Here is a 114,261-nt window from a genome sequence, read left to right on the forward strand (position 1 = left end):
GTTCCTCAGCTCCGGGGGCGTCAGGCACAAGTACACGAGGCCGTACAGCCCCTGGCAGAACGGCAAGGTCGAGCGCATGAACCAGACGCTGGCCCGTGAGTGGCAGTACGTGCGGGCCTGGGAGAGCCCCCGGGGCCTGCTCGGACGGTCCGACATGGGCTCCCCGCGCCTCGCCCTCGCGAGCCACTTGCTCGCCGTCTGCCGGCTCACGCCGACCTGCCTGGTGACCTCGGCGACTGGCTCGCCGGCCTCGACGCGCTCGACCATGCGCTCGCACCCTCCCTTGGGCGTGAGCCTTGCGTTAGGATGCCGGGACATGGGAGGGCCCCTCTCGACGCTGCAGACCTAGACAATCCACAGCTTCGCGGGACCCTCCCTGTTTGTCACGTTCCGGGCGTAAACAACCTGTTGGCACTGAACAGCTAACTTTCCCGGCACCGATGGGGTAGTGCCTCGCAGTGTCCGGCCATTCTTGACGAATATTTATTAGATATGTATCATGTAAATATGATTGATAGCGGCTACATAGACTTTGAGTGGGATCCCCATAAGGCCGAGCTGAACGCCGGTAAGCACGCCGTGACGTTCGAGGAAGCGGCGGAATCCTTCTACGACCCCTATGCCCGCACCATCGACGATCCCGACCACTCGGACAACGAGGAGCGTTTCATCCTCATCGGCATGAGCATGTCGGCGCGCGTTCTCACGGTGTCCCACTGCGTGAGGGGGGAAGGACCGATTGTCCGCATCATCTCGGCGCGGAAATCGACGAAGAACGAGGAATGCCAGTATTGGAGGTGCCGGAAATGAGGGAAGAGTACGATTTCAGCGACAGCCGCCCGAACCCCTATATCGAGCGTCTGCGCAAGCCGGTGACGATGAACCTTGACATCGCGAACATCGACTACTTCAAGGCAGAGTCGGCGCGCACCGGCGTACCGTATCAGGTCATCATCAACATGTACCTGACGGAGTGCCGCGAGCAGGGGAAGCACCTAGCGTTTGCGTAGGCAACCTGAAACTGTGCGGCGTAGGGCGGCTGGCGTGCTTCCTATCGCCAGCCACCCTATACCCGGTCAAAGGCGTTCCGGACTTCGTTGTTCATGTTTTCAGCATGGATGTCTATGTCTAAATGATTTGCCTTCCCATCCCCATCAAATAGGATGACATCTGGCGCCGTCTCTATTCCATAGTCCTCTCGGAATGATGCTAGATCGGCATCGGTTTCCGAATATGTGCTATCGAGATAGAAAACTGTTGCCTTTTTATCATCTGCGACCTGCTGTAGAGAGAGGGCTAGTTTTCTGCACCACTCGCATGTTGGTCTCCCCACAAAAAGAATGAAGCTATCTGATGCTGATTTTTTTTTCGTTTATCCCATTGACGTCCAACTCGTTATATCTTTCGATGGCGTTTGCGTATCCGATTAGTTCAAGCTTGAGCAATCCGTCGGATGAATCAAACCCAGGTTCGCCGTGCTCTTCTCTTTTTTGATTGGGTTGCTCGCTGTCGACACTGCTTTTTTGAGCGCATCCCGTAATTGAAGTTCCGAAAAAGAACGCAATCATCAGACATCCAAGGAGCCGCTTGGAGAGGCATGGGAACCGCTTGTCCAAATCAACCATCCCGTCGCGTCTAAGTACGTTTAGAAGCGGGAGTATTTTTTTAAACCGGTATCATAAATTTTATCGGTTTCGACTGGCGAGAATAGGAGGATTGTTATGAAGCGGTTATTGAGTGCCGTAGCGTGCCTTGCGCTTGGGATTGTCCTGGTGATTCCGTCAGTTGCCTATGCCGACGAGACGAGCATCTATGCTCCGTTCGGCAGTTTCGAGGAGCTTTACAACGAGTATATGGATGCCATGGAGAACGGGGATGTTGAACGCCAAGAATGGTTGTTGGATATCGGTGAGTCAAGTCTTGATGCTGAAATAAAGCTCAGTGAGGAGGCCCTGGCGAGCGTTCCGGCCCCTATGTACAATCCAGACGAGATGTATTGGATCAATCAGTTCCCCAAGTACTTCCACTATGGAACGTGGAAGTATGACAGCCAAGGACGCCCCAACTTGGCTTTAGGGCCGATTAACACGGGAATTTGGCTTCCTGCTGATACAGCAAATGGATGGAATGCGACATACACGAAGTTCCGCAACGATTCGCAGTGGAGGAATGAAAACGTTGCGTCCATGAAAGAACAGTTCTATTGCCATGCGCGTCCCATGTATTCGACGGTTGCTGGCGAATGGAATATCGAACCTTGGAAACCGTCTATTAACCCGATTACCTGCAACTAGAAGATATGTCTGCTGTCATCTACAACTCCTTTATTTATCTGGGGGTTGCCTTTGGTTCGGTATCGGTTGCATTAACGATTGCTGGTTTTATCGGTCGTAAGAGATGGCCTAGGAATCGTTCGGTTTTCGCTGTCGTAATCAGTTCGGCCTTTTGCTCGGTTTCCGTCGTGTGCATCGCGTGGTCTATCGTAATGGATGTGCATGATGGTGATTGGCAGTCACTTGTCGACACCGCGTTTTACTGGGCCGTCTGCTGTACTTGCATGGTTGTATTCAACGCGCTTGTTGGATTGGTGTCGCTCGTCAATTCAGCGAGGACAGGGATGTAGTAAGTTGGGGCTGCGCTTACCGCGCAGCCCCTTACTCTCTCAGTAGCGGAATAACAGACATTCAATTGTTTGGTTGTTCGTCCGGTTTTTTGACGGTTCACAGGTTTTCCAGTGACCTGGAGGCAGAAGCTTCCAGGTCAGGTCTTGTTGGGTGATACGGGGTGTGGGGCTTGGCGATCGCTTCCTCCCTGTCCTGCTTCTCCCACTCGCGCAGGCGCTTCGCAGCATCGGCGATGGCAAGTTCCTCAGCCTCGCACTCGGCGACTTTGTAGCCGTAGCGGCTGACCCACGCCGCCAGAGCGTTCCAGTCTATGCGCTTCCAGTCCCCGCCCGGGCGTCCATGATCCCGTTGACGAGGGATTCCGCCATGATGCGGACGAGCTCCCGGATGCTTGCCATCCCGTCATCGAATCCGGGCATCTCGCCCGTGATGTCCGCCTGCCGCCCTAAACCGTCCACGGTGGCCATCGTCCTTTCTTTGAATCCCTTGCTTCGCAATAATAAATTCTGGGCGATGGCCGCTTTTCTAGTGGTCAGACGAAGTGACGCTAACACCAACTTTGGGGACACTTTGGGGACACGATCCATGAGGTGGACTTCATCTCATCATTATTCTCTATGCCGAATGAATTGGGCGGGGACACCGTGAGCAGCACGAGCATAAGGAGGAAGCTCGAAATAAATCATCTACGGCTAATAGCCTTCTTTCTCCTTGATGGTCTTAGATGAGTTGCGAGAAAACGCCAGAGAAGAACATCTCAGCAAGTTCGATTAAGGTGGAAATGAGTATCGCCGCAATAATCATCTTAATAATCAGAGTTCTATTCATGGCCATCACGCGTTCATGCAGCGGTGGTACTCACCTGAATGTGGCGGATATACCGAACATGGGAGAACGAGCCTATTGTTCGGAGGTGCAGGCTTTCCAAGGAGGCGGGTCTTTGCATATTCAAACCAACCGCTCGCTGAATTACCAGTTACTTCAATGATGACCCCGTTGAGGAACTTACGCAAGCAATTGGTTCTATGATCCTGTTCGCCCCTCCTATCATCGATATGAGGGCTTAGAGTGAGCAATTTCAGCTTCATACCTATTGACTGCAATTGAAATCCCCTTCGAACCGCGTTGCCTTGATATAGCAGCTGGGAAGCGATTGCTTCAGATGATATCGACCTACCGTCGTTTTGAATAAAACAAATCGGCGAATGGATATTACTGAAGGTAACCCCACGAAGTCGTACGCGGCGTACCAATCCTGTGCTAAGGAGCGCCCGATCACGGTTTTTGGCGGTTCCAGATTTAAGCTGGGTTCACCCCTCATGCGTTGGGCTGAATGAATGAGGCAAATTTGCGACGGTGGTTTGCGGCATCAGCGAGAAACAAAAACAGGCCGGACACTTCACCATGTCCGACCTGCTAATACCTATGGCTGGGGCAGAGGGATTCGAACCCCCGTAACGGGCACCAAAAACCCGGGTCCTGCCGCTGGACGATGCCCCAAAGCTGCACTAGTGTAGCGTATTTAGGCGCTCAACGCCTCGCAGACGCCGTCCAATAGGCGAATCGCGAGCGTTTGGGCGTCGCTGGAGGTAAAGAAGCCATCCCGCGCCATACCGCCTAGCTCGATGCGCACGTGCGCCGGCTTGTGCGTGCTCGCCGCCACGGCGGTGCGGATGCGCTGGGACAGGTTGTGAACCTCGGCGAGGGCCACGGTTGCCTGGGGCTCGGCGTCCTCGGGTAGTTCGCTGCATGAGAGGGTGAAGACCACGTCGCAGTCGCTCGGAGCGGCGCTCTCGTAGAGGACCATGCCGCTGCCCTCGGTCGTGGCCGAGGCGATGTTCCACATGCGCGAGGCAACGTTGCGCGCGATGGCGTCCTCGCCACCTACGGCGATGTTGACCTGCTCGAGCACGCTGGCCGCGCGCGCAAAGCCGGTGCGGGCCTCGGGCCCCAGCTCAACGACGGACGACTTGCCCGTCCACACGTGGTGCAGGCGGTAGATGTAGTTGAACGTGTCCTGGAACGCCATGCCGTCGGCAAAGAGCCCCACGTTCTCCTGGAACTGCTGCAGCGCCGCCTCGGTATGCGGGCCAAAGTAGCCATCGTCCTCGCCGCAGGCAAAGCCGAGCGTGTTGAGCGCCTGCTGCAGCGCGCGCACGTCGGCGCCATGGAAGTTGGGGAGGCGTAGGTACAGGGTGCGGTCGCCGAGCTTGTACGAGGCGTCTACGAGCGCGCCCCACGCCGGCAGGTCAATCTCGTTGTCGGCGGGAAGATCGTGGCCCGCGCGGAAGTCGCGGACCGCCTGGGCGGTGGTGGAGCCAAAGAGTTTGGCATCGCGCTCGGCGGCGTCGATGGAAAAGCCCAGACCGACGAGGCGCGTCTGCACGTCCTCGACGGCAGCTCCCTGCATACCCTCCTTGATAGGTTCCATTGCGTCCCCTCTCCAAAAGCCCGAGACGTCGGGCGAAAAGCGCAGTAAAGCGAAATCAGTGTACCAATGAGCGCAAACGCAGCGCAGGCGAACCCGTTCGTACGCCGCCTCTTCAAGAAAGAAACCGGAGCGGCGCGCGATACCCTCGCGAGCGCGCGGCGCGCAGGGCGGTTAGGTCAGGCGCTCCACAAAGTAATCCGCCATGCTCATGAAGAGGTCCTTGCAGTGAAGGTCGAGCTCGATGCCGGCGAGGGTTTCCTTGGCCCTGCGGGTGAGCGCGAAGGAATGCTCGCGTGCGAACTCGATGGAGCCCGTCTTCTCGAAGATCTCGACCGCGCGCGCCAGGCGGGCGGGGTCCTCGGTGCCGCTGCGCAGGATGCCTTCCACCTCATCGTGGTAGCGCGCGTCGCTCAGGGCGTGCACGGCTACGAGCGTGCGCTTGCCCTCGGTGATGTCGGTGCGGAAGTCCTTGGTCTTGGTGGCTTCGCGTCCGATGAGGTTGAGCAGGTCATCCTGGATCTGGAAGGCGAGTCCCGTATCCAGGCCAAAGGAGCGCAGCGCCTCAACCTGTTCGTCCGTGCCGCCGCCGATGATGGCGCCGCAGGCGAGCGGCGTGCCGCCGCTGTAATGCGCGGTCTTGAGCGTGGCCATGGTCAGGTAGTTCTCAGGCGTGAGGTCGAAGCGCTCGTCGCGCACCCATCCCAGGTCGAGCGCCTGGCCCTCGATGGTGCGCGTGGTCATGTCCACGAGCTCGCCCAAAAGGCGGATCTTCTTGGCGTCGGTAAGCGAGGAGTCGTTCAGCACGGTGCCGGTGACCAGCGAGAGCGCCAGATCGCCGCAGTTGACGGCAATGCCCTCGCCGTTTGTGAGGTACATGCAGGGCTCGCCGCGCCGCAGCTTGCCGTGGTCGGCGATGTCGTCGTGGATGAGCGCCGCGCTCTGGAAGTGCTCGATGGCCGCAGCGGCGCTGATGGCGTCATCAAACTTGCCGCCCACGGCGAGCGAGGCGAGCATGCAGATGAGCGGGCGATGCCGCTTGCCGGCGTTCTTGGCAAAGTGGGCGAGCGGCTCGTAGAGGTAAGCGTTGATGTCGGCGTTGTCGGTCTGGTTCTCGAATGCGGCAATCAGAGAGCGGTTGATCTGGTCTACGTGGCGGTCGAGAAAACTGGCAAACGGGCTCTTCACGGGAGAGGATCCTCACATCGGGTTGATTACGCACGGGCTGAACGGAAGCGCGCCCGTCGTCGCACGGGGCCGGGGCACCGACGGCGACGGGCGCGCAGATGAGATGACGAATTAGGAGCGGAAGCCGTCGGGGTTGTGGCTCTGCCAGTTCCAGGAGTCGCGGCACATGTCGTCGATGTTGTACTGAGCCTTCCAGCCCATCTCGCGCTCCGCCTTGCTGGCATCGCCGAAGTTCTCGGCGATATCTCCGCCGCGGCGCGGCTTGATTACGTAGGGGAGGTCCTTGCCGCACGCCTTGGAGAAAGCGCGGATGACCTCGAGCACGCTCGTGCCCTTGCCGGTGCCCAGGTTGAAGATCTCAACGCCTTCGCGACCGTTCATCCAGTTGAGGGCGGCAACATGCCCACGCGCCAAGTCCACGACGTGGATGTAGTCGCGCACGCCGGTGCCGTCGGGCGTGGGATAGTCGTCGCCAAAGACCTGTACGGCGGCGAGCTTGCCCACGGCTACCTGCGCCACGTAGGGCACGAGGTTGTTGGGGATGCCCTTGGGGTCCTCGCCGATGAGGCCGCTCTCGTGGGCGCCGATGGGGTTGAAGTAGCGCAGGATGACGACGTCCCACTCGGGGTCGGCCGTGTGGAGGTCGGTGAGGATCTGCTCGATCATCCACTTGGTCCAGCCGTAGGGGTTGGTGCAGGCCTTCTTGGGGCTCTCCTCGGTGAGCGGCAGGCTGTCGGGGTCGCCGTAGACGGTGCTCGAGCTAGAGAAGATGATGGACTTGCAGCCGTGGTTGCGCATGACGTCCACCAGCACGAGGGTGTTCTCGATGTTGTTGTGGTAGTACTCGATGGGCTTCTTCACGGACTCGCCCACGGCCTTGAATCCGGCAAAGTGAATCACGCGGTCGATGCGGTGCTCGGTGAAGATGCGCTCCATGGCTTCGCGATCGAGCACGTTTGCCTGGTAGAAGGTGAGATTCTCGGCAGCGTCCTCGCCCACGATCTGCTTGACGCGCTCAAGCGCGACCTCGCTGGAGTTGGAGAGGTCGTCTACCACGACGACGCGGTAGCCGCCCTGGAGCAGCTCGACGACGGTGTGCGAGCCGATGAAGCCGGCCCCGCCCGTTACGAGGACGCAGGTATCCTGCGGATCGAGGGTTGTTGACATGGGGTTTCTCCCTTCGCGCAAGGGCACGCAAAGTCTGAACGACGTGCCGGAAAGCAGTATACCGCGCAGCCGTGGGGCGAAGCCGCTCGCCGTTGACTGTTCATGGAGATTAGCGTGTCACCCGTCCGTTGGGGTATGCTGGACGTCGGCATCGCCCAGACATATAAACGAAACCATTAAACGGAGTACGTATGTCAAAGCACGCAACCACCAATCGCGAGGAGCTCCTGGCGATTTCTTCTGTTAATGCACCCATATCGCGACGCTCAGTCATGCGAGCGCTCTTTGCCGCCGCCGCCGCGGGCGTGCTGTTCGGCCTGCCGCAGCAGGCCGGTGCCGCTCAGGCGACCAAGGAGACGACGGACGCGCTCGCCGCCGCCCAGGCGCAGTTCGACCAGGTTCAGTCACAGCTGGACGACCTCTCCAACCAGTACGCCAGTCTCTCCGAGGAGCAGGACAAGACGATCGGCAAGATCGAGGACGTCCAGACCAAGATCGACGAGGCTCAGAAGCAGATCGATGCCAAGCAGGCTGAGCTGGAGCAGAAGCAGGAGCAGCTCTCCTCGCGCGTTTCCGACACCTACAAGGGCGGCACGGGAGACGGCCTTGCCCTGGTGCTCTCCTCAACGTCGTTTGAGGAGCTCATCAACAACGTCTACTACGCCAATAAGATCAACGCACGTGATCGGGAGGCCATTCAGGAAGTTCGCCAGATTCAGGACGAGCTGAAGACCCAGAAGGCCGACCTTGAGACCCAGAAGGCCGACCTCGAGAAGCTCAAGGCCAAGCAGGCGAGCCAGCTCGAGCAGATGAAGGCCAAGCAGGAAGAGGTCTCAGACCTGCTGAACGGCCTTTCCGACGAGGTCAAGCAGCTCATGGCCAAGCGCGACGAGGAGCTGCTGGCTTCCGCCAAGGCCGAGGAGGCGGCCGCGGCGGCTGCGGAGGCCGCGAAGAAGGCCCAGCAGCAGCCGAGCGGCGGTGGCTCCTCGAGCGGCGGCGCCAGCAGCGTGACGCCGGGTACCGGCCAGCAGTCGGCCGGAGCCAATGCGCAGCAGCGCGTGGTGAACTCCTGCCACGCTGTTCCGTCCCCCGGCTACGGCCTCTGCGCCGCGTGGGTGAGCTACGTGTTCTCCAACGCCGGCCTGGGTGCCGTGTGGGGCAACGCGTGCGACATGTACAACTCCTGGTGCACCAGCTCCAACAAGAGCGCGTTGAAGGTGGGCATGATTATCGCCGTCTCCACGCACAGCCGTACGTCCGCCGGCCGTATCTACGGCCACGTGGGCATCTACGTGGGCAACAACACCGTGATGGACAACATCGGCTACATCCGCAGCATCAACGTGGACTCGTGGATCTCGTACTTCGGCACCACGGTGACGCCGCGTTGGGGTTGGGCGAACGGCTTGGTGCTCGGCTAACCCGTCGAGCCGGGGCCCCGGATTGGGTGCGGGCGTTCGTCGGGTGCGCGATATATGCGATCGAAGGGGTGGCTTGCCACCCCTTTTTCATGTCGAGCCGAGCCGGACGACGGGATCGTTAGAGCATCAGCCGCAGCGCGATGAGCACCGCAAGGTAGGCGAGCGTGAGTGCGATGAAGGGCGCGTCGCGACGGGCGTTGAGTTTGAGCACGTGGTAGTGCGTGCGCCCGTGCCCGGTGTAGCAGCGGGCGTCCATAGCGCGTCCGAGGTTGTCGGCGTGGCGAAGCGCGCTGGCAAAGAGGGGTACCACGAGCGGCACGCAGGCCCGCGCGTACGCGAGGGCGCTCTTGCCCTCAAGATCAGCGCCGCGAGCGATCTGCGCCACGACGACGTTGTCCGCCTCGGTGGCGAGCGTGGGCACAAAGCGCACCGCGATGGACATGGTGAGCGCCGCTTGGGTTACCGGCACGCCGAAGCGCTCCAAGGGCTTGAGCAGACACTCGAAGGCATCGCAAAGCGCGGTGGGCGTGGTGGTGAGCATGAGCAACCCGCCCGCAAGCAGCAACAGGAAGAATCGCGTGCTGTAGAGGACCGCTGCCCAGAGTCCGTCCCGGTGAATGCTGAGGATGCCCAGGTGCAGGGTAACCGGTCCGGTCCGCACAAAGAAGAGGTTGAAGAGCGAGGTGAAGACCAAGAAGAACGCGATGGGGCGAACCTGTGCGAGCAGGCGGCCGAAGGGTACGCGCGCAGCGGCGATAGCAGCCGTTACCGCTGCTGCGGCGAGCGCGAGCGTGGCCGGCGTGGCGGTGAAGAAGCAGCTCACCATGAACGCGAGGGAGCCCACGAGCTTAACGCGGGGGTCGAGCCGGTGAATGGGGGAATCGGCGGAATAGTACTGGCCGATGCTAACGCGCAGCGCCATGGCGGGCCTCCTCTCCGGTCAGCGCGCAAACGAGCTCGTCGAGGGTGAGGGGGAGCGCGGTGAGCGGCTCGGGATTTCCCGCAGCGGCGAGCGCCCGGGCGAAGGCGAGGGCCGCGGGCACGCCCGGCAGATGCTCGGCGGTGGCGAAGACCTCGTGCGGGGTGCCGTCGGCCACCTTGCGGCCATCCTCGAGGGCCACGATGTGGTCGGCGAGCTCGGCGGCGTCGTCCATGGAATGCGTGACGAGCAACAGCGTGGTGCCCCGGCGCTTAAGGTCGAGCAGGAGCTTGCGCACGGTGCGGCGGCCTGCGGGGTCGAGCCCGGCCATGGGCTCGTCGAGTACCAAGATGGGCTGGCGCATGGCGAGGATGCCGGCAAGCGCCACGGAACGCTGCTGGCCGCCCGAGAGGGCGAAGGGAGAGCGCGTGAGCAGCTCGTCGGTAACGGGGAGACCCACCGCGGTGAGCCCCTCCTCCACGCGAGTGCGGACTTCCTCCTCGGAAAGCCCGAGGTTGCGGGGGCCGAAGGCAACGTCGTCAAAGACGGTCTCGGCGAAGAGCTGGCGTTCGGGCAGCTGGGAAACATAGCCCACGCGGGAGCGCAGGGCACGGCGCCGGGAAAGGTCGCCGGTGCCGATGCCATCCACGACCACATGTCCCGAGCTGGGAGCCTTGAGGGCGCAGGCGAGTTCGACAGTGGTCGACTTGCCGGAGCCCGTGCGGCCTACGAGCGCGGTGAGCGTGCCGGGGCGCACGGCGAACGAGAGGTCGTCCACGGCGAGCGGGCCGACCTCTTTGGACGCGCGGCGCTGCCAGAAGTGCGGCTTCTTGCGCGCCGAGCGGGCGCTGGCGTAAGAGAACGAGACGCGATCGAAGGCGAGGGCGGCGCCAGGGCCGGCGTGCGCCTCGGCAACGCCGGTTTCCACATGCTCCGCTGCGGGCGCACCGTTCTGACCGTGCGAGCACGTTGAAGCGAGAGCGCGGACCAGCTCATCGGTATCCGCGGTGAGGGGAACGTCCCGGCCTGCCGCGCGCAGGCGGTCGGCGAGCTGCAGCCTAAAAGGCAGCTCGAGTCCGAGCTGCTGGGCGGTTTCTTGCTGCTGGAATACCTGTTCGGGTGTTCCTTCCAGCGCCACGCGGCCGCGTTCCATCACGATGACTCGATCGGCCTCGAGCGCGTCATCCATGAAATGCGTGATGTGCACGATGGTGATACCGCGCCGCGCGAGCGAGTGGATGATGCCCTGGATTGCGCGGTGGCCTTCGGCGTCGAGCATGGCGCAGGGTTCGTCGAGTACCAGGATGCGCGGCTCCATGGCGAGCGCGCCGGCGATGGCGATGCGCTGCTTCTGGCCGCCGGATAAGTCGGCCGGATCGGCGTGGGCAAGGCGTGCCATGCCCACGGCTTCGAGAGCGTTGTCCACGCGCGCGGCTATCTGGGGTGCCGACACGCCGAGGTTCTCCGGGCCAAAGGCCACGTCATCGGCCGAGATGCTCGTGACCATCTGGTCCTCAGGATGCTGGAAGACCATGGCAACTTGGCGGCGGATGGCCGGGGCATCCTCAGACGCGGCGGAATCAAGGCCCAGGACGCGGACGGTGCCGGCGCTGGGCACGAGCAGCGCGTTCAGCATCTGGGCCAGCGTGGACTTTCCCGATCCGTTGCCGCCGAGGATGCATACGTGCTCCCCGGCGTGGATAGAAAGGGATACCCCGGCCAGCGCCTCTGCGGCGGCACCGGGGTATGAGAAGCGAACGTTGTCGAGGCTGATCAGAATGTCTTCGTTCATCGTTCCAAAAAAACAGGGCGCCCTCCGCGGGGAAGGCGCCCTTGGGTCGAGGCTAGGCGTGGCTCAGGTTACCGTCGTGCGGCGCACCCGTCTGAGCGGTAAGAACGTTCATGCAGGGGGAGAGGAGCACCTGGCCGGCAACGACCGTGATGGCCATCTTGAGCGCGTTGAAGGGCAACAGGATGGGGATGATCATGGCCACGACCTGCTCAACGCTGACTGCGCTGTAGAGCGGCGTGATGACGAGGTTCGCCGCGCAGGAAGCGATGATGGCGAGGATGGCACCCACGGCCATGCCCGCCACGGAGCCTGCGCGCGTACGACCGGAGCGATCGTAGATGAGCGCCGAGGGAATCACCAGGCACAGCGTGTTGAGCACGCCCATGAGCGCGCCAAACGGGTCGAGGAACATGTCGGGCACCCACGAGAGGATGGTGACGCCCGCGCCGAGCTGCGGGCCAAAGGCAAGCGCGGCGATCAGGCAGACGATGCCCGACGGGTCGAACTTGAGGTAGGGCGCCGCCGGGAAAATGGGCACCTCCACAAAGCGGATGATGAGTGCCGCGGCCGTGAAGAGACCGGCGAGCGCGATGCGCTTGGTGTTGATAGAGCTGTTCATAGTGAAGAAGCCTCCGTTTCTTCCTTCCGGACTGTAACCGTCGGCCCTGGAATCTCACCAGGTCAGCCGCTCTTCGCGGGTCGCGGGCTCCTGGCATCGCATGGACGCGGCCAGTTACCGCCGGTGGGGAATCTCACCCCGCCCTGAAACATTGCGTCATCAATATACCCCTTTGGGTATAGTCAAGCCTGTGCGTTTTATGACAATTTGGCACCGGAGGTTTCCATGCACGAATACGACGGCTTTTCCGACGAGGTCCTGTGCGCGCTCGGCGCGGCGGCGGGCGAGGACGACGTGCTCATGGTGGAGCCCATGCGCGAGCACACCACGTTCAAGATCGGCGGCCCGGCCGACGTGCTGGTGACGCCCCATACGGACGAGGCGCTGGTGAAGGTGCTGAACATCTGCTCCATCGCGGAGTCCCCGGTACTCGTGGTGGGCAACGGCTCCGACCTCCTGGTGAGCGACCGGGGCGTGCGCGGCGCCGTGGTGCTCCTGCGCGACAACTATGCGGGTATCGAGGTGGACGCGGAGCGCGGCCGCGTGACCGCCCAGGCAGGAGCCCTGTTGCGCGACGTGGCGATGGCGGCGGCCGACGCCGGCCTCGCGGGCTTGGAGCCGCTCTCGGGCATCCCCGCCACGGTGGGTGGCGCGTGCTTCATGAACGCCGGCGCCTACGACGCGCAGACCTCCGATGTGCTCGAGTCCATGCGCGTGTACGTGCCGGGCGGCGTGGGCGAGAAGGGCTTCGTGCGTGAGCTTCCAGCGGAGGAGCTGCACATGGGCTACCGCAAGAGCCGCGTGGCGGACGAGGGGCTGGTGGTCATCTCGGCCACGTTCAAGCTGGTGCCGGACATGCCGGCGAGCATCCGCGGCCGCATGGACGAGTACCAGCGCCGTCGCGAGGAGAAGCAGCCGCTCGAGATGCCGAGCGCGGGCTCCACGTTCAAGCGTCCGGCGGGGCACTTCGCCGGCAAGCTCATCCAGGATGCGGGCCTTGCCGGAGCGAGCGTGGGCGGAGCGCAGGTCTCGACCAAGCATTGCGGGTTCGTGGTCAACACGGGCGGCGCCACGGCGGCCGACGTGCGCGGGCTGATCGAGCACGTGCAGGATACGGTGTTCGAGCAGTTCGGCGTGAAGCTTGAGCCCGAGGTGCGGATGGTCGGTCAGTTCTAGGCTTCGGCGGTGTCGCCTCGTCCACTTGGGGCGGCGCCGCGTGCGGCCGGCGGGAGTCGGCTGCCTGCACGCTTCGGCGCGCAGCAGCTAGACCGTCAGGAACACCATCACGATGATGAGCGCAAAGCCGGCGATGTCCGTTGGCGCGAACACGGTGCCCAACGTGACGGCGCTCGTGATGGTGGCCGAGATGGGCTCGATGGTGCCGAGCAGGCTCGCGCGCATGGAGCCCACGTCCTTCACGCCCTGCATGTAGAGCAGGTAGGCGAGGAACGAGCCGATGACCACCAGGCCAAAGAGCGCCAGCCAGCCGTCGGTCTGGAGCGCCGGCACGTTTTGCCAGGGATGCACCACCAGGCTGGACGCAACGCCCGCCGAGAGCATGGCGGAGCCGGTGACGATGTTCGAGCCGTAAACGGGCAGGATGCGCGCGGGCAGGATCGCCATGGCGGCGGCGCCCACGGCGCAGAGGAGTCCCACGGCAATGCCTGCGGGCGGGATGGAGAGGTTGTCCGGATTGCCGCCCGTTGCCAGCAGGTACGTGCCCGCGAGCGCCAGCGCGATGCCCAGCACCTCGCGGCGGCGGGGCGCGCGCCTGCCGCGCAGGCAGGAGACGGCGAGGATGATGAGCAGCTGCAGGCACTGCAGGACGGTGGCGGTGCCGGCGTTGGTCAGGCGCACCGAGGCAAGGTAGAAGAACTGGTTGAAGAGTACGCCGCCCGCGGCAAAGATGAGCAGCTCGCGGCGGTGCGTCGGGGTGGTCCAGAGCTTGATGAGCCGCGCGCGGTCAAAGATGAGCGCGATGATGATGAAGAGCAGGCCCGAGAACACCTGGCGCACGCTCATGAGCCAGGCGGTATCCACCTGATAGTGCTCAAAGAGGTAGCTCGCGCAGGTGCCGGAGAACCCCCAGAAGGTGCCGCCGACGAGCGTGGCGATCGTGCCCGCGATGAGCGTGCGGGCTTCCTGGTCGTTGAGACGCTCGCGCCAGGTGCGCCGCGCGGCGCGGGAGGCGGCGTCCGTGCCGGCGCTCGGCATGGCGGAAGGCTCTGCGGCTGCATCCGTGATGGACTTTGTATCCGTGGCTCCTTCAACAGCCCCCGCAACCGTCAGTTCTGCCATGACGTCTAGCCCCGCCCCGTTCGGTACCCCTGTGTGCGCCCTCACCATATCGCATGCGCAACGGTGCATAATCGAGGGTGAAAAAGTCGGTTTGCCCAGCTAAAGCACGCGCTGGGCAAACGGTTGCGCAACGTGTGCAAAGCGTGAACGGGCAAGGGGAGCGCGCTCCGTCAGTTCCGTGCGTTGCCGCGGGGACCTTTGGGTAAGCTAGGGGGCGTGAACGCGACCGAGAAGGAGACCCCTATGTCCGATACCCCTGCGCGCGACCGCGCGGCCGCCCTGTTGAAGCCCGCGATCGAGAGCGGTGAGACCCTCCATGGCTTCGTTGTGGAGCGCACGGAGAGCATTCCCGAGCTCGACGCCGACGCCTACGTGCTCCGCCACGTTGGCTCGCGCGCCCGCTTGCTCTACCTGGCCTGCGAAGACGAGAACAAGGCCTTCGCCATCGGCTTCAAGACCCCGCCCACGGATTCCACGGGCGTCTTCCACATTCTCGAGCACTCGGTGCTCTGCGGATCCGCCAAGTTTCCGGTGAAGGAACCCTTCGTGGACCTCATCAAGAGCTCGATGCAGACCTTCCTGAACGCCATGACCTATCCGGATAAGACCGTCTACCCCGTGGCGACTACCAACGAACAGGATCTCCTGAACCTGATGGACGTGTACCTGGACGCGGTGCTGAATCCGGCCATCTACACCAAGCCGACGATCTTTCAGCAGGAGGGCTGGCACCTGGAGCTGGACGAGCCGGCGGAGGGCGGTGGGGCCACGTCTGCCGATGTTGCGACCGCGCACGTGAACGGCGTGGTCTACAACGAGATGAAGGGCGCGCTCTCGGACCCGACGAGCGTGCTGGACGACGCGGTGAACGAGGCGCTCTTCCCCGATACGGCGTATTCGTGCGAGAGCGGTGGTGACCCCAAGCATATCCCCGAGCTCACCTACCAGCACTTCCTTGATACCCACGCGCGCCACTACAACCTGGCGAACAGCTACATCACCCTCTACGGCGACCTGGACGCGGATCGGGTGCTCGGTTTCTTGGACGAGCGCTACCTGTGCGACGAGGTGCGCGCCCGCGATGCCGAGGCGCGGCGCGCGGCGGCGCCCGACGCGGCCGAGCTGGACCGCGCGGTAGCTGCCGGTCCCAACCCGCTGCCCTGGCAAAGGCCCGTCGTCTGCGAGTACGCTCGCCGCGAGATGCCCACCACGCCCGAGAACGCGCTCGTGGGCCTGGCCTACGTGCTCGGCGGCCGCGGCGCGCTCGACCGCAAGCGCGTAATCGGCGCGGATATCCTCTTCGAGGCGCTGCTCGGTTCCAACGAGGCGCCGGTGAAGAAGGCGATTCTCTCCGCGGGGCTCGGCGGGAACGTGCTGAGCTATACCGAGGCGTCGGTCCAGCAGCCGTACGAAATGATCGTGCTGCAGGGGGCACATGAGAATGTGGCCCGCGAGCTGCGCCGCCTGGTGGAGGACGAGTGCCTCCGCCTGGTGGGGGAGGGCATTCCGCGCAATCGCCTGGAAGCGGTGATCTCGAGCAACGAGTTCGACCTGCGGCAGCGTGACTACGGTACGGCCGACGGCGTGGTCATCGCCTGCGATGCGCTCTCCACGTGGCTCTACGATGACGATGCCGCCACGCTCGCACTTGGATACGGGCCGGTGTACGCGGAGCTGCGCCGCGAGCTCGACGGTTCGTACTTCGAGGACCTGCTGCGCGAGATCGTGCTCGAGAGCGACCATTTCGCGCTCGTGGACCTGGTGCCCGTGGAGGCTGCGGACACGGGCGAGGCCGGCACCTCGGTGGAGGTTGCGGATGCGGCACAGGTGGAGGCGAACGTGGCCGCCTTGCGCGCCGCTCAGGAGGCGGAGGACACGCCGGAGGCCCGCGCCACGCTGCCGCGCCTGCACGTGGCGGATATCGGCCCCGCGCGTCCGGAGCCCGCGCTCACCGTGGACACCACCGCGCCCTTCACGTGCCTGAAGCACGATATCCCCACGCGCGGGCTGGCGTACGCCGTGTGGTACTTCGACCTTGCGCACGTGAGCTTTGCCGAGCTGCCCTACGTCTCGGTGCTCGCAGGTCTTATGCAGCAGCTGGCCACCGAGCGCCGCAGCGCCGCGGAACTCGACAGCTATATCACCGCGAACCTGGGCTTCCTCTCGTTCAGCGCCACGGTCTTCCCCCAGCCTGATTGGCGCTTGGCCCGGCCGAAGCTGCAGGTTGCTGCCGGCGCGCTGTCCGAGAAGCTGGACCGTCTGGTGGACATTCCGCGCGAGGTGTGGGCCGAGACGCTCTTTGACGACGAGGCGCGCGTCCGCGACGTGCTCGCGCAGCAGAAGATCGGCTTGGAGCAGGCGTTCCTGAACGCCGGTCACCAGGCGGCGCTCAGTCGCGCCATGAGCTACGTCTCGCCTGCGGCGGTGGTGAGTCAGCAGCTGGGCGGCGTGGACTACTACCGCTTCCTGCGCGATATGCTCGAGCACTTCGACGAGCGCTGGGACGATCTGGCGGCTCGCCTGCGCGACCTGCAGGCGCGCATCTTCACCTCGAGCGGCCTGACCGTGAGCTTTACCGGCACGGATGAGGATTACGCGCGCTTCTGGCAGCTGGGCGGCGATTTTGGCCTCGCGCCGCGCACGGCGCCCGCCAAGGAGCTCATGGTGCCCTGGCCCGAGTCCAAGAGCGAGGCATTCGTGATTCCGAGCGACGTGTGCTTTGCCGCCCGCGCGACCGATCCGCGCGTGCTGGGCGTTCCCGCCAACGGCACGTGGAGCGTGGCGAGCCAGGTACTCTCATACGATTACCTGTGGAACGAGGTGCGTGTGAAGGGCGGTGCCTACGGCTGCGGGTTCCGCGCGCAGGCGGACCGCCAGCTCGCGTTCTACACGTATCGCGACCCGGCGATCGATCCCTCGCAGGAGCGGATCGCGCGGGCGGGCGAGTGGCTCGCCGATTTCGACCCCGATCAGGATGCGTTCGAGGGCTTCATCGTGAGCTGCACCGCGGGCTTCGACGCGCCGCTCAAGCCCTACGCGCTCATGAAGCGTCAGGACGGCGAGTTCTTCGCGCGCCGCCCGGCGGGCTGGCGCGAAGAGCTGCGCAGCCAGGTACTCGCGGCAACGCCCAAGGGTCTGCGCGCCCTGGCGCCCGAGGTCACCCGCGTCGCCGCGGAGGCGCCGCTTTGCGTGTTCGGCGGCCGCAGCGTCATCGAGGCGAGCCAGCTCGATCTGAACGTGGTGGACCTGCTGGGTTAGCGGGGCTGGGCGAGCTGGCGTCGCATGACGGCGCCTTCTCCCTTTTCATATGTGCAGGCCGACGCGTCTGGACGGCGAGAGCACTGGCCGTCCAGGCGCGTCTCTTGTTTTTTGGTATTGACACGCTGCCGTGGAGGGGCTTGCTAACCCCCTTTCACTCCCCCTTGCGGTGCCAGTCATGAGCTTTGGCTTTACGACGGCTCCAGTTCAATTGGCAGGGCGTGCGGACTTCGATATGCCCGCCGTCGTCTGTGGGCCGGCGTCAATTCATTGGAAACAACCTAGTCAATTTCTTGCCGGGACTAGAACCCCGTTCTTGTGTTGAGGGTGTGGAGCGCTCCTCGCAAGATATGGAATAGGAGGTGCGATGTGATCGAGTTGACGAGAAGACAACGGCAATGCCTGCAGTTTCTCTGTCGTCGCGAGGCCTTTGCCACGACGGATGAGATAGCACGGCATCTTTCCGTCTCTGCTCGCACCGTGCGCACAGAGCTGAATGTCGTGGACGCCTTTGCGCGCGAGCACGGCTGCGCGCTCGAGCGCGTGCCGGGCAGCGGTGTTCGCATCGCCCCCGACCAAGGGGATCGCGCGGCGCTGCTTGCCGCCATCGAGACCGCCGAAGGTCATGCCTACAGCGTAGACGAGCGTGTCGTCGTGGCGCAGATGATGCTCATCGTCAACCCCGTCGTTCGTTTCCAAGACATCGCAGACTACTGCCGCGTGAGCCGTCAGACCGTGGTCGCCCACTTTGGCGATGTCGTCGACTTCTTCGCTCGGAGCGGCGTTGAGGTACAGAGCGACTCAGGCGTGGGGTCTCGCGTTTCTGGGAACGAGATGGCTATCCGCCGGTGCTTCATGAGCCTGATTTCGAGCGCTCAGTATGGTCAGCTCGCCCAAAGCGTCGCCTTCGACTGTCTGGGCGAGGTTCACATAGCGGCGGCCGACCGAATCATCGCCCGTGTTGAGAAGCTCAAGGGCGTCTCATTCGCGGATCCGGCGCAGCTTTGTGCGATCGTCGCCTTCATTCTGGACCGGATCGCGCGCAACGCCACCGGCGGCGGAGCGAACGACGAGTCTGCCACTGGCGCTCTTCGCGTCCTGCGCGGAACGGACGATGCGAGTATGCGCGCCCTCGCCGACGCCCTTGTTGCAGACGTTCCCTTTGAGTTCGAGCGTCTCTTCCTGGCTTCCGTGTTCCTCGCCCAGCGCACGACGCGTGTGGCGGAGGACACGCTCGCGCGGGAGGACGACCAAGAGGATGTGGCGTTTCGCATCTCACGCGACCTTATCAATGCCCTATCGGAGCTCCACGTGAGGTGCGATGAGCCGCTTCAGCATCTCATCGATGGCTTGACGACGCATCTGCGTGCCGCCATATGGCGCTCGCGCAACGGAATTCAGATCAAAAGCCGTGTGCCCATTCAGGTTATGTCCTCTATCCCATTGCTGTTCGACTTCGCGCGGCGTCAGATGGGCCTCATGGAGGAGAGGTACGGCATCAGCCTGAACGAGAGCGAAGTGGCCTATATCGCCATGTACCTCGATACCATCTACGAGACGAGTATGCGGAGCATCGTGCGCCTGAAGGTCCTCTTCGTGTGCTCGTTTGGCCTGGCGTCAAGTTCCATTCTCATGATGCGTCTGGCTCATGCCCTTGGCGAGTGCGAGGTGGCAGGGCCCGTTACCATCGATGAGGCGCGCTCCTATCTGGCAGATCACGATGTAGACCTGGTTATCTCGACCAATGACGTGAGCCTGGGCACAACGGCGGTACTGACCGTGGATCCGCTGTTGAGCAACGCCGAGCTGGACAAGGTGAAAAACCGCCTTATGCAGTCCTCTTATTCCAAGATGTGCGCGCAGTTCCTCCATGCTTATACCAGCACCGCTGAACCTCAGGGTGCTCGGCATACGGTGCGCGAGTACGTCGATCCTCAGAACATCCAGGTTGGTGTGGCCTGCGACGACTGGCGAGAAGCCATCCGCATCGCTTCGGCACCGCTGCTGAAACAAGAGCTTATCGAGCAGCGATACGTAGACCGCATGATCGGCGCCGTGGAGGATTTCGGCCCCTACATGGTGCTGACTCCGGGCACTGCCTACGTGCATGCCGGCGTGAACGACGGCACGTTTGCCAACTGCGTTGCCATTTGCGTGCTCGCGCGCGAAATACCCCTTGGCCCCGCCAACGAAAAGCGTATCCGCACGATCATCGTGCTGGGCATGCACGACAAGAACCGCAGCGATTTGCTGAACCTCGCCCCCATCTTCGAGCGCCCCGAGACGATTGCCGCGCTTGAAGACGGCGGACTGAACGTGGATGACGTGTTGGAACTTCACACCTGAGAGGAGGATGTATGGAAGAAATCATTGCAGAGGATGGCATTCAGGTTGGGTGTACGGCCGATTCCTGGGAAGAGGCCATTCGTATCGCTGCTCAGCCGTTGCGTGCGCGCGACTCTATCGAGCCGTCGTATGTCCAGCGGATGATTGATGCCGTCAACACGCTTGGACCCTACATCGTCATGATGCCGGGCCTGGCCATGGCGCATGCGGCGCCGGGTTCGGACGTGCTGGTGAGCGATCTCTCACTCGCAAAGTTCGACCGGCCTGTTGATTTTGGTAGCGACAAAGGTCCAGTGGAAATCGTGATGTGTCTGGCCTGCAAGGACCGCGAGGCGCATATCGCGCGCCTATCGCGTATCGCCGAGAAGCTCATGGACGATTCGTTCTTAGGTCGAATGTTGGCCTGCACTACGACGACCGGGCTGTACGAGCTCATCAATGGGTAGGACGGGCCGATTGCTGAGCGGCGAGCGTCGTTTTTCAGCGTCGGTTCGAAATGAAGAGGAAGGGAAGGTACGCGAGATGGCAGTGCCCAGGATTCAGACGGTTTGCGGCTTTGGCTGTGGCTCGTCGCTCATGCTGCGCATGAACATCGAGAAGATTGCGCGCGAGCACAATCTGCAGGTGGAGGCGTTTTGCGGCGACGTGGCCTCGTGTTGCGCCAACGACTGCGACGCGATCTTTATCTCCAAGGAGCTGGGAGACCGCATCAAGGACCGTGCAAAGGTTCCGGTGATCGAGCTCGACAACTTTATGGACAAGGCCGAGGTCGAGAAAAAGACCTTGGATTACCTCGAGTCGGTTCAATAGGAACGTAGAGAAAGGGGCGAACCACCATGGCTGTGCTCAACTTCATTATTAACGAGATCTTTGGGCAAGGCGCCATCTTCCTGGCACTCATCGCCTGCATCGGCCTGATCCTCCAGAAGAAGCCCTTCTCGGAGGTCGTGCGCGGCACCATCATGACGGCCGTAGGGTTCTTCGTGCTGTCCACCGGTACCGGACTCATTACGGGCAACTCCATCGACGGCATTTCCACGGCGTTTAACGCGGTTATGCCGCAGGCGGTGGCGTCTAAGACCGTGGACATCAGCGCCGAGTACGGCACCGAGATCGGCATCGTCATGCTGATCGGCTTCGCCATCAACGTGCTCGTGGCGCGCTTCACCAAGTTCAAGACCATCTTCCTCACGGGCCACATGCTGTACTGGTTCCCGTTCGTGTTCATCGCGGCGGGCGTGGACGCCGGCCTCTCGGGCGTCAAGCTGATCGTGCTCGCGGGCATCTTCACCGCCCTCTACATGGTGGTGTCCCCCAACCTCATGCGGCCGTTCGTGAAGGAGGTCACCGGTGACGACTCCTTCACCATCGGCCACCCCACCACGTGCCTGTCCGTGATCTCCGGCCTGCTGGGCCGCGCGATCGGCGATAAGAGCCACTCCACCGAGGACCTCAACTTCCCCAAGTCCCTCGGCTTCCTGCGCGAGATCGCCATTACCGGCTCGTTCGCCATCGCCATCACCTACATCGTGATGTACGGCATCCTGGTCGCCAACGGCCAGGACCCGGCGCAGGTCTGGGGCTACGCGGAGGGTAATACCGGTATCTTCACCTACATCTTCACGCACGCGGTGTACTTCGGCGTCGGCATCACGGTCATGCTTCAGGGCGTTCGCATGCTCATCGCCGAGATCGTGCCGGCGTTCAAGGGCATCGCTGAGAAGATCGTGCCCGACTCCATCCCGGCCCTCGACGTGCCCGTGATTTTCCCGTACGCGCCGAACGCGCTGCTGATCGGCTTCCTCGTCGCCATGGTTACCTCGATCGTGACGATTCTCATCACCGGCTCGCTGGGCATCTTCCCCACCGTGGTCATCCCGCTGATCTCCACGTGCTTCTTCGAAATCGGCTGCGCGTCCATTGTGGGCAACGCGACCGGCGGTGTGCGCGGCGCCGTGGTGGGTGCTGCACTCTCCGGCATCATCGCCGTGTTCCTGGTTGGTTTTGGTGCGTACTTCTTCAACAACACCATCCAGCAGTGGATGCTCGTCTACGGCGGCCAGGACTTCGACCTGTGGGGCATGGTCGTGGGTGCGATTGCACGCCTGATCGCGTAGCGCGGAGGCTGGGCGGTGCGGGCTGCCTCGGTTTGCCTGATTGCTCCGCCGCCATCTGAACGATCTCCACTCTCGCGGGCGCGCCGAACTCGGATACGGTGCGCCCGCCCTTTTCTTTTGGAGGATTGAGTACATGGAATTCAAGTATTTGAACATCATTCGCGGCCTGCTGGATACGATCGAGCGCGAGGAGCGGGGCCACATGGAAGAGGCTGTGGACGCGCTGTACGACTGCGTGGTCGGCAAGCATGCCATCTACACTTTCGGCGCGAGCCACGCGGGCATCCTTTCCGAGGAGCTGTACTACCGCGCGGGCGGGCTCATGCTCATGAACCCCATCTTTGGGCGAGAGATTATGCTGGACACGAAGCCCATCACCCATACGAGCCATATGGAGCGTCTGGTGGGCTACGGCACGGAGCTGGCGCGTGACGAGGCGGATTTCAAGCCTGGTGACGTGTTGATTGCGCACTCTGTGTCCGGGCGAAATCCCGTGACGGTCGAGATCGCCATGGCTGCGAAAGAAGCGGGGACGAAGGTGATTGCTGTCACCAACTTGACGTATTCTCGGAGCGTGACTTCTCGTCATCCGTCTGGCAAGCGGCTGTGCGACCTGGCGGATATCGTGCTCGACAACCACGGCGAGGTGGGCGACGCCGCCGTCACGATCGAAGGGCTGGACCAGAAGGTATCGCCGACGTCGACCGTGGTGGGGGCGACCATGCTGAACGCCATCGTGGCTGCGCTCGTGCAGCGCCTGGTTGACGCCGGCATGGCGCACCCGCCCGTGTTCTACAGCGCTAACCTGGATGGTGGCGACGAGCTGAACCGGAAGCTTGTGGACGAGTACCGCGAGAGCATCAGGTACGAGTTCTAAGGCCAGGGCCGGCGAAGGGGCGCGACGTGCGGGCGACAGGCGGCTAATGGTACCGCCCGCCGCCCGTTACACCCTTACAGCCCGTACAGCGCGCTGAACTTGCCCTGCAGGTAGTCGCAGTAATACGTGGCGTCGAACGGTGCGCCGCAGGCGCCCTCGATCAACTCGGGGGCATCCTTGCCGCGGCCCCAGCGCCAGATGCGGCTCCGCAGCCAGTTGCGCACGGGCTCCAGGTCGCCGCTCTCGCAGGCGCTTTCCAGGTCCACGCCGTCGGCGGACATGGCCGGTACGAACTGCGCGTCGTAGGCGCTGCCGAGTGCATAGGTGGGGAAGTAGCCAAAGCTGCCGCCGCTCCAATGCGTGTCCTGCAGGCAGCCCTCCGTATCGCTCGGCACTTCCAGCCCCAGGTACTTGGCGGTGAGGTCCGCCCACAGCCCCGGTACGTCGGCCGCCGTCGCATCGCCGGCAAAGAGCGCGCGTTCGATCTCGTAGCGGATCATGATGTGCAGCGGATAGGTGAGCTCGTCGGCCTCGGTGCGGATGAGCGAGGGCGTGGCGATGTTCACCGCGCGGTAGAGCTCGTCCTCGGAAACGCCGCCGTACACGTCTGGCACGTACTGGCGCAGAAGCTTGAGCAGGGGAGCCATGAACGCGCGGCTGCGTCCCACGGTGTTCTCGAAGAAGCGGCTCTGACTCTCGTGGATGCCCATGGAGGTGCCACCCTCCAGGCAGGTGTAGGCGTAGGCCGCGTCCACGTTCTGCTCGTAGATGGCGTGCCCGCTCTCATGAATCATGGAGTACGCGTTGCTCATGAGGTTGTCTTCGTAGATGTGCGTGGCCACGCGCGCGTCACCGGCGGCAAAGCCCTCGGAGAACGGATGCTCGGTAAAGGCGAGCGCGGCGGCGTCCATGTCCAGGCCTACCAGGCGCATGAGGTCGAAGGACAGCTCGCGCTGCACGGCTTCGGGCACGTGCGCGCTCAGGAAGGCGGCTTCGGGTTGGGGTTGCTCGCGAATGGCAGCCACGAGCGGCACCACGGTCTGGCGCACCTGCGCGAAAAACGCGTCGCAGGCCTCGGCGGTCAGGCCGCGCTCGTATTGGTCGAGCCACACGTCGTAGGGGTCGCGGGTATCGTCGAGGTGGGCCGCCTGACGGCGCAGCGATGCGATGATGCGGTCGATGTAGGGGGCGAGGCTCGCCCAGTCGTTCGCGAGCTTGGCCTTGTGCCACACGGCGTCGGCCTCGCACACCAGGCGCGTCCACGCCACGGCCTCATCCTGGGGGATCGCCGTGGCCTCGCGCTGATCGCGGGCGAGCACGCGGGCCTCGGTGGCGATTTGCGGGTCCGCGATTCTGCCCGCCTGCGCGGCGGCGAGCGTTCCGGCTACCAGGTTTTGCGATTTCTTGCTGGTGAGCAGCTTGTGGTGCGCGCCCGCCAGGTTGCCCATGGCCTCGCCGCGGGCGGCAGCGCCCTTCTCCGGTGCCACCGTGGCACCGTCGAACTCGATGATCTTCTGCGCGTACTCCAGGTTCCAGAGCTTTCGCTCCAGCTTGCGGAACTTGGCGGTCAGCTTCTTCGGCTTCATCTGCTTGGGTTTGGTGGTCATGACGGTTCCCTTTCACTTGCGGTTCGTCTGGTCTTCAGGCTCAGTGTACCCACGCTTCATTGAGCCCGATACCTTGGCGCATTCGATGCTATACTTGCCCGGATATGAGACTTCGTCAGGAGGTATTTCGTGGGTGGCTGCTCTATTATCCTGTTGCTGCCACTCCTCATGGGCGTCGGCTTCGCAATGGTGGTCCTTCCCATCGCGCTCTGGATCTATGTGGTCTGGGCGGTCATCATGCTCGTGCTGGTGCTCGCGGTCTATATAGCACTCTCCCGGCGCGGGGTGTTTAGGAACTATGGCGAGGATACCGGGTGGAAGCACTATGCTGCCAGGGGAACGAAGTGGGTGCTGATCATCTCGATGGTCTATCTGCTGTTGACGGGTGGCGCGGCAGTGGCGTTCCAGTTCATGGGGATGAAGACGCTGTTCGGTGCTAATCGCTCCGAGCCGGCTTCCGAGCAGACTGCCGATGCCCGGAGCGTGAAGAGCGCCGTCGTGCCCGACGTCCTCCTTGCGCGCTCGGAGGATCTGCGATGAGGGGCAACGCGACGGGCATGCTCATCGGCGCTGCCGTCGCCGCCGTCATCGTCGCCCTGATCATGTTTCTTGCCGGCGGGGTCTTCGCGGACATCGGCGACGATCTGGGCCCGCTGGTACTGGCGCCGTTTGTCTCCATCGCGTGCACGATTCCCTACGCGGTGCTCTTCGTCCATCGCGGGCAGTGCGCCCTGGAGGCTGATCTGACGGATGACGGCGCCTTCCGCACCCAGGTCGGCCGGGTGCGTCGCACACGCTGGATCGGCCTGGGGCTTTGCGTCCTCATCGCGTTCTCGTTCGCCGTCCCCACCGCTCTTGGCCACATGGACGGCTATGGGCAGAGCGCCATCGAAGCCTTCCAACAGTTGGATGAGAACCGGCGCGACTACGACGAACGATACGGCGCGGGCGCCTACGAGCGCGACCTCAAGGCCTCCGGTCTCTCGCAGGGCGATTTTGACGACATCACTTTCGGCGCGAACCTACACGAGGTGATTCGCATGGTCGTGAACCCGCTCGCCTTGGGCAACGAGGTGTTCTGGGGCGCACTGTTTTGCTGCGTGATTGCGGTCGGCGGCATCGAGGTCGCGGTAGCCAAGCTGGCGTTCGACCCGCAGATCAAGGCGCTGCAGGCGGCGCATAAGGAGGAGGGAGCCGGCGCGGGCGGCCCGGACCTCCCCGAAGACGTGGCTGCCCTGCTGACCCGCGTGGGCAACACACCGGGTGTCCACGCGCGGCCGCTGTGGGAACCGGGGTCGGTCGGCTCGCCGCGCGCGGATGCGGTAAGCTCGCTCATCCAGAGCGTCGGCCTCTCCCACGTGCGCCAGGGCCTCTTCTGCGGCCTGGCCTTCTTCATCTCCGTGGTCCTTTCGTTAATCGGCGTCTTCCTCGGCCTGGTCGACTAACGCACCTGAACGATGGAACCAGAGCCGATCTTTCACCGAGCCGCTACGCACGGCGGCTCGTGCTGAAAGAACGTCTCTGGTTCGATTTTGCACGCGTTGATTGGGGTGTTGGCGGTTCCGTATGATGTATGCATGCAGAACGCATGCAATGTGCGAGGAGGATCCGCCATGCCCGCCATTCAGTCGCGGGACTGCCCGCAGGAGCTCTACGACCGGCTCTCCCAGTGCGCTCAGGAGGATCACCGGAGCATCTCGCAGGAGCTCATCGTCGCCATCGAGGGGTATCTGGAGTATCGTGAGCGCAAGAAGGAGGTTGAGCGCATGCTCGACGTTGCCATGCCGCTCCCGCCCAAGCCCTGGGAGCCCGGGTACCGGAGGTACCGGGAGAGCGAGTGGGAGCGGACCGAGACCGGGGAGGTTTTTCGCTGGCTGCTCTGCCAGGCGGACGCGGCCGTCCTGGCGCCAAGCCTCCTGTACGCCGAGGCCGGCAACGCGTTCTGGAAATATCACAAAGCAGGTCTGATGGACAAGGCGCGCGCTCTCGAGGGCACGGCGGCAACGCTGGACCTCGTCGATGAGTTCGTGCCGATGTCCGAGCTGTACGAGGAGGCGCTTGCGGAGTCCATGCGCCTGCACCAGCCCATCTACGATATGTTCTACCTGGTGTTGGCGCGCCGCAACGGGGCCGTGCTCTATACGACGGACAAGTGGCTGAACGCGCTCTGCAAGCAGGAGGGCGTCGAGCATATTCGCGACGTGCGGGCGTAATCGAACCCGATACCTTGACGTGCGTGTGCTATCATGGCGACCAATGCGTTGACGGAGAGGGTTTGGCCCGCCGCGCGCTGGCACGAGAGAGGGAAGGTCGTGGGCTGCAAGCCTTCCTGCCAGGGCAAGGACCAAACGTTCACTCCCGAGCTGCGACCTGAACGGCCTGAAAGAGTGAATCCGGTTCATTCCTTCATGCTGAGTAGGGGAGCCGCGCGCCCCGCGCGAGAGGAGGGCCAAAGTGGGCATGCCGGGCACAACATCCGGCAGCCAAGCAAGGTGGTACCGCGGACACATCCGCCCTTGCCGCACGATCGAACCGGGTTCCCTCGTGCGGCACGGGCGGTTTTTTGTTGGAAAGGAACGTTTATGAGTCTGATCGACGATCTGGAGGCGTTGGAGACACAGGCGAAGGAGCGCATCGCCGAGGCCTCCACGCAGGAGAAGCTGGAGGCCGCCCGCGTGGCGCTGCTCGGCCGCAAGGGCGAGCTCACGGGCCTCATGCGCATGATGGGCAAGCTCGACCAGGCGGAGCGTCCCGTGGTGGGCAAGCGCGCCAACGAGGTGCGTGCCGCCGTGGAGGGCCTGCTCGAGAGCCGCATTGCCGAGATGAAGCAGGAGGCCACCCGCGCCCGTCTGGCCGCCGAGGCTGTGGACGTCACGCTTCCGGGCGCGCGTCCGGCCATCGGCCACCAGCACCTCATCCACCAGATCATCGAGGAGGCCGAGGACATCTTCACCGGCATCGGCTACACGGTGGAGAGCGGTCCGCAGGTGGAGACCACCTACTACAACTTCACCGCGCTGAACGCGCCGATGGACCACCCCAGCCGCTCCGCGCGCGACACCTTCTACGTGGTGGACAACAACCCCGGCGGCGTCTCGCATCCCGAGGCGCACGCCCACGGCGAGTCCGACGTGATTCTGCGCACCCAGACCTCCGGCGTGCAGGTCCACGTGATGGAGCGCCAGAAGCCGCCCATCTACATGATCTGCCCGGGCTCCGTGTACCGCCCCGACACGGCGGACGCCTGCCACCTGCCGCAGTTCAACCAGATCGAGGGCCTGGTCGTGGACGAGGGCATCACCTTCGGCGACCTCAAGGGCACGCTCGATTACTTCGTGAAGCAGATGTTTGGCGAGGAGCGCAAGACCCGCTACCGTCCGCACTTCTTCCCCTTTACCGAGCCCTCCTGCGAGGTGGACGTCTCGTGCCATATCTGCGGCGGCAAGGGCTGTCCCTTCTGCAAGCACTCCGGCTGGATCGAGATTCTTGGTTGCGGCATGGTCGACCCCAACGTGCTGGTGAACTGCGGCATCGACCCCGAGCGCTATTCCGGCTTCGCCTTCGGCATTGGCGCCGAGCGCGTGGCCGCGCTGCGCTACGACCTGCCCGACCTGCGCACGCTCATGACCGGTGACATGCGCTTCCTGAACCAGTTCTAAGGGAGAGAGAACATGCGAGTTTCATACGACTGGCTGAAGACCATGATCGAGCTGCCCGAGGATCCCCGTGAGCTGGCAGCCGAGTACATTCGCACGGGCACCGAGGTGGAGGCCGTGGAGACTGTGGGCGAGGCCTTCGACCACGTGGTCACCGCGCAGGTGCTCACCAAGGAGCCGCATCCGGATTCCGACCACATGTACGTCTGTCAGGTGGACGTGGGCCGCTTCAACCTGAACGATGCCGGCGAGTCCGAACCGCTGCAGATCGTCTGCGGCGCGCAGAACTTCAAGGCGGGCGACCACATCGTCACCGCGCTGATCGGCGCCGAGCTGCCCGGCGACGTCAAGATCAAGAAGAGCAAGCTGCGCGGCGTGGTGTCCTACGGCATGAACTGCTCCGCCCGCGAGCTGGGGCTTTCGAGCGACCACTCCGGCATCATGATCCTGCCGGAGGACGCGCCCGTGGGCGTGCCCTTCGCCGACTATCAGGGCACGGCCGACACGGTGCTCGACTGCGAGATCACGCCCAACCGCCCGGACTGCCTCTCGATGGTGGGCATGGCGCGCGAGACAGGTGCGGTGCTCGACCGCGACTTCCACGTTGAATACCCGGCCATCAAGGCCGAGGTGGGCCGCCCCTGCGACGACGAGCTCTCCGTGGCCTTTGCGGACGAGGAGCTCTGCGACCGCTACGTGGCGCGCATCGTGCGCAACGTGAAGGTGGGTCCTTCGCCCGACTGGATGGTCCAGCGCCTGAACGCGCTTGGCATTCGCCCGCATAACAACATCGTCGATATCACCAACTACGTGATGATGCTCACCGGCCAGCCGCTGCACGCTTTCGACCTCTCCGCCTTCGCCGAGCGCGACGGCAAGCGCTCCGTGGTGGTGCGCGCCGCGCGCGAGGGCGAGGTGTTCCAGACGCTCGACGGCGTGGAGCGCGAGCTCGCGGCAGGCATGGGCCTCATCACCGACGGCGAGCGCCCCGTGGCGCTGGCGGGCGTGATGGGCGGCATGGACTCCGAGATCGAGGACGACACGACGGACGTGATGGTCGAGAGCGCCTGCTTCAACGCCGGCCGCACGAGCCACACGAGCCGCGACCTTTCGCTCATCTCGGACGCGAGCATCCGCTTCGAGCGCCAGGTCGACGAGACGGGCTGCCTGGACGTGGCCAACATCACGTGCGCGCTCATCGAGGAGCTGGCCGGCGGCGAGGTAGCGCCCGGCTACGTGGACCTGTATCCCGCGCCCAAGGAGCAGCCGGTGGTCTCGCTCCGCCTGGCGCGCGTGCACGCGCTCTGCGGCGCTCCCATCGAGGCCGACTTCTGCGAGACCGCGCTCACGCGCCTGGGCTGCAAGGTGACCCGCGAGGGCGAAGGCGAGGGCACGATCTTCACCGTGGAGGTGCCGAGCTTCCGCCCGGACCTGCCGCGCGAGATCGACCTGGTGGAGGAGGTTCTGCGCCTGTGGGGCATGGGCCGCGTCAAGGCCACCATCCCCGCTGCCAAGAACCACATCGGCGGCCTCACGCGCGAGCAGCGCCTGGTACGCCGCATCGGCCAGATCATGCGGAGCTGCGGCCTCAACGAGACCACGACCTTCGGGTTCGCCGCGCCGGGCGATCTGGAGAAGATCGGCATGAGCGCCGAGGGTCGCGGCTGCCCCGTGGTGGTCATGAACCCGCTGGTGGCCGAGCAGACCGAGATGCGCCGCTCGCTGCTGCCGGGGCTGCTCTCCTCCGTTGCCTACAACGAGGCACACGGCACCCCCAACGTGCAGCTCTACGAGATGGGCTCGCTCTTCCATGGTCGCGAGAACGCGAGCCTGCCCAAGGAGGTGCGCTCGCTCGCGGGCGTACTCTCCGGTGCCTGGGGCGAGGACACCTGGAACCAGAAGTACGCGTCGTTGCGGTTCTTCGACGGCAAGGGCGTGGTGGAGGAGCTGCTCGCCCAGCTGCGCATGCCCAAGGTGCGCTTCCGCGTGGCCGAGGGCGAGGGCTACGGCTTCTTGCAGCCGGGCCGCGCGGCCGAGGTGCTCTCGGGCGGCACCGTGCTCGGCTGGGTGGGCGAGGTGCACCCCAACGCGCTCGCTGCCTGTGAGATCTCGCTGCCCGTGGTGGCTTTCGAGCTCAACCTGGAGCAGCTGCTGAAGAACGCCCACAATCAGGAGAACTATCATGAGTTCTCGCAGTTCCCGGCGGTGGAGCACGACCTGGCCATCGTCGTTCCCGAGGACGTGACCTGCGAGGATCTGGAGCGCCGCATCGTGAGCGCGGGCGGCAAGCTGCTCGCCGACGTGCGCCTCTTCGACGTGTACCGCGATCCGGTGCGCGTGGGGCTCGGCCGGAAGTCCATGGCCTTCGCGCTCACGTACCGCTCCGAAGACCATACGCTCACGAGCGATGAGGTGGAGCGCGCGCATGAGAAGGTCGTGGCCAAGGTGTGCAAGGCCACCGGCGGCGAGGTCCGTTCGTAGCAAGTCTGGTTGCGTTGCGCCGGGGGCCGGGGTGCCTCCGGCGCGGCTAGTATGCTGGTAGATGGAGACCCGATGCCGAGCTGGAATATCCATATAGCGCAAACCGAGCGCCTGCTCGCGCGGGACGGCGCGGTTGCGAGCCTCGTTCGCGACCGAAACGCGTTCCTGTTCGGCAACGTGGTTCCCGACATCTTCGTGGGTTACATGGTTCCCGGCGTGATGGATCCCATTCCATATCGCATCACCCACTTTGCCAAGCAGGAACCTATCCCCAAGCCCCGCGAGCGCGAGTTCTGGAGCACGTACGTGGCACCGCTGGCGGAGCATATCTCGGCTACGGGCGAGGGGGATGTGCCGCTTGTCACCCTTAGCGCGGAGCGCGAGTTTCTGAACCGCACGCACTACCCCGCACGCTACGAGGGAACGGACGCCATGCCCGAGGACTTGCTGGTCGCACGCGGTGTTGCGGCGGAGCCGGATTCACGCGCGGTTCAGCGCAGCGTGCTTGACCTGGTGCTTGGGGCCTGGGCGCACCTGCTGGCCGACAACCTGTGGAACACGCGCGTCAACGAGTACCTGGATGCACATGGCGGTAAGCCGAGCGAGGAGTTCCGCATCAAGAAGCAGAGCGACTTCGACCATTTTGGGCGCCTGCACCATCTGACGGCGGTGCCGCAGGGGACGCCGCGCTTGCTCGCGGCCTGCGAGCGGTTTCCGCAGTACGCCATTCCGGCGCCGTACGTATACGCGAGCATCGGCGTCATCCACGAGACCGTTCGCACCAACGGCGGCGCCTCTGAGCACGTGCCCTACCAGCTTTTGACCGATGAGTTCTTCAACGAGACCTTCGACGAGGTCCTGGAGGCGACTGAAGACGCCATTTCGGAGCGCCTGGGCTGAGCCGGCGGGCCTTGGCGAGGGTGCCTGACCCCAGATCCACCTCCGGAGCAGGGGGTTGATATGTCAGTTAAGCCTCGAAAACGCGCTTTTTGCAATTTCGGGGCTTAACTGGTCAATTGCTAAAATAGCAAGATGTCAGTTAAGCCTCGAAATCGTGAAAATACCGATTTCGGGGCTTAACTGACATCTTTAGCCCATTCCGAACGTCTTCCAGTCGACAATCACTTCGCGACGGAGTTTTGCGCGCTGTTCGAGGAGCGCGGCTCCTGGTTCAGGTGCGTTCACCTTGAGGCGGCTTCGTGCTTCGCGAGCGATTTCAGCCGCCAGCTCATCGTCCTCAAGTTGTCTCTTCGTGAGGAACATGACGTTCAGCCCCATGCACTGGAGCGCCGTTGCCCGCGCGTTGTCATCGAGCGTCTTTTCTGTGCCGTCGTGCCATGCAACGCTTTGGCACTCAATATCCAGAGCGCGGGCACGAGTTTGCTTCCTTGGGGCTGTAAAGAATAAGTCGGCATAGCATACGCTCTTACCTGCTATTCGCTTTGCTTCGGGCGAAAGCGTGATCATTTTGTTACAGGTTGCCGCACCGAGGCCTTCACCGCCTTTCCGTCGCGGGAGTCCGAGCAGCAGCGCGGCTTCGACTTCAAGTGGAGAAGCTGCTGCCTCCACGGCGATCGCGAGTGCATCCTTCAGCCTTTGGGCACCGCGGGTGCGGTGGGGAAGGTCGTACGCGAACTGCCTAAGCTGTTCGAGGGATGTCAAAGCCGGGCGCTGCCACAGGTCGGTGGGTTGTCCTTTGAGATTGCGAGCCTGCTGCCAGCCGCGGAGTGATTCAAAGAGCAGGTCTCCACTCAAGTCGCCGAACTCGGATACGTTGCCGGCTGCAATTTGGTCGAGGACAATCTGCAGTTCGAAGGGCGGCTTGAAGACGGCGAACGACCCGAGGAGTTCCGAGATGGCGAGTGCCAGACGCGCCGTGCTGAGTGAGCGGGCAAGCGTAAGTGCTGTGTACGCCACATTGGTAACAAAGAGGCCGTCGCAAATGGGAATGAGCGAGGTCTTCGGGGGCAGTAGGGAGTGCACGAGCGGTTTGATACCTGCCGCTCGTGGCCTGTGCGCGTCGTCTGCGGCCAGCACGTGCAAGGGGCGGTCGATGCCGCCCAAGAGCGGCAGGGAGGGGTCATCCGGCAGGGCGGATGCACCCTCCTCGATGCCGGAGAGGTGGAGCATTCTCACGAGGGGCGGAATGCGATGCCATTGGAAGGCGGACCAGCCGCAGAGCGTTAAAGTATCCATGGGAATACGGTACGCAATTCTTGGCATACATAGCCGCTGAGCAGGGAAAAGCTCAAAGTTATCGGTAAGCGGTCTGACAATAATCTTAATGGGATTACGCTAAATCTCACACAAATCTGAAACGCGCAGGTAGGGCGTCGTACAAGAGGCCAGATACCTTACGGAACGATTATCTTTGTCATTTCTTCAAACGGTTTTCTATCGGTTGCGTGCGCCTTGCGCCATAGTGCGTATAATGGCGCAGATATTAATAGGCGAAAAAGGTAAGACATCGATTACCGGAGGTAGTGAATGTACAAGCGCACCAAGATCGTCTGCACCATGGGTCCCGCGTGCGACAGCGACGACAAGATCCGCGAGATGATCAAGGCTGGCATGAACGTTGCCCGCTTCAACTTCTCCCACGGTTCCTACGAGGAGCACAAGGGCCGCATCGACCGCGTCCGCCGCATCTCCAAGGAGCTCGGCCTGCCCGTGGGCATCCTGCTCGACACCAAGGGCCCCGAGGTCCGCACCGGTCTGCTGAAGGACCACGAGAAGGTCGAGGTCCACACCGGCGACAAGATCGTTGTCACCGCCCAGCCCACCTCCGAGGATTTCCTCGGCACCGCCGAGCACATCTCGCTCGACTACCTCAAGCTCCCCGAGGAGGTCACCAAGGGCTCCATCATCCTGATCGATGACGGTCTGGTTGGCATGACCGTCGACTTCGTCGAGGGCAACGACATCCACTGCACCGTGAACAACGACGGCCTGATCGGCGAGCGCAAGGGCGTCAACATGCCCAACGTCAACATCTCGCTGCCGGCCATCACCGAGCGCGACCGTCAGGACATCCTGTTCGGCCTCACGCAGAACATCGACTACATCGCCGCATCCTTCATCCGCGACGGCGAGTCCGTCGAGGGCATCCGCACGCTTTGCCGCGAGAACGGCGGCGAGCACGTCACCATCTTCCCGAAGATCGAGTGCGCGCTGGGCGTGGAGAACTTCGACGATATTCTCGAGCACTCCGACGGCATCATGGTCGCCCGCGGCGATCTGGGTATCGAGATCGCGCCCGAGCTTGTGCCGCACATCCAGAAGGAGATCATCAAGAAGTGCAACGCGGCCTACAAGCCCGTTATCACCGCCACCCAGATGCTCGACTCCATGCAGCACAACCCGCGCCCGACGCGCGCCGAGGTGACCGACGTCGCCAACGCCATCTACGACGGCACCGACGCCGTGATGCTCTCCGGTGAGTCCGCAGCCGGTCTGTACCCCGTGGAGGCCGTGAAGATGCAGGCCGCCATCGCCATGGAGACCGAGAAGTATCTGCCGGCGCACGCGCCGCTGGTGATCCCGGCCAATGCGCACGGCACCCGCGTGGTCAACAACGTCGTGGGCCTCTCCGCGGTGAACATGGCCACCACGGTCGGCGCTAAGTGCATCACCGTGCCGACCACGACGGGCCGCACCGCTCGCCTGATCTCGCACTTCCGTCCGAGCATGCCGATCTGCGCCTTCTCCCGTCACGAGTGGGCCGTGCAGCAGATGATCATGTACTGGGGCGTGCAGCCGCACCTGGCCGCCATCACCCAGGGCACCGTCAACGGCACGATCGTCAAGGCGATCGAGACCGCCAAGGAGCTCGGTTACGTCGAGAAGGGCGACCTGACGGTTGCCACCGCCGGCGATCCGCGCATGAGCGTCCAGCTGGAGGACAAGGTGTCCTCCACCAACGTGGCGTACGTGGCACAGGTGCGCTAAGCCGCACAAAGGCGGGTGGATCCGTTCCACGGGCCTTCCGCCGCTGAGTGAACGCAAAAAGGGGTCGGAGCTTCGCGCTCCGGCCCCTTTCTGCGTCGACGACCGTCCGCATCGCCTGCACCGCCGTCCCCAACCTTCTCGGCGACCCGCCGGATGGCTAGGGTACAATGGAACGCTGTATACCGTAGTACTGCCCGTGGCAGCCTTGGTGAGCCCTTGCCCCACCGCGTCGTCGTCGCGCCGGGGAGTTATGATCGGGCATCAATTCTGCTGGGCACCGACCCAGAGGAGTATTGCCTGTGAAGGAATACCTAGAATCCAGTGCGCGCGTGCTCGAGGGGCTCGGTTCGAGCGAGCAGGCCGGTCTCACCGCCGCCACTGCTGCCGAGCGCCTGGCCAAGTACGGCCCCAACAAGCTGGATGAGGAAGAGCCCACGCCCATGTGGATCCGGTTCTTCCAGCAGATGGCCGACCCGATGGTCATCATGCTGATCGTGGCCGCCGCCATCTCCGCCATCACCGGCTTCATCCAGGGTGAGCCCGACTTTGCCGACGTGATCATCATCATGGCCGTCGTCATCATCAACTCGGCCCTGGGCGTCATCCAGGAGGCAAAGAGCGAGGAGGCCCTGGCCGCCCTGCAGGAGATGAGCGCCGCCCAGTCCAAGGTCATCCGCGACGGTAAGCTCGTCATGATGCACAGCTCCGAGCTTGTCCCCGGTGACGTGATCCTGCTCGAGGCCGGCGACTCCGTGCCCGCGGACTGCCGTGTCCTCGAGAGCGCTTCCATGAAGATCGAGGAGGCCGCGCTGACCGGCGAGTCCGTGCCGGTGGAGAAGCACGCGGATGCCATCGTGCTCGCCGACGGTGCCGACGACGTGGCGCTCGGCGACCGCAAGAACATGTGCTACATGGGCTCCACCGTGGTCTACGGCCGCGGTCGCGCCGTCGTGGTGGGCACGGGTATGAGCACCGAGATGGGCAAGATCGCCGGCGCGCTGAACGAGGCCAAGGAGGAGCTGACGCCGCTGCAGGTAAAGCTCGCCGAGCTCTCGAACATCCTCACCAAGCTCGTCATCGTGATCTGCGTGGTGGTCTTTGCCGTGGACGTCCTGCGCCATGGCTTTGCCAACGTTGCCGCTGAGCCGGCCTATCTGCTCGACACCTTCATGGTGGCCGTGTCGCTCGCCGTCGCCGCCATCCCCGAGGGCTTGGTGGCCGTGGTGACCATCGTGCTCTCGCTGGGCGTGACCAAGATGAGCCGCCGCCAGGCGATCGTCCGCAAGCTCTCCGCCGTGGAGACCCTCGGCTGCACGCAGGTGATCTGCTCGGATAAGACCGGCACCCTCACCCAGAACAAGATGACCGTGGTGAATCACGTGCTCGCCGCTCCCGAGGAGGTCCTGCTTGCCGGCATGGCACTGTGCTCAGACGCCACCTGGGACGCCGACGCGGGCGAGGCCGTGGGTGAGCCCACCGAGTGCGCGCTGGTGAACGATGCCGCGGCGGCGGGTATGACCGGCCTGCCCGAGGAGCATCCGCGCGTAGGCGAGGCTCCGTTCGACTCCGGCCGCAAGATGATGTCTGTGGTGGTGGAGACGCTCGACGGCGACTTTGAGCAGTACACCAAGGGCGCCCCCGACGTGGTGCTCGGCCTCTGCACCAAGATCTACGAGGACGGTAAGGTCGTCGATCTCACCGACGAGCGTCGCAACGAGCTCGTGCTCGAGAACAAGCACATGGCCGACCAGGCACTCCGCGTACTGGCGCTCGCGAGCCGCAGCCACGAGACCAAGCCGACGGATTTCTCCGCTGAGGCCCTCGAACACGACCTCGTGTTCTGCGGCCTCTCCGGCATGATCGACCCCGAGCGCCCCGAGGTGGCCCCGGCCATCAAGGAAGCGCACGACGCCGGCATCCGCACCGTTATGATCACGGGCGACCACATCGACACCGCCGTGGCCATTGCCAAGAACCTCGGCATCGTCGAGGGTCGCGAGCAGGCCATCACCGGTGCCGAGCTGGATAAGATGTCCGACGAGGAGCTGGACGCCGCCGTGGAGAAGTACGGTGTGTACGCACGCGTGCAGCCGGAGCACAAGACCCGCATCGTCGAGGCTTGGAAGTCCAAGGGCAAGATCGTTGCCATGACGGGTGACGGCGTGAACGACGCCCCGTCCATCAAGCGCGCCGACATCGGCGTGGGCATGGGCATCACCGGCACGGACGTCACCAAGAACGTCGCCGACATGGTGCTCGCCGACGACAACTTCGCCACCATCATCGGCGCTGTTGAAGAAGGTCGTCGCATCTACGACAACATCCGCAAGGTCATCCAGTTCCTGCTCTCCGCGAACCTCGCCGAGGTGTTCTCGGTGTTCATTGCCACCATCATCGGCTTCACCATCTTCCAGCCGGTGCAGCTGCTGTGGGTGAACCTCGTGACCGACTGCTTCCCGGCGCTCGCGCTCGGCATGGAGGAGGCCGAGGGCAACGTTATGCAGCGCAAGCCGCGTAACGCCTCCGACGGCGTGTTCGCCGGCCACATGGGCCTCGACTGCGTGGTCCAGGGCCTCATCATCACGGTGCTGGTGCTCGCGAGCTTCTTCGCCGGTATCTACTTGTTCACGGGCACGATCGACTTCGCGGCGCTCGCCGCCGACAAGGTCTCCGATGTGGACGAGAAGGGCGTCATGATGGCGTTCATCACGCTCAACATGGTCGAGATCTTCCACTGCTTCAATATGCGCAGTCGCCGTCTGTCGCTGTTCCAGATGCCCAAGCAGAACAAGTGGCTGTGGGGCGCCGCGGCGCTCGCGCTCATCCTCACGCTCATCGTGGTGGAGGTCGACCCGCTGGCCATGATGTTCTTCGGCGTGCACCAGCTGGAGTTCGAGGGCATGATGGTCGCGCTCGGCATCGCGTTCCTGATTATTCCGCTGATCGAGGTCTACAAGGCCATTATGCGTTCGATCGAGCAGGAGTAGCGGGAGCCGCGGCTATCCGTTCACGTGCTTGACGACCCCGGCGCATCGCCCCGCATGGAGCGGTGCGCCGGGGTTTTGCGTATACTGGCAGCTGGTGCAAGCGATGGCGCAAGGGAGTCTACGTGGGCAAACGACGCGACAAGAAGCATGGTTCAAAGCGCGTGGATCGTGACGGGACGCTACTTTCCGACGACGCGCTGCCCGCCGTGGACGCGCTGCGCGATATCCCGGCCTTTGCGGACCTGCCCGTGGATGATGGCCAGCGCTCCGCGTTCGATGCCTTTGCTGTGGCGGCGGAGCGCCCCGATGAGCTGCGTCTGGGCTGCGTGGTGCGGTTGGATCGCGGATTCCCGCTGGTGGTCACGGAGACGGGGACGTTTCGCGCCGAGCATGCCGTGGCGTTCGCCAAGCGGCGCGGGGCTGATTCCGAAACGCCCGTGCTGCCGGCCGTGGGCGACCGCGTGGCCGTGCGTCGCGACGAGGCGCACGACATGGGCATCATCGAAGAGGTGCTGCCCCGGCGCACGACGTTCGAGCGCTGGCGCGGTCGGGCGCGCGGCGAGCGTCAGGTGCTCGCCGCGAATATCGATGCCGTGCTGGTGGTGCAGGCCCTGGGGTCAGGCCGCGACGACCACGTGCTGCTCGACCGCATCGCGCGCTCGCTCGTGCTCGCCGCCGATTGCGGGGCCGCGCCCGCGGTGGTGCTCACCAAGGCCGACCGCTGCGCGGAGGGCGAGCTCTCCGAGGTGCTCGCCAGGGTGGCGTCGCTGACCGGCCCGGACGTGCGCGTGGTTGTGACGTCTTCTGCCGAGGGGCTCGGCATCGACGAGGTGCGTGCGCTCGTACCGGCGGGGACGTGCGCCATGATCTTGGGCGAGAGCGGCGCTGGTAAGTCCACGCTCCTGAATGCGCTGCTCGGGCATGAGGCGCTCGCCACGGGCGCGGTTCGGGCGCGCGACGACGCCGGCAGGCACACCACGGTGGCGCGCGTGATGGTCAAGCTCCCCGGCGACGCCGGCGTGGTGTGCGATGCGCCGGGACTGCGGAGCCTGCCGCTCATCGGGCACGAGCAGAGGCTCGCGCGGGTGTTCCCTGATGTGATCGAGGCAGCGCACTCATGCCGTTTCGGCGATTGCACGCACACGCACGAGCCCGGTTGCGGCGTGCGCGAGGCCGTGGAGTCGGGCCGCATCGCAGCTTCGCGCGCGGATGCGTTTTTGGCCCTCGCCCGTGAGATGCGCGTGAGCGCTCAGAGCCTTGATCCAGATATTCACCTGTAAAAGCGGCATGCGACGCTGATCGTTCGGCCCCTTGCCTGCGCGGTAACGCGGGGGTGAGGGGTCTTTTTCTGGCAGAAATCTGTGCGCGGATTCAGCCAGAACTCCTCCTCATCTCAAATCGCTGTCAGATTGGGAGGAGCGAACAGCGCATACGCCGGTTCACTTTCTTCTTTTCCCGTCGGCGCGGCCTTGCCGCCCCTCAAGAATGAGGGGACGGTAAGGCTCGTCGGGGGAGGGGACATGAAGCGCGGCATGAGGATTGTCCTGAGCATGGTCGTGGGCATTGCGGCCGCGGTGGTCTCGCTTGCGTATGCGGCGGATGTTCGCGCCCAGGCGGAGGCCGCCCATGACGAGGCGTTGTCGCGCTACGGCGGCGAGACCGTCGAGGTGTGCGTGGCCCGGCGCTCGATCGATGCAGGGGAGACCGTGGGCGAAGGCGATATCGTCATCGAGGAATGGGCGTCGAGCCTGCTTCCGGAAGACGCTGCAACCTCGCGCTCCGACGTGGTGGGCAAGGTCCCGACTTCTCGAATTCCCAAGCGGGCGGTGTTCTGCCCAACGTATTTCAAGGCAAGTGAGAACGCCGTCGACGTGCCAAAGGGCATGGTCGCGGTGTCGGTTTCCGCCGACGCGGCGCATGCAATGGGCGGCTCCCTCGCCGCGGGCGACGCGGTGGACGTGTACGTCTCGGCGGATGGCGTGGCGGATCGCCTGTGCGCCGCTCGCGTGGTGGATTCGAGCGTGCTAGCGGCGGGTGGCGGGGACTTGTCCTGGGTGACGCTCGCGGTCCGGCCGGAATCGGTCAAGGAGCTGCTCTCGGCTGTGACGCGGGGTGCCGTGACGATAACCGTGCCCGCCCCTGCGGCGGGCCGGGGAGGGGATGATGCGTGATGGGTGCGATCTGGATGGTGGCGTGCGCGTCCGAGGGGTATCCGGCTATCGCGCGCGAGGTGCGTGCTCTGGATGCCGGTGCTCGGCTGGTGTGCGTGCCGGGCGTGGCCGAGGCATGGGAGCTCGCTCGCGAGCTGCATGACGAGGAGGTCGTCTTGGCGGTTGCCGTGTCGGACGCGGATGAGGTCGGGCTCGAAGAGAAGATCGCGACGTGGCGAAGCTTTGCGGAGCCCCCGCGTATCGTCGCGTTTGCGGATGCTGCGAAACCGGGGTTGGTATCTCGCCTGCTGTACGAGGGCGCGTCAGAGGTCATCACGGTGGGGGAGATGGGCGGCAACGCCCCGAAGCCAGCCGTGCGCATGGAGGGGGATCCGTCGCGGGGTGACGGCGGGTCTGTCCCCCACCGTGATGACACCCGTTGCGATCGCTATGAGGATGAGGAGGAGCTTGACGCGCGGCTGCGCTACGAGGTGCGCACGGCGCAGTGGGCCGATCTGGATGAGCCGGGCGAGGGTACCGGGCGTGAGGCGCCTTCCGAGCACGATCGCGTGCCGGACGAGCCTCCCCAACGTTTGCCAGAGGTGCCTGCAGGTGAGGGGGCGCACCGGGCTCCCGTGGTGACCGTGGTATCCGGTCGGGGCGGGGTGGGGAGGACCACGCTCGTGGCGGCGATGGCGTGCTTTGCGGCGCGATGCGGCTTGCGCACGGCGGTCTTGGACCTTGACCTCATGTTCGGCGACCTGCATCGGCTGCTGGGCGTGGAGGAGCCGCGCGACCTGGGCATGCTCGCCGGTGGCGAAGGGGGCGGGGTGCTGTCCGATGCCCTGGTGGAGGAGAGCGCGATGCGCGTGGGACCCGGACTCACCCTGTGGGGGCCGGCGGCCGCGCCGGAGTGCGTGGAGCTGCTAGGGCGTCCCTGCGAGCAGCTGATCGAGGTGCTTCGCGGGCTTGCGGACGTGATCTTCATCGACACGCCGGTTTCGTGGGGAGATGCCGCGGCCGCTGCGGTCGCCGTGTGCGACCGGTGCCTGGTGGTCTCCTCGCTCGGGGCGACGTCGTGCCCCTCGGCCTCGCATGTGGCGGAGCTGGCGACGCGGCTGGGCGTGCCGCGCACGCGGATGATGGGCGTGGTCAACCGATTGGGCGGCCACGGGGTGAGCGAGGAGGTCGCGCTTCGCCAGGAACTCGCGCTCTCGTTGGGCATGCGCGCCCGCGTGGCGGACGGTGGCGACGAGGTGGCGAGCATGCTCTCCTTCGGCCAGATGGACGACCTGATCGCGGGAGAAGGAGCGTTCGCCCGCGATGTGCGCGCCTTGGCGAGCGGGATGTTGCGCGAGCTCGGCTGTCCCGTCGGGGCGGATGCCGCCGGGAGCGAGGATACCGCGGTACGGCCGCGCCTGCGGTTGCCGTGGGGCAGGAGGGCCGGCACGCGGGCTGGTGATGTGCGATGACGTTGAGAGAGCGCATCCGTGCGGCGCAGACGCGGACCGAGGCCATCGGTGCCGACGAGCGCCAGGGCCGTCGGGGTATCGTGAAGGTACGGGCGAAGCGCGCCGTGCTCGAGCGCGTGGGCTTTGAGGAGGTGGCGCGCATCGCCGCCGCGGAAGCCCCGGACCGTGCTCGCGACGAGCTGCGGCCGGTGGTGGAGGCCGTGTTGAACGCGGACTTCGACGATGTGGGCCAGCGGGAGCGAGCCGCCCTTGCCGCCGAGATCATCGACGATGTGGTGGGCCTGGGTCCGCTGCAGCCGCTTCTCGAGGACGACTCGGTGACGGAGATCATGGTCAACGGCCACCGCTCGTGCTTCTGCGAGCGGGAGGGGGTGATCCAGCCCCTCGGCGCGCTCTTCGAGAGCGATGAACAGGTGCGCGTGATCATCGACCGCATCATCTCGCCGCTCGGGAGACGCATCGACGAGCGGCGCCCGTTGGTCGACGCCCGTCTACGCGGTGGCCAGCGCGTCAATGCGGTTATACCGCCCGTGGCCATCGACGGCCCCCTGCTCACGATTCGCAAGTTCTCGGACCGCATCAGCTCGCTTGAGCAGCTGGTAGAGCTCGGTGCGCTACCGGCTTGGTATGCCCGGCTGCTCTCATTCGCCGTGGCGCTCAGGCAAGACTTGGCCGTAGCCGGAGGGACTGGTTCGGGCAAGACAACTTTGCTTAATTCGTTGTCCTGCGAGATATCGCCGCAGGAGCGAATCATCACGATCGAGGACTCAGCGGAGCTCAAGTTCTCCCGACATCCCCATGTGGTGCGCATGGAGGCGCGCGAGGCGTCCATAGAGGGCGAGGGCGCTGTGACCATTCGCGACTTGGTGAAAAACGCCCTGCGCCAGCGACCAGACCGTATCGTGGTGGGCGAGGTCCGCGGGGGCGAGTGCATCGACATGCTCCAGGCAATGAACACTGGTCATGACGGAAGCCTTACCTCCGTGCACGGAGGAAGTGCCGAGGAGGTGGTGGTGCGCCTGACCCTGCTCGCGCGCTATGGGATCGATCTGCCGAGCGCGCTCATCGAGGAACAGGTCGCGATGGCCTTGGACGGCATCGTGATGTCGGTGCGCCGGCCAGACGGAAAGCGCTTCGTGGCGGGCTACACGGGTGTTTCGCGGGCGCCCGGTGGCGGCGTGCGGCTGGAGGAGCTCGTGGCGTTCGATGCGGGCGCGGCGAGCTGGCGGCTCGTACGCGAGCCGTCGTTCGTAGAGGAAGCGGTGCGCACAGGCGCCCTTGAGGAGCGGGAGGTTGAGCTATGGAGGCGTTCATGCCCGGTATCGTCGCGCTGACGACGGGCGTTCTCGCCGCGGGGAGCACGGGGCTGCTGCTGTCGGGCGAGGATGCCGGTGCGAAGTCGAGCAGCAAGCCCGGCGGCGGCCACGCTGCGTGGGGCTGGCTGGCGAGCACGTGCCGGGCGGTCGGCGGGCCGCTGCGGGAGCACGTGCTGCGCATCCTGCCGCTTCGGGCCGCTATGCGAGAGCTTCGGGAAGAGCGGATGACAACGCTGGTGTATGCCGATGGCTGCGACGAGCGGGGTGCGACGGGACTGCTCGCGCTGCTCTGCCTTGTGTCCGCGGTGCTTGGGGGCGTCGTCTCCCTCTCTCCCGTCGGCGCGTGCTTGGGACTGGTGGCTCCCGTTGTGGCCCTGGATGCGTTGGGGGCGCAGCGGGCGCGTCGCACGGCGCGAAATCTGGAAGAGGCGATGCCCGAGGCCTTTGGTGCGCTCGCTATCTCGCTCGGCTCGGGGCACTCGCTCGCGCAGGCCATGCAGTTCGTGGGGGCCCATGCCCGCGAGCCAGTTCGCTCGGAGTTCACGCGCGTCTCGTTTTCCATCACGTGCGGCATTCCGGCTGCCGAGGCGCTCGATACCATGCTGGAGCGCCTTGCCGCCCCGGGACTCGAGCTGGTGGCGCTCGCGCTCAAGGTGTCGCAGCGCACGGGCGCGCCGCTCGGCGAGCTGCTCGCCGAGGCGTCCGAGCTCGTGGGCAAGCGCATCGAGCTCAAGCGCTTGCTGGATGTCAAGACCGCGCAGGCGCGCATGTCGGCCCGCATGGTCGCGGCCATGCCCGTGGGCATGTCGGTGCTGCTGGCGCTGCTTTCGGAGGACTACCGTCGCGGGATGCTTCAGCCCGCAGGCGCGGCGTTCCTCATCCTGGCACTTGCGTTGAATGCCCTGGCGTGGGGGATCATCGGCAAGATCATGAAGGTGAGGTTGTGATGGTCGCGCGGGTGGCGCTTGGCGGGGTAGGTGCCGGTGCGGTTTGGCCGCTGGCGCTCGCAGGGGCTTGGGCGCTTTGGGCGTGGCTCGTTCTGGGCAGCGACGTCAAGCGCGCTACGGCTTTCGCAGGGGCGTGGGCGCGGCGCGTGAGCGGTCTGATGGCGTTGCCGCCTCGGGCGGCGCGCAGCTGGTTTGGCGGATCTGCCGAGCCGGATGTTGGTCTCGGCGACGTGTCCGAGATGATCGACGTGGTTCGTCTCGGTCTCTCGGCCGGACTCTCGTTCGATGCGTCGCTTGCGATCTATTGCGAGAACCGCGACACGGCCCTTGCAAGCCGCATGGCCCGCGCGCGCCTGTCGTGGCAGATGGGAGTGGGCAGCCGCGAGGACGAGCTGCTCGCTGCTGCCGAGGATCTGGGCGTTCGAGCACTGGAGTCCTTCGCCATGGCGGTTGGCCGGGCCCTGGCCCTCGGCGCCCCACTGTCCGACACGCTCGCCGCGCAGGGGAGGGAATGCCGCGCCGCCCATCGGGCCGAGGTGGAGCGCCAGATCGAACGGGCACCCGTCAAACTGCTCGTTCCCACGGCCACGCTCATCTTGCCGGCGCTCTTGCTGTCCATCGTCGGCCCGCTGCTGGTGGCGGGCGGCATGATCTAGGAGGTAGACATGACGGAGAAGCTGCGGAACCAGGTTCTGGAGTCCATGCGCGGGGCGCGCGGGCTGCTGCGCGAGGAGCAGGCGCAGGGAACGACAGAGTATGCAATCTTAGTTGGGGTGCTAGTAGTTTTGGCTATCGTAGCCATTGTGGCCTTCCGTGATCGTGTGAGCTCGCTCTGGAACGATATCGCTAACGGCATTAATAGCCTGTAGAGATGGGTCGTTTGAGGCGAATAGTTCTCTGCGGCGTACCAGTCGTGCTCTTCATGATAGCGCTCGTAGTCCTACTATGGATGGTTGATTATATCAGTCAATCGCAGCTGGGGGAACGGGTATCGGAGGGAAGCGGTGTCGTTTCGGCCCCCGATGCCGCGCAAGAGTGGGGTTTGAGCGAGGTCGGGGCCGACGATCGGGTAGCTGAGGCTGCGCGCGACGCGCGGGAAGCGGAGGCACGGTCATCGAGCTGCTCTTCGTTTCTAGAAGACCTCGACGAGGACGCGCGGCATGGAGGTGCGAGCTCGGTGGACGCCGTGACGTGGACGGAGCAATCCGGCCTGGTAGACGCCGCTACGGGCGTGCTCGAGCGCTATCGCGACGTGCCGGGAGTATCGCTCGAGGCAGCCGGCTACCTGGACCTACATGGAAACGCCTGGGGCGCGCTCCTCTCCGACAACGCCTCCTGGGTGGACGTGGTGACGGTGTCCGCCCAAGTGGACGACGCCTGCAGCGAGGTGCGCGTGGCGCGGATGAGGGCCGGAGGGGAGGACGGATGAGCGGAAGCGGGGTTCTACATGGAATGGAGAAGCTGGTTCGCGAAGAGCGGGCGCAGGGGACGCTCGAGTACGCGCTCGTGTTTTCGGCGTTTCTGGCGATGGTGCTCGCGCTTGGCGCCCTGTGGCATGCAGGAGAGGTCGGGACCCTCGGCGCCCTGGCGGAACGGGCGGCGCCGCGATCGCTCGGCGGCACGGGTCCGCTGGACTTCGCTCTGTTCTAGAGCCGGTTGCGGACCTCAACGGCTCTGGGCCGAGCAGCGAGCGCAGTCCACGGTGGAGGCCGCGTTGCTGCTTCCCTGCTTGCTTGTGCTGCTCCTGCTCGCGCTCCAGCCCGTGTGTCTGCTCTACACGCGCGCGATCATGGAGGCCGCGGCGGCGAGCGGGGCGCGGCTCATGGTCACGGGCGAGAACGTCTCGGACGAGTCGTGTCGGGCGTTCGTGGTGCGCCAGCTCGCTGCGGTGCCGAACGTCGCCATCTTCCACGCCGGGGGCCCGCTGTCCTGGGATGTCGAGTTCACGCGTGCGGGCGAGGGGGATGCGGCGGGAGCGGTTCGCGTTTCCGTGCGGGGATACGTCCGCCCCTTGCCCGTGCTGGGGGCGTTCGCCCCTGTGTTCGGGGCGACGAATGCCCAAGGTGACGTGGAGCTTTCGGTTGATGTGTCGTACCGCGCCCGACCCGACTGGCTGGAAGGAGGCTACGATGCCTGGATCGCCGCCTGGGATGGTTGAAAGGCACAACAGGGTGCCAAGGGCCCGTTGCGCCTTGGACCTGTTTCGGGAAGACGGGGCCTACACCTCGCTCGCTTCCGCCGTGTCCATGCTCGTGGTCCTGGCGCTCGCCTTCTCGGCGACCACCGCCGCATGGACCATGGCGCGGGCGGGTGACGCACAGGTGGCGGCGGATGCCACATCGCTTGCGGGCGCCAACGTGGTCTCCTCGTACCACACCGCGGCAACGGTGGTGGATGCGGGGATTCTCAGCCTCGGGCTCACGGGGTTCACCGTGACGGGGGCGGGCTTGGTCGGCTTGCTGGTGCCCGGTGCGAGCGCCGCGGCTGCGGAGGCGGTGGATGCGGGCCTTCGGATTCTGGAGACGCGGAACAAGTTCGCCGCCTCCGCATCACGCGGGCTTAAGCGACTCGAGGAGTCCCTGCCCTACCTCATCGCCGCCAACGCGTCGCGCACCTGCGCGGCACAGGGCGCGGGGATGGTCTCGTACACGGGCACGGCCATCGCCGCCCCCTGGGAGTCGGCGTCGGAATTCCCCGCCATCGACGGACCCGCCGTGCCCACGGAGGGGTTGGAGCGGCGAGCGGACGAGCTTGGGGAGGTGGCTGCAGATCTTGCACGGGCGCGCGAGGAGACGGCGGCAGTCAAGGAGCGCGCCTGGTTGGCCGATTGCGGACGCGCCGGCATGAACATGCAGGAGCGTGCCGCGCGGCTCTCGGGCATCTCGGCGGTTGAGAATCCTGATTACGCCTCGAGCCTGACCTGGGAGCCCCAGGTAGCGCTTGATCGGGCTTGCGCGTACTACCGCTGGCGGCGCGATAACGATCGGACGGAAGGCGCCGGCGTGGAGGCGCGGGCGGATGCGGCGGCGCGCCATGCCTTCTATCGGTACGCCACGCGAACGCTCGAGAGCGCGAGCGTGGTGGAGCGCGATGGCATGCTCGTGTGCAAGGTGCCCTTGCTCCCTAAAAACACCGGAGAGGTGAAGGGGACGGAGCTCTATACCGAGGTCGCGTGGCCTACGAGCACGGAGTCTGAGGGGATTACGCTGCATTTTGACGCCTCTTGTCCCGGTGCCACGGGGGCGGCGGGGCCCATCGTCTCGCTTTCCGCACTCGACGCCGGCTCTGTGCGCGAGTGCTCGGTGTGCCGCTTCGGCGTGGGCGATGTGGGGAAGGTCCCCGCCGCCTCCACGAGTATCGACAACGGATTCGAATACCATCTGCGCGAGTTCACGGAGGCGTTGAAGGATTACGAATCCGCGCGAAACCGCGAACTTGAGCTGGAGCGTCAGGCTCGGGGAGGGGCGGAGCGTGCGGGTGACGCCTTCGAGGAAGCGCTGTCGGTGCTCGCGGCCAAGCGGCCGCGCATCGCCCCGCCCGGTCGCTACGGGTGCGTGGCGCTCGTCGTCTCCGGTGAGGCATCCACGCCGGAAGAGCTCGAGAACAGTTTCAGCGCGGGCGTGAAGCTGGATCGGCGTGGCGCCATCTCGGCCGCGACCCTCGCGTCGGATGCCGCCACGCGGGAGAACAACGTGCTGTCGCGTTTCTTCTCGGGGCTGAAGGAGCGCACGGGCGACTCCACGGTGGTGGGCATCGTCGGCAATGCCATGGATCTCTGGGGTGACCTGCTCATGGGATACGGAGACGTGGCATCCCGGCTCGATGAGGTCATGGACGGATTGCTCGGAGGGCTGACCTCCCTTGGGGCCGGGCCCGTGGCAACCTGGCTGGGCGAGCGGGTGCGCGGCTCCCTTGCGGCCGTGGGGTTCGAGCCGGTGGATCTGAGCAGCAGAAAACCGGTGCTCACGGATAGCAGTAACGTGATTTCCGCCGCTGGTATGACCGTTCTTGCGGATGCGCAGGGGGCGTTGCGCAGCCTGTCGGTCGAGACCATGGATCCTGAGGCGCTGCTACAGGCTCTCGGCTACGAGGTGGGGGAGCGCTTAGCAGAAACGGAGTTCACCATCGCGGAGATTCCGCTTCCCGGTGGAGGGTCGATTCCGCTCAAGGTGCGCCTGCGCGACCTCGTAGGAGCGCGAGAAGGGGGCTCATAATGCGCCGGATGTCAGGCGGGCCTGCATGCCGCCAGATTGCTGCGGCGTGCCGCGATGAGCGCGCCCAGGCCACGGTCGAGATGGCTGTCGTGGCGCCGGTGCTCATCGTGCTCGCGCTCATCGTCTACAACCTCATGGTCTTCGTGGCGGCGACCGCGCGCTTCGACCGTGCGGCTCCCGATATCGTTCTCGCCTGCGGCGTGGCGCCATCGGGCGAGGGGGAAGAAGGCAGCGCCGGTGACGCGGCCGAGGTGCGCGAACGGCTCGAGGAGGCGATGGCCGGCTACGAGCTCGAAATCGAGGTTGGCGTATCGGAGGGCGAGGGCGGCGCAAACGATGACAGCCTGCTCGCGTTGGCGGGCGCGCTCAGGACCTACACCTGCACCATGAGCTACCGGCCCTGGCCCTCCGGCTTTTCAGTAGCGGGCGTAGAGATGGGCGCACCGGCGCGTCTTCGGCACGAGCGCGCGGTGACGATCGACCCGTGGAGGCCGGGGGTGGTGCTATGAACGGGTGGAAAGCGTACGCCGCGGCCCGTACCGCGATGACCGCGCTGGGCTGGGGGCCGGCGCGCATCATCGTGGCGGAGGGGTTCGCGGCCCGGCTGGTCGGCATGGGCGCGATTCCCGCGCGAGCGCCGGATGGCAACGGCTACGTGCTGGTGTTTCCCCGCTGTCATGCCGTGCACACCTGCTTCATGGGACGCGCACTCGATATCGCCTTCGTGGGTGGGCAGGGCCGGGTTCTCGCTCATTACGAGCACGTGGTTCCCTGGCGCTTCCTTTCTTGCCCGGACGCTCAGCTCGTGCTGGAACGGGTTGCCGTAGCCTCTCCCGAGTCCGCGGGCCGCCCCCCGCGAGCCGCAAGCGGATGGGAGCTGGTGCCGTGACCCCTCCGAGCGACTTTCAAAAGATCTCCCTTGACGACACACGGATGTTTGTTATAGTTATCGAGCTGTCGTTCGCGACAGACGTGGCCAGATAGCTCAGTTGGTAGAGCAGAGGACTGAAAATCCTCGTGTCAGGGGTTCGACTCCCTTTCTGGCCACCCTTCGCAAGGTAAGCGCCCGGCGGTTTCGCTGGGCGCTTTTTGCATTCGAGGTAAGGGGTCCCTCCCATGGCTCAGATCGTTGGCAAGGGCAACCGTCGCGCGAGCGGAAAGAAGGGGCGGGCCGAGCGACCCGCTGCCGAGCGCATCCGCGGCGTCAATCTTTCCGGCTGGTTCATCCCCGAGCCCTGGGTGACCCCGTCGCTCTTCTCGGCTACCGGCGCTCTCAACGAGGCTGAGCTGCAGGCGGCGCTCGGGTGCGCTGCATATACCGAGCGCGTTCGCCAGCATTACGAGACGTTCATCACTGAGGACGACTTTCGTCGCATGTCCTCAATTGGCCTCAATTCCGTGCGTGTACCGGTGCCGTGGTGGGCATTCGGCTCCCAGGGGGACTGTGGCACGCGCATCCCCGTCATCGACTACATCGACCGCGCTATGGAGTGGGGCGAGAAGTACGGCATGAGTGTGCTGCTCAACTTGGCCACGGTGCCGGGCAGTCAGGGCGATTCCAACGACTCGCCCACCACGCCCGAGTCCACGGCGGAGTGGCACTCCTCCACGAACGGGCGGAGCGTGGCGCTCGACGTGCTCGAACGGCTGGCCGAGCGCTACGGTTCCGCGGACAGCCTCTTCGGTATCGAGCTGTTGGACTCCCCGATCGTGCGCCATCGAACCGGGCTCTTTACGGTCACGGAGGGCATTCCAGCCCACTACCTGCGCAACTTCTATCGCGATGCCTATGCTCTCGTGCACACCCACATGCCGGAGAGCAAGGCCGTGGTATTCTCGGCGTCGGGACATCCCGACATGTGGAGCCACTTCATGCGTGGTGACGAGTACCGGAACGTCTACATGGACATCCACCTCTACCATTACCGCGACGACACCGCGCAGGATATCACCTCGCCTCGCGGCATCTCGAGCGCCGTCATGCGCAACAAGCGCATGATCGAGGAGGCCAAGCGCGCGGGATTCCCCGTCATCGTGGGTGAGTGGTCGGGCGCCGCCGTCATGGCGGGGGCCTCGGTAACGCCTGAGGGCCGCGCCGCCTACGAGCGCGTGTTCGTGGCGAACCAACTCGCCACGTTCGACGCGGTGGACGGTTGGTATTTCCAGACGTGGAAGACCGAGAAGCGCATTCCCGCGTGGGATGCCCGCGCCGCGCTCGGCACGCTCGAGCGCGCGATGCTCTCGTAGCGCATGACTAGCAGGGAAGACAAGGAGGCCGCCGTGCAGGCTCAGTCCGGTTCCGCAGGGGCAGGGCGTCTCTACGTGGTCGGCACGCCCATCGGCAACTTAGGCGACCTCTCGCCGCGCGCGGCGGAGGCGTTCCGCGCGGCGGATTCCGTGCTTTGCGAGGACACGCGGGTGACGGGCAAGCTTCTCGCGCATTTGGGCATCTCCAAACCGCTCGTCCGCTGCGACGAGAACGTGATCGCGGCCCGCGCGGGCGCGCTGGTCGACCGCATGGCGACGGGTGAGGTCTTCGCCTTCGCTTCCGATGCGGGCATGCCCGGCGTCTCGGATCCGGGTCAGGTGCTGGTCGACGCCGCACGCGACGCCGGGATCGCCGTGGAGGTGGTTCCCGGCCCCGTGGCGTGCGTGACCGCGCTGGTTGCAAGCGGCATTCCCTGCGAGCACTTCTTCTTCGAGGGTTTTCTGCCCCGCAAACACGGTGAGCGCGTGCGGCGGCTGCGCGAGCTCGCATTCGTGCCCGGCGCGCTCCTCTTCTACGAGAGCCCGCGCCGCGCCGCGGATTCGCTGGCCGCCGTCGCCGAGGTGTTCCCTGGGCGCGACGTGGCGCTCTGCCGGGAGCTGACGAAGCTCCACGAGGAGGTGCTGCGCGCGTCCGCGCCCGCGCTGCTGGACGAGGTGCAAGCGCGCGAGGAGCTGCGCGGCGAATGCGTGATCGTGGTGGCGCCGCCCTCTGCGGAGGAGCTGGCCGCTTGGCGCGCGGGATCCGGAGCCGCTATCGGCGCCCCTGCCTCGGCCGAAGACCGCGACGCGGCCCTGCGCACGGACATCCGCGAGGCGCTGGCCGCCGGCGAGTCCGTCTCGGCCATCGCCAAGCGCCTCTCGCAGAAGCACTCCCTCAAGAAGCGTACCGTCTACGAGCTCGCCTTGGAGCTGCAGGAGTCCTAAAGCCGCGGCAACAGCCCACGTTGCCTTGCCGCAGCCTGCCCGTCATGCGCTAGAATACCGGACTGTCCGAGCATACCCGTCATCAGGGAGGGACCCGCGCATGGCAGACAAGCCGTCCTACTACATCACCACCCCCATCTACTACGTGAACGCCGCGCCGCATCTGGGCACCGCGTACTCCACCATCCTCGCCGACGTGCAGGCGCGCTTCCGCCGCAGCATGGGCTACGACGTCAAGTTCCTCACCGGCTTGGACGAGCACGGCGAGAAGGTGGCTCAGTCCGCCGAGCAGCACGATATGACGCCGCAGGCCTGGTGCGACTCCCTCGTGCCCGCCTTCAAGGACCTCTGGGCGGAGCTCGAGATCACCAACGACGACTTCATCCGCACCACGCAGGAGCGCCAGACCCGTGCCGTCCAGCACCTGTGGGAGGTCCTGCGCGACCGCGGTTACATCTACAAGGGCAGCTACGACGGCTGGTACTGCGTGCCCGAGGAGACCTACTTCACCGAGACCCAGGTGCACCACGCCGACGAGGAGCGCCACACCGAGGGCCAGCACCTCTGCCCCGACTGTGGCCGTCCGCTCGAGCGCGTGCAGGAGGAGAGCTGGTTCTTCAAGCTCTCCGCGTTCCAGGAACCGCTGCTCAAGCTCTACCGCGAGCATCCCGAGTTCGTGGAGCCGGAGATCCGCCGCAACGAGGTCATCTCCTTTGTGGAGGGCGGCCTCAAGGACCTGTCCATCTCGCGCACGAGCTTTAACTGGGGTATCCCCCTGCCGTTTGACGAGAAGCACGTCACCTACGTGTGGTTCGACGCGCTGATCAACTACCTCACTGCGGTGGGCTACGGCCAGCCGGGCGAGGAGGCTGCCGCCGAGCTCGCCCGCCGCTGGCCCGCGCAGGCGCACATCGTGGGCAAGGACATCATCCGCTTCCACTGCGTGATCTGGCCCGCCATGCTCATGGCCGCCGGCTTGGACGTGCCCGGCCAGGTCTTCGCGCACGGCTTCCTCATGGTGAAGAACGAGGAGACCGGCAAGGGCGAGAAGATGTCCAAGAGCCGCGGCAACGCCATCGCGCCGCGCGAGGTTATGGACCTGCTGGGCGTGGAGGGCTACCGCTACTACTTCATGACGGACGTGGTGCCCGGTACCGATGGCGCCATCTCCTTCGGCCGCATGCATCAGGTGTACAACGCCGACCTGGCTAACAGCTGGGGTAACCTCATCTCCCGCTCGCTCAACATGAGCGCCAAGTACTTCGATGGCTGCGCGCCGGCAAAGCCCGCCGCGGCCGATGCGTTCGAGAACCCGCTCGCCCAGGTGGCCGAGGGTATCGTGGGCCGCTATGCCGCCAAGATGGGGGCCTTTGCCTACGGCGAGGCCGCGGCCGAGGTCATGGAGCTCGTGCATGCCGCGAACCACTACATCGAGGACGCCGAGCCCTGGGCGCTCGCCAAGGATCCTGCCAAGGCCGATGAACTTGCCTTCGTGATCTACAACCTGCTCGAGGCCATCCGTATCGCCGCGCACCTGCTCATGCCGTTCATGCCTCAGACGAGCACCGAGGCCCTGCGCCGCATCTCCTGCGAGGCCGAGGCCGGGACGGACGACCTTGCCGCCGCGTGCGCGTGGGGCGGGCTCGCCGGTGGCCAGCCGGTGGAGAAGGGCGACGCGCTCTTCCCGCGCCTGCAGGAGGAGTAGCCGACTATCAGCGCTGCGGGCTCTCGTTCGATCGCCGTGTCCGCGTCGCATGCTACGATGGTCGGCATGGAGAATGAGAAGCTGACATACCGTGACTTTGCCGCATATGCCGCGCTGCCGCTCGATGAGCTGGCGCGCGGCTGCGACGTTCAGGCGTTTCGCGCCACCGGGCCGGGAGGCCAGGGCGTGAACACCACGGACTCCGCGGTGCGCATGGTGCACCGGGCAACGGGCATCGTGGTAACCGCGCGGGAGTCCCGCAGCCAGTGGCAGAACCGTCAGGTTTGCCTGCGCAAACTGCACGAGGTGTTGGCCCGCAGGTCGCGACCTCCTAAGAAGCGCCGTAAGACCAAGGTGTCCCGCGCGCAGCGTGAGCGCCGGATGCGCGATAAGCGCTTCCGCTCCGAGATCAAGCGGTTTCGTCAGCGTCCGGACGCGTAGGGCGAATTGCCCCGCGCCCGCGTGCTAACCCCGAGAGGAGCCCCCATGCCGGATTCGAAGAACGTGCTCATCGTCTACTGCCATCCCTACGAGGGAAGCTTCAACCACGCCGTGCTGCAGGAGGCGTGCCGCGCGCTCGACGCGGCCGGCGCTTCCTGGGAGCTCATCGACCTCGAGGCGGACGGCTTCGACCCGGTGCTCCACGCCCCGGACCTCAAGCTCTACAACGAGGGCGGGTACACCGATCCGCTGGTGGAGCGCTACCAGGACATGATCGAGTGCGCCGACCGCCTGGTGCTGGTGACGCCCATCTGGTGGAACGACATCCCCGCGCTGCTCAAGGGCTGGATCGACAAGGTCATGCTCGTGGGATTCAGCTGGAACGCCACGGGTGCGGGCCTCGCTGGCACGCTCGACCGCTTCATCAAGCGCGTCGATGTGATCACCACGTCCGCGGAGCCCACGGAGCACCTGGAGCCCGCCATCGATGCCGTGCTCATGGACGGTACCTTTGCCCAGCTGGGCGTTCCCGAGCGCCACTGGGCGAACTTCGGCGGCATGGACGCCTCCACGCCCGAGGAGCGCGCCGCGTGGCTCGCGGGCGTGGCGGGGCTGTTGGCGTAAGCCCGCTGCAACGCATCCAATCCCGACCATCGCGCAGAAAGAGGAGCTCCCATGCAACCCGTTCTATTCCTGGAATATCCCAAGTGCACCACCTGCCGCCGCGCGAAGGCGTGGCTGGACGAGCACGGCGTTTCCTACACCGACCGGCACATCGTGGAGGAGAACCCCACCGCCGAGGAACTCGCTGCCTGGCATGAGCTGAGCGGTCTTCCCATCAGGCGCTTCTTCAACACGAGCGGCATGCTCTACCGCGAGCGCAACATCAAGGCGCAGCTTGACGCCGGCATGTCCGACGCAGACGCCTGCGCGCTTCTCGCCGAGAACGGTATGTTGGTCAAGCGCCCGCTCATCGTGGGCGACGACTTTGTGCTCGTGGGCTTCAAGCCCGAGGCCTGGGAGCAGGCGCTGCTCGCCGGGGATCGCTAGGACGCCCGCATGACCATCTCGCCGCTCGCAAGCCCCACCGCCACGCGTGCCCTGCTGGAGACCTATGGGCTCGCCACCAAGCATCGCCTGGGCCAGAACTTCCTGATCGACAACCACGTGATCGAGCGCATCATGGCGCTGGCGGCGCTTGCGCCCGAGGACCGCGTGCTCGAGGTCGGGCCGGGTATCGGCACGCTCACCCTGGCCCTTCTGCAGGAGGCGGGTCGCGTGGCCTCGATCGAGATGGATGCCACGCTGGAGCCAGTGCTCCGGGCGCACGAGCTCGCCCACGATACCTTCTCGTTCATCATGGGCGACGCGCTCAAGGTGGAGCCTGCCCGAGTGGCAGACGCCCTGGGCGACGAGCCGGACATGCTGGTGGCCAACCTGCCCTACAACGTGGCGGCGACCATCATCCTCGACTTCTTCCAGCGCTATCCGAGCCTGCGGGCCGCGGTGGTGATGGTGCAGAAGGAGGTAGCGGACCGTATCGCGGCTGTGCTCGGCACCAAGGCGTACGGCGGCTACACTGCCAAGCTGGCGCTGTACGGCAAGGTGACGGGTCGCTTTGAGGTGCCGCCCCGGTGCTTCCAGCCCGCCCCGCACGTGGATTCCGCGGTGGTGCGCATCGATCGGCACGCAGCGGGCGAGGGCCCGCTGGCGGGGAGCGCGCTTGCGCCCGCGGACGTGGCCCCCGTCATCGATGCGGCGTTTGCCCAGCGCAGGAAGACCATTCGCAACTCCATGGGGGCTTCGGGCTTCGACAAGGCGACGCTGGACGCGGCCTTTGCCGCAGCGGGCATCGCGCCCACGGCGCGCGGCGAGGCACTCGCTCCCGCGGACTTCGTGCGCCTGGCAGAGGCGCTGGGATAGGTCACGCAAAAGGAGGCGTATGGACGGCGAGTCCCTGTCGTTGACGTTTGAGAAGCGCGTCAAGAAGAAGGTGCGCAGCTATGAGGCGCCCGTTCCCTTGGCGCCCCTGGCCGACACCCACGCGCATCTCACGTGCTTCTGGGAGAAGGATCCCGCGGCATGTCTGGCCCGTGCCGCGCTCGTGGGCGTGCGGCGGCTCACCACCTTGTGGGACCCGCTGGGCGACAAACGCGATCTGGCAACGTTCCGCGCCCAGTTGGATGACTGGATCGCGGGTGCTCGCGAGCTGCTGGCGGGCGCTCCCGCCAGTGCCTACGCAGACCTGGGCACCGACGCTCCCGCTCCCGAGGAAATGCTCGATAACCTGCGCTTTCTCGCGGGCGTTCACCCTTACGGCGCTCCGGAGTACACGGATGCCGTGCACGCCCAGGTTGTTGCCGCGCTCGATGATCCGCTCTGCTCGGGCGTGGGAGAGATCGGCCTCGACTACCATTTCGATACGGACGACGACGTTGCGCCCGCCCCGCGCGAGGTTCAGATCGCCTGCATGGAGCGGCAGCTCACCCTGGCGCTGGAGCGCAACCTGCCCGTGGAACTTCATCTGCGGAACGACCCAGACGACGATGGCCGCACGGCGCATGCGGACGCCTACGACGTGCTGCGACGCGTAGGCGCGCCCGCCGCGGGCTGCGTCCTCCACTGCTTTGGCGAGAATCGTCCCACGATGGAGCGCTTCGTAGAACTGGGTTGCTACATCGCCTACGGCGGCGCGGCGACGTTCAGCCGCAACGAGCCCGTGCGTGAGGCCTTCGCCGCCACGCCGCTCGATCGCATCCTCTTCGAGACGGATTGCCCCTACATGGCGCCCATGCCGCTGCGGGGTATTGAGTGCGAGCCTGCCCTGATTGCCTTCACGGCGAGCGCCCTCGCGGCCGATCGCGCGCTGCGCACTGGGGAGGACCCGGCTGCCATCCAGCGTGCGGCGTGGGAGAACGCGTCTCAAATGTTCGGGTAGCGCCGTCGTTGCGCTTTTGTTTGAGCCCGTGCGGGCCGTCGGAGGCGTCTTCGCGCGCGGCTATAATCACCTTCGTTTCGCCCTCTTTCAAAGGATGGTCTATGTTGACATCGCGTTTGCATCGCTTCTTCGTCTCCCTTGCCGCGGCAATCGCCCTGGCGCTTGCCGTGCCTGCGCCGGCGCTCGCGGAGCGGCTGGGCACGGATGTCATCTGCGGTCAGGCGGTTTCGGATTCGGGCATCGCGGAGTCTGACGCTCCCGACCTGACCTGCAGCCACGCCATCGTGGTCGGCCAGGATGGCACCGTCTACTTTGAGCGCGATGCGGATGCCGAGGTCAAGATCGCCTCGATCACCAAGGTCATGACCGCCGTGGTGGCGCTCGAGAACGCCAAGCTCACGGATACCGTCACCGTTGACCATGTGGCGGCGACGGTGGGCGAGTCCTCGGCGAACCTCGCCGAGGGCGACACCATGCCGCTCTCCGAGGCGCTCAAGGGTCTCATGGTCCCCTCGGGTAACGATGCCGCCATCGCCATCGCTACCAGCGTGGGCGCGCTCATCGACCCCTCGAGCACTAACCCGTACCAGACCTTCGTGGACGCCATGAACAAGAAGGCATCCGAGCTGGGGCTCTCGCATACCGTGTACTCCAACCCACACGGGCTTGACGACGGCCAGTGGGCCGGGGAGCTGCACTCCACCGCGCGCGACGTGGCAACGCTCTTCGCGTATGCCATGAAGAACAAGGATTTCCGCGCGATCGAGGAGGATACGAACGACGTCATCAGCGTAACGGGCGCCGACGGCGCGCAGCGTCAGATCGAGCTGCACCGCACGAACAAGACGCTGGGGAAGAACGGCAACATCGGCGGCAAGACGGGCAGCACCGATACAGCGGGCGAGTGCTTCGTCGGCGCTTACACGCGCGACCAGGGCGGAGAGATCTACGCGGTCAACCTGGGCAGCACGAGCAACGATGCCCGATGGAGCGACGCCTTGGCGCTTGCGAACTGGTATTACGACCATGTGGTCGCCTACCCCGTCGCCACCTCCGCGCGTACCACGGCCGAGGGCGAGCCGCTCATGGCACGCGTGGTGCTCTCCGATTGGTCGGATAAGAAGCTCGACGTCACGGTGGGGGATTCGTCCCAGACGGTGGAGCTCTTCAGCCTTGCGGGCAAGGTGAGCGAGAAAGACGACCTCAAGGCGGTTGCCGGTGCCGTGACGAAGGGCCAGGAGGTCGGTACGCTCAAGGTGTACCAGGGCAAGAAGAGGGTTGCGACGGCCAAGCTGGTTGCCGCCGAGGATCAGGCCGCGCCGAGTCCGTTCGAGTGGTTCATGGTACATGTGGACCGCTTGGTGCGCGCGGTGATGGGCGAACCCGAGGAGGACCAGGTGCAGGCGTTCTACACCACGCCCGATGCCACGGGCTTGGATGCTGCTGCCTAAGGTGCCTGCCGTGGCCGAACGGTGGTTCGCCGCCCCGCCCGGTCCCTCCAGCCCCTTAAATGTGCCTTAATGGAACGTGAACTTGCTGCGGCTCCCAAGGTGCTCCGGCATAATGGGGGCGTCGGAAGGAGTGGGCATGGACGCGCCGCATATCCTCGTCGTGGATGACGAGAAGACCATCACTGACCTGGTGGGTATCTATCTTCGCAACGAGGGCTTTGAGGTCACGCTGTGCTACACCGGCGCTGAGGCGGCGAAGGAGATCATCGCTAACGACTACGACCTCGCGGTGCTGGACATCATGCTCCCGGATATCGACGGCTTCGAGCTGCTGCGCACCATCCGCGCCGACCATACCTACCCGGTCATCATGCTCACAGCGCGTGATTCCCAGGGTGACAAGATCGAGGGACTCTCACTTGGCGCCGACGACTACGTGGTCAAGCCCTTCCGGCCGCTCGAGCTGGTGGCGCGGGTAAAGGCGCAGCTCAGGCGCTATACGAGCTACGGCACGCGCGAGCAGGCCGAGCAGGATGCCGCGATCATCAGCTTCGATGGCCTGGTTGTCAACCGGGATGCCCGCAGCGTCACCGTGGACGAGCGCCCCGTGCGCCTCACGCCGCTCGAGTACGCCATCCTGCTCTACCTGGCCGAGCATCGCGGTCACGTCGTTCCGGTGGACGAGCTCTTCTCCGCCGTGTGGGACGAGGAGTTCATGCCGGGTTCCAACAATACCGTCATGGTGCATATCCGCCACCTGCGCGAGAAGATCGGTGACGACGCCCAGAACCCTCGCTTCATCAAGAACATCTGGGGCGTCGGCTACACGATTGAGGCATAGCGTAGCGCCTCTCTCGGCATCGTCTTGGTTCACGAGGAACGCGGCCATCATACGCACGAGGTCTGCGCCCGTGCCTCCACCGATCCAGTCGTTTGCATCGTGGTAACCGCAGCGGTCGATAAAGGTGCTCACCTGCATGGGCAGGTCACCCGACCCCGCGGTTTCGCAATCATTGCCCGTACGGTATGTAAGCACGCAGTTTGATGCCTATGAGCTGCTAAAACAACGAGCCATAGTGGCATCGGGCCCAATCCTAAGTAACTCTTTCGTAGAAGTACCCTCGCCCGATTTCTATACTCGTGGCAGCAAACAGAGAGAAAGCTGGCATTTCATGACGCAGGCAAACGACGAACAAGCACCCAAGGCTGGTCACCGGACGCCGGTGAACCCGATTACCGGGCAGCCGAACGATGGGACGGCGCACGCGGCCGCACCGAATGAGAAGAAGGCGGCGGAGGCGCACGATGCCGCCGCTCATCCCGCCTACGTGCCGCCGCTCAGCGAATCGGATGAGGATCTGGCCATTACACTCGAGCACGCGCGCACGATTCTCGACTCCCGCATCGTTTCGACCACGGTGCTGGTGCTCCTCCTCCTGCTGATGATCGGGTTCCGCAACCTGCCCATGCTCGCGATTCTGCTCTTTGTTGGCTACCTGCTGCTTGACCGATTCGTGTCGGTGCGCCGCTGCATCACGCTGGGCGGCATCGCCTGGCTCATCGTGCTGCTCGTGGGCAACGTGCTCATGGCCCAGCTGGGTCGGTTCCCGCTCACGGTGGACTACCTCTTCATGTTCTGCGGCTTCCTGCTCGCGCTCGCCGTGTGCGGCGCCTTCTTTGCCGGTCGCAGCATGTATTACTACGGCTACGGCCGCGGTCAGGCCGACGCCGACCGCCGTATCGCCCGACACGTGGTGGACCGTTTGGTCGATCATCCGGACGATTGGAGCAACCTCGACGGCGATTACCTTGAGGTTGAGGCGGCACTCGGCCGGGTGCGCGACCGCGAGCGCGCGAGCGCCCAGGCCCTGCGCGACGAAGCTCGGCGCAAGGACGACCTGGTCACCTATCTCGCTCACGATCTCAAGACGCCGCTCGCCAGTGTGGTGGGCTATCTCTCGTTGCTGCAGGAAGCGCCCGACCTGCCCGAGGAGCAGCGCGTGCGCTTTACCGGCGTGGCGCTCGACAAAGCGCACCGTCTGGACGCGCTCATCGAGGAGTTCTTTGACATCACGCGCTTCGACTTCCACGACATCGTGCTCACGCGCGGCTACGTGGACCTCGACCTCATGCTCGCCCAGGTGATTGACGAGTTCTACCCGCAGCTCTCGGCGCAGGGCAAGCATGCCAATCTGGATGTGGCGCCGGGTCTCCGCGTGCTGGTGGACGGCGACAAGATGGCCCGTGTCTTCAACAACGTGATGAAGAACGCCATCGCCTACAGCTACGAGGGCTCCACCATCAACGTGTCCGCCGCGCGCGTGCCCGGCGAGGACGGTGGCACGGGCGCGGTGCGGATTCGCTTCGAGAACGAGGGCGACCCTATTCCGGCGCCCAAGCTCAAGCTCATCTTCGAGAAGTTCTACCGTCTGGACGCCGCACGCGCCACCAATCACGGCGGTGCCGGCCTGGGGCTTGCCATCGCCAAGGAAATCGTCGCCGCCCACGGCGGTCAAATCAGCTGCACGAGCACCCCGGAGCACACCGTCTTCACGATCGTGCTGCCGGAGTAGGTGCCGTTCCTGAGCGGACACCCATACCCTACGCTCAGTCCTCGCGAGACTGGCGAACGGCTTCGCCGTTCGCTCAGTTCGCTGCGGAGTGTCGCTTCGGGTATGGGGGTCCGCATCGGCACCACGTCCGGAGGGCAGCATTACCAAGATGTTCGGGCTTCGGCTCCATCTTTCCGGTGATGTTCAGCCATTTCAATCGTCCACTGATGGCCTGGTTACGCGAGTAACAACTGTGTCTTTCCCTGCGGGGTCGTATGCCCGAAGCGGCACTCCGCAGCGAACTGCGAAAACGGCAAAGCCGTTTTCCAGTCTCGCGAGGGCTGGGCGAAGGGCATGCGACCCCGCTAGACGGGCTTCCAGGCGATGAATGCCCAGCGTACGATGCGGGTGTGGTCGAGCATGTAGCGGCCCTGCGGTTTGCCTTTGGGACCGGGTTCGCCGGCATGCGGGTTTGCCACCATGTGGGCCGCTAGGTACGCGCGCAGTTCGGGCAGGCGGTGCTCGTTGCCGTTCTCGAGCATGCGGGCAAAGTCGGCCACGGTCGCTTCGAGCGAATCGAACGTGTCGTGCCGGGGGCTCTCGATATAGGAAACCTCGGGCGCGGCGCCCATGCCAACCAAGATGTTGAAGGCGTAGACGAAGTCGCGGCTCTGGGTGACGGATGCCCCGATGGCGTCCATGATGTGCATGTCGTAGCGAGGGCTGGCGTTGAAGACGAGCGTGACGCAGCAGCGGCGCCGGGCAACATGATCAAGCTTGGCAAGCGCTGCGCCCAGATCCGCGGTTGCGATGGACCGGCTTGCAAAGGCCACATCTACGGATTTATCAGCAAGGCCTGCCGCCAACCAGTCATCGTCCCAGGCAAGCAATTCAGGTTCAATCAGATCGGCAACGTCGTAGTACGCAGCCGCCTCATCCAGCGCATCGAGCATCGCCTGTGAGAAATCAGCTGCCACCACCCGATGCCCTGACCGCGTAAGCGGCACCGCAAGCGACCCGGCCCCGCACCCCATGTCGAGCACGCTCTCACCAGGCCGAACGTCCGCCAGCTTAAGGAAATCCCGCGCATACGGCTGCGTCTCACGAGGACGAAAATGTCGAGCCCGCGCATTCCAGAAGTCCGGCGAATCCGGCGACCTCCGCGCCCGCTGCAACTTCTTCCACTCATCGTTCCAGTCCGTCTCGAGCAACGTGGCCCGAACAGGCCCGTCACCCGTGCAGCCACAGTCACCCACGCGCTCAACCTTTCCTTCCAAACCACCACGCCGCCACGGCCGCGCCCCGCGCCGCAGCCAGCGAAGTTAACGTTTTGGCCGGAGGGCCGGGGTATATAGTCACGCGCGCAGTTCTGCAGCGAAGCGAAGCTGTTTGAGCACGGGACTATATACCCCGGCCCTCCGGCCCGGTACGCTAGTTCTTCAGGCTGTTGAGCGGCGCGGGGAAGCGGCCGCCGCGGTGCGCGAACACCGTGCCGGCGTGGGGGTTCACCCGCATGACGGGGGCTTTGCCAAAGAGGCCGCCCCACTCCACGGCATCGCCCTCGCCGCGACCGATGGCCGGAATGATGCGCACGGCCGTGGTCTTGTTGTTGATGACGCCGATGGCCATCTCGTCGGCGATGATGCCGGCGATGGCCTCCACGGAGGTGTCGCCCGGAACGGCGATCATGTCCAGGCCCACGGAGCACACGCAGGTCATGGCCTCGAGCTTCTCGATGGAGAGCGCGCCCGCCTCGGCGGCCTCGATCATGCCGGCGTCCTCGGACACGGGGATGAACGCGCCGGAAAGCCCGCCCACCGAGGAGCTCGCCATGACGCCGCCCTTCTTGACGCAGTCGTTCAGCAGCGCGAGCGCCGCGGTGGTGCCGGGGCCGCCGCACTGGCCCACGCCGATGATCTCGAGGATCTTCGCCACGGAGTCGCCCACGGCCGGGGTGGGGGCGAGCGAGAGGTCCACGATGCCCTTCTCCACGCCCAAGCGCTTGGCGGCCTCGCGGCTCATGAGCTCGCCGGCGCGCGTGATCTTGAACGCGGTCTGCTTGATGCGCTCGGCAACTTCCATCATGTCGGCGGCCTCGGGTAGCTCCTCAAGGGCCGCGGCCATCACACCGGGGCCGGAAACGCCCACGTTGATGACGGCGTCCGCCTCGCCGGAGCCGTGCGTGGCGCCCGCCATGAAGGGCGAGTCCTCCACCATGTTGGCAAAGACCACGAACTTGCTCGCTCCCACGCACTCGCGGTCGGCCGTGAGCTCTGAGGCGCGGCGGATGAGCTGGGCCGTGAGCAGCACGGCGTCCATGTTGATGCCGGCACGCAGGCTCGCCACGTTCACGCTCGAGCACACGCGGCTGGTGGTCGCCAGGGCCTCGGGGATGCAGGCCATGAGCCGGCGGTCGGCGTCGCCGATGCCCTTGTGGACGAGCGCGGAATAGCCGCCAAGGTAATCGATGCCGAGCGTCTCGGCCGCGCGGTCGAGCGCGTGTGCGAGCGGCACCAGGTCGGCGTCCGGACACGCGGCGGCGATCTGCGCTACGGGCGTTACCGACACGCGCTTGTTCACGATGGGAATGCCGTATTCGCGCTCGAGGTCCTGCGCGGTGGAGACCAGGTGCTCGGCGGTCTTGGTCACGTGGTCGTACACCTTGGTACACATGCGGTCCAGGTTCTCGTCCGCGCAGCCCATGAGCGAGATACCCATGGTGATGGTGCGGATGTCTAGGTTGTGCTCGGAGACCATGCCCCGGGTCTCGGCGATTTCCTGCGGTGTGATCGACATGGGAGGCTCCTGTTCCGCGATGTTCAGATGCGCTCATTCTACCGCCTGCGAGGGTCGGGTCCCAGTGCCGCGCCTTTATCGCATAACTCGGCTGCTGCGGCCATGACTTCGGTGCGCCGCCTTTTACGTAATTCCGGGGTGCCTCTGGGGCGCCGGGGTACTGCGGGGTATGATGGATAGACTCAAACGACCCCGGGAGCTTGGCATGACCTCTCTGTTCATAACGCTCGAAGGCATCGACGGCTGCGGCAAGACCACGCAGGCGGCGCTCCTGGCCGATGCCCTCTCCCGCGCGGGCGTGGACGTGCTCTCGCTCCGCGAACCGGGCGGCGTCGCCATCTCCGAGAAGATCCGCGCCATCCTGCTCGACCCGGCCAACGCCGAGATGGGCGACACCTGTGAGCTGCTCCTCTATGAGGCCGCCCGTGCCCAGCTGGTGCATCAGGTGATCGCGCCGGCGCTCGCCGCGGGCCGTACCGTGGTCTGCGACCGCTTCTACGATTCGACCACCGCCTACCAGGCGTATGCCGCGGGACTCGACCCGGCCCGTGTGGGCGCGGCCAACGAGCTGGCGGTCGATGGCTGCCATCCGGACCTCACGCTCGTGTTCGAGCTCCCGGTTGAGGAGGCGGCTCGCCGCGCGGCCGTGCGGAACGGCTCCCCCGATCGCGTGGAGGCCAAGGGGCTTGCCTACCAGCGACGCGTGGCCGAGGGCTTTCGCACCATCGCCGCCGCGGAACCAGGGCGCGTGCGCCTGATCGATGCCGCGGGTACCCCGGATGAGGTCTTTGCCCGCGTGCTCACCGTGCTGCGCGCGGCGGGCCTGCCCGCCGGTACCGTGGGGGAGTAGCCATGGCTTCTTTGCTGGAACAGCTGGATACCCAGCCGCGGGTGCGCGACTTCCTCGCCCGCGCCGTCGCCCAGGGTCGCACGAGCCATGCCTATCTCTTCCTAGGCGCTCCCGGCTTCGGCAAGCTCGACGCCGCCTGGGCGCTCGCGCAGGCGCTGCTCTGCGACCATGGCGATGACGAGCCGCCGGTGCACGGCTGCGGCGCCTGCGACGCGTGCATCCGCGTGGCGCGCCATACGCACCCTGACGTTCACTGCTACGCGCCGGAATCGGCCACGGGCTACCTGATCTCGCAGACGCGCGAGCTGCTCTCGGACGTGGCGCTCGCCCCCATTCGCGGGCGCGGCAAGGTCTATATCATCGAATCGGCCGAACGGATGCGCGCCAATACGGCGAACGCGCTGCTGAAGACGCTCGAGGAGCCCCCTGGGGGCGTGACCTTCATCCTGCTCGGCACCTCGTCCGAGGCCATCCTCCCCACCATCGTCTCGCGGTGCCAGTGCGTGCCGTTCCGCATGATCCCGCCCGCGCAGGCGGCCGAGTCCGCGCAACGCGCCACCGGCCTGCCGATCGAGCGCTGCCGCATGGGGGTCGCCGTGGCGGGGAGTCCCGCTCGCGCTGTTGAGTTCCTCAAGTCGCCGCTGCGCCAGGACGCGCGCCGCGCCATGGTCCGTGCCATCGACGCGCTGCCCCAGGCGGACGAGGCGGACGTGCTCGCTCGTGCCAAGGAGATCACCATCGCCTGCGATGCCCCGCTCGCCGACGTGGAGTCCGCGCAGAAGGCGGTGCTCGAGCAGAACGCCGATTACTTCACCGCCAATGCCAAAAAGCAGCTGGAAGATCGCAACAAGCGCGAGCTAACGGCGCGCAGGCGTTCGGGTATCATGGAAGTGCTGGCGAGCGCCCGTTCGCTTCTGCGCGACGTGCTGTGCCGCCTGGAAGGCGTGTCGGAAGACGTCGCCAACGCGGACGTTCCCGAGGTCATCGATCGCCTCGCCGCTCGCACGGCGCCCGCAGGCGCTATGCGCGCGCTCGAGGCAGTTGACCGCGCCGAGGCGCAGATTCGCCGCAACGTTACACCTCAGCTGGCCCTGGAGGTCATGCTGCTCGATATCAGGAAGGCGCTCCTATGCCTGTAGTTGTCCCCGTCAAGTTTCCCTATGCCTCCAAGGACCTGTGGTTCGACCCCGAGGGCCTCGACATCGCGCAGGCGGACTACGCCGTGGTGTACACCGAGCGCGGCACCGAGATCGGGCTGGTGACCGAGGATCCCTTCGAGGTTCCCGCGTCCCGCTTGGCCGCCCCCCTCAAATCCGTGATCCGCATCGCCGACGACGCCGACCTCGACCGCGCCGACGAGCTGGCGCGCAAGGGCGAGGACGCCATGAGCGATTTCCGCCGCCTGGTCAAGGAGAACGGCCTGGAGATGAAGCCCGTGGGGGTGGAGTTCCTCTTTGGGGGCGAGAAGGCCGTCTTCTACTTTGCCGCTGAGGAGCGCGTGGACTTCCGCCAGCTCGTGCGCGACCTCTCCAACCGTTTCCACGTGCGCGTGGACATGCGCCAGATCGGCGTGCGCGACGAGACGCGGCTGGTCGGCGGCTACGCCACCTGCGGCCAGGAGCTGTGCTGCGCGCGCTTTGGCGGCCAGTTCGAGCCGGTGTCCATCCGCATGGCCAAGGAGCAGGACCTGCCGCTCAACTCCTCCAAGATCTCGGGCGTGTGCGGGCGCCTGATGTGCTGCCTGCGCTACGAGTTCGAGGCGTACAAAGACTTCAAGAGCCGTGCGCCCAAGAAGAAGACGCTCATCGACACCCCGCTTGGCAAGGCGCGCATCGTGGAGTACAACACCCCGCGCGAGCAACTGGTGCTGCGTCTGGAGGGCGGCAAGGTGTTCCGCGTGAACCTCGCGGATATGAGCTGCTCGGACGATTGCAAGAAGCACGCTTCCGAGCAGGGCTGCAACTGCCGCCCCGACTGCGTGACGCGCGACATCATGGAGAAGATCGAGTCGCCCGAGATCAAGCTCGCACTGCTCGAGCTCGATCGCAAAAATGGCGTGGACGTGGGCGATGGCCTCGATAAATCCGATCGCATCGCCGCGAGTGGCCCCACGCCCGGCGCGCGCCGTCGGCGCAACCGCGAGGAGGCTGCAGGTGCCGGCAAGCCCGCCGGCGGCGAGAATCACGGTCGCGCGCGCAAGGTTTCCCCGGAAGACACCGCCGCGCCTGCCGAGGGCCAGGGCCGCAAGCGTCGCCGCCGGAGCGGTGGGGACGGCTCGGGGGATGCCCAGCGCGGCCAGCAGCAGGTGGCCGATCGCCAGCAGCGTCCGGGTCCCGCGCGCGAGGGTGAGGGTCAGGGCCAGCAGCCGCGCCGTCGCCGTCGTCACCTCTCAAGCGAGGAACGCGATGACGCCTTCCGCGCCGCCGCGGCGCGCGAGGCGGGGAAGAGCGCTCCCGCCGGCGAGCAGGGTCGCGAGGATGCCGGTTCCGCGCCGACGGGCGGCCGCCGCCGCCATCGCAGCGCGTCGCAGAAGCCCGAGGTGCCGTCCGTGGCAGACCAGGTTGCCGAGGGCGAGGTGCGCGTAACGCGCCGCCGGCCCGGTGACGGCGGCGGTGCCCAGAATGGAGCCGCCCCGACTTCCGAGGGCGCGCCCGCGGAGGGCGCCGCTCCCAAGAAGCGTCGCCGTCGCCGCCCGCGCAAGCGTGGCCAGGAGGGCGCCGGCGGTCAGGAGAGCGGCGGTAGCCAAGAGAGCAGCGAGTCGTAACGCAGATGGGGCAATTCGCCGAGCGCGGATTGCCCCCTGTTGTTTGCCGGGACTGCGGAAGGGGAGGGTGACATGGCGGACGGTGTGCTGGGAGGCGCCCTGGAGTTCGCCCTCGAGACCCTGTCCCCCACGCGCTGCGCGGGCTGCGAGCGCCCGGGAGCGCTCATCTGCGATCGCTGTCTCTCCCGGTTCCAGCTCATCGACCCGCGGCTATCCTGCACGCGGTGCGGCGCCCCTTTTGGCTCCCTGCTCTGCACGGAGTGCCAAGGCGAGCACGGCGCGTGCGAGCGGGTACTCGCGGCGGCTTCCTTCGAAGACCCGGTGCCGCGCATCGTCCGTGCGTACAAAGACGGCGGCGAGCGCCGCCTGGCCCCGCTCATCGCCGACCTGCTGCTCGATACCGCCGAGCATGCCGAGCGCGTGGCCCCGGAACGGTACGGCGGCATCCTCTCGGCGGCGGACGCCATAACGTTCGTGCCCGTCACGGCCGAGGCCTTCCGCCGCCGCGGCTTCGACCATATGGAGGACGTGGCCCGCGCGTTTTCAGGGCGCTCGGGAACACCCCTGGTAGATGCATTGATCAAGCATGGTCGGGCCGATCAGCGCGCCCTTGGCCGTGCAGGGCGCATGGCGGCGGGGCGCGATGGCTACGAGGTGGCGGCGGAGGTGGGCGGCAAGCATCTGCTCCTGCTCGACGACGTGATCACCACCGGCGCCACGATGAACGCCGCGGCATCCGCGCTGCTCGCTGCCGGCGCCGCGCGGGTGGATGCCCTTGCCCTGGCGCGGGTCTGGGGCAGCTGATACCAACCCCTGGGCACGTTCTCCGGCAAAACCTGCGCATTCGTGCACTTCGAGTGAATTCACCCATCTATACATTAACCTTCAACTAGAGCTTCAAGCTGTTATATACTGTCCCGTGTTCCTTCCAGGCTGTGGTTGCGGACGGCGTGCCTTGCGTGAGCGGGCTCTCGTCCAAGTCCAGGACAGACGCGGTCAAAGGGATCCACGTAAGCGGTGGCGTGCGCGCCGTCGCGATCATGGCGCGTCCTAGAAGTCAGTCGCACCGTCCGACACCTTCGGGGGCACAGGGCCCCTGCGGACGAGCGGGCTAGTCGTGGTGCCGCCGCAGCGGCAGAAGCAAACGTCCCGGTGCGCAAGTGTGGGGTCAAAGACCAGGTCAGCTGGGGGAACAAACCGGTGGAGAAGAACCGGCCGGGGAAGGTAGGATCAACCATGAAGAAGGCAATCTCCGCATCCGCCCGCCTCCGGGCGCTTGCGGTCGCGCTGTTGCTGGCCGTTTCGCTGAGCGGCTGCTCGCTGCTCACGCCGTCCCGCGCGGACGTTTCCCCCGAGCAAACCCTCGTCAAGCTCACCACGCCGACCATCAAGACCAAGGGCGTGCTTACGGTGGGCTACACCAACGAGGACGCGCCGCAGGTCTGCACCGATGCGAACGGTAACCTCACCGGCTATGCCGTGGACGTGGCCCGTGCCATCGCCAAGAGCCAGGGCTTGAGCGTCACGTTCGTGAGCGGTGCGAGTGCCGACGACCTCTCTGAGGTCGACCTTATGCTGGGTGCCACGACGGACGACTCCTCGGGCACCGTCTCGGTGGCGGGCAACTACCTGGAAGACGCCCCGGCGCTCTTCACCAAGGCCTCTGCCGACGGATCCGCGCCGGGCAGCCTGAGCGTCCAGGACCTTTCGAGCGCGACCATCGCCGTGCAGGATAAATCTCAGACGCAGGACGTGCTTGCCAAGTGCGGCATCAGCGCCCAGCAGAAGACCTACTCCGACGTGAACTCCTGCCTGGACGCTCTCGCCAAGGGCGAGGTCCAGTACGCCGCCTGCGACGCCACGGCTGGTGCCTACCTGGCCCGCGCGCACGCCGACATCGTCTTTGCGGGGGCCTTCGATTCCACCACCACCTACGGCCTCGCGATGAAGACCACGAACGCCGAGCTCGTGAAGGCCATCGGCGACGCGCTCAGCCAGATGACGGTGGACGGCACGCTGGACGCCATCCACCAGGCCTGGTACGGCTCGCTCCCCATGAGCCTCTCCGATGCGACCGTCTCGGGTATCACCACGTCGGCCGAGCGCAAGCAGGCGGAGGAAGCGGCCAAGCCGCAGACCGCCACCGACGCTGCGGGGGCCTCCTCGGACGGTGCGTCTGCGGACGGTACCTCCACGTCGAGCACGGATTCCTCCGCATCCACCACGGATGCCGCCGCGTAGCCGCGGGGCGCATAATTCGACGGATCGATTGTCAAGGCGCAATCGGTAAGCGGGCGATTCCACGAATGGGGTCGCCCGTTCGCGTATTTGGGTACAACACGGATACCGGCCGCCCGTTGACGAGCGGTCGAGGGAATGTACCCGGAGAGTAAGGAGCGGCCTCATGGATATCAAGGTCTCTGGACGCAAGACAACCGTTACCGACGCCCTGCGCAACCACGTAGACGAGAAGATTGGGAACGCTTGCACTGTCTTCGATATCGAGCCGATGACCGTTGATGTGGTGCTTCGCTACGAGAAGAACCCCTCCAACCCGACGCCCGCCATCGTGGAGGCCACGGTGCGCGCCCGCGGCTCGGTGATTCGCGTGGCCGAGCACGGGGCCGATATGTACGCCGCCATTGACGCCGCGGCCGAGAAGGTCACGCGTCAGCTGCGCAAGTTCAAGACCAAGGTGGTCGACAACCGTCAGCAGGGTGCCAGCGCCGCGGACGTGGTGCCGGTGGAGCGCGTGGACGACCTGGCCGACCTGCTTATTCCCGAGGATGAGGAAGACGATCTGCTCGTGCGCGAGAAGGTCATCGACATCACCCCGATGACCGAGGAGCAGGCACTCGTGCAGACCGATCTGCTGGGCCACGACTTCTATGTGTTCGAGAACAGCACGACCGGTCTCATCAATGTGGTGTATCACCGTAAGAATGGTGGATACGGCATCATCAAGCCCAAGATAGAGGATCTGGAAGGGTAAACTGGACCATCAGCATGACTTGGATGGCGGCCATCCCGTGCGGGACGGCCGCCTTTTTGGTTGAGAGGGTTTTCATGAGCGTGAAGAACACGTCCACCGGCCATGGGGACCGTTGCCGCATCGTGATCGATACCTGCGCCGACCTCACCCCCGAGATTGCCGCCACGCTCGACGTGGACATCCTGGGTTTCCCCTACATTCTGGACGGCCGGGAGTACACGGACGACATCTGGACGTCCATCACGCCCAAGGAGTTCTACGACAAACTGCGGGCCGGTTCCAAGGCCTCGACCTCGGCGGTCTCGCTCGGCCGTTATCTGGAGTTCTTCACCCAGTGCGCCGAGGAGGGTACGCCCACGGTGTACCTCTGCTTTACGAGCGCGCTTTCCAGCAGTTACGACGCTGCGTGCTCGGCGGCCGAGGAGGTGCGCCGCACGCATCCCGACTTCGAGCTTTACGTGGTGGACAACGCCCTGCCCTGCTCGTGCGGCGAGCTGCTGGCCATGGAGGCCGTGCGCCAGCGCGCAGCGGGCCTCACGGCGGCGCAGCTCGCGGAGTGGGCCAACGAGGCCAAGTACTACGTGCACGGCTACTTCACCCTGGACAGCCTGGACGCCCTGGCGGCGGGTGGGCGCATTCCCCCGGCGGCGGCCCAGCTCTCGGCAAAGCTCGACGTCAAGCCCTCGCTCTCCTTCGACCTGGCCGGCTCGCTCACGCTCACGGGCGTGAACCGGGGCCGCAAGAAGGCGCTGAAGTCGCTCGTGAAGTCGTTCCACGACAACTACGTGCTCGATCCGAGCATGCCCATTGCCGTCGTCTCGTCGGATGCCGAAAAGGACGCCGATTGGCTGGAGGGCACCATTCGCAAGGAGGAGGGCTGCGGCGAGCTCACCATCCTGCGCGGGTCCGTGGGGCCCACGATCGGCGCGCACGTGGGCGCCGGCATGGTGGCGGTGATCTTCTGGGGCCGCAACCGCGCCGAGAAGATCAGCCTGTCCGACCGTATCGCCAAGAAGGTTCGCGGCGTCTAGGGGCCTAGGGCCGCATAGCGTGTTCCCGGCGCGTTGCCCGGGGCGAGGAGTTGAGATGACAGATTCGAAACCGTCCGTAGCGTTCATCGGCACCGGCATCATGGGCGCGCCCATAGCCGGTCATATCCTGGACGCTGGCTATCCGCTCACGGTGTACAACCGTACCAAGGCCAAGGCAGACGACCTGGTTGCCCGCGGGGCCGCGTGGGCGGCGTCTCCCGCCGAGGCCGCGGCCGGCGCGGACGTGGTCTTCACCATGGTGGGGTACCCCGAGGACGTGGAGGAGCTCTACCTGGCAAAGGACGGCCTGCTCGCTTCCTCAAAGCCCGGGGCAACGCTCATCGACCTCACGACCAGCTCGCCGGACCTCGCCCGTGATATCTCCAAGCTCGCCGAGGTCTCCGAGCGCCATGCCTTCGACTGCCCGGTCACGGGCGGCGAGCCCGGCGCGGTGGCGGGAACCCTTACGCTGATCTGCGGCGCCACCGAGGAGCAGGTGGAGCCTCTGCGACCGCTGCTCGAGACCTTCGGCGCGCAGATCTTCTGCTTTGGAGAGGCCGGCCGGGGGCAGGCGGCCAAGCTCTGCAACCAGGTGGCGCTTGCCTCGTCCATGGTCGGCATGGCCGACACGCTGGCGCTTGCAGAGCAGAGCGGCTTGGATGTGGACCTCACGCTCAAGATGATCCAGGACGGCACCGGCCGCACGGGGGCGCTCGAGTCGCTGGCGCCCAAGGCGCTCGCCGGGGACTACCAGCCGGCTTTTATGGTGGAGCACTTCCTGAAGGACATTCGCCTGGCGCTCTCGCTCGCCGAGGAGGAGGGCGGCCTTGCCCTGCCCGGCGCCGACACGGCGCTCTCGCTCTACGAGACGCTCGGTGCCATCGGCGGCGGCCGGATGGGCACGCAGGCCATCACGCTGCTGTACGCCGACGAGGCCACGGCCGCAGCGCAGGGGCTTGACTGGTCGCGCGTCCACCCGGGCGGGGACGACGCAGACGGCGTCACCGCCGCTTCGGCGCCCGAGCGGCCGGAGGCGTAAGCGCCATGGCCTTCATCATTCTCTTCATCCTGCTCTTTGCCTTCAGCACGTTCGTCGGCTTTCAGGTGGGAACGCCCTTGGGCGAGCGCGCCCAGACCACGGCGGATTACTGGAAGATGAACGCCGGGGCGATCGTCGCGGCGGTGCTGCTCACGCTGGTGTGTTCGAGTATGCCGCTTCTGTGGGCCGCCATCATCGGCATGCTCGCGGGCGCGATCGCGGGAATGAAGATGTCGTTCGGAGAGTCCGTGGGTCCGTGGAAGGCCCACGACGAGTTTTTCAATGTCAACAAGGAGCATCGTCGTGCCGCAGAGGAGGGGGCGGGGGAGCGTCGCCGTGCCGCCAAGCGCGCGGGCAAGGACGCCCCCGAGCTCATCTCAACGGTGGGCGACGCGAACGATGCGGATGAGAACGTGAGGTAGATATGGCAGAGATGAACGAGCACGAGCTCACGGACGAGGAGCGTCAGCAGCTGGAGCTGGTTACCGGTAATCCCGAGATGCTGGCTGGTATCGTCGGGGACCTTTCGGGCGCGAGCCGCCGCAAGCGTCAGACGGCGGCGCACGTGGTCGCCATCGTGGCGGAGTATCGGCCCGAGGCGCTCGACGCCCACGTGCCCGAGCTGCTGGATGCGCTCGCCCGGCCCGAGGCGCAGACGCGCTGGGAGATCCTGAACGCGCTCGCGATGCTCGTTTCCACGCATGCTAAGGAGATCGGCTCCGTCTACGAGGACGCCGAGGACGCGCTCTTCGACGAGGATTCCGCAACGCTGCGCTTGGCGGCGTTCCGCCTGCTGGCCGTGTGGGGCGGCACCGAGCGCCGTCGCTCCGAGAAGGTGTGGCCGATTCTCGAGGAAGCCATCCGCTGCTATCACGGCGACCTTGAGTATCGCGATATGCTCGGCTACCTGTACGAGTTCGCCGCGGGCAAGATCGATGGCAAGGTGGCCGCCGAGTTGGCCGGACGCCTGGCGTTCGACGCCGAGAGCGGTAAGGGCGCCTATATCCGTGCGCGCTCGTCCGAGATCTACGAGATGCTCGTCAAGCGCTTCAAGCTCGAGAAGCCCAAGCCGCGCGCACGCGTGACCAAGGAAGACGACGATACCAACGACGAGGAGTAGGGGGCCGATTATGGCACACGAGGTCGTACTCATTCCGGGTGATGGCATTGGACCCGAGATCACGGATGCCATGCGCCGCGTGGTGGAGGCCACGGGCGTGGAGATCGCCTGGCAGGTGGTGGATGCCGGCGCGGGCGTGATGGACGAGTATGGCACGCCGCTGCCCGAGCATGTGCTCGATGCCGTGGCAAAGACCAAGGTCGCCATCAAGGGTCCCATCACCACGCCGGTTGGTACCGGTTTCCGCAGCGTCAACGTGGCGCTTCGCAAGCACTTCGACCTGTATGCCTGCGTGCGCCCGTGCCTCTCCATGCCGGGCGACGGTTCGCGCTACCGCGACATCGACCTCGTGATCGTGCGCGAGAACACCGAGGACCTGTACGCCGGCATCGAGTTCGCCGAGGGCGCGCCCGAGGTCTCCGAGCTGGCTCAGCTGGTGGAGCGCTCCGGCCAGAAGCCGTTCCGCGCGGACTCCGCCATCAGCGTCAAGCCCATCAGCATCTCCGGCTCTCGCCGCATCGTGGAGTACGCGTTCGAGTACGCCCGCCGCTGCGGTCGCAAGCGGGTGACCGCGGTGCACAAGGCGAACATCATGAAGGAGACCGACGGCCTCTTCCTGCGCGTGGCGCGCGAGGTGGCCGAGCGCTACCCCGACATCGAGTTCAACGACAAGATCGTGGACGCCACCTGCATGGGGCTCGTGCAAGACCCCTACCAGTTCGACGTGCTCGTGCTGCCCAATCTGTACGGCGATATCGTCTCCGACCTGGGTGCCGGCTTGGTGGGCGGCCTCGGCATGGCGCCGGGTGCCAACATCGGGCATGACGTGGCGATCTTCGAGGCCACGCACGGCTCTGCGCCGGACATTGCTGGCAAGGATATTGCCAACCCGACCGCCGAGATCCTCTCCGCGTGCATGATGCTCGACCATCTGGGCGAGCACGCGGCGGCCGAGCGCATCCGCGCGGCCGTGCGCGCCACATTGGCTGCAGGCGAGTCCGTGACGGTCGACGTGCGCCGCGCCCAGACCGGCAGCACGGAGGGCGCCGTCGGAACGCGCACCTTTGCCGACGCCGTGATCGCCGCCTTGGGGAACGGGGCGTAAATCAGGGGGATAGCGTAGGGGTTTCGTTTGGGCCGAGGAAAACCTGCCGATACCGTAGGGCTTTTTCGCTGCCGACGAAGTAGTGAGCATATGGCAATATCGCCGACCTGCGGTTTTGGTACCGCGAGGGCGTCCGCTCCTGAGGAGGCCAGCGAAAACCCCTACAGCATCGCGTTGGTTTGAGCGCAAAGCCGTAAAGCCTTACGGTATCCGCCGGTTTTGCCCTCTTGGCCCTGCCGTCACGGTTCATGAGGCCGGGCGGACGGCGCAAGAAAGGTTTAAGTGCAGTCATTCGTTTGCCGGGGGTATGCTAGACCGGCTATGGATACAAAGAGAAAGGTTCCCCATGGGTTTTATCCAGAAGAAGGATAAGAAGGACGAGATAGACGGTATTCAGGTCATCGGCCGCGGCGAGGGGCCTGACGGGGTGGAGGAGAATTCCGTGGAGCTCGTTGCTGGCGAGTCCGCCGAGCATATCGCTGCAGGTACAACGGCTGCCCAAGCAGAGGCCGAGGAACAGGCTCGCATGGTCGCCGACGCCGACGACGAGGCCCTGAAGGAGGGCATCGAGGACGCCGACGAAGATGACGAGGACGACATCGAGGAAGAAAGCGACCAAGAGGAGGAGGGTCCCGTGGCCAACGCAAAGCTTCCGCGCCGGCACGCGCTCTATATCATCGCCGCGATCGCCTGCGTGGTGATCGCAGGCATCGCCGGGTACTTCTTCGGGCACGGCGGCTTCGGCGCGAAGGGCACCGGTTCCGCCACGATCTCCGAGGACCAGCTGGATACGCCTATCGCCAGCTATGCCTACAACGGAAAGACCTACGATGTGACGGCGCGTGAGGTCATCGAGGCGCAGTACAGCTTGGACAAAGCCAAGAACAGCGACGGCAAGTACGCGGTGCCCTCGTCCGAGACCGTCATCTCGTACGTGCGCAACCAGCTGCTGCTGAAGGAGGCCGAGGGGCGCGGCATCAGCGTCTCGAGCAAGGAGCGTAAGGCGTACGCCAAGAACTCCATCGGCACCGACGACTACTCCGAGATGGCCAGCAGCTACGGTGTGACCGAGGACCAGGCCAAGCAGATCGTCAAGGAGAACGCAATCGTCAGCAAGCTCTACCAGCAGGTGGTGGGCGAGGACGCACCCACCGCTCCCACGGCGCCCACGCAGCCCGCGGATGGCAACACCGAGACGGCTTCCAAGGAGTATGCGGACTACATCATCAACCTTGCAGGGGATGAGTGGGACAGCTCCAAGGGCACCTGGGCTTCCGAGGATGGCCCCTACGCCCAGGCGTTGAAGGACCAGAGCTTCACGGCCGATTCCGCCACGTACGCCCAGGCGCAGATGGCCTACTACGTGGCCTACCAGCAGTACTCCAAGTCCGCCCAGTCCGTCCAGTCCAAGTGGAGCGATTTTGCCAACGGGCTCTACGGCAAGGCCAACCTGCAGATCTGGGGCCTGTACGTAGGCTAAAAAACGGACTTGCGCAGACGGCGGTTTCCACGTACTATTAACAGCCGTCGATGCGAGTCGACCAGGAGCGCCAGTTTAGCTCAGTTGGTAGAGCACCGCTCTCGTAAAGCGGGGGTCATCAGTTCAAGTCTGATAACTGGCTCCATTGCATCAGAGGAACCAGAGGCACACAGTCTCTGGTTCTTTTTTTTGACCGCAACGGACCCGTGCACCCTCTACCGCGTGCCGCCTGAGCGGCGAGTGTCTGGCACGTAGGTTCCGGAAACGGATCGGAAATCTATCAGAATTGATACCACCTCGACATTCAACACAAATTATCAAGCTCGAAACCGAACGGAAAACCGGGCCATTCGAGTGCGGTCGGCCAAATGGATGAAAAGGGGCCTTCCGAGGTGACAAACGCATAGAAAAGAGAAATATACAGGTAAAAGTCAAGGATGATGTTGAACGGTAGGTATTTCACCTTGAACGGTAAGAAATCGATTTCCATACGCCGTCAAATTGACCCCATCGGGAAAGCTGATACCATGTTCACAGCTTATCACGTGGTTACTACCAGTTGCGAAGTGGTCGCAACCGAAAGGGGAGCAGCGATGATCGGATTCATTCTTACAGGTCACGGTGACTTCTCGGTGGGCCTCAAGAGCGCCATCGATATGGTCGCGGGAGACCAGCCGGAGTTCGAGATCGTTCCCTTCGAGGGCAGTCAGGCCGCAACCTACGGCGATACCCTTCGCGATGCCATCTCCGCCATGCGCACCGAGTGCGATGGCGTGCTCGTGTTCGTTGACCTGCTGGGCGGCACGCCGTTCAACCAGGCCATGATGATCGCCAACGACATCGAGAACGTCGAGGTCGTCACCGGCACCAACCTGCCGATGCTCATCGAGCTGCTGCTTACCCGCAGCGGCGCCGCCGGCCTCGAGGACCTGGCCGCCCAGGCCGTGGCCGTGGGCCAGACCGGCATCGTGCACAAGTCCATCGCCTCCATCGGCGTCGCGCAGGCTGCCGACGACGATGAGGACGGCATCTAATGAGCGGCTTCTGGGGCAATGTGCTCGCTTCCTCGGTGGCGCTGCTCATCCTCTTCGCCATCATGGGCGTCGTGTACCTCCTCTACACGCGGAGCGGCATGAAGAAGAAGGCCAGCTACTTCGAGAAGATTCACACCGAACTGGCACCCGGACACGAGGTCATGTTCGGCGGCGGGATCTTCGGCACGGTCAAGAGCGTCGATGGTGACGTCGTCCAGGTGAAGGTCCGCTCCGGTGCGGTCATGGACGTCTCGCGCTACGCGATCCAAGAGATCAAGTAGTCCCTCTCCCGACGCACGAAAGGCACTACGGGGATGCGCGATGCAGCCCCTCAAGCGATATCGGCAGTGCAGCATCTGAAAGGAATGGTTGAAATGGCAGAGCCCAACATCCTCCTCACGCGTATCGACGCCCGTCTGATCCACGGCCAGGTTGCCACCCAGTGGAACTCCACCCTGGGTTCCAACCTCATCCTCGTGGCGAATGACGACGTAGCCAACAACACCATGCGTCAGAACCTCATGAAGATGGCCGCCCCCGCGGGCGTGGCCACGCGCTTCTTCTCGCTGCAGAAGACCATCGACATCATCGGCAAGGCTTCGCCGAAGCAGAAGATTTTCATCGTGTGCGACTGCCCCGAAGATGTGCTGACACTCGCCAAGGGCGGTGTGCCCATTAAAAAGGTCAACATCGGCAATATGCATATGTCCGAAGGGAAGCGGCAGGTGGCCACCTCGGTGGCCGTGGACGACGCCGATGTCGCCGCTTTCCGCGAGCTGCAGGAAATGGGGGTGGAGCTGGAGATTAGGCGTGTTCCGAGCACGCCGGTGGAGGACATTAACAAGCTCTTTGCCTAAGAGCGGTCCTCTGTTGCGCGCGGTTCCGAGACGCGCGCACGTATCTACACGTTGTCTTACGTACAACATTTGAAAGGAGGAGCAACGATGGAATTCAATTTTGTACAGGTCATCCTGGTCTTCATCGTCACGTTTATCGCGGCTATCGACCAGTTCGACTTCACGGAGTCCCTGTATCAGCCCATCGTAACCGGTCCGATCATCGGCGCCATCCTCGGCGACATGAACACCGGCCTCGTGGTCGGTGGTACCTACCAGCTCATGACGATCGGTAACATGCCGATTGGTGGCGCTCAGCCGCCTAACGCGGTCATCGGTGGCATTCTCGCCGCCGTCTTCGCGTGCTCGCTCGGCATGGAGCCGACGGCCGCCACGGCTGCCGCCATCCCGTTCGCCCTGCTGGGCCAGTACGGCGTCACCCTGTTCTTCACCCTTCGTGCCCCGCTCATGGAGTCCTTCCGCGACGCGGCCATCAAGGCTGATACCAAGCGCATCACCGTGCTGACGATCATCTCCGAGGTCATCCTCGGCCTGATCTTCGCCGTGATCGTGACCCTGTTCTTCGTTGCTGGCCAGGGCGTTGGCCAGGCTGTCGTCGACGCCATCCCCGCGTGGCTCAACACCGGCCTGTCCGCTGCTGGTGGCATGATGCGCTTCGTCGGCTTCGCTATCCTGCTGAAGATCATGATGAACCGCGACATGTGGGCCTTCTTCCTGCTCGGCTTCGCTCTCACGAACATCGTGGCCGCGATCCCCGATCTGTCGAGCCCCACGCTTCTGATCATGGCCCTCATCGGCTTTGGTATCGCCTTCTGGGACTTCCAGCAGCAGACCGAGCTCAAGGGCGCAATTGCTGATGGAGGTGACATGAGCGATGGCATCTAATGAGTTTGTCGTACCGGAGCAGTACGAGGATCTGACTCCCGCTCCGCAGGTCGATAAGAAGACGCTCAACCGCATGGTGTGGCGCTCTTACTGGCTCCAGTCTTCGTTCAACTACGAGACGATGCAGTCCGGTGGCTGGCTGTTCGCTATGGTCCCTGGCCTGGAGAAGGTCCACACCAACAAGAAGGACCTTGCCGCGTCCATGTACCACAACCTGGACTTCATCAACACGCACCCCTTCCTGGTCACGTTCGTCATGGGCATCGTTCTCTCCCTCGAGCAGAACAAGTTCGACACGCAGACCATCCGCTCCGTGCGTATTTCCGCCGCGTCGCCCCTGGGCGGCATCGGTGACGCCCTGTTCTGGCTGACGCTCGTGCCCATCACGGCCGGCATCACCTCCAACATGGCGATCGACGGCAACATCCTGGCGCCGTTCATCTTCCTGATCGTGTTCCACGCTGCGCTGTTCGCGTGCCGCTTTGGCCTCATGGGCTGGGCTTACAAGCTCGGCACCAGCGCCATCGACGCTCTGACGGCCAACATGCAGGCCTTCACCCGCGCCGCCGCCATCATGGGCTGCTTCGTCGTGGGCTGCCTGACGGTTGCCATGGGTGGTACGCAGATCAACCTTGAGATCCCCAACGGCTCCAGCCGCTCCATCGCCGCCACCACCGTCGTGGTGAGCAACAAGGAGGCCAAGAGCTACGAGGACCTCGAGGGCATCGACACCGAGAAGGCCGACGCTGGCACCATCGCCATCGCCGACAAGGACGGCAAGCCGCTGACCGCCGCCGACGCCGATGGCAACGCCGTCGAGACCGGTGTGAAGGACCTGGGCAATGGCCTGTCCTCCGTCACCTACGGTACCGTGACCGAGTCTCCCGTCACCTTCAAGGTGGCCGACACGCTGAACACGGTCATGCCGAAGCTCGTGCCGCTCTGCCTCGTCCTGCTGCTCTACTTCCTGTTCTCCAAGAAGAACTTCACCCCGATGATGGGCATCGTGCTCGTTCTGATCATCGGCATCGTGGGTGCCTTCCCGCTGAACGAGTGGTTCGGTATCAGCTGGTGGACGGGTCTGTGGTAAGACTCGCCTGAGTTCGGGCTTGCGCACCGCGCGGTCGCGCAAACCGCACGCTTGCACGGCAAGAGGGGCCGCGACGCTGGGATATTCCAGCGCGCGGCCCCTCTTTTCTCTCCACATGACCGATCGCGCGCCCGGTCCTGAGGGTATAGAGTACGGCGCGGAAGGAGTGGAAGCTATGGCCCTGGGTGCGAGAAGGCAGCCGCTGTACGATCAGCTGGTTGATATCCTCACCGAGAAGATCGAGCATGAGTACCGTCCGGGCTCGCTCATGCCGAGCGAGCGCGAGCTTTCCGAGCGCTACGGGCTCTCCCGTACCACGGTGCGCTTGGCGCTTCAGGAGCTTGAGCGCCTGGGCCTGGTGGTTCGCCAGCACGGCCGTGGCACCTTTGTGGCCGATCGCTCCGCTCAGACAACGAACCTCGCGCAGAACTACAGCTTCACCGAGCAGATGAAGTCGCTCGGACGCGTGCCTGAGACCACGGTGCTTGATTTCAGCGAGATCGAGGCCGACAAGAACATGGCCGAGAACATGGGCGTCCACATCGGCGAGCGCATCTTCAAGCTCAAGCGCCTGCGTTCCGCCGACGGCATGCCCCTTATGGTGGAGCGGACGTACCTGCCGGTACGGAATTTCCTCACGCTCAAGCGTCCGCACCTTGAGCACAAGTCGCTCTACGACGTGATCGAGAACGACTACCACGAGCGCATTCGTCTGGCGGAGGAGGAGTTCTACGCGAGCATCGCGCGCCCGACCGACGCGCACCTGCTCGATATCTCCGAAGGGGCGCCGGTGCTCGATCTGATTCGCACCACGTACAACATCAAGAACGAGATCGTTGAGTACACCCTTTCGGTGGCTCGTGCCGACCAGTTCAAGTACAAGGTGATTCACCGCCGCGATTAGATGCGTCTCCGCGTATCTAGACGGCGCCTCCGCCTGTCCACGCATATGCGCGCCCGACCGTTCAGCCGAAAGACCCGACCGTTTGGCAGAGTTTTTGAAGAGTGCCAAACTGGTTACTACCAGATTACCAATGAATGACTATACTGCAAGGTAGAAGGCTAACCTCTAAGGAAAGGTATCAACATGTTCGAGAAGTCAGTCGAAGAGCTTGAGCGCCTGGGTGCCCACATCACCACCCGCGAGATTAAGCAGCAGCCCGAGCTGTGGCGCGACACCTTCAACATCTACCAGGCCAACAAGGCCGCTATCGAGAGCTTTCTGGCCGAGGCGCGCGCCATGGGCGAGGGCCGTCTGACCGTCGTGTTCACGGGTGCCGGTACCTCCGACTACGTGGGCGACACCGCCGCTCCCTACCTGCGTCATGCCGGCGATCGCGCGCTCTACGACTTCAAGCCCATCGCCACCACCGACATCGTGTCCGCGCCGCGCGACTTCCTGAACCCCGACGAGCCCACGCTCGTGGTGTCCTTCGCCCGTTCCGGCAACAGCCCCGAGAGCCTGGCTGCCGTGCGCGTGGCCAAGGAACTCGTGAAGAACGTCAAGTTTCTGAACATCACCTGCGCCCCCGAGGGCAAGCTCGCCGTTGAGAGCAAGGACGACCCGGATGCGCTCACGCTGCTCATCCCGCGCGCGAACGACGGCGGCTTTGCCATGACCGGCAGCTACACCTGCATGGAGCTGCTCTCCACCCTGATCTTCGACACCGCGTCTGACGAGCAGAAGCAGGCGTGGGTCGAGACGGCCGCCAAGATGGGCGAGGACGTCGTGGCCCGCGAGGGCGAGGTTATGCAGTTCCTGCTGACCGACTTTGACCGTGTTACCTACCTGGGTTCCGGTTCCTTCGGCGGACTGGCCCAGGAGGCCCAGCTCAAGATCCTCGAGCTCGCCCACGGCCTCGTCGCCACGTCCTACGACACGAGCATGGGCTATCGCCACGGGCCCAAGTCCTTCGTGGACGACAAGACGCTCGTCTTCGTGTTCGTGAACAACGACGTCTACACCCGCCAGTACGACCTCGATATCCTCGAGGAGATCTACGGCGACCACATCGCCAAGAAGATCGTGGCGGTTCAGCAGGAGGGCGAGACGAACTTCGAGCACGAGACCTTTACCTTCAAGGGCTTCGACGAGCTGCCCGAGGCGTACCTAGCGCTGCCGTTCATCATGGTTGGTCAAACGGTCTCGCTGCTGAACTCCGTGCGCGTGGGCAATACGCCGGATACGCCGAGCCCCACCGGCACGGTGAACCGCGTGGTGAAGGGCGTCACGATTCACCCCTTCGAAGCGTAGAAAACGGGTATAACCGCCAATGAGTTGCCCGCCCGCAGTCTTCGGACGGGGCGGGCATTGTTTTGGTGCAGCGGAAACGCCCCTGTACCACGATGCACGCCGAGAGGAGCGCTTGTATGTCTGATTTCGTTTTGGCCGGTGGTCGGTTCGTGTTGCCCGGTGCGGTGATGAACGGTGGCTATCTACCCGTGGTGAACGGCCGCTTTGGCGCGTGGAGCGCGGAGGCGCCCGAGGGTGATGCCCCGGTGGTGGACGTCTCCGGCAAGTGGGTTGCCCCGGGTCTGGTGGATACGCACATCCACGGCTTCTATAACCACGCGACCACGGATAACGACCCCGAGGGCATCGACATCTCGTCGGCCGAGCTGGCGCGTCACGGCACCACCTCATGGCTGCCGACGACCTTCACGCAGGGCGTGGAGGATCTCGGCCGCTCCTGCAAGGCCATCGCCGACGCCGCCGCCGCGCGTGGTCCCGAGTTCGTGGGCGCGCGTATCCAGGGCATCTACCTGGAGGGGCCGTTCTTCACCACCAAGCACGTGGGCGCGCAGAACCCCAAGTTCCTGATCGACCCTTCTGTTGAGGTGTTCCATGAGTGGCAGGAGCAGGCGGGCGGTCGCATCATCAAGAGCGCGCTTGCCGCTGAGAAGCCGGGTGCCTGCCGCTACATCGCCCAGTTGGACGCTGAGGGCGTGGTGACGGCCATCGGCCACTCCGACGCCACCTACGACGAGTCGCTCGCCGCGGTGAACGCCGGCGCCACCTGCTTCGTGCACACCTATAACGGTCAGCGCGGCCTGCACCACCGCGAGCCGGGCGTGCTGGGCTGCGCCATGACGACGCCCAACACCTTTGCCGAGATCATTTGCGACGGCAAGCACGTGGTGCCCGCCGCCATCAAGGCACTCGTGGAGGCCAAGGGTTGGCAGCACACCGTGCTCATCACCGACTGCCTGGGCTGCGGCGGCATGCCCGAGGGCAAGTACATGAGCGGCGGTCTGCCCGTGGTGCTCAAGGACAACCTCTGTTGGCTGGCGGATATGTCGAGCATTGCCGGCTCCGTGCTCACGCTCGTTCGTGGTGTGAAGAACATGGTGGACTGGGGCATCGTGACGGCCGAGCAGGCGCTCCGTATGGGCTCTGAGATCCCGGCACGCTCGGTGCGCATCGACGATCGCTGCGGTTTCATCAAGCCGGGTCGCCTGGCAGACTTCATCGTGCTCGATAGCGAGCTCAATCTGGTCGATACGTACGTGGGCGGTACGCTGGTGCCGCAGGCGTAACCTGGTCGGGCGATCGGGTGAATCCTACGCTCAGTCCTCGCGAGACTGGAAAACGGCGAAGCCGGTTTCGCAGTTCGCTGCTGAGTGTCGCTCCGGATTCACCCGATCGCCCCTCAGTTTCGCCACGTCGCCGCGTTCCTGACTGAAGGGAATGAGAGATGATTCTCACTGTTACTATGAATCCGTCCATTGATACGTCGTATCAGATCGATCATTTGGTGGTTGATGACGTCAACCGGGTGGTGCCGACCAAGACGGCGGGTGGCAAGGGCCTCAACGTCTCCCGCGTGCTCGTGCAGCTGGGCGACGATGTGCTCGCTACGGGTCTGCTTGGCGGCCATATGGGCGAGTTCTTGGCCGATCGCATGGACGACGACAAGATTCCGCACAGCTTCACGCCCATCGCGGGGGAGAGCCGCGTGTGCATCGCGGTGCTGCACGATGGCAATCAGACGGAGTTCCTGGAGAGCGGCCCGGCGGTTTCTGCGGAGGAGCTCGCCGCGTTCCAGGAGCACTTTGCCGAGCTCGTGGCGCGTGAGGATTGCGACTGCGTGACCATCTCGGGCTCCCTGCCCAAGGGCGTGCCGGCGGATACCTACGCCAAGATGGTGGCCGTGGTCGTTGCCGCGGGTAAACCGGTGCTGCTGGACACCTCGGGCGCGGCACTCGACGCTGCCCTGGCAGCGGACACCAAGCCGACGCTCATCAAGCCCAACCTGACCGAGATCAACGGCCTGCTGGGTACGAGCTATACGCCGGATGACCTGCCGGCGCTTCAGGTAGAGCTGGCCGGGGACGCCCGCTTTGCGGGGATTCCCTGGGTCGTGGTGACCATGGGCGGCGCCGGCGCCGTCGCGTTCCACGAAGGGCGCGGGTACCGCGTCGTCATGCCGAGCATTCCCGCGGTGAACGCCACGGGTTCCGGCGACTCCACCATCGCCGGCTTTGCCCACGCCATCGCGGCGGACGCGGACGACGACACGGTGCTGCGCTGCGGCAACACCTGCGGCAAGCTGAATGCCATGGATCCGCAAACCGGGCATCTGGTGATGGACCGCTGGGACGAGGTCTACGGCGGGGTGAAGATCACCGAGCTGTAAGGCTGGAACAACGCGCCAAGCCACGGGCGTCTCTTTGAGCTGAACCACCAAGCGGGTGGTGTGGCTCGGAGGGGCGCCCTTCTTCGTGGGGTCATGGAGCGAAGACGCGATAATCCGCCGTCTGCAAAAGTTCAAAGCGAGTTCAATATCGAGCGTGTTATCTTGGTCAAGATTGAACTTTGAACCAATTCTGAACCGGAGGAGGCGGAATGGGGCGCGTCGGCTTCTCAAAGCGGCTTCGCAACGTGATGGACGACCGCGGCATCCGGCAGGCCGATTTGCTGCGTGCGGCAGCCGAGCAGGGTCGCAAACTGGGAAAGAGCCAGCTCAGCCAATACGTCTCTGGTAAGACCATGCCGCGTGCGGACGTGCTGTCACTGCTTGCGGAGCTGCTGGGCGTGGATGCCGGCTGGCTTGCCGAGGGGCGGGCCGATGCCGCAGCCGCCCCGGTTGCCGCGCCTTTAGGCACGCGTGCTCGGAGTCCAGAGCCGGCGCGAGCTTCCGCGCGGCCTGCGACCGCCACCTCCACCGCCAAGACGAAAACCACCATAAGGAGCACCATCATGCGCGAGTTCAAAAAATCATCCAAGCTCGAGAACGTCCTCTACGATGTACGTGGCCCCGTGCTCGATGAGGCCAACCGCATGGAGGCGGAGGGCCAGCGCATCCTTAAGCTGAACATCGGCAACCCGGCGCCCTTCGGCTTCCGCACGCCTGACGAGGTCGTGCTCGACATGCGCCAGCAGCTCACCGAGTGCGAGGGCTACTCCGACTCCAAGGGGCTCTTCTCGGCGCGCAAGGCGATCATGCAGTATGCGCAGCTGAAGAACATCCCCAACCTGGATATGGACACCATCTTCACCGGCAACGGTGTGTCCGAGCTCATCCAGCTCTCCCTGAACGCGCTTCTGGACACAGGCGACGAGGTACTGATTCCCAGCCCGGATTATCCGCTGTGGACGGCCTGCGCCACGCTTGCCGGCGGTACGCCCGTTCACTACATCTGCGACGAGCAGAACGAGTGGAACCCCGATCTGGACGACATGGAGTCCAAGGTAACCGAGCGCACCAAGGCAATCGTCATCATCAACCCCAACAACCCCACGGGCGCGCTGTACTCCCAGGAGATCTTGGAGGGCATCGTCGAGATCGCGCGCAGGCACCAGCTCATGATCTTCTCCGATGAGATCTACGATCGCCTGGTCATGGATGGGTACGAGCACATCTCCATCGCGAGCCTGGCGCCCGACCTGCCGTGCGTGACGTTCTCGGGCCTGTCCAAGAGCCACATGATCGCCGGCTACCGCATTGGCTGGATGGTGCTCTCGGGCAACAAGCGCTGCATGCGCGACTTCATCAAGGGCGTGAACATGCTCTCCAACATGCGCCTGTGTTCCAACGTGCCGGCGCAGTCCATCGTGCAGACCGCACTCGGCGGCCACCAGAGCGTCAAGGGTTACATCGCGCCGGGCGGGCGCGTGCGCGAGCAGCGCGATTATGTGTACGAGGCGCTGAACGCGATCGACGGCGTGACGGCGGTCAAGCCCAAGGCGGCGTTCTATATCTTCCCCAAGCTCGACGTCAAGAAGTTCAACATTACGGACGACGAGCAGTTCGCGCTCGACCTGCTGCACGAGAAGAAGGTGCTCATCACGCGCGGAGGTGGCTTTAATTGGGACAAACCGGACCACTTCCGCATCGTGTACCTGCCGCGTATGGGCGTGCTGCGCGAGTGCATGCAGGACCTTGCGGAATTCCTGTCCACGTATCACCAGAACTAGGGGCGAAATCTCGGGGCACAATCCGCTCGCGCTCGTGTGGTTTTAGAGCCGCAGGTGCGAGCGTGGCGCGCAGCAAAAGACACTCGGGTACACTTACCTGCGGCCGGGAGGCCCCGAAAGGGGCTGATACGAACGACAAAGATGATCAGAGTAGGAATCCCGGCAAAACGGCGCGAAAGCGCCTGGGGCGCGCCGAGGGGCGCGAAAGGAGGACGATATGTCCGAGAACGAGAACAACAACGAGACGATGGAAGAGGCCGTGGAGGTCGAGGCTCCCGAGGCTGCTGCCGAGGTCGCTGTTGAGGCCGAGGTGTCCGAGCCGGAGGCTGTGGCCGAGGTTGAGGGTGTCGAGGACGACGCCGACGAGCTCGACCAGAGCCACATCAACGCCGAGATCGTGACGGCTCAGAATGAGAAGCTGATCGAGAAGGTCAAGCGCGCCGAGAACCTGCTGTTCCGTCGCAGCAAGGCCCTCGAGCGCGAGGCTGAGGAGAAGGCGAGCCAGGTGAACGAGCTGGCGCGCGCCATCAAGCTCCTGGACCTCAAGCCCCGCATGGAGCAGAAGGAGATGGCCGACCTGCTGGGTATGCGCCTGCGCGAGCTGGACGCCCTGCTGGCCGAGGCCGAGAAGGCCAACCTGGTGGGCCGTGTAGAGGTCACCGACCCCGAGACGGGCAATGTGGACATGCGCAAGGTGCAGGTCTTCGCCGACGAAGACGCCCTGGATCATGTGGGCGACATCGTCAAGAAAGGCCAGCCGCTCGTGCCCGAGCTCTCCAACGAGGAGATCGAGGCCCTGTTCGCCCAGCTCGACAAGGTGATCGATCCGCTCGTGGCCATGGGCCTGGACGAGGACCGCGGTCCGCGCGGCGGCCGCGACGATCGCGGTGGCCGTGGTGGCGACCGCGGCGGACGCGGCGGGTTCGACCGTCGCGACGGCGGCGACCGCAGCCATGGCAAGTTCGGCGCTCCGCGCATGGGCTTCGGCGGTAGCCGCGGCGGTCATTCCGACCGTGGCGGCTTCGGCGGTGACCGTGGCAGCCGTGGTGGCTTCGGTGGCGGCGATCGCGGCGGCCGTGGTGGCTTCGGCGGCGGTGACCGTGGCGGTCGCGGCGGCTTCGGCGGTGACCGTGGCGGTCGCGGCGGCTTCGGTGGCGGCGATCGCGGCGGCCGCGGTGGTTACGGCGGTGGCGACCGTGGTGGTCGTGGCGGCTACGGCGACCGGGACCGCGGCGGCAACCGCGGCGGTGGCTACGGCGATCGTGGCGGTCGCAACAACCGCTACTAAGCGCCGATATAGACGAGCCGAAGGGGCTGGCCGCGAGGCTGGCCCCTTTTTGCGCGGCTTTTGCGTGGACGAGGGTGCGTGCCGGGAACGGGCACGTATCATCAGGGGTGCCGCCAACGGGCCAAGGGGAATACCATGGCAGCGGATACCTCGCGCAAGCAGGGCATCAACCTCATCGGGCTGATCGCTCTGCACGGCATCGATCGTGACGATCTAGCCTGCGGGTTCGGTGGCAGGCTACGACGCGGCGAGCGGTGTGCGGATCGTCGCGAACGCCTGGCGGCGCACGTAGAAGAAGAGCGCGATCATGATGGCGCCGGTCATGAGCCATGAGATGGGATAGACAGCCGTCAGCATCTCGAAGCTGCCGATGAGGGGGAAGAGGCCCAGCACGTAGACCAGGCGCAGCACACAGGTGCCAAAGACCGTCACAAGGGTGGGCAGCACGGGCCAGCCCATGCCGCGCATGCCGGAGGCGGTGATCTCATAGCTGGCGATCATCCAGTCGAAGGCGAGCGAAAGCATGAAGCGTCGATGCGCGAAGTCGAGCGCGGCGGCGTCCTTGGTGAAGATGCCGAGCATGGGGCCGCTGAACGCGATGACGGTGAAGCAGAACACTGCGGAGACGAGCACGCCGCCCGCCATGCACAGCTTCATGATGCGATCGCAGCGCGCGGGCTCGCCCGCCGCGTAGTTCTGCCCGATAAAGGTCACGGCCGCCTGCGAGAACGCGTTGATGAAGTAATAGGAGTAGTACTCGAAGTTGCTTGCCGCCGCGCAGCCGGCAATGGCGGCCGTTCCAAAGCCGTTGATCTCGGACTGGATGATGACGTTGGAGAGCGAGAACACCACGCCCTGGGCACCCGAGGGTATACCGATGTGGAGGATGCTCTTCACGGCGGCTGGCTCCAGCGAAATCTCGCGCGGGTTGAGCCGGAACGCTCCCTCCTCGTGCAGCAGGAACCACACGAGCATGCCGCCGGCGATGCCGTTCGCGGCCACGGTGCCGAGCGCGATGCCAGGAACGCCCGCGCCAACGGCTACGGCGATGTAGTCCATGACGGCGTTCGCCAGAGCGGCCACCGCCAGCGCGTAGAGCGGCCGCTTGGTGTCGCCCTTAGCGCGCAGGATGGCCGCGGAGAAGTCGTAGATCTGGAAAAAGGAGATGCCGGCAAAGTAGATCCGCAGGTACTGGCCTGCCTCCACGCGTGCGTCTCCCGGAATGGACATGGCGGAGAGAATGGGTTCGGTGGCAAGGAGGCCCATCGCCGTGAGCACCACGGAGCACACGAGCGCCACCCCCGCCGCCGTGTGCACCGCCGAGCGCACGCGCACCATATCGCCGCGTCCGATGCGCATGGCGATGGTGACGTTCGCGCCCATGGAGAGGCCGAGGAACAGTCCGACGAGCAGCGCGATGACGGGCGCCACGCCACCAATCGCCGCCAGCGCGGTGGATCCCACGAACCGGCCGGCGAACATGGCGTCGGTGGAGCTGAAGAACTGCTGCAAAATGCTCGCGAGGGCGAGTGGGATAGCAAAGGTGACGATTTTGCCCAGAAGTGGGCCGTGCAACATGTCGATGCTGTTCGAATCGCGCCGTTCATCCAGTGCTGTCTTCTCCGCCGCCATGCGTCTCCCTTGCGTCTTCATTCGATGATGAGTGGCCGCTGGGCGCTGCATGGGCGGGATACGGGCAACAGACGCGGCGAGCGCGACCGTCGGAGCCGCGAGAGCCGAGTGCGTCGGGCCTCAGGGCAGGGGATAGGGTACCGCGAATACCCGGCGCGATGGTGGCTCAGACGCGAATTCCACGGAGCGGGGCGTGGCTGCGAGTGAAGGTTTGACGTGTGAGGGGCACCATGCAGCAAGGCGGTTCTCCGCGCTCTTGGCCGCTCGCTACCTGCTCTCGAGTCGGGCGTGCGGGGAGAGGGACTCGTCAGCGGCATTTCGCGCGCCCGCGACGGGGTGGGGGATGAGGGCACGCGCTCGCTCGCGGAGCTCCTCTCCGGTGACTGGCATGCGCTCGGTGGCCCAGTCGGTGATCGGGCGCGAGGTCCGCGCACCCACGAGCTCGCGGTAGGTGAGGAGCTGGGTGGTGTAGGCAGCGGGATCGTCCGCGGAGAAGGAGAAGGCGCGCGCCGCGCGGTCGAGACCGGGGCCGTAGGCGCCGAAGCCCGTGGTGGGCGCGTAGCCAAGGTCCATGCCGTGATAGCGGCAGATGAGCGTGTTCTTGTGGTTGTGACCGCAGTAGAGGGCGAAGAAGCTGCCCTCCTCCACCAGGGCGTCGACTTCGCCCGTGTTCTCGTCTGGGCAGCTGATGGGCTCGCGCAGGCGACCGCCCTGCAGGGCGTCTGCGCGGGGCACCAGAAGCTCGCCCGCTCGGTAGTGGCTGCGATGGCCGGGGACGCCGCCCTCGCCGGGCCGAGCGGAGCGCAGGCACGAATACATCTCGGGTACGGGGAGGTGCTGGAAGACGATGCCGGGAACCGGGCGATCCGCCGCCGCCGCCAGTTCGCGAGCGGTTTGCACGAGCCAGGATGTTGTCCGCTGGTCAAAGGCCTCGTAGCCGCCCAACAGGTTTCCGGCGCCGGAGTCGGCCAGGTAGACGGCAAGGCACGGTGTGTGTCCGGACGCGTCGAAGATCGGCAGGGCGAGCGTGCCGGGGCCGTAACCGCGCATGCCGGTAGCGTCGCGCGTCCATGCGTTCACGCAGCCGGGAAGCTCGGCGAGCCATGCTTCCTGCTGGGCGTTGCTCACACCCACCTCGGGGTCGTGGTTGCCAAAGGTGACGGCAAAGGGGATCTGGCGCTCCACAAAGGGTTCGCAGATGGCGGTAAGCGTGCATCGGACGGCATCGGGGCGGTGTCGATACCCCGGGTCATAGCCCTTGACCTGGTCCCCGGTCAGCACTACGAGGTCCGGACGGGCGCGGTCGAGCACGGCGTTCAACAGGGTGAGCGTCTCCGGGCGCATGCGGGTGGTTTCCTGCACGTCGGTAACCTGCAGGAGCTTGAATGAGCCGTCCGGATGGAAACGCAGGGGACGCGACGGGGTGTTTGAATCCATGACATACCTCCTGAAACAAGCGTATGGCTCGAATGACATGGATTCGTCATTCCCCTATCAAGGAGGGGTAAGCGATTACGCGTCCGATTTCGCGGAATCAGGATACGCGGGCCCCGCAACGTGGGCGGCGGGCGGAGCAGACGACGCGCTTCTCGCCCCGTGACCTGCCCCGGGCCTACAGCACGCCGAGGAGCGCCACCACGAGGGGCACGATCAGGAACGAGAGCAGCGTGCTCACCACGGTGTTCTTGGTGGCAAGCTTAACGTCGGCGCCGCACATGTCGGCAAAAGTGGGCACGATGGCGCCGGTGGGCAGGGCGAACATGATGGCAAAGAGCTCGGCGAGCATGGGCTCGGGTACGATGGCGCGAAGCAGCAGGTAGAGCACGATCGTCACCACCAGCTGACGGATGATGGCGAAGGGATAGGAGCGCCAGTCGGAGAAGACGCTGCGCAGATCCTCCTGCGCCACGAGTGCGCCCACCACGAGCATGGCGAGCGGCGAGGTGATCTGCCCCACGTGGGAGAGCGTCGTCTGGATGCCCCGCGGCAGCTCCCAGCCGGTGAAGAACATGATGATGGCGATGAAGCACGAGTAGACCACGGGTTGCTTCAGCACGTCGCGCGCGGACTTGCGCTTGCCAGTGCTGCTGCCGCGCGCCAGGATGGCAAAGCCGATGGTGAAGTTGAAGACGCTCGTGAGCATGTCGATGATGCTCGCGCCCACGGCGCAGCGCTGGCCCAGGATTGCCAGGCAGATGGGGATGCCCAGAAAGGAGGTGTTGGTGCAGGTGCCGGCAAAGAGATACAGGCCGCGCTTCTCCTTGGGCGTGCGGAGCAGCGCGTTGCAGAGCCAGCTCGTGCCCAACAGCGAGAACCAGAGGAACGCGGCGATGCCGAAGCTCCACGGGACCTCGACGCTCGCGGCGGACGGGTCGAGCCCCGTGGCGGAGGCGACGACCAAGCAGGGCATGGCGACTTCGATGATCAGGCGTGAGATGTGCTTGATGGTGTGGCCGTCCAGGTAGTCGAGCTTGCCGACCACGTATCCCAGGGCCACGATCGCGAGCATCCCCACCATCTGTCCCAGCGCATCGAAGGGTGAGACCATCCGCCTGTCGTCCTTTCCGTACCCGTTTGAGCGCGGCGCTCGTTCGCCACGGCGTTGTGATTCTAGTACACGAAGGGCGGGGGCAACGGGCTGTTCGCTACGGTTTAACGAGCTTCTCCCAGCGTGAGCCGAGCCAGGTGAGTCCCATCACGATGATGTAGTAGATGATGGCGGCGATGAAGAACGGCTCAAAGGCCCGGTAGGTGATCGCTTGGATGCTCTGGGCGGCGCGCATGAGGTCCATGAGGCCGATCACCGCCACGAGCGAGGAGCTCTTGAGCACGGTGATGACCTCGTTCACGAGCGCCGGCACCACGGAGCGGAGCGCCTGGGGGATGATGATGGAGACCATCACCTGCGTATAGCGCATACCGAGGGAGTATGCGGCGTCGCTCTGGCCGCGGTCCACGCCCTCGATGCCGCCGCGCAGCGTCTCGGAGACCGTGGCCGAGCCGTTGAGGCCGAGCGTGAGCACGCCGGCGGCGAACATGCTGATCTTGTATCCCGTGAGCTGCGGCGTGGCAAAGTAGGCTAGGAACAGCAGGACGATGAGCGGCACCCCGCGGAAGATGGACGTGTAGAAGTCCAGGAGCAGGCGGAGCGGTCGGCAGGGGAGCACCTTCAGCACGGCAACGAGAAAGCCCACGGCAAAGGCGAGCGCCAGCGAGCAGGCCGTCACCTCGAGGGTGACGGCGAGCCCGCTGGCGAACATCGACAGATACGGTGCTATGAGGGCGAAGTTCAACGACACGGGAGCTCCGACGTTTTACGCCGCTATTCGGCCTTGGACGCCTCGGCGGCGCGGTCGCCCCAGACGAAGTCCTTGTTCGTCCACTTGGCGATATAGGTGTCCATGGTGCCATCGGCGATTATCTCGCCCACGCAGTCGTTGAAGGCGGGGATGAAGCTGGCGCCCTTTTTGGCCATGATGCGGTAGACGCTCACGTACTCGTCCGTCTCCTTGGCGGGCAGCAGCCCCAGCACGGTCTCGGGGTTGGCCTGCTGCATGGTCAGGCCCTCGGCGCCGTCGCAGATGTAGACGTCCACGCGGCCGGCGAGTACCTCCTGCAGGCACTGGTCGCCGCCGTCGAAGGTGGTCAGCTCGTTGTCGGGCAGCGCCGCGGTGATGAACTTGTTCTGCACGGTGCCCGTGGTGCAGGTGAGCTTCTTGCCCTTGAGCGCGTCCAGGCTCTGGAGCGGCTCGCCACCCTTGGAGAGCGCGCCCACGAGCGGCTGGTAGTAGCCGCGGGTGAAGTCGAAGGTCTGGCGACGCTCGTCGTTGGCGCTCATCGGCATGGTGAAGGAAGTGTCGCTGCTCTGCACGGAGGCGAGAGTGGCGGCAAAGTCCTGCGGCTCGAACTCGTACTCAAAGCCCAAGCGGCGGGCCATCTCGTCAACGACGTCGATATCCAGGCCCTCGAGCTTCTGCGAGCCGTCCTTTTGCGTGACGAGCGAGCGGAAGGGGGCGAAGGCGTCGTCGCCCACAAAGGTGAGCTTGACGCCGGAGAGGTCGCTGCTGCCCGCGCTCGCGGCGGAGCCGGTGCTCGCAGCGCTGCCGCCGCCGGTCTGCTGCGTGGCGCCGCAGCCTGCAAGCGCTATCGGGGAGAGCACGGCGCCCGTGCCCAGCAGGGTGAGGAAGCCGCGGCGGCTAAGATTGATCTGATGCGTTGAAGCGTTCATGGTAAGACCTTCCTTTGTAGGCATGTTCACCATAATCTACCATAATCCACGGGGAAGGTGGGTTGAAGCGTGGGCGGCGGAAACCATGTACGGCGCGTGCCGCCGCGCGCGTCAATAGGCGCTCTCGCCTGAGCGCCCTGCGAGAGCGGCGGCGCGTTCAACCCGTGCAACCTGCGGCGTAACCGCTTGGCGGCGAGAAGCGACCGTTGGTGAGATTGTTCCGCAGCGCGGCATGAGTACGTTAACATGATGCGATGTGAACGTACTCAGAATGGGGCTGCGATGCTGAAACAAACTGTATTCGGGGAGTTCGCCACCGGCAAGGAGGCGAGCGTCTACACACTTGAGGCGGGCGGCGTCACGGTTCGCGTGAGCGATCTGGGAGCCACCGTGCTGGGCATCGACGTGCCCGACGCCCGGGGTAACGTTGCCGATATCGCGCTCGGCTTTGCCGGCGTGCCGGGCTACCTGGGCGTGAACGACGCGTTCTACGGCGCCACGGCGGGGCCCGTCGCCAACCGCACGGCGCGTGCCGAGGTGCCGATCGACGGCGTGGTGTACCACCTGCCGGTAAACGACGCCGATACCAACAACCTGCACACGGACAAGGTGCACGGCCTGCACAAGCGCCTGTGGACGGTGGATGCCGCCGAGGAAGCGCCCACGGGGCCCGAGCTCCGGCTCTCGTGCGAGCTCGCGGACGGCGAGTTCGGCCTGCCGGGCAACCGTCGCGTCACGGCCGTCTACGCGCTCTCCAACCAGGGCGTCCTCACGCTGACCTACGGCATGGAGACGGACGCTCCCACCTACGCGAACATCACCAATCACACCTATTTCAACCTGGCGGGGCATGCCGCGGGCAATGTGGAAGGGCAGCTGCTCCAGATCTCGGCGGAGCGGTTCGTGCCCATCGACGCCACGTCCATCCCAACGGGCGAGCTGCGCGACGTGAACGACACGCCCTTCGACTTCCGCCAGCTCCACGCCATCGGGGAGCACATCGGCGATGAGGACGAGCAGCTGGAGAACGGCCGCGGCTACGATCACTGCTTCTGCGTGGGCGGCTACGCGGACGGGGGCGCCGACCTGCGCCATGCCGTGCACGCCGAGGACCCGGCGAGCGGCCGCGCGCTCGACGTGAGCATCTCCGCCCCGGGCATCCAGCTCTACACCGGCAACTGGCTGGACGATGCCTGGGGCGTGAAGGACGGTGCCGTCTACACTTCGCGTTCCGGCTTTGCGCTCGAGCCCGAGTTCTACCCGGACTCCATCCACCACGCCGCGTGGCCGCAGACCATCGTCACGCCGGAGCGTCCGTTCGAGTCCGTGATCCAGTACGAGTTCACCACGGTCTAGCGCGCCCGCGCGCCACCGTTTTCGTTTCTCGGTATCAAGTTGCGCGGGGAAGGGTCCGCGCAAAGAAAGGGGATATCCATGGCAGACACGATTCTGGGCATCGCGCCCGAGCGCCTCGAGGCCGTGAAGGCGCTGTTCGAGGAGCACTTCGGGCCGATCGGCGACCGCCGCGCGCTCGTCGTCAACGCACCGGGGCGCTCCGAGATCGCGGGTAACCACACCGACCACGAGGGCGGCCACGTCATCGCCGGCGCGCTCGACGTCTCGATCGTGGGCATCGCCGTGCCCAACGGCACCGACACCATCCGCGTGGTCGACGCCGACTTCCCGCTCTTCGAGCTCGACCTCACCTCGGGTCTGGAGCCCAAGGACGACGAGAAGGTCACCGCCATCAGCCTGGCCCGCGGCATGGCCGCCTGCCTGGCCGAGACGGGCCGCACGCCCGCAGGCTTCGACCTGGCCAAGATCGGCAACATCCCCGCCGGCGGTGGCCTGTCCTCCTCGGCTGCCGTCGAGGCCCTCTACGGCCGCGTGATGGAGGCCTTCTGGGAGGGTCCGCACGTCTCGCCGGTGGAGCTCGCCAAGATGAGCCAGCATGCCGAGCGCGACTACTTCGGCAAGCCCTGCGGCCTCATGGACCAGCTCGCCGTGTGCCTGGGCGGCCTGGCCTTCATGGACTTCGAGAACCCGCAGATTCCGCAGAGCTCCAAGCTCGACTTCTCCTTCGATGACCACGGCTACGGCCTCGTGCTCGTTGACGTGGGCTGCGACCACGCCCCCTTCACCGACGACTACGCCGCCGTGCCCGTGGAGATGCAGGCCGTGGCCAAGATGCTCGGCCACGACCGCCTGTGCGAGGTCGACAAAGCCGACTTCGACGCCAAGCTCCCCGAGATCCGCAAGCAGCTGGGCGACCGCGCGCTCATCCGCGCCATCCACTACTGGTACGAGAACGACCTGGTGGATCACCGCTGGGATGCGCTCCAGACCGACGACATCGACACCTTCCTCAAGCTCACCCGCGAGTCGGGCGCGTCCTCGGGCATGTTCCTGCAGAACGTCTCCACGGGCGGCGACTTCCAGCCCGCTATGGCGGCGCTGGGCATGGCCGAGCACATCCTGGACGGTCGCGGCGCCATCCGCATCCACGGCGGCGGCTTCGGCGGCTCCATCCAGTGCTTCGTGCCGAACGAGCTAATCGACAGCTTCATCAAGCAGATGGACGCGTGGCTGGGCGAGGGCTCCTGCCGTCACTACCACATCTCTGACGAGGGGGCCGTTGCCGCATGGCTGTAAGCGAGGACATTCGCGCGCTGGTGAACTACGCGTGCGATAACCAGCTCATCGGCGACGAGGACCGCGTATGGGCCTACAACGCGGTGCTCGAGGCCGTGGGCGCGACCGGCCCCGAGCCGGGCGACGAGTGGGTGCTCGACCCCGACTACGACGTGGCTCCGGTGGGCCCCGTGGAGATCGAGGTCGACCCGGACGCCGAAGAGGACGACGAAGTCGAGATCGAGCTAGACGAGCTCGTGGTGCCCGAGCCCTTCGACCTCGAGGACACGCTCGGCCGCCTGGCCGACGTTGCCGTGGAGAACGGCGTGGCTGAGGACACCGCGAGCGGCCGCGACCGCGCGGCCATGCGCGTGATGGGCGTGCTCACCCCGCGCCCCTCCGACGTTGTCTCGGTCTTCGACGACATTCTCTGCACCGAGGGCCCGCGCGCGGCCACGGACTGGTTCTACAAGCTCTGCTGCGATGCGAGCTACGTGCGCCGCGCCGCCATCGCGCGCAACATCGCGTGGACGACGCCGGGTCGCTGGGGCGAGCTGGATATCACCATCAACCGCTCCAAACCCGAGAAGGACCCGCGCGACATCGCCGCGGCCGGTCGTGCCAAGGCGACGGGCGAGAAGTACCCGGCCTGCCAGCTCTGCATCGAGAACGAGGGCTATCCCGGACGCTCCGCCGCGAGCGGCTCGGGTGATCATCCCGCCCGCCAGAACCTGCGCATCATCCCCATCGAGCTCGACGGTGACCGCTACGGCCTGCAGTACAGCCCGTACGCGTACTTCAACGAGCACTGCATCGTGATGAGCGCGCACCATCGGCCCATGCACATCGACCGCGCGAGCCTGACCTGCCTGCTCGACTTCGTGGACCTGCTGCCGCAGTACTTCATCGGGTCCAACGCCGACCTGCCCATCGTGGGTGGCTCGATTCTCTCGCACGATCACTTCCAGGGCGGCGATCACGAGTTCCCGATGATGAAGGCGGCGCCGACCATGCCCTTCACCATGGCGGCCTATCCGGACGTCGAGGGTGTGGTGCTCGAGTGGCCGCTCTCGGTGCTGCGCCTGCGGAGCGCGAACCGCGATGAGCTGCTCGAAGCCTGCGTGCACGTGGTGGACGCCTGGCGCGCTTGGACGGACGAGTCCGTGGGCGTCATCGCCCGCGACGTCGACGGCACGCCGCACAACACGGTGACCCCCGTCATCCGCCGCGTGGACGCCGAGGGCCATGCCGGCGGCGACACCTACGAGGCCTACCTGGCGCTGCGCTGTAACGTGACGAGCGAGGAGAACCCGCTCGGTATCTTCCACCCGCACGCGCAATGGCACCACATCAAGAAGGAGAACATCGGCCTCATCGAGGTTATGGGCCTGGCCATCCTGCCGCCGCGCCTGGTGGCGGAGCTCGGCGCGGTTGAGGACCATCTGCTCGCCGGTGACCTGGACGCGCTCGAGACCGACCCGCTCACCCAGAGCCATGCGGCCTGGGCGCGCGAGGTGGCCGCCGCGCATCCGGAGCTCGACGCCGCGTGCGCCCAGCAGGTGATCAGCGACGAGGTGGGCCATGTCTTTGGTCACGTGCTCGAGGATGCCGGCGTCTTCAAGTGGGACGTGACGGGTCGCGCCGCCCAGCAGCGCTTCATCGACGTGCTGTAGGAGCCTCTGACGAGGGGCGGGCACTTCTGCAAGACGGAACGTGCCCGCCTCTGCGTCTACATGAAAGGAAGCCGGGTGATGGATAAGATGCCGAAGGCTGCGTGCGATGCGCATCGCTCGGTCTCCATGGCGGACGTGGCGGCTGCCGCGGGCGTCTCGCAGCAGACCGTCTCGCGCGTGGTGAACGGTCAGCCCAACGTGAGCCAGGCCACGCGCGATAGGGTTAACAAAGCCATTGCCGAGCTGGGTTTTCGTCCCAGTTTTGCCGGACGCTCGTTGCGCTCGGGCCGCTACCGCAACGTGGGCCTCTGCACGTTCGATATCTCCATGGCGGGCAACCTGTCCATGTTCGAGGGCGTGGTGATCGCCGCGCGCGAGCAGGGCTATGCCGTCACGATGATCGAGATGGGCCCCGAGCAGGTGCCCTACCTGGTGTCCTCGGCCACGCACCGCTTGGCGGAGCTGCCGGTGGACGGCGCCATCATCAACCTCTCGGTCCTACCCGAGGACTTTGAGGACTACACGCCGCTACCGGGGTTGGAGACGGTGCTCGTCACCATGTACGCGCATCCGCGCTGCACCACCATCGACGCCGACCAGTACGGCTGCGGCACCATGATCACCAATTACCTGTTGGAGCACGGTCATACGCAGATCCGCTTCGTGGCGGGGCCAACGTACTCATCCCATTCCGATTTCCGCGAGGCCGGGTGGCGCGATGCGCTCGAGGCCGCGAACGTGAGCCCGGTGGAGCCCCTGCGCGGCGACTGGTCGGCCGATAGCGGCTACGAGATCGGCCTCAAGCTCGCCCAAGACCGCGAGATGACCGCGGTGTTCGCCGGTAACGACCAGATGGCGCTCGGTATCATCGCCGCGCTCGCCAACAGCGGCATCAGCGTTCCCGACGACGTGAGCGTGGTGGGCGTGGACGATTCGCTCCGGGGCATCATTCCGCACAACGACCTCACGACGGTGCGCTTCGACATGCTCGAGCGCGGCCGCATGATGTTCGACCTCGCGGTGGGGGGTGGCCCGGCGCGCGCGGTGCGGGTACCGGGCAAGCTCGTTGAGCGGTCAACGGTCGCGGATATTCGCTGACTCAACCCGCGGGGCCGTTAAGCTGCGGGTTTTCTTCAGCGCTTACCATTCCCGGTGTTTGTCCTTACCGTCCACCGACCGTTATCGACCGCTCGTGAGTACGTTAACATGAGACCGTGGACACGGTTTCATGGGTGGCTAATATGTAAATCGTCTTCAAGCAGCGGGCGAATACCTCGCCCCTGGAAAGGAGTAATCCCATGCAAGTTACACGTCGTCAGTTCGTCCAGACTGCCGGTCTCGGCGCTGCCGCGCTCGCCCTCGTGGGCTGCGGCGGCGGTGGTACCTCCAGCAGCACGGGCAGCGGTGCCAGCTCCGCTTCTGGTAGCAGCACCGACAAGCCGGTTGTGTTCTACAACCGCCAGCCGTCCAACTCCACCACCGGTGAGCTGGACAAGACCACCCTGAACTTCAACAAGAACACCTACTACGTGGGCTTCGACGCCAACCAGGGTGGCGAGCTCGAGGGCACCATGGTGGCCGACTACATCAAGAAGCACGCCGCTGAGCTCGACTCCGACGGTGACGGCATGATCGGCTATGTGCTGGCCATCGGCGACGTGGGACACAACGACTCCATCGCCCGTACCCGTGGTTGCCGCAAGGCCCTCGGTACGGCCGTTGAGAAGGACGGCGCTATCGTCTCCGACGCCGCCGGCACCAACACGGACGGCTCCTCTTCCGTGGTCCAGGACGGCACCATCAAGGCCGACGACGGCAAGGAGTACACGATCCGCGAGCTCGCCTCGCAGGAGATGAAGACCTCCGCCGGCGCCACCTGGGACGCCCCGACCGCCGGTAACGCCATCGGCACCTGGGCCTCCTCCTTCGGCGACAAGATTAACGTCATCGTCTCCAACAACGACGGCATGGGCATGGCCATGTTCAACGCTTGGTCCAAGGAGAAGGGCGTGCCGACCTTCGGTTACGACGCCAACTCCGACGCCGTTGAGGCCATCGGCCAGGGCTACGGCGGAACCATCTCCCAGAACCCCGCTGTTCAGGCGTACCTCACGCTGCGTCTGCTCCGCAACGTCTTTGACGGCGTGGACATCAACACGGGTATCGCCGAAGCCGACGATGCTGGCAACGTGCTCTCCGAGGACGACTACAAGTACGTCGAGGAGGATCGCTCCTACTACGCGATGAACCTCGCCGTCACCGCCGACAACTACAAGGACTTCCTGGACGCCACCGCGCTCTACAAGACCGCGCAGTCCCAGATCAAGGCCGACACCAAGAAGGTCTGGCTGTCCACCTACAACTCCGCCGACAACTTCCTGGGCGCCACCTACAAGCCGCTGCTCAAGAAGTACGAGAAGCTCCTGGACCTCGAGATCGACTACGTCGACGGCGACGGTCAGAACGAGTCCAACATCACCAACCGTCTGGGCAACCCTGACCAGTACGACGGCTTCGCCATCAACATGGTCAAGACCGACAACGGTGCTTCCTACACGTCGATCCTGGGCTAGGAATCAGGCGACTGGTTTGAAGACATGTGCTGAGGAACCATCGTTCTAACGCGCAAGAAGGGGAGAGGAGCAACTCCTCTCCCCTTCGTTTGGAATCCCGTGCAAACGGGTCGTGTTTCCCGTAGGCTCCTCTCCACGCACCAAGGCGAGTCATGGTGCGCGGCGAGGATTTCCGCGCGGATTGAGGTAATTGAGGGGTGAAAAACATGTCAGACAAGCAAGACGACATCGTGCTGTCCATCCAGGGGATGAGCAAGACGTTCGGCCGTAACCGCGTTCTGGACCACATCAACCTGAACGTGCGCCGCGGGACCGTGATGGGTCTTATGGGTGAGAACGGCGCCGGTAAGTCCACGATGATGAAATGCCTGTTCGGCACCTATCAGAAGGATGAGGGAACCATCATCCTGGACGGTAGGGAAGTCAATTTCTCCGGTCCGAAGGACGCCCTTGAGAACGGCGTCGCCATGGTGCACCAGGAGCTCAACCAGTGCCTGGAGCGCTCGGTGGTCGACAACCTGTTCCTGGGCCGCTATCCCACGAATTCGCTCGGCGTCATCGACGAGGGCCGCATGAAGAAGGAGGCCGGCGACCTGTTCCGCAAGCTGGGCATGACCGTCAACCTCACGCAGCCCATGAAGGACATGTCCGTCTCCCAGCGCCAGATGTGCGAGATCGCCAAGGCCATCTCGTACAACGCGAAGGTCATCGTGCTCGACGAGCCCACCTCCTCGCTGATGACGCAGGAGGTCGACAAGCTCTTCAAGATGATGCGCATGCTCAAGGGGCAGGGCATCTCGCTGATCTACATCTCCCACAAGATGGACGAGATCTTCGAGATCTGCGACGACGTCTCGGTGCTGCGCGACGGCAACCTGGTCATGACCAAGAAGACCTCCGAGACCAACATGAACGAGCTGATCTCGGCCATGGTCGGTCGTTCGCTGGACAACCGCTTCCCGCCGGTGGACAACAAGCCGGGCGAGCCGATCCTTTCCATCCAGCACCTTTCCACCAAGTTCGAGCCGCACCTGGTGGACATCTCGTTCGACGTGCGCCAGGGCGAGATCTTCGGTCTGTACGGCCTGGTGGGCGCCGGTCGTACCGAGCTGCTCGAGACGATCTTCGGCGTGCGCACGCGTGCCGCCGGCCGCGTGTACTTCCGCGACCGCCTCATGAACTTCAGTTGCGCCAAGGACGCCATGGAACACGGCTTCGCGCTGATCACCGAGGAGCGTAAGGCCAACGGCCTGTTCATGAAGGGCGATCTGACGTTCAACACCACGATCGCCAACCTCGACAGCTACAAGAACGGCTTCGCGCTCTCCGACTCCAAGATGGTGCGCGCCACCAACAAGGAAATCAAGACCATGCACACCAAGTGCATGGGCCCGGACGACCTGATCAGCAGCCTTTCCGGCGGCAACCAGCAGAAGGTCATCTTCGGCAAGTGGCTTGAGCGCTACCCGAAGGTCTTCATGATGGACGAGCCCACGCGCGGTATCGACGTCGGCGCCAAGTACGAGATCTATGAGCTGATCATCGACATGGCCAAGCATGGCACCACGGTGATCGTCGTCTCGTCCGAGATGCCCGAGATCCTGGGCATCACCAACCGCATCGGCGTCATGTCCAACGGGCACCTCTCCGGCATCGTCAACACCAAGGAGACGAACCAGGAAGAGCTGCTGCGCCTGAGCGCCAAGTATCTGTAACAAGGGGGATGGAACATATGGCAACTACAGCGGGCAAGATCCTGACCGTTGAGGAGGAGACCAAGCTCCTCCAGCCCATCGACGAATATGTCAGCGGCATTCAGAAGAAGATCGACGCGCTTCGCCTAGACGGCACCACCAAGGTCGTGGACCTGCAGTCGAGCATCGACGCCACCCGTGGCGACAAGGTGCTCACCAAGGCCGAGCAGGACAAGCTCATCGCCGGCTACAAGGCCGAGATGGAGAAGGCCAAGGCCGTCGAGAGCAAGAACAAGGCCGAGGTCGATAAGCTGATCGCCGACGCCGAGGGCTACCTCAAGGCACATTTCGCCAAGGACTATCTGGAGCCCGTCAAGGCGAGCTGCGCCGCCGAGCGCGAGGCCGCCAAGGTGGCCTACCAGAAGAACCTGGCCGAGCTCGAGCGCGCCCATAAGGCAGACATCGCCAAGATCAAGGACGCCGCCGAGATCAAGGACGAGAAGTACGTCTACAAGAACAAGCAGTTCGACGCCAAGGTCTCCTACCAGCAGGAGCTCCAGCGCATCAAGGACCGCCAGCACGAGGCGTTCGTGTACGAGTACCACCTCATCGACCTGCTTCGCATGTCGAAGTTCACCTTCGGCGAGAACATGGCCCAGAAGAGGGAGCACTACGCCTACACGTTCAACACGCGTACGTTCCTGCTGAACAACGGCCTGTACATCGCCATCGTGCTCGTGTTCGCGGCGCTCTGCGCTATCACCCCGGCGGTGAAGGGCACGCAGCTGCTCACCACCACCAACGTGCTGAACATTCTGCAGCAGGCCTCGCCCCGTATCTTCCTGGCGCTGGGCGTCGGCGGCCTGATTCTTCAGACCGGTACCGACCTGTCCATCGGCCGTATGGTCGGTATGTGCATGGTCATCTCCACGGCGATCATGCACCTTGGCCCCAACACGGGCACCATCTTCGGTGTCGCGCTTGACCTTACCAGCCTTGCCGTGCCCGTCCGCGTGATCCTGGCGCTGCTCGTGAACATCGTGCTCTGCACCGCGTTCTCCGCGCTCGCTGGCTTCTTTACTGCGCGCTTCAAGATGCACTGGTTCATCTCCACGATGGCCAACATGCTGATTATCTTCGGTCTCATGACCTACGCCACCAAGGGCGTCTCCTTCGGCGCCATCGAGCCCACGATCCCCAACATGGTAATCCCGAAGCTTGGTTCCTTCCCCACGATCATCCTGTGGGCCGTCGCTGCCATCGCGATCGTCTGGTTCATCTGGAACAAGACCACCTTTGGTAAGAACATGTACGCCGTGGGCGGCAACCCCGAGGCCGCGAGCGTTTCCGGCATCAACGTCTTCGCCGTCTCCATCGGCGTGTTCATCCTCGCTGGCATCCTCTACGGCTTTGGTTCCTGGCTCGAGTGCATCCGCATGGTCGGTTCTGGTTCCGCTGCATACGGCCAGGGCTGGGAGACCGACGCCATCGCGGCCTGCGTGGTCGGCGGCATCTCCTTCACCGGTGGTATCGGTAAGATCTCCGGCATCACCATCGGCGTGCTGATCTTCACCGCGCTGACCTACTCGCTGACCATCCTCGGCATCGATACCAACCTGCAGTTCGTCTGCTCCGGTATCATCATCCTCGTCGCCGTTACCCTCGACTGCCTGAAGTACGTGCAGAAGAAGTAACTCCTTCTCGAGAACGTTCGGTCCGGCCGATGCGGAGCTTGCACCCGTGTCTGCCGGACCGGTTGCCGGACCGGCGTGACGCCTGTGTCGGGGCGAAATGTCTGACTCGCAAGGTTCGTGGCATTTCGTTCCGACACGGGCGTCACGCTATGGCAGCGAGCTGCGGATTGCATGTATACTGTGCCGTTGCATGCACGATAGACCGAACGACCGAACAGAAAGTTGGTACCTCTATGAAGAAGATTCTCGTTTGCTGCAATTCGGGCGTGAGCACTAGCCTTTTGGTGAACAAGCTCGAGGCCTCCATCGCTGCCACTGGGGCCGAGCTCGAGGTCTCCGCCCTTCCGCTGGCCCAGGCCATCGATGAGCTCGCTGCGTCCGACGTGGTGCTGCTCGCTCCGCAGGTGGGCTTTGCCGCCGACAACCTCAAGGAGGCCACGCAGGCCCCCGTGGCGGTTATCGACCCGGACGCCTACGCCCGCGCCGACACCGAGGCCATCCTGCAGCAGATCAACGAGCTGCTCGCGTAGCGAAGGCATCAACGCGCAAATCGATAGGGGAGCGCTTCTCGGTTTACGAGGGCGCTCCTTCTTTTCGTTAGGGGCTGTGTTACCCCACCGTTTGCACGTCCGGCTCCGGATGGAACTCGCACGCCGGCTCTATCATCTTCTCCCAGGTCTTTCTGTAGCGTCCGTCCCCGAGCCGCTCGCGCATGGGCAACGTGATCGCGTCCCGGATGGAACACGGGGATGGAGGTTTTGTTTCAATTGGGGCGGTCCTGTTGGGCCGTCCTTTTTCATGATGTTGTGTACCTACTCTCGCGTCGGTCAAGCTCCAGTTTGGCGATGGGGTGCGCAAGGTCGCTCCCAACCCCTTCGACCTGGTGTATACCTACTTTCCCGAGCGGGACTTGGTTCATGTGGAAGCGCTCATCCACCAGCGCGCCGCCTGGTAGCTCTTACCGGCATGCCGGCTGGACCAGGTTCAGTTGTCATGTGCGGTGACGATCCGTCGTCGTCACCGAATGTCGGCCGCTCGCATGCGCAAAACACGTGTAACACTATACGGCTTGCACGGTGTTCGCGAGCGGCGGTAATTCGCCGAGAGGTGGCGTCCGCTCGGCCCAAAGGCGCGCTTCGGTGCCTGCGCCTGGGGTACCAGTCTACGTGGTTCAACCACTCACGAAGGGATTCTCATCATGGGCAAGTTCACGGGAAAGACCGTCATCGTAACCGGCGGCGGACGCGCCACGCTTAAGGACGGCAGCGCCGGATCCATCGGCTACGGCATCGACATCGCGTTTGCCAAGGAGGGCGCCAACCTGGTTATCACCGGGCGCAACGTGGCAAAGCTCGAAGCTGCGAAGGAGGAGCTCGAGCGCGCATACGGCATCGAGGTGCTCCCCGTGGCGGCCGACGTTTCCGCCGGTGCAGATAACGAGGCCGTCGTGCAGTCCGTGGTGGACGCCGCGATCGAGAAGTTCGGCCGCATCGATGCGCTGGTGAACAACGCGCAGGCATCGGCTTCGGGCGTGACCATTGCCGACCACACCATGGAGCAATTCAACCTCGCCATGTATTCCGGTCTGTACGCCACCTACCTCTACATGCAGAAATGCTATCCGCACCTCAAGGAGACCCGCGGTTCGGTGGTGAACTTCGCCTCCGGCGCGGGCCTGTTTGGCAACTACGGACAGTGCTCCTACGCGGCTGCTAAGGAGGGCATCCGCGGCCTCACGCGCGTGGCCGCTACCGAGTGGGGGCCCGACGGCATCAACGTCAACGTGGTGTGCCCACTCGCCTGGACGGCTACGCTCGAGGGCTTCAAGGAGGCCTATCCCGACGCGTTCAAGGCCAACGTGCACATGCCGCCCATGGGTCATTACGGCGACGTGGAAGCAGAGATCGGCCGCGTGGTCGTTGCGCTTGCCGGCGACGACTTCAAATACATGAGCGGCGAGACCGTCACCCTCGAGGGCGGTATGGGCCAGCGCCCGTAGCGAGCGCTCGAAAGCAGCCAGGTTGCTAACGGCGGCGCGCCCCTCGAGGCACGCCGCCGTTTTGCAGCATCGGGGCTCCCGCTACCCCTCGCGCACGCACCAGGCGTTGGGCCAGCGTTCGTGCTCGCGGCCGGGGCGCACCTCAGGTGCATTCACATGGCGCGGCGAACCGAGCTTTCATAAAATAGCCGACAAAATGGCGGCTGTAAAAATGCGAGCAGTGCAGCATATTCGCTGCGAATGCACCGATGAAATGGTCCCAAGAAAACCTAACGAGAGGGGGTGTACGTCTGCACCCCCAAGTGTCCGGTATATTGGACACTTTTCAGCCGGGTGATAGATCGACCCTTTCGCGCGGGCGGTTATTCCAACCGGTTTTGTGCATCATGCGAAGCGCGTTGACACGGTTGCGCCATTCGGTCATTATCACCCAGCACACAGTGTGCTGATTGATTGATAGGTGACTTTGTGAGGAGGGTCATGGACGCCGATAAACCCACGCGCATCGTGGACGGCACGTCGGATGAGATCGTCGCGAGCGTGCGACGCCTCGCGTGCGAGCGCGGCTACGCCAGTCTTACCGTGCGCGATGTCCTCAAGGACCTGCACATCACGAACCGCGTGTTCTACAACCGCTTCGCCAATATCGACGAGGTGCTCGATGTCGTGTATCGCGACATCGCCGGCAAGGTGCGCGAAAGCCTGTGCGCGCTGTATGACGGCGAGGGCGACTTCTTCGAACACGTGCGCCACGTCGCTGAGCGCACGCTGCACCTGTCCTACACCGCCAAGCAGAACTTCAACCAGTTCGTGTTCGAGGCCGACTCGGTGGGGGAGGAAAACTTCGCCTGGTGGGATCGCGAGATTCGTGCGCTCATCGCGCAGGGAAAACGTCTCGGCGTGGTGCGTGCAGACCTAGACGAGGCGCAGTCCTCGTATGCCATCTGGTGCTTTATCCGCGGGTTCAACGCCGATGCGCTCGGCCGCGGCATTCCCGAGGATGAGGCGCTGGCGCGCTTCCGCTACGGCTTCGACCTCATGCTTTCGGGCATGAGGGCTTAAGGGCTACGCTCGGCGCATCCGTTTGCCACCATTTCTTCGGCGGTAGGTCTCATACCTATCGCCGCTTCTTTTGCCCATCTCAGCACACAGTGTGCTGAATGAAAGGAGAACGTGTACATGAGCAAGACCGTAAAGAGAATCGTCATCGTCCTGGTGCTTGTCATTGTGGCCCTCGTGGGCACCATCGGCTTCACCTGGAAAGACGAGATCGCCTCCGTGGCCAGCTTCCACAAGATCCGCGAGCGCAATGCAAGCCACGGCGACGCCAACGTCTACGAGATGACCATGGCCGGCGACTACTACATCGACAAGTTCGTCGAGCAGGGCGGCGTTTCGAGCGACGCCGAGCTCATCGACTTCGTCATCGGCAACATCACGAAGGGCGTCGTCGACATCTCCATGCCCACGCCCCAGATCGGCTGCTCGTCGTTCACCGCCTCCACGGCAGCCGGCGACGCGCTGTTCGCCCGCAACTACGACATGCACACCACGCACACCGCCATCGTACACACTTCCGCCTCGGGCGACCGCCACGCCACGGTCTCCACGGTCGACCTGGGTCTGCTGGGCATGGACGCCGAGTCCGAGGTCGACGGCCTCATGGACCGCCTCACCTGCCTGGCTGCCGCCTACGCGCCGCTCGACGGCATGAACGACGCCGGCGTGAGCTGCGGTGTCTACATGACCTACCAGGGTCACGAGGGCGAGGTCACAGCCACGAACCAAGATACCGATAAACCCGACATGACCACTACCACCTTCCTTCGTCTCGTGCTCGACTACGCCGACGATCTGGACGAGGCCGTCGAGATCGCCCAGTCTTACGACATGCATGACTCGGCAGGCACGAGCTACCACTACATGGTGGCCGACGCATCCGGCCGCAGCGCCATCTTCGAGTGGGTTGCGGCAGACGACGACACCGACACCGACGGCTCCGCCCGTGAGCTGCGCGTGATCTACAACGACGACGATGCCGCGCTCGGCGAGGCCGAGGCTGCGGCCGACTACCAGTGGGTCACGAACTTCGTGCTCGAGCCTAACTACTACGCTTCCGACGATGCCAAGAAAGGCCTCGACCGCTACAACGAGCTCTACACGCGCCTGTCCGCGACCGACGGCGTCGTGGCCGACGAGTCTGCGGCCATGGATGTGCTCGCCGCCGTGGGTCGTCGTAGCTGGAACAACGACGACGCCAACACCATCACCGTTCACAGCGTCGTGTACAACCTCACCGACCGCGTGATGTACTGGGTTCCCAACGAGAACTACGACGACCCGAGCGCCTGGATCACCTACAAGCTGTAAGGAGCACCCGTGAACGATACCCTCGCGCCTCTCTTTGAGCCCTGGACCATAGGTTCTCTTACTATCAAGAATCGCATCGTCATGACGTCGATGGGCGGCACCGACCTGTTCGGTTGGATGGAAAAGAACCATTTCGACCGTGCGGGAGCCGAGTTCCTCCTCGAGGTGGCCAAGCACGATGCCGGCCTGGTGCTGCCAGGATGCCAGCCGGTGTACAACCCGATGTTCGGCCAATGGCTGCACAAGAACAAGAAGATGTACCGCGACCTAGCGGCGTGGATGCCTGTGTTCCATGCAACCGGCGCCAAGCTGTTCGTGCAGCTCACGGCAGGCTTCGGCCGATCGTTCACCATCAGTCCGCTCATGGAGGCGCTCTACACGAACCCCGTCCTGCGCGCCGCTGCCAAGCCCGTCATGGACCTCGAGCGCATCTGCGCCGCGCCGAGCCCCTCGCCCAACCGCTGGTCGGACAAGGTGCCGTCGCGTGAGATCACCAAGCCCGAGATCGACCAGATCATCGAGTCGTTCGCCGAGTCGTCGCGCCTGCTCAAGGAGGCAGGTGTCGACGGCGTCGAGGTGCACGCCGTCCATGAGGGCTATCTGCTCGATCAGTTCGCCCTGAAATACGTGAACAAGCGCACCGATGAGTACGGCGGCAGCCTGGAGAACCGGTATCGTTTCGCGGCCGAGATCGTACGTGCCATCAAGCGTGCCTGCGGCGACGACTTTCCCGTGTCCATCCGCTACAGCGTTGAGTCCAAGACGAAGGGCCTGCGTCAAGGCGCACTTCCTGGCGAGCAGTTCGTAGAGGCCGGCCGCGACATGGCCGAGTCCATCGAGGCTGCGCGCAACCTGGCCGACGCAGGCTGCGACATGTTCAACTGCGATAACGGTACCTATGACGCCTGGTACTGGGCCCACCCGCCTATCTACATGCCCAAGAACTGCAACCTCGGAGACGTGGCCGAGCTGCGCCGGCACATCGACGTGCCCGTCGTATGCGCCGGACGCATGGAGCCTGCCGACGCCGCCGCGGCCATCGCCGAGAAACGTATCGACGCCGCGGGCTTCGCTCGGCCGTTCCTGGCTGATCCCGCTTGGGTGTCGAAGCTTAAAGCGGGTCGAGAGGCCGATATCCGCCCGTGCATCCTGTGCCATAACGGCTGCTTTAACATGTGCCACTACAAGGGTGTGGCCAACGATCAGGACCTCATGGACTCTTTGCATCTGGCGCGTTGCGCCGTGAACGCCGAGACCATGCAGGCGTCGCGTCACTATGTAAAGCCGACCTCATCGCCCAAGATGATCCACATCGTGGGCGGCGGCATCGGCGGCATGGAGTGCGCCCGTGTGCTGGCGTTGCGAGGCCATCACCCGGTGATTCACGAGCGCGGCGAGCGCCTGGGCGGTGTGTTCGTTGCTGCCGCGCAGGCAAGCTACAAGGACAAGATGCGCGATCTACTTGCCTGGTATGAGCGGCAGATGGTGCAGCTTAACGTGGACGTGCGCCTGAGTGACGAGGTGCGCGACATTACCGAGCTCGACGGCCCTGTGGTGGTGGCGACGGGCTCGACCCCGCGCACGCTGCCCATCCCCGGCATAGAGCTGGCGCACGAGGCGTGCGACTACCTGGAGAATCCGCCTGCGGCGCAGCGCGTTGTGGTGGTGGGCGGCGGACTGACCGGCTGCGAGGTGGCCTACGACGCCGCGCTCGAGGGGCGCGACGTCGAGATTGTCGAGATGGCCGACGACCTGGTGGCGCAGAAGGGCGTATGCCTGGCCAACAGCTCGTACCTGCGCGAGTGGTTCGCCTGGAAGCAGGTGCCTGTGCATCTTGAGACCACGCTTGCCGGCATCGCGCGCGCCGAGGACGCTGGCCTGCGCGTGAGCTGCAGGCACGCGGACGGCACGACGTTTGTCATCGAAGCCGACGCCGTGGTGACGGCCACGGGGTACACGCCTGCGCCGCTTGCGAGATCGGGCCGTGGCGTTCGCCTGGTGGGCGACTGCAACGGCGTGGGCAATCTGCGCAGCGTGATCTGGCGTGCGTACGACGTGGCGATGAAGCTGTAGAAAGAAGGGGGAAAGCTCATGAAACTGACCGCCGAACAAGAGGCGATGCTCGCCGGCGAGCGCGGCGAGACGATGGCGAAGGTGCTCGAGACGCTCGTGCGCTACGGTGACCTGTATGGTGCCGACGAGATGGTGAGCGTGACGAGCAAGTACAACCACCTTGTGACGAGCTTTGGGCTCAAGGCGCTGGGGCCGGTGTACGAGCTGATGGGCAAGCTCATAGACGAAGGGGCCGTGAGCCAGACGGGTTTCTCGGTAGACCCCAGACCGTTGGATGACAACGTGCCGGCGAGCTTTTTGCAGAAGATCATCTTCAAGCACTTCATGTACAGCAAGCAGGATTTTTACGAGGGGCAGCTGCGCGAGCTGGGGCTGATGGGCGACGACGCGTTCACGTGCACGTGCTACATGGACGAGGTGGGCAACGTGCCCGCGGCGGGCGACGTGCTGAGCTGGTCGGAGTCGTCTGCCGTGGTGTATGCGAACTCGGTGCTGGGCGCGCGATGCAACCGTAACTCGGGCATCATCGATTTGATGGGGTCGGTGTGCGGGTTCGTGCCGCGGTTTGGGTTGCTGACCGACGACGGCAGGCGCGCCGACTGGGTGGTCGAGGTGCGCTGCGAGCGAAGGCCCGAGGCGCAGCTTTTGGGTTCGGCCATCGGCATGCGCGTGATGGCCGACGTGCCTTACATCACGGGGCTGGACGCATGGCTGGGCGATGAGCTCGATGGCAGCGCGAAGGCGTACCTGAAGGACATGGGTGCGGCGTGCGCATCGAACGGCGCGGTGGGCCTGTACCACGTGGAGGGGCTGACACCTGAGGCGCGAGAGCAGGGCCGCGCGCTCGTGCGCGAGGGCGCGCGGGTGTATGTGATCGACGATGCCGAGCTTGAGCGCGTGCACGCGAGCTACCCGGTGGTGTGGAAGAACGCGGACGCCAAGCCCAAGCTGTGCTTTATGGGGTGCCCGCATATGAGCATGGAGCAGCTCGAGCAGTGGAGCGAGCGCATAGCGCAGGGACTGGCCGAGGCCGGCCGCACGCGCGTGAGCGTGCCGTGCGTGTTTACGGCGGCACCCGCGGTGGCGAAGCGCTTTGCGGCCACGCCGGCTGCGCGTGTGCTGGACGCGGCGGGCGTGGTGGTGTCGAGCATCTGCCCGCTCATGTACATGAACAACCCGCTGAGCGCGAAGATGCCCGTGATCACGAACTCGAACAAGTTGCGCACGTATTCGAGCGCGCGCTACTACACCGACGACGAGATTCTGGACATCCTCACGAAGGGAGCGCGATGATGGCAAAGACGTTTACGGGGCGCGTGGTGGTGCCCGGGACCGTGAGTGCGCCGGCGCTCGTGAGCCACGGCGGGCTCAACACGCTCGCGTCGTTTCAGAAAGCGTTGCAGTTTGGCGACAAGGAGTCGACCTGCGGCGACCAGAACAACCCCGACCTGTACGGCAAGAAGATGCGCGGCAAGGCACTGTGCCTGCCCGCGACCATAGGTTCGACCACCGGCGGCCTGGTGCTGTACTGCGCCGTGGCCATGGACAGGCAGCCCGCGTGCCTGCTGTTTAGCGAGGAGATAGACTCACTGGCCGCCGCCGGCGCCATCCTGCAGGACGTGTGGCTGGACGACGCCGCGCCCATGCCGGTGATCGACTGCCTGGGCGAGGATTTTTTGAGCTACGTAGCTGACGGCATGACCGTGACGGTGACGCAGGACGGCAGCGTCGTGGTTGATTAGCGAGCGGAAGGGTTGATTGACCGCGAAATCCTGAAAGTGTCGGCCGCGGCGCGCGGCGCGGAGGCGACCGCGCAGCAGGGCACCTGATCAAGCGCTAGCCGGTTTCACCGCACGACCGAACGAGTGCAACGGGTTTTCCGTTGTGCCGGCGCGGTCGTGCGGTGTTTTGTCGCGAGAAGCCCGGGCATTGTGTGGGTGGTCGTTCTCGCGCGGGCCGAGCGGGCGAATCGCGTACAATAGCGAAGGAAAACGCCGGTTGGCAGGTTACCGGCTGCGTTGCGTGGCACATCCGAGGTACCGCGCAGAAGGGAGCGAAGCTCATGCTCGTTACCACCAAGGAGATGCTGCTCGACGCCAAGAAGAACCACTATGGCGTGGGCGCGTTCAACGTGGAGAACCTTGAGTTCGTGATGGCGGTGCTCGCCGCCGCCGAGGAGACCAAGTCCCCCGTCATCATGCAGACTACCCCGGGTACGGTGAAGAGCGCCGGCTTGGATTACTTCTACGGCATGGTCGCGGCCGCCGCTGCCCGCACCGAGGTGCCCGTTGCCCTGCACCTGGATCACGGCGACGGCTTTGAGCGCTGCATGCAGGCCATGCACACGGGCTACACCTCCGTCATGATCGACGGCAGCCATGTGCCCTACGAGGAGAACATCGCCACCACCGCGCCGGTGGCCCGCGTGGGCGCTGCCATGGGCATCCCCGTGGAGGCCGAGCTCGGCAAGGTCGGCGGCAAGGAGGACGACGGCCCGGCCGTGGAGGGCGAGAACCCCTACACCGATCCCGATGAGGCCGTCGAGTTCGTGGAGCGCACCGGCTGCACCAGCCTCGCCATCGGCGTGGGCACCGCGCACGGCGTGTACCACGGCACCCCGCACATCCAGCAGGACGTCGTGTGTGAGATCGCCTCCAAGCTGGATATCCCGCTGGTGCTGCACGGCACCTCCGGCGTGCCCGACGAGCAGGTTGCCGAGGCCATCAAGAACGGCATCTCTAAGGTGAACTACGCCACCGAGCTGCGTCAGGCCTACACCAAGGGCTTCATGGCCTACATGGCCGAGAACCCGGAGTGCTTCGATCCCAAGAAGCCGGCAAAGTGGGGCATGGCCGAGATCACCAAGATCGTGAAGATCCGCATGGAGAACCTCGGCTCCGTGGGCCGCGCGTAGATATTCGCCGGCTGATACTCGGCTGGTCCGCTCGTTTCCGAGCACCTCTGCTTGATATGACGACCGCCTCCGGGCGGTCGTTTTTTATGCCCCGGGCGAACGTCAAAAACATATGCATATTACCGATATCGTAAAAATGATAGACACAGCAGGCAATTAGCTTTAAAGCAAAAGATGTATGCACCTTGCTATGCATAAAAAGAAAAGTACGAGTAGGGTCTGATTCAGGATAGCGAGAACCACGAGCTCGGGTGTTTTATCTGTATGTTTATCAAAAACGAACCGAAAACCATTTACGTTTCAATTCCACCGCTTACGTAAGTGAGCGCGCTGGGCGTCGTTGCCATCATCATGCTGGCGACGGGCTTCATCACGGTCTCATCGTGCGAGCGAGGGTGCCGGGGGAGCTGTTTCCCGGTACCCTTTACTTTTGGATTGAAGTAGCGAGAAAGGTACGACCATGAACATCAAGTCGATCGGCGTGGAGGAGTGGCTGAACGAGCTGGAGAAGTCCGCCGCGCTCGATATCGCGCAGTCCACGATCGCCTCGCTCACCACGGCCGAGATCCTTGCCCTGGGCGACGAGGAGAACGGTGGCCCAGGCACGGGTGCCGCGGCCTTCTACGAGGCGCTCGGCCGCGAGAAACAGAACTACGGCTGGATCGAGGGCTCGCCCGAGTTCAAGGCCGAGGTCGCCAAGCTCTACCGCGGCATTGATGGTAAGGGTATCGACGCGGACAACGTGCTGCAGATGAACGGTGCCACCGGCGCCAATCTCGCCGCGCTCTACACGCTCGTGCACCCGGGCGACCACGTGGTGGCGGAGTACCCCACGTACGATCCGCTCTGGGAGATTCCCCGTACGCTCGGCGCGAACGTGGACCTCTGGCATCTGCGCCAGGAGGCCGACTGGAACCCGGACATCGAGGAGCTCAAGCGCCTGGTGACCAAGAACACCAAGCTCATCTGCATCAACAACGCCTCCAACCCGCTCGGCACCGTGCTGTCGCGCGAGACGCTCGAGCAGATCGTTGAGATTGCCCGGAGCGTGGGCGCTTACGTGCTTTCCGACGAGGTGTACTACCCGCTGGAGAACAGCGAGGATTTTGCGAGCATCGTCGACCTTTACGAGCGCGGCATCGCCACGAACAGCCTCTCCAAGACCTATTCCGTGCCGGGCATCCGGATGGGCTGGACGGTCTCGAACAAGGAGGTCGCCGACCAACTGCGTACCTGCCGCGACTACACGCTCATTTGCGGCGGCGTCTTCAACGACGCCATGGCAGTGCACGTGCTGCGTCACCGCGAGCAGATCCTCGAGCGCAACCGCAAGGTCATCTTCGGCAACCGCGCCATCGCCCAGGAGTGGATCGACCACGAGCCGCGCGTGAGCTGGGTGCCGCCCAAGGGCGTGTCCACCTCGTTCATCACGCTCGACATCCCCATGGGCGACGAGCAGTTCTGCCGCAGGATCCTGGCCGAGCGCGGCGTGCTGCTGGTACCCGGTAGCCGCTTCCACCTGCCGCGCGGCGCGCGCCTGGGCTATTGCGCGCAGGAGGATACGCTTCGCGCCGGCCTGGCGCAGCTGTCCGAGGCGCTGCGTGAGTTCGATTAACCCTATTGGTTGGTTATAGAATGGTGCGGTAGGCCAATTGCGGTGGCCGCGTACCATGCGATTGATAGGAGGGGCGATGAGTCTTCAGGAAAACGTTGCCCCTCCTCGCTTTCTCGAGGCGGAAGAGCCGGATGCGACGGTAGCGCCCGAGGACCGCGTGCCCGGACCGGGCGTCTTGCGCGGTGCCGGCGCCCGCTCTCCGCTGTTCTGGAAGTTCATGCTCGTGGCGATGGCCGTTGCCTGGGGTTTCTCGTTCACGCTGATGAAGGATGTTGTCGAGACCGTGCCGACGTTCCTCTTGCTGG

Annotated in this window: 101 protein-coding genes, 3 tRNA genes, 2 pseudogenes and 1 riboswitch (1 of these 107 only partly in view); of the genes and pseudogenes, 86 read left to right on the forward strand and 20 right to left on the reverse strand. The window is 64.8% G+C overall.

Features of this window, described 5'->3' with window-relative positions; all coding sequences use genetic code 11:
• Window positions 1-73: pseudogene (locus tag GDJ97_RS09825) on the forward strand (hypothetical protein); the annotation flags it as partial.
• A 116-nt stretch (window positions 74-189) separates the two neighbouring features.
• Here the strand turns inward: GDJ97_RS09825 and GDJ97_RS09830 are convergent.
• A pseudogene (locus tag GDJ97_RS09830) lies at window positions 190-318 on the reverse strand (helix-turn-helix domain-containing protein); the annotation flags it as partial.
• Window positions 319-507: 189 nt separating this feature from the next.
• Between GDJ97_RS09830 and GDJ97_RS04880 the strand changes: the two are divergent.
• Both GDJ97_RS04880 and GDJ97_RS04885 read left to right on the forward strand, forming a co-directional pair.
• On the forward strand, window positions 508-810 hold the full coding sequence (locus GDJ97_RS04880) for a BrnT family toxin (RefSeq protein ID WP_152070118.1): 303 nt from the start codon (window positions 508-510) through the stop codon (window positions 808-810).
• Window positions 807-1,010, forward strand: coding sequence for an antitoxin (locus tag GDJ97_RS04885; protein ID WP_152070120.1), 204 nt, complete (start codon window positions 807-809; stop codon window positions 1,008-1,010). The genes GDJ97_RS04880 and GDJ97_RS04885 overlap by 4 nt, the downstream gene beginning before the upstream one ends.
• Before the next feature lie 336 nt (window positions 1,011-1,346).
• Here the strand turns inward: GDJ97_RS04885 and GDJ97_RS04890 are convergent, their stop codons facing one another.
• Window positions 1,347-1,568, reverse strand: coding sequence for a hypothetical protein (locus tag GDJ97_RS04890; protein WP_152070121.1), 222 nt, complete (start codon window positions 1,566-1,568; stop codon window positions 1,347-1,349).
• A 153-nt stretch (window positions 1,569-1,721) separates the two neighbouring features.
• Here GDJ97_RS04890 and GDJ97_RS04895 point away from each other — a divergent pair, with 153 nt between their 5' ends.
• Complete coding sequence (locus GDJ97_RS04895) at window positions 1,722-2,294, forward strand: DUF2599 domain-containing protein (protein ID WP_152070122.1); 573 nt, start codon at window positions 1,722-1,724, stop codon at window positions 2,292-2,294.
• A 638-nt stretch (window positions 2,295-2,932) separates the two neighbouring features.
• Here the strand turns inward: GDJ97_RS04895 and GDJ97_RS09345 are convergent.
• From GDJ97_RS09345 to galE, 5 genes are all read right to left on the reverse strand, one after another.
• Window positions 2,933-3,091: a hypothetical protein gene (locus GDJ97_RS09345; RefSeq protein WP_193221315.1), complete on the reverse strand. Its 159-nt coding sequence runs from the start codon at window positions 3,089-3,091 to the stop codon at window positions 2,933-2,935.
• A 959-nt stretch (window positions 3,092-4,050) separates the two neighbouring features.
• Window positions 4,051-4,124: transfer RNA gene (locus tag GDJ97_RS04900), tRNA-Gln, on the reverse strand.
• Window positions 4,125-4,146: 22 nt separating this feature from the next.
• Window positions 4,147-5,055: a peptidoglycan-binding protein gene (locus GDJ97_RS04905; protein ID WP_193221316.1), complete on the reverse strand. Its 909-nt coding sequence runs from the start codon at window positions 5,053-5,055 to the stop codon at window positions 4,147-4,149.
• Between the two features lie 171 nt (window positions 5,056-5,226).
• Window positions 5,227-6,240, reverse strand: a complete 1,014-nt coding sequence (locus GDJ97_RS04910) for a polyprenyl synthetase family protein (protein ID WP_152070124.1) — start codon at window positions 6,238-6,240, stop codon at window positions 5,227-5,229.
• A 111-nt stretch (window positions 6,241-6,351) separates the two neighbouring features.
• A complete protein-coding gene (gene galE / locus GDJ97_RS04915) occupies window positions 6,352-7,407 on the reverse strand; it encodes a UDP-glucose 4-epimerase GalE (RefSeq protein ID WP_152070126.1) in 1,056 nt (351 codons plus the stop codon).
• A 191-nt stretch (window positions 7,408-7,598) separates the two neighbouring features.
• On the opposite strand from galE, the gene GDJ97_RS04920 reads away from it, so the two are divergent.
• Window positions 7,599-8,828, forward strand: a complete 1,230-nt coding sequence (locus GDJ97_RS04920) for a CHAP domain-containing protein (RefSeq protein ID WP_193221317.1) — start codon at window positions 7,599-7,601, stop codon at window positions 8,826-8,828.
• Window positions 8,829-8,946: 118 nt separating this feature from the next.
• Here the strand turns inward: GDJ97_RS04920 and GDJ97_RS04925 are convergent, their stop codons facing one another.
• From GDJ97_RS04925 to GDJ97_RS04935, 3 genes are read right to left on the reverse strand one after another with little or no spacing between them, the layout of a single operon-like run.
• Window positions 8,947-9,750 carry an energy-coupling factor transporter transmembrane protein EcfT gene (locus GDJ97_RS04925; protein ID WP_152070128.1) on the reverse strand — a complete coding sequence of 268 codons (804 nt, stop codon included), beginning with the start codon at window positions 9,748-9,750 and terminating at the stop codon, window positions 8,947-8,949.
• Window positions 9,734-11,539 (reverse strand): energy-coupling factor transporter ATPase, encoded by a 1,806-nt coding sequence (locus tag GDJ97_RS04930; protein WP_152070130.1) that lies wholly within the window; start codon window positions 11,537-11,539, stop codon window positions 9,734-9,736. Before GDJ97_RS04930 ends, GDJ97_RS04925 begins: the two co-directional genes overlap by 17 nt.
• Before the next feature lie 52 nt (window positions 11,540-11,591).
• Window positions 11,592-12,158 carry an ECF transporter S component gene (locus GDJ97_RS04935; protein ID WP_152070132.1) on the reverse strand — a complete coding sequence of 189 codons (567 nt, stop codon included), beginning with the start codon at window positions 12,156-12,158 and terminating at the stop codon, window positions 11,592-11,594.
• Window positions 12,159-12,168: 10 nt separating this feature from the next.
• Window positions 12,169-12,313: riboswitch (FMN riboswitch) on the reverse strand.
• A 70-nt stretch (window positions 12,314-12,383) separates the two neighbouring features.
• Here GDJ97_RS04935 and murB point away from each other — a divergent pair.
• On the forward strand, window positions 12,384-13,334 hold the full coding sequence (gene murB, locus GDJ97_RS04940) for a UDP-N-acetylmuramate dehydrogenase (protein ID WP_152070134.1): 951 nt from the start codon (window positions 12,384-12,386) through the stop codon (window positions 13,332-13,334).
• Between the two features lie 87 nt (window positions 13,335-13,421).
• On the opposite strand, the gene GDJ97_RS04945 is transcribed toward murB, so the two are convergent.
• Window positions 13,422-14,456: a DMT family transporter gene (locus tag GDJ97_RS04945; protein ID WP_152070137.1), complete on the reverse strand. Its 1,035-nt coding sequence runs from the start codon at window positions 14,454-14,456 to the stop codon at window positions 13,422-13,424.
• A 243-nt stretch (window positions 14,457-14,699) separates the two neighbouring features.
• Here GDJ97_RS04945 and GDJ97_RS04950 point away from each other — a divergent pair, with 243 nt between their 5' ends.
• The 6 genes from GDJ97_RS04950 to GDJ97_RS04975 all read left to right on the forward strand — a co-directional run bounded on the left by GDJ97_RS04950 (window position 14,700) and on the right by GDJ97_RS04975 (window position 23,054).
• Entirely contained in the window at window positions 14,700-17,714 is a 3,015-nt protein-coding gene (locus GDJ97_RS04950; RefSeq protein WP_152070138.1) for an insulinase family protein, read from the forward strand.
• Between the two features lie 369 nt (window positions 17,715-18,083).
• A complete protein-coding gene (locus GDJ97_RS04955; protein WP_152070141.1) occupies window positions 18,084-20,060 on the forward strand; it encodes a PTS sugar transporter subunit IIA in 1,977 nt (658 codons plus the stop codon).
• Window positions 20,061-20,071: 11 nt separating this feature from the next.
• Window positions 20,072-20,506: a PTS sugar transporter subunit IIA gene (locus GDJ97_RS04960; RefSeq protein WP_152070143.1), complete on the forward strand. Its 435-nt coding sequence runs from the start codon at window positions 20,072-20,074 to the stop codon at window positions 20,504-20,506.
• A gap of 76 nt (window positions 20,507-20,582) precedes the next feature.
• Window positions 20,583-20,870, forward strand: coding sequence for a PTS sugar transporter subunit IIB (locus GDJ97_RS04965; RefSeq protein WP_152070144.1), 288 nt, complete (start codon window positions 20,583-20,585; stop codon window positions 20,868-20,870).
• Between the two features lie 26 nt (window positions 20,871-20,896).
• Window positions 20,897-22,177, forward strand: coding sequence for a PTS ascorbate transporter subunit IIC (locus tag GDJ97_RS04970; protein WP_152070146.1), 1,281 nt, complete (start codon window positions 20,897-20,899; stop codon window positions 22,175-22,177).
• A 133-nt stretch (window positions 22,178-22,310) separates the two neighbouring features.
• On the forward strand, window positions 22,311-23,054 hold the full coding sequence (locus GDJ97_RS04975) for a sugar isomerase domain-containing protein (protein WP_152070147.1): 744 nt from the start codon (window positions 22,311-22,313) through the stop codon (window positions 23,052-23,054).
• A 74-nt stretch (window positions 23,055-23,128) separates the two neighbouring features.
• On the opposite strand, the gene GDJ97_RS04980 is transcribed toward GDJ97_RS04975, so the two are convergent.
• Window positions 23,129-24,661, reverse strand: a complete 1,533-nt coding sequence (locus GDJ97_RS04980; protein ID WP_226808832.1) for a carboxypeptidase M32 — start codon at window positions 24,659-24,661, stop codon at window positions 23,129-23,131.
• A 129-nt stretch (window positions 24,662-24,790) separates the two neighbouring features.
• On the opposite strand from GDJ97_RS04980, the gene GDJ97_RS04985 reads away from it, so the two are divergent.
• The 6 genes from GDJ97_RS04985 to GDJ97_RS05010 all read left to right on the forward strand — a co-directional run bounded on the left by GDJ97_RS04985 (window position 24,791) and on the right by GDJ97_RS05010 (window position 31,698).
• Window positions 24,791-25,201, forward strand: a complete 411-nt coding sequence (locus tag GDJ97_RS04985) for a hypothetical protein (RefSeq protein ID WP_152070148.1) — start codon at window positions 24,791-24,793, stop codon at window positions 25,199-25,201.
• Window positions 25,198-26,106 (forward strand): hypothetical protein, encoded by a 909-nt coding sequence (locus GDJ97_RS04990; RefSeq protein WP_152070150.1) that lies wholly within the window; start codon window positions 25,198-25,200, stop codon window positions 26,104-26,106. The genes GDJ97_RS04985 and GDJ97_RS04990 overlap by 4 nt, the downstream gene beginning before the upstream one ends.
• 168 nt (window positions 26,107-26,274) lie before the next feature.
• Window positions 26,275-26,874, forward strand: coding sequence for a type II toxin-antitoxin system VapC family toxin (locus tag GDJ97_RS09555; protein WP_226808833.1), 600 nt, complete (start codon window positions 26,275-26,277; stop codon window positions 26,872-26,874).
• Window positions 26,875-27,243: 369 nt separating this feature from the next.
• On the forward strand, window positions 27,244-28,320 hold the full coding sequence (gene pheS / locus GDJ97_RS05000) for a phenylalanine--tRNA ligase subunit alpha (RefSeq protein ID WP_152070152.1): 1,077 nt from the start codon (window positions 27,244-27,246) through the stop codon (window positions 28,318-28,320).
• Between the two features lie 12 nt (window positions 28,321-28,332).
• Window positions 28,333-30,798 carry a phenylalanine--tRNA ligase subunit beta gene (pheT, locus tag GDJ97_RS05005; protein ID WP_152070153.1) on the forward strand — a complete coding sequence of 822 codons (2,466 nt, stop codon included), beginning with the start codon at window positions 28,333-28,335 and terminating at the stop codon, window positions 30,796-30,798.
• A 72-nt stretch (window positions 30,799-30,870) separates the two neighbouring features.
• The gene (locus GDJ97_RS05010) at window positions 30,871-31,698 is read left to right on the forward strand and encodes a hypothetical protein (protein ID WP_152070155.1); all 828 of its coding nucleotides are present in this window, start codon (window positions 30,871-30,873) and stop codon (window positions 31,696-31,698) included.
• A 189-nt stretch (window positions 31,699-31,887) separates the two neighbouring features.
• Here the strand turns inward: GDJ97_RS05010 and GDJ97_RS05015 are convergent, their stop codons facing one another.
• On the reverse strand, window positions 31,888-32,994 hold the full coding sequence (locus tag GDJ97_RS05015) for a hypothetical protein (RefSeq protein ID WP_152070157.1): 1,107 nt from the start codon (window positions 32,992-32,994) through the stop codon (window positions 31,888-31,890).
• Between the two features lie 291 nt (window positions 32,995-33,285).
• Here GDJ97_RS05015 and pyk point away from each other — a divergent pair, with 291 nt between their 5' ends.
• From pyk to GDJ97_RS05145, 27 genes are all read left to right on the forward strand, one after another.
• Window positions 33,286-34,746: a pyruvate kinase gene (gene pyk / locus GDJ97_RS05020; protein ID WP_152070159.1), complete on the forward strand. Its 1,461-nt coding sequence runs from the start codon at window positions 33,286-33,288 to the stop codon at window positions 34,744-34,746.
• A 299-nt stretch (window positions 34,747-35,045) separates the two neighbouring features.
• Window positions 35,046-37,733, forward strand: a complete 2,688-nt coding sequence (locus GDJ97_RS05025) for a cation-translocating P-type ATPase (protein WP_152070161.1) — start codon at window positions 35,046-35,048, stop codon at window positions 37,731-37,733.
• A 122-nt stretch (window positions 37,734-37,855) separates the two neighbouring features.
• Entirely contained in the window at window positions 37,856-39,013 is a 1,158-nt protein-coding gene (gene rsgA / locus GDJ97_RS05030) for a ribosome small subunit-dependent GTPase A (protein WP_306437638.1), read from the forward strand.
• A 240-nt stretch (window positions 39,014-39,253) separates the two neighbouring features.
• A complete protein-coding gene (locus GDJ97_RS05035) occupies window positions 39,254-39,904 on the forward strand; it encodes an SAF domain-containing protein (protein WP_152070162.1) in 651 nt (216 codons plus the stop codon).
• A complete protein-coding gene (locus GDJ97_RS05040) occupies window positions 39,904-41,355 on the forward strand; it encodes a P-loop NTPase (protein ID WP_152070164.1) in 1,452 nt (483 codons plus the stop codon). Before GDJ97_RS05035 ends, GDJ97_RS05040 begins: the two co-directional genes overlap by 1 nt.
• Window positions 41,352-42,689 (forward strand): CpaF family protein, encoded by a 1,338-nt coding sequence (locus GDJ97_RS05045; protein WP_152070165.1) that lies wholly within the window; start codon window positions 41,352-41,354, stop codon window positions 42,687-42,689. The genes GDJ97_RS05040 and GDJ97_RS05045 overlap by 4 nt, the downstream gene beginning before the upstream one ends.
• Window positions 42,668-43,618 (forward strand): type II secretion system F family protein, encoded by a 951-nt coding sequence (locus tag GDJ97_RS05050; protein WP_226808834.1) that lies wholly within the window; start codon window positions 42,668-42,670, stop codon window positions 43,616-43,618. The genes GDJ97_RS05045 and GDJ97_RS05050 overlap by 22 nt, the downstream gene beginning before the upstream one ends.
• Entirely contained in the window at window positions 43,618-44,274 is a 657-nt protein-coding gene (locus tag GDJ97_RS05055; protein WP_152070169.1) for a type II secretion system F family protein, read from the forward strand. The genes GDJ97_RS05050 and GDJ97_RS05055 overlap by 1 nt, the downstream gene beginning before the upstream one ends.
• 45 nt (window positions 44,275-44,319) lie before the next feature.
• Complete coding sequence (locus tag GDJ97_RS05060; RefSeq protein WP_373422664.1) at window positions 44,320-44,487, forward strand: Flp family type IVb pilin; 168 nt, start codon at window positions 44,320-44,322, stop codon at window positions 44,485-44,487.
• A 173-nt stretch (window positions 44,488-44,660) separates the two neighbouring features.
• Entirely contained in the window at window positions 44,661-45,047 is a 387-nt protein-coding gene (locus tag GDJ97_RS05065) for a hypothetical protein (protein WP_152070171.1), read from the forward strand.
• A 23-nt stretch (window positions 45,048-45,070) separates the two neighbouring features.
• Window positions 45,071-45,268, forward strand: coding sequence for a hypothetical protein (locus GDJ97_RS09350; protein WP_193221327.1), 198 nt, complete (start codon window positions 45,071-45,073; stop codon window positions 45,266-45,268).
• Window positions 45,174-45,776, forward strand: coding sequence for a TadE/TadG family type IV pilus assembly protein (locus tag GDJ97_RS05070; RefSeq protein WP_152070173.1), 603 nt, complete (start codon window positions 45,174-45,176; stop codon window positions 45,774-45,776). The genes GDJ97_RS09350 and GDJ97_RS05070 overlap by 95 nt, the downstream gene beginning before the upstream one ends.
• Before the next feature lie 34 nt (window positions 45,777-45,810).
• The gene (locus GDJ97_RS05075; protein WP_226808836.1) at window positions 45,811-47,832 is read left to right on the forward strand and encodes a hypothetical protein; all 2,022 of its coding nucleotides are present in this window, start codon (window positions 45,811-45,813) and stop codon (window positions 47,830-47,832) included.
• A complete protein-coding gene (locus GDJ97_RS05080; protein ID WP_226808837.1) occupies window positions 47,832-48,341 on the forward strand; it encodes a TadE/TadG family type IV pilus assembly protein in 510 nt (169 codons plus the stop codon). The genes GDJ97_RS05075 and GDJ97_RS05080 overlap by 1 nt, the downstream gene beginning before the upstream one ends.
• Window positions 48,338-48,721, forward strand: coding sequence for a DUF192 domain-containing protein (locus GDJ97_RS05085; protein ID WP_152070175.1), 384 nt, complete (start codon window positions 48,338-48,340; stop codon window positions 48,719-48,721). Before GDJ97_RS05080 ends, GDJ97_RS05085 begins: the two co-directional genes overlap by 4 nt.
• A gap of 85 nt (window positions 48,722-48,806) precedes the next feature.
• Window positions 48,807-48,879, forward strand: a tRNA-Phe gene (locus GDJ97_RS05090).
• Window positions 48,880-48,948: 69 nt separating this feature from the next.
• Window positions 48,949-50,079, forward strand: coding sequence for a glycoside hydrolase family 5 protein (locus GDJ97_RS05095; RefSeq protein WP_152070177.1), 1,131 nt, complete (start codon window positions 48,949-48,951; stop codon window positions 50,077-50,079).
• Window positions 50,080-50,082: 3 nt separating this feature from the next.
• Entirely contained in the window at window positions 50,083-51,024 is a 942-nt protein-coding gene (rsmI, locus tag GDJ97_RS05100; protein ID WP_152070179.1) for a 16S rRNA (cytidine(1402)-2'-O)-methyltransferase, read from the forward strand.
• Window positions 51,025-51,124: 100 nt separating this feature from the next.
• Window positions 51,125-52,729, forward strand: a complete 1,605-nt coding sequence (metG, locus tag GDJ97_RS05105) for a methionine--tRNA ligase (protein WP_152070182.1) — start codon at window positions 51,125-51,127, stop codon at window positions 52,727-52,729.
• A gap of 66 nt (window positions 52,730-52,795) precedes the next feature.
• Window positions 52,796-53,170 carry a peptide chain release factor-like protein gene (locus tag GDJ97_RS05110; protein ID WP_152070183.1) on the forward strand — a complete coding sequence of 125 codons (375 nt, stop codon included), beginning with the start codon at window positions 52,796-52,798 and terminating at the stop codon, window positions 53,168-53,170.
• Between the two features lie 45 nt (window positions 53,171-53,215).
• Window positions 53,216-53,794, forward strand: coding sequence for an NAD(P)H-dependent oxidoreductase (locus tag GDJ97_RS05115; protein ID WP_152070185.1), 579 nt, complete (start codon window positions 53,216-53,218; stop codon window positions 53,792-53,794).
• 51 nt (window positions 53,795-53,845) lie between these two features.
• Window positions 53,846-54,220 carry an arsenate reductase family protein gene (locus tag GDJ97_RS05120; protein ID WP_152070187.1) on the forward strand — a complete coding sequence of 125 codons (375 nt, stop codon included), beginning with the start codon at window positions 53,846-53,848 and terminating at the stop codon, window positions 54,218-54,220.
• A 9-nt stretch (window positions 54,221-54,229) separates the two neighbouring features.
• On the forward strand, window positions 54,230-55,093 hold the full coding sequence (rsmA, locus tag GDJ97_RS05125) for a 16S rRNA (adenine(1518)-N(6)/adenine(1519)-N(6))-dimethyltransferase RsmA (RefSeq protein ID WP_152070190.1): 864 nt from the start codon (window positions 54,230-54,232) through the stop codon (window positions 55,091-55,093).
• A gap of 19 nt (window positions 55,094-55,112) precedes the next feature.
• The gene (locus GDJ97_RS05130; RefSeq protein WP_152070192.1) at window positions 55,113-56,108 is read left to right on the forward strand and encodes a TatD family hydrolase; all 996 of its coding nucleotides are present in this window, start codon (window positions 55,113-55,115) and stop codon (window positions 56,106-56,108) included.
• Window positions 56,109-56,209: 101 nt separating this feature from the next.
• Window positions 56,210-57,559 (forward strand): D-alanyl-D-alanine carboxypeptidase family protein, encoded by a 1,350-nt coding sequence (locus tag GDJ97_RS05135; protein WP_152070193.1) that lies wholly within the window; start codon window positions 56,210-56,212, stop codon window positions 57,557-57,559.
• A 136-nt stretch (window positions 57,560-57,695) separates the two neighbouring features.
• Window positions 57,696-58,400: a response regulator transcription factor gene (locus tag GDJ97_RS05140; protein WP_152070195.1), complete on the forward strand. Its 705-nt coding sequence runs from the start codon at window positions 57,696-57,698 to the stop codon at window positions 58,398-58,400.
• Between the two features lie 331 nt (window positions 58,401-58,731).
• On the forward strand, window positions 58,732-60,132 hold the full coding sequence (locus GDJ97_RS05145) for a cell wall metabolism sensor histidine kinase WalK (protein WP_152070197.1): 1,401 nt from the start codon (window positions 58,732-58,734) through the stop codon (window positions 60,130-60,132).
• A 344-nt stretch (window positions 60,133-60,476) separates the two neighbouring features.
• Here the strand turns inward: GDJ97_RS05145 and GDJ97_RS05150 are convergent, their stop codons facing one another.
• The gene (locus GDJ97_RS05150; RefSeq protein WP_226808860.1) at window positions 60,477-61,145 is read right to left on the reverse strand and encodes a methyltransferase domain-containing protein; all 669 of its coding nucleotides are present in this window, start codon (window positions 61,143-61,145) and stop codon (window positions 60,477-60,479) included.
• Window positions 61,146-61,542: 397 nt separating this feature from the next.
• Window positions 61,543-62,907, reverse strand: a complete 1,365-nt coding sequence (locus GDJ97_RS05155) for a PFL family protein (RefSeq protein WP_152070199.1) — start codon at window positions 62,905-62,907, stop codon at window positions 61,543-61,545.
• A 205-nt stretch (window positions 62,908-63,112) separates the two neighbouring features.
• Here GDJ97_RS05155 and tmk point away from each other — a divergent pair, with 205 nt between their 5' ends.
• The 24 genes from tmk (at window position 63,113) to GDJ97_RS05275 (ending at window position 86,860) form a co-directional block, all read left to right on the forward strand.
• Window positions 63,113-63,757, forward strand: a complete 645-nt coding sequence (gene tmk / locus GDJ97_RS05160) for a dTMP kinase (protein WP_152070201.1) — start codon at window positions 63,113-63,115, stop codon at window positions 63,755-63,757.
• Window positions 63,758-63,759: 2 nt separating this feature from the next.
• On the forward strand, window positions 63,760-64,896 hold the full coding sequence (locus GDJ97_RS05165) for an ATP-binding protein (protein ID WP_152070203.1): 1,137 nt from the start codon (window positions 63,760-63,762) through the stop codon (window positions 64,894-64,896).
• On the forward strand, window positions 64,887-66,521 hold the full coding sequence (locus tag GDJ97_RS05170) for a regulatory iron-sulfur-containing complex subunit RicT (RefSeq protein WP_152070205.1): 1,635 nt from the start codon (window positions 64,887-64,889) through the stop codon (window positions 66,519-66,521). Before GDJ97_RS05165 ends, GDJ97_RS05170 begins: the two co-directional genes overlap by 10 nt.
• A gap of 72 nt (window positions 66,522-66,593) precedes the next feature.
• Entirely contained in the window at window positions 66,594-67,325 is a 732-nt protein-coding gene (locus GDJ97_RS05175) for a ComF family protein (RefSeq protein WP_152070207.1), read from the forward strand.
• 432 nt (window positions 67,326-67,757) lie between these two features.
• Window positions 67,758-68,762 (forward strand): ABC transporter substrate-binding protein, encoded by a 1,005-nt coding sequence (locus GDJ97_RS05180; protein ID WP_152070208.1) that lies wholly within the window; start codon window positions 67,758-67,760, stop codon window positions 68,760-68,762.
• A gap of 163 nt (window positions 68,763-68,925) precedes the next feature.
• Window positions 68,926-69,513, forward strand: coding sequence for a ribosome hibernation-promoting factor, HPF/YfiA family (gene hpf / locus GDJ97_RS05185; protein ID WP_152070210.1), 588 nt, complete (start codon window positions 68,926-68,928; stop codon window positions 69,511-69,513).
• A 74-nt stretch (window positions 69,514-69,587) separates the two neighbouring features.
• Window positions 69,588-70,544: a DegV family protein gene (locus tag GDJ97_RS05190; protein WP_152070212.1), complete on the forward strand. Its 957-nt coding sequence runs from the start codon at window positions 69,588-69,590 to the stop codon at window positions 70,542-70,544.
• A 55-nt stretch (window positions 70,545-70,599) separates the two neighbouring features.
• Entirely contained in the window at window positions 70,600-71,583 is a 984-nt protein-coding gene (locus tag GDJ97_RS05195; RefSeq protein ID WP_152070213.1) for an NAD(P)-dependent oxidoreductase, read from the forward strand.
• Window positions 71,584-71,588: 5 nt separating this feature from the next.
• A complete protein-coding gene (locus tag GDJ97_RS05200; RefSeq protein ID WP_152070215.1) occupies window positions 71,589-72,005 on the forward strand; it encodes a hypothetical protein in 417 nt (138 codons plus the stop codon).
• Window positions 72,006-72,007: 2 nt separating this feature from the next.
• On the forward strand, window positions 72,008-72,703 hold the full coding sequence (locus GDJ97_RS05205; protein ID WP_152070217.1) for a hypothetical protein: 696 nt from the start codon (window positions 72,008-72,010) through the stop codon (window positions 72,701-72,703).
• A gap of 10 nt (window positions 72,704-72,713) precedes the next feature.
• A complete protein-coding gene (locus GDJ97_RS05210; protein WP_152070219.1) occupies window positions 72,714-73,808 on the forward strand; it encodes an isocitrate/isopropylmalate dehydrogenase family protein in 1,095 nt (364 codons plus the stop codon).
• Window positions 73,809-74,154: 346 nt separating this feature from the next.
• The gene (locus GDJ97_RS05215; RefSeq protein ID WP_152070221.1) at window positions 74,155-75,288 is read left to right on the forward strand and encodes a hypothetical protein; all 1,134 of its coding nucleotides are present in this window, start codon (window positions 74,155-74,157) and stop codon (window positions 75,286-75,288) included.
• 69 nt (window positions 75,289-75,357) lie between these two features.
• Window positions 75,358-75,433 (forward strand) — tRNA-Thr (locus GDJ97_RS05220).
• Between the two features lie 448 nt (window positions 75,434-75,881).
• Window positions 75,882-76,322, forward strand: a complete 441-nt coding sequence (locus GDJ97_RS05225; RefSeq protein WP_152070223.1) for a PTS sugar transporter subunit IIA — start codon at window positions 75,882-75,884, stop codon at window positions 76,320-76,322.
• Window positions 76,322-76,603: a preprotein translocase subunit YajC gene (gene yajC, locus GDJ97_RS05230; RefSeq protein WP_152070226.1), complete on the forward strand. Its 282-nt coding sequence runs from the start codon at window positions 76,322-76,324 to the stop codon at window positions 76,601-76,603. Before GDJ97_RS05225 ends, yajC begins: the two co-directional genes overlap by 1 nt.
• A gap of 93 nt (window positions 76,604-76,696) precedes the next feature.
• Window positions 76,697-77,179: a PTS N-acetylgalactosamine transporter subunit IIB gene (gene agaV / locus GDJ97_RS05235; RefSeq protein ID WP_152070228.1), complete on the forward strand. Its 483-nt coding sequence runs from the start codon at window positions 76,697-76,699 to the stop codon at window positions 77,177-77,179.
• Window positions 77,180-77,266: 87 nt separating this feature from the next.
• Window positions 77,267-78,064, forward strand: a complete 798-nt coding sequence (locus tag GDJ97_RS05240; RefSeq protein ID WP_152070229.1) for a PTS sugar transporter subunit IIC — start codon at window positions 77,267-77,269, stop codon at window positions 78,062-78,064.
• Window positions 78,054-79,154 (forward strand): PTS system mannose/fructose/sorbose family transporter subunit IID, encoded by a 1,101-nt coding sequence (locus tag GDJ97_RS05245; RefSeq protein WP_152070231.1) that lies wholly within the window; start codon window positions 78,054-78,056, stop codon window positions 79,152-79,154. Before GDJ97_RS05240 ends, GDJ97_RS05245 begins: the two co-directional genes overlap by 11 nt.
• 175 nt (window positions 79,155-79,329) lie before the next feature.
• On the forward strand, window positions 79,330-80,058 hold the full coding sequence (locus tag GDJ97_RS05250) for a GntR family transcriptional regulator (RefSeq protein WP_152070234.1): 729 nt from the start codon (window positions 79,330-79,332) through the stop codon (window positions 80,056-80,058).
• A gap of 183 nt (window positions 80,059-80,241) precedes the next feature.
• Window positions 80,242-81,408: an SIS domain-containing protein gene (locus GDJ97_RS05255; RefSeq protein ID WP_152070236.1), complete on the forward strand. Its 1,167-nt coding sequence runs from the start codon at window positions 80,242-80,244 to the stop codon at window positions 81,406-81,408.
• A 116-nt stretch (window positions 81,409-81,524) separates the two neighbouring features.
• The gene (nagA, locus tag GDJ97_RS05260; RefSeq protein ID WP_152070238.1) at window positions 81,525-82,691 is read left to right on the forward strand and encodes an N-acetylglucosamine-6-phosphate deacetylase; all 1,167 of its coding nucleotides are present in this window, start codon (window positions 81,525-81,527) and stop codon (window positions 82,689-82,691) included.
• Between the two features lie 158 nt (window positions 82,692-82,849).
• A complete protein-coding gene (locus tag GDJ97_RS05265) occupies window positions 82,850-83,791 on the forward strand; it encodes a hexose kinase (protein WP_152070240.1) in 942 nt (313 codons plus the stop codon).
• Between the two features lie 209 nt (window positions 83,792-84,000).
• Window positions 84,001-85,572, forward strand: a complete 1,572-nt coding sequence (locus GDJ97_RS05270) for an aminotransferase class I/II-fold pyridoxal phosphate-dependent enzyme (RefSeq protein ID WP_226808840.1) — start codon at window positions 84,001-84,003, stop codon at window positions 85,570-85,572.
• A 217-nt stretch (window positions 85,573-85,789) separates the two neighbouring features.
• Entirely contained in the window at window positions 85,790-86,860 is a 1,071-nt protein-coding gene (locus tag GDJ97_RS05275) for a hypothetical protein (protein WP_152070242.1), read from the forward strand.
• A gap of 237 nt (window positions 86,861-87,097) precedes the next feature.
• Here GDJ97_RS05275 and GDJ97_RS05280 read toward each other — a convergent pair whose 3' ends face one another.
• From GDJ97_RS05280 to GDJ97_RS05300, 5 genes are all read right to left on the reverse strand, one after another.
• On the reverse strand, window positions 87,098-88,492 hold the full coding sequence (locus tag GDJ97_RS05280) for an MATE family efflux transporter (RefSeq protein WP_193221319.1): 1,395 nt from the start codon (window positions 88,490-88,492) through the stop codon (window positions 87,098-87,100).
• A gap of 267 nt (window positions 88,493-88,759) precedes the next feature.
• Window positions 88,760-89,929, reverse strand: a complete 1,170-nt coding sequence (locus GDJ97_RS05285) for a metallophosphoesterase family protein (protein ID WP_193221320.1) — start codon at window positions 89,927-89,929, stop codon at window positions 88,760-88,762.
• Between the two features lie 175 nt (window positions 89,930-90,104).
• On the reverse strand, window positions 90,105-91,040 hold the full coding sequence (locus GDJ97_RS05290) for an AEC family transporter (RefSeq protein ID WP_152070249.1): 936 nt from the start codon (window positions 91,038-91,040) through the stop codon (window positions 90,105-90,107).
• Between the two features lie 97 nt (window positions 91,041-91,137).
• The gene (locus GDJ97_RS05295; protein WP_152070251.1) at window positions 91,138-91,791 is read right to left on the reverse strand and encodes an amino acid ABC transporter permease; all 654 of its coding nucleotides are present in this window, start codon (window positions 91,789-91,791) and stop codon (window positions 91,138-91,140) included.
• A 23-nt stretch (window positions 91,792-91,814) separates the two neighbouring features.
• The gene (locus GDJ97_RS05300) at window positions 91,815-92,720 is read right to left on the reverse strand and encodes an ABC transporter substrate-binding protein (protein ID WP_193221321.1); all 906 of its coding nucleotides are present in this window, start codon (window positions 92,718-92,720) and stop codon (window positions 91,815-91,817) included.
• Between the two features lie 282 nt (window positions 92,721-93,002).
• Here GDJ97_RS05300 and GDJ97_RS05305 point away from each other — a divergent pair, with 282 nt between their 5' ends.
• The 17 genes from GDJ97_RS05305 to GDJ97_RS05385 form a co-directional block, all read left to right on the forward strand.
• Window positions 93,003-94,076 (forward strand): aldose epimerase family protein, encoded by a 1,074-nt coding sequence (locus tag GDJ97_RS05305; protein WP_152070255.1) that lies wholly within the window; start codon window positions 93,003-93,005, stop codon window positions 94,074-94,076.
• 78 nt (window positions 94,077-94,154) lie between these two features.
• Entirely contained in the window at window positions 94,155-95,372 is a 1,218-nt protein-coding gene (locus tag GDJ97_RS05310; protein WP_152070257.1) for a galactokinase family protein, read from the forward strand.
• Window positions 95,363-97,024 carry a UDP-glucose--hexose-1-phosphate uridylyltransferase gene (locus GDJ97_RS05315; protein ID WP_152070259.1) on the forward strand — a complete coding sequence of 554 codons (1,662 nt, stop codon included), beginning with the start codon at window positions 95,363-95,365 and terminating at the stop codon, window positions 97,022-97,024. The genes GDJ97_RS05310 and GDJ97_RS05315 overlap by 10 nt, the downstream gene beginning before the upstream one ends.
• A 78-nt stretch (window positions 97,025-97,102) precedes the next feature.
• Window positions 97,103-98,122, forward strand: coding sequence for a LacI family DNA-binding transcriptional regulator (locus tag GDJ97_RS05320; protein WP_226808842.1), 1,020 nt, complete (start codon window positions 97,103-97,105; stop codon window positions 98,120-98,122).
• 200 nt (window positions 98,123-98,322) lie between these two features.
• Window positions 98,323-99,597: a substrate-binding domain-containing protein gene (locus tag GDJ97_RS05325; protein WP_152070260.1), complete on the forward strand. Its 1,275-nt coding sequence runs from the start codon at window positions 98,323-98,325 to the stop codon at window positions 99,595-99,597.
• A gap of 206 nt (window positions 99,598-99,803) precedes the next feature.
• On the forward strand, window positions 99,804-101,312 hold the full coding sequence (locus GDJ97_RS05330; RefSeq protein ID WP_152070261.1) for a sugar ABC transporter ATP-binding protein: 1,509 nt from the start codon (window positions 99,804-99,806) through the stop codon (window positions 101,310-101,312).
• 17 nt (window positions 101,313-101,329) lie between these two features.
• Window positions 101,330-102,985 carry a galactoside ABC transporter permease gene (locus GDJ97_RS05335; protein ID WP_152070262.1) on the forward strand — a complete coding sequence of 552 codons (1,656 nt, stop codon included), beginning with the start codon at window positions 101,330-101,332 and terminating at the stop codon, window positions 102,983-102,985.
• A 233-nt stretch (window positions 102,986-103,218) separates the two neighbouring features.
• A complete protein-coding gene (locus GDJ97_RS09355; protein WP_193221322.1) occupies window positions 103,219-103,515 on the forward strand; it encodes a PTS sugar transporter subunit IIB in 297 nt (98 codons plus the stop codon).
• Window positions 103,516-104,183: 668 nt separating this feature from the next.
• The gene (locus GDJ97_RS05345) at window positions 104,184-104,984 is read left to right on the forward strand and encodes an SDR family NAD(P)-dependent oxidoreductase (protein WP_152070264.1); all 801 of its coding nucleotides are present in this window, start codon (window positions 104,184-104,186) and stop codon (window positions 104,982-104,984) included.
• A 480-nt stretch (window positions 104,985-105,464) separates the two neighbouring features.
• Window positions 105,465-106,046: a TetR/AcrR family transcriptional regulator gene (locus GDJ97_RS05350; RefSeq protein ID WP_152070265.1), complete on the forward strand. Its 582-nt coding sequence runs from the start codon at window positions 105,465-105,467 to the stop codon at window positions 106,044-106,046.
• 117 nt (window positions 106,047-106,163) lie between these two features.
• The gene (locus GDJ97_RS05355; protein ID WP_152070266.1) at window positions 106,164-107,354 is read left to right on the forward strand and encodes a carcinine hydrolase/isopenicillin-N N-acyltransferase family protein; all 1,191 of its coding nucleotides are present in this window, start codon (window positions 106,164-106,166) and stop codon (window positions 107,352-107,354) included.
• Window positions 107,355-107,363: 9 nt separating this feature from the next.
• The gene (locus GDJ97_RS05360; RefSeq protein WP_152070267.1) at window positions 107,364-109,427 is read left to right on the forward strand and encodes an FAD-dependent oxidoreductase; all 2,064 of its coding nucleotides are present in this window, start codon (window positions 107,364-107,366) and stop codon (window positions 109,425-109,427) included.
• 18 nt (window positions 109,428-109,445) lie between these two features.
• A complete protein-coding gene (locus GDJ97_RS05365) occupies window positions 109,446-110,720 on the forward strand; it encodes an aconitase X (protein ID WP_152070268.1) in 1,275 nt (424 codons plus the stop codon).
• The gene (locus GDJ97_RS05370; protein WP_152070269.1) at window positions 110,720-111,169 is read left to right on the forward strand and encodes an aconitase X swivel domain-containing protein; all 450 of its coding nucleotides are present in this window, start codon (window positions 110,720-110,722) and stop codon (window positions 111,167-111,169) included. The genes GDJ97_RS05365 and GDJ97_RS05370 overlap by 1 nt, the downstream gene beginning before the upstream one ends.
• A 320-nt stretch (window positions 111,170-111,489) precedes the next feature.
• Entirely contained in the window at window positions 111,490-112,341 is an 852-nt protein-coding gene (locus GDJ97_RS05375; protein WP_152070270.1) for a class II fructose-bisphosphate aldolase, read from the forward strand.
• Window positions 112,342-112,801: 460 nt separating this feature from the next.
• Complete coding sequence (locus GDJ97_RS05380; RefSeq protein WP_152070271.1) at window positions 112,802-113,956, forward strand: aminotransferase; 1,155 nt, start codon at window positions 112,802-112,804, stop codon at window positions 113,954-113,956.
• 76 nt (window positions 113,957-114,032) lie between these two features.
• A protein-coding gene (locus tag GDJ97_RS05385; protein ID WP_152070272.1) for a DMT family transporter crosses the window boundary here: on the forward strand, window positions 114,033-114,261 show its start. It continues 758 nt past the right edge of the window; the window shows 229 of its 987 coding nt (coding positions 1-229); its start codon is at window positions 114,033-114,035; its stop codon lies off the right edge, out of view.

It is taken from the genome of Collinsella sp. AK_207A (assembly GCF_902501965.1).
GTDB lineage: Bacteria > Actinomycetota > Coriobacteriia > Coriobacteriales > Coriobacteriaceae > Collinsella.

What these genes read in the sequence shown, in the direction of transcription:
- GDJ97_RS04880 (WP_152070118.1), top strand. Translation starts at nt 508, where the DNA reads ATGATTGATAGCGGCTACATAGACTTTGAGTGGGATCCCCATAAGGCC.
- GDJ97_RS04885 (WP_152070120.1), top strand. Translation starts at nt 807, where the DNA reads ATGAGGGAAGAGTACGATTTCAGCGACAGCCGCCCGAACCCCTATATC.
- GDJ97_RS04890 (WP_152070121.1), bottom strand. Translation starts at nt 1,568, where the DNA reads ATGATTGCGTTCTTTTTCGGAACTTCAATTACGGGATGCGCTCAAAAA.
- GDJ97_RS04895 (WP_152070122.1), top strand. Translation starts at nt 1,722, where the DNA reads ATGAAGCGGTTATTGAGTGCCGTAGCGTGCCTTGCGCTTGGGATTGTC.
- GDJ97_RS09345 (WP_193221315.1), bottom strand. Translation starts at nt 3,091, where the DNA reads ATGGCCACCGTGGACGGTTTAGGGCGGCAGGCGGACATCACGGGCGAG.
- GDJ97_RS04905 (WP_193221316.1), bottom strand. Translation starts at nt 5,055, where the DNA reads ATGGAACCTATCAAGGAGGGTATGCAGGGAGCTGCCGTCGAGGACGTG.
- galE (WP_152070126.1), bottom strand. Translation starts at nt 7,407, where the DNA reads ATGTCAACAACCCTCGATCCGCAGGATACCTGCGTCCTCGTAACGGGC.
- GDJ97_RS04920 (WP_193221317.1), top strand. Translation starts at nt 7,599, where the DNA reads ATGTCAAAGCACGCAACCACCAATCGCGAGGAGCTCCTGGCGATTTCT.
- GDJ97_RS04925 (WP_152070128.1), bottom strand. Translation starts at nt 9,750, where the DNA reads ATGGCGCTGCGCGTTAGCATCGGCCAGTACTATTCCGCCGATTCCCCC.
- GDJ97_RS04930 (WP_152070130.1), bottom strand. Translation starts at nt 11,539, where the DNA reads ATGAACGAAGACATTCTGATCAGCCTCGACAACGTTCGCTTCTCATAC.
- GDJ97_RS04935 (WP_152070132.1), bottom strand. Translation starts at nt 12,158, where the DNA reads ATGAACAGCTCTATCAACACCAAGCGCATCGCGCTCGCCGGTCTCTTC.
- murB (WP_152070134.1), top strand. Translation starts at nt 12,384, where the DNA reads ATGCACGAATACGACGGCTTTTCCGACGAGGTCCTGTGCGCGCTCGGC.
- GDJ97_RS04945 (WP_152070137.1), bottom strand. Translation starts at nt 14,456, where the DNA reads ATGGCAGAACTGACGGTTGCGGGGGCTGTTGAAGGAGCCACGGATACA.
- GDJ97_RS04950 (WP_152070138.1), top strand. Translation starts at nt 14,700, where the DNA reads ATGTCCGATACCCCTGCGCGCGACCGCGCGGCCGCCCTGTTGAAGCCC.
- GDJ97_RS04960 (WP_152070143.1), top strand. Translation starts at nt 20,072, where the DNA reads ATGGAAGAAATCATTGCAGAGGATGGCATTCAGGTTGGGTGTACGGCC.
- GDJ97_RS04965 (WP_152070144.1), top strand. Translation starts at nt 20,583, where the DNA reads ATGGCAGTGCCCAGGATTCAGACGGTTTGCGGCTTTGGCTGTGGCTCG.
- GDJ97_RS04970 (WP_152070146.1), top strand. Translation starts at nt 20,897, where the DNA reads ATGGCTGTGCTCAACTTCATTATTAACGAGATCTTTGGGCAAGGCGCC.
- GDJ97_RS04975 (WP_152070147.1), top strand. Translation starts at nt 22,311, where the DNA reads ATGGAATTCAAGTATTTGAACATCATTCGCGGCCTGCTGGATACGATC.
- GDJ97_RS04980 (WP_226808832.1), bottom strand. Translation starts at nt 24,661, where the DNA reads ATGACCACCAAACCCAAGCAGATGAAGCCGAAGAAGCTGACCGCCAAG.
- GDJ97_RS04990 (WP_152070150.1), top strand. Translation starts at nt 25,198, where the DNA reads ATGAGGGGCAACGCGACGGGCATGCTCATCGGCGCTGCCGTCGCCGCC.
- GDJ97_RS09555 (WP_226808833.1), top strand. Translation starts at nt 26,275, where the DNA reads ATGCCCGCCATTCAGTCGCGGGACTGCCCGCAGGAGCTCTACGACCGG.
- pheS (WP_152070152.1), top strand. Translation starts at nt 27,244, where the DNA reads ATGAGTCTGATCGACGATCTGGAGGCGTTGGAGACACAGGCGAAGGAG.
- pheT (WP_152070153.1), top strand. Translation starts at nt 28,333, where the DNA reads ATGCGAGTTTCATACGACTGGCTGAAGACCATGATCGAGCTGCCCGAG.
- GDJ97_RS05010 (WP_152070155.1), top strand. Translation starts at nt 30,871, where the DNA reads ATGCCGAGCTGGAATATCCATATAGCGCAAACCGAGCGCCTGCTCGCG.
- GDJ97_RS05015 (WP_152070157.1), bottom strand. Translation starts at nt 32,994, where the DNA reads ATGGATACTTTAACGCTCTGCGGCTGGTCCGCCTTCCAATGGCATCGC.
- pyk (WP_152070159.1), top strand. Translation starts at nt 33,286, where the DNA reads ATGTACAAGCGCACCAAGATCGTCTGCACCATGGGTCCCGCGTGCGAC.
- GDJ97_RS05035 (WP_152070162.1), top strand. Translation starts at nt 39,254, where the DNA reads ATGAAGCGCGGCATGAGGATTGTCCTGAGCATGGTCGTGGGCATTGCG.
- GDJ97_RS05040 (WP_152070164.1), top strand. Translation starts at nt 39,904, where the DNA reads ATGGGTGCGATCTGGATGGTGGCGTGCGCGTCCGAGGGGTATCCGGCT.
- GDJ97_RS05045 (WP_152070165.1), top strand. Translation starts at nt 41,352, where the DNA reads ATGACGTTGAGAGAGCGCATCCGTGCGGCGCAGACGCGGACCGAGGCC.
- GDJ97_RS05050 (WP_226808834.1), top strand. Translation starts at nt 42,668, where the DNA reads ATGCCCGGTATCGTCGCGCTGACGACGGGCGTTCTCGCCGCGGGGAGC.
- GDJ97_RS05055 (WP_152070169.1), top strand. Translation starts at nt 43,618, where the DNA reads ATGGTCGCGCGGGTGGCGCTTGGCGGGGTAGGTGCCGGTGCGGTTTGG.
- GDJ97_RS05060 (WP_373422664.1), top strand. Translation starts at nt 44,320, where the DNA reads ATGCGCGGGGCGCGCGGGCTGCTGCGCGAGGAGCAGGCGCAGGGAACG.
- GDJ97_RS09350 (WP_193221327.1), top strand. Translation starts at nt 45,071, where the DNA reads ATGGAGAAGCTGGTTCGCGAAGAGCGGGCGCAGGGGACGCTCGAGTAC.
- GDJ97_RS05070 (WP_152070173.1), top strand. Translation starts at nt 45,174, where the DNA reads ATGCAGGAGAGGTCGGGACCCTCGGCGCCCTGGCGGAACGGGCGGCGC.
- GDJ97_RS05080 (WP_226808837.1), top strand. Translation starts at nt 47,832, where the DNA reads ATGCGCCGGATGTCAGGCGGGCCTGCATGCCGCCAGATTGCTGCGGCG.
- GDJ97_RS05085 (WP_152070175.1), top strand. Translation starts at nt 48,338, where the DNA reads ATGAACGGGTGGAAAGCGTACGCCGCGGCCCGTACCGCGATGACCGCG.
- GDJ97_RS05095 (WP_152070177.1), top strand. Translation starts at nt 48,949, where the DNA reads ATGGCTCAGATCGTTGGCAAGGGCAACCGTCGCGCGAGCGGAAAGAAG.
- rsmI (WP_152070179.1), top strand. Translation starts at nt 50,083, where the DNA reads ATGACTAGCAGGGAAGACAAGGAGGCCGCCGTGCAGGCTCAGTCCGGT.
- metG (WP_152070182.1), top strand. Translation starts at nt 51,125, where the DNA reads ATGGCAGACAAGCCGTCCTACTACATCACCACCCCCATCTACTACGTG.
- GDJ97_RS05110 (WP_152070183.1), top strand. Translation starts at nt 52,796, where the DNA reads ATGGAGAATGAGAAGCTGACATACCGTGACTTTGCCGCATATGCCGCG.
- GDJ97_RS05115 (WP_152070185.1), top strand. Translation starts at nt 53,216, where the DNA reads ATGCCGGATTCGAAGAACGTGCTCATCGTCTACTGCCATCCCTACGAG.
- GDJ97_RS05120 (WP_152070187.1), top strand. Translation starts at nt 53,846, where the DNA reads ATGCAACCCGTTCTATTCCTGGAATATCCCAAGTGCACCACCTGCCGC.
- rsmA (WP_152070190.1), top strand. Translation starts at nt 54,230, where the DNA reads ATGACCATCTCGCCGCTCGCAAGCCCCACCGCCACGCGTGCCCTGCTG.
- GDJ97_RS05130 (WP_152070192.1), top strand. Translation starts at nt 55,113, where the DNA reads ATGGACGGCGAGTCCCTGTCGTTGACGTTTGAGAAGCGCGTCAAGAAG.
- GDJ97_RS05135 (WP_152070193.1), top strand. Translation starts at nt 56,210, where the DNA reads ATGTTGACATCGCGTTTGCATCGCTTCTTCGTCTCCCTTGCCGCGGCA.
- GDJ97_RS05140 (WP_152070195.1), top strand. Translation starts at nt 57,696, where the DNA reads ATGGACGCGCCGCATATCCTCGTCGTGGATGACGAGAAGACCATCACT.
- GDJ97_RS05145 (WP_152070197.1), top strand. Translation starts at nt 58,732, where the DNA reads ATGACGCAGGCAAACGACGAACAAGCACCCAAGGCTGGTCACCGGACG.
- GDJ97_RS05150 (WP_226808860.1), bottom strand. Translation starts at nt 61,145, where the DNA reads ATGGGGTGCGGGGCCGGGTCGCTTGCGGTGCCGCTTACGCGGTCAGGG.
- GDJ97_RS05155 (WP_152070199.1), bottom strand. Translation starts at nt 62,907, where the DNA reads ATGTCGATCACACCGCAGGAAATCGCCGAGACCCGGGGCATGGTCTCC.
- tmk (WP_152070201.1), top strand. Translation starts at nt 63,113, where the DNA reads ATGACCTCTCTGTTCATAACGCTCGAAGGCATCGACGGCTGCGGCAAG.
- GDJ97_RS05165 (WP_152070203.1), top strand. Translation starts at nt 63,760, where the DNA reads ATGGCTTCTTTGCTGGAACAGCTGGATACCCAGCCGCGGGTGCGCGAC.
- GDJ97_RS05170 (WP_152070205.1), top strand. Translation starts at nt 64,887, where the DNA reads ATGCCTGTAGTTGTCCCCGTCAAGTTTCCCTATGCCTCCAAGGACCTG.
- GDJ97_RS05175 (WP_152070207.1), top strand. Translation starts at nt 66,594, where the DNA reads ATGGCGGACGGTGTGCTGGGAGGCGCCCTGGAGTTCGCCCTCGAGACC.
- GDJ97_RS05180 (WP_152070208.1), top strand. Translation starts at nt 67,758, where the DNA reads ATGAAGAAGGCAATCTCCGCATCCGCCCGCCTCCGGGCGCTTGCGGTC.
- hpf (WP_152070210.1), top strand. Translation starts at nt 68,926, where the DNA reads ATGGATATCAAGGTCTCTGGACGCAAGACAACCGTTACCGACGCCCTG.
- GDJ97_RS05190 (WP_152070212.1), top strand. Translation starts at nt 69,588, where the DNA reads ATGAGCGTGAAGAACACGTCCACCGGCCATGGGGACCGTTGCCGCATC.
- GDJ97_RS05195 (WP_152070213.1), top strand. Translation starts at nt 70,600, where the DNA reads ATGACAGATTCGAAACCGTCCGTAGCGTTCATCGGCACCGGCATCATG.
- GDJ97_RS05200 (WP_152070215.1), top strand. Translation starts at nt 71,589, where the DNA reads ATGGCCTTCATCATTCTCTTCATCCTGCTCTTTGCCTTCAGCACGTTC.
- GDJ97_RS05205 (WP_152070217.1), top strand. Translation starts at nt 72,008, where the DNA reads ATGGCAGAGATGAACGAGCACGAGCTCACGGACGAGGAGCGTCAGCAG.
- GDJ97_RS05210 (WP_152070219.1), top strand. Translation starts at nt 72,714, where the DNA reads ATGGCACACGAGGTCGTACTCATTCCGGGTGATGGCATTGGACCCGAG.
- GDJ97_RS05215 (WP_152070221.1), top strand. Translation starts at nt 74,155, where the DNA reads ATGGGTTTTATCCAGAAGAAGGATAAGAAGGACGAGATAGACGGTATT.
- GDJ97_RS05225 (WP_152070223.1), top strand. Translation starts at nt 75,882, where the DNA reads ATGATCGGATTCATTCTTACAGGTCACGGTGACTTCTCGGTGGGCCTC.
- yajC (WP_152070226.1), top strand. Translation starts at nt 76,322, where the DNA reads ATGAGCGGCTTCTGGGGCAATGTGCTCGCTTCCTCGGTGGCGCTGCTC.
- agaV (WP_152070228.1), top strand. Translation starts at nt 76,697, where the DNA reads ATGGCAGAGCCCAACATCCTCCTCACGCGTATCGACGCCCGTCTGATC.
- GDJ97_RS05240 (WP_152070229.1), top strand. Translation starts at nt 77,267, where the DNA reads ATGGAATTCAATTTTGTACAGGTCATCCTGGTCTTCATCGTCACGTTT.
- GDJ97_RS05245 (WP_152070231.1), top strand. Translation starts at nt 78,054, where the DNA reads ATGGCATCTAATGAGTTTGTCGTACCGGAGCAGTACGAGGATCTGACT.
- GDJ97_RS05250 (WP_152070234.1), top strand. Translation starts at nt 79,330, where the DNA reads ATGGCCCTGGGTGCGAGAAGGCAGCCGCTGTACGATCAGCTGGTTGAT.
- GDJ97_RS05255 (WP_152070236.1), top strand. Translation starts at nt 80,242, where the DNA reads ATGTTCGAGAAGTCAGTCGAAGAGCTTGAGCGCCTGGGTGCCCACATC.
- nagA (WP_152070238.1), top strand. Translation starts at nt 81,525, where the DNA reads ATGTCTGATTTCGTTTTGGCCGGTGGTCGGTTCGTGTTGCCCGGTGCG.
- GDJ97_RS05265 (WP_152070240.1), top strand. Translation starts at nt 82,850, where the DNA reads ATGATTCTCACTGTTACTATGAATCCGTCCATTGATACGTCGTATCAG.
- GDJ97_RS05270 (WP_226808840.1), top strand. Translation starts at nt 84,001, where the DNA reads ATGGGGCGCGTCGGCTTCTCAAAGCGGCTTCGCAACGTGATGGACGAC.
- GDJ97_RS05275 (WP_152070242.1), top strand. Translation starts at nt 85,790, where the DNA reads ATGTCCGAGAACGAGAACAACAACGAGACGATGGAAGAGGCCGTGGAG.
- GDJ97_RS05280 (WP_193221319.1), bottom strand. Translation starts at nt 88,492, where the DNA reads ATGGCGGCGGAGAAGACAGCACTGGATGAACGGCGCGATTCGAACAGC.
- GDJ97_RS05285 (WP_193221320.1), bottom strand. Translation starts at nt 89,929, where the DNA reads ATGGATTCAAACACCCCGTCGCGTCCCCTGCGTTTCCATCCGGACGGC.
- GDJ97_RS05290 (WP_152070249.1), bottom strand. Translation starts at nt 91,040, where the DNA reads ATGGTCTCACCCTTCGATGCGCTGGGACAGATGGTGGGGATGCTCGCG.
- GDJ97_RS05300 (WP_193221321.1), bottom strand. Translation starts at nt 92,720, where the DNA reads ATGAACGCTTCAACGCATCAGATCAATCTTAGCCGCCGCGGCTTCCTC.
- GDJ97_RS05305 (WP_152070255.1), top strand. Translation starts at nt 93,003, where the DNA reads ATGCTGAAACAAACTGTATTCGGGGAGTTCGCCACCGGCAAGGAGGCG.
- GDJ97_RS05310 (WP_152070257.1), top strand. Translation starts at nt 94,155, where the DNA reads ATGGCAGACACGATTCTGGGCATCGCGCCCGAGCGCCTCGAGGCCGTG.
- GDJ97_RS05315 (WP_152070259.1), top strand. Translation starts at nt 95,363, where the DNA reads ATGGCTGTAAGCGAGGACATTCGCGCGCTGGTGAACTACGCGTGCGAT.
- GDJ97_RS05320 (WP_226808842.1), top strand. Translation starts at nt 97,103, where the DNA reads ATGGATAAGATGCCGAAGGCTGCGTGCGATGCGCATCGCTCGGTCTCC.
- GDJ97_RS05325 (WP_152070260.1), top strand. Translation starts at nt 98,323, where the DNA reads ATGCAAGTTACACGTCGTCAGTTCGTCCAGACTGCCGGTCTCGGCGCT.
- GDJ97_RS05330 (WP_152070261.1), top strand. Translation starts at nt 99,804, where the DNA reads ATGTCAGACAAGCAAGACGACATCGTGCTGTCCATCCAGGGGATGAGC.
- GDJ97_RS05335 (WP_152070262.1), top strand. Translation starts at nt 101,330, where the DNA reads ATGGCAACTACAGCGGGCAAGATCCTGACCGTTGAGGAGGAGACCAAG.
- GDJ97_RS09355 (WP_193221322.1), top strand. Translation starts at nt 103,219, where the DNA reads ATGAAGAAGATTCTCGTTTGCTGCAATTCGGGCGTGAGCACTAGCCTT.
- GDJ97_RS05345 (WP_152070264.1), top strand. Translation starts at nt 104,184, where the DNA reads ATGGGCAAGTTCACGGGAAAGACCGTCATCGTAACCGGCGGCGGACGC.
- GDJ97_RS05350 (WP_152070265.1), top strand. Translation starts at nt 105,465, where the DNA reads ATGGACGCCGATAAACCCACGCGCATCGTGGACGGCACGTCGGATGAG.
- GDJ97_RS05355 (WP_152070266.1), top strand. Translation starts at nt 106,164, where the DNA reads ATGAGCAAGACCGTAAAGAGAATCGTCATCGTCCTGGTGCTTGTCATT.
- GDJ97_RS05365 (WP_152070268.1), top strand. Translation starts at nt 109,446, where the DNA reads ATGAAACTGACCGCCGAACAAGAGGCGATGCTCGCCGGCGAGCGCGGC.
- GDJ97_RS05370 (WP_152070269.1), top strand. Translation starts at nt 110,720, where the DNA reads ATGGCAAAGACGTTTACGGGGCGCGTGGTGGTGCCCGGGACCGTGAGT.
- GDJ97_RS05375 (WP_152070270.1), top strand. Translation starts at nt 111,490, where the DNA reads ATGCTCGTTACCACCAAGGAGATGCTGCTCGACGCCAAGAAGAACCAC.
- GDJ97_RS05380 (WP_152070271.1), top strand. Translation starts at nt 112,802, where the DNA reads ATGAACATCAAGTCGATCGGCGTGGAGGAGTGGCTGAACGAGCTGGAG.